Here is a 113,435-nt window from a genome sequence, read left to right as displayed (position 1 = left end):
GCCGGCGCGAGCTACTTCGCGAACCGGCCTTCCTCCGATAGTCGCGTCATTGCCTGAGCTCGAAATGCCGGCTTTTGGTCCTGTCGTCTGGACCACGACACATAGTAGGCCACGCCCGTCATGATCGAAATCCCGGCGAAGCTCACCAGGACGTGCATGACGAGCGAGTCCGGGCCCGTGATCAGGACGAGGTGCCCGGCAAACGAAAGAAACACACCGGCGCAAAACACAGCTAGCCATTCCTGGCCGCATGTGACGATTGGCTGCAACGCCGGCCATCGGAATCCGGACCAGTCCCGCGGCACGATGTAGGCAAAGAGAAAAGCCAGCGCGAGGAAGTGGATCACCCTGTGCGGGGCGAGAGTTTCCTTGTCCTTTGATAGAAAGAGATCGCGCAGGAGGTCCGGGACAATGCCGGCCTGGGGAAATTTGGCCGTCACCGTTACCACTAACGCAAAGAGCAGGTACAGCCACGCAGCGGTTCGCAGGATCGCAAGCTCCTGAAGCGCACGCAGGGTGCGCATTTGATTCGCGCCGCTCAGGGCAAACCAGGCGCCGAGCACAAACAGGAGTTGCCAGCAGAACGGGTTAAGATACCACTTGCCATCCGGAAACGAAGACAGATTCCAGTCGAACTGGCGGGCTGCGACGTAGAGGCCGATCGACCCCGACATCGTAACGTTTGGCCGGCGGACCATGCCGAACAGAACGAGCGGGAAGATCGCCATCAGCACGATGAACAGTTGCAGCACATCGAGGTTGAGCGGTTTGGCCTGAAGCAGCAGGCCATGAATCAGCGTCCGGATCGTATGGTCGACGATTCCCGTGACGTTGAAATCGCCAATGAGCTCGGATGCCCGGGACTTGCGCGCGACATATCCGATCAGATCGATATAGATCACGAACAGGACGATATAGGCGGCATAGAGCTGCCACAGCCGCTTGAAGATGCGGGTAGCCGTCACGACGAAGCCGCGCTCCAGCATCATCCTTCCATAGAGAACTGCGGCAGTATAGCCGCCGACGAACACGAATAGATCGGTCGCGCCGCTGAAGCCGAAATTGCGCATGGTCAGCAGGCTGACCGCATTATGGGGAACGTGATCCAGAAAGAGAAACCAGGCCGCGATACCAAGCAGCAGACAGAGTCGGAGATCGCCGTCGCGCGCAGCGAGCTCAGTCTTCATTGACGGAGACATTGTGAATCAAGAACTTTGCAAGTCGGAGGAATCGAATCACGACAATAGCGCGACTGTCCGCACCGTCGGAATAGACTTTGCGTGAAGAATATTTAAGCAAACCGTCGGTGATTGAAGCGGCTCAATCGATCACAATGTTTTGACGGAATAGCGAAGCTCACGCGCGCTCATGCTTGCGCAAGTCGCGGAGATGATCGAAATGGCTGGCTTGAAGATCGGCACCGGTCGCAGCGATGTCGGGCAGGGAAGCCTCGCTGAGAATCTCGGCAGTGATATCCTCGACCGAGCAATCAGCGATTTCATGAATGAAGCTGATATTCCTGTACTCACCCGATGCGACCCGGGAAATGACCTCGCGCCTGGTAATTTCCGGATCGACGATGGCCTCGCGGCCGCGCCGGCCGTAGTCGATCATCACGACGAAATACTGCATGCTGGCGATCCGGCTCCCCATCCCGTGCACTTAAGTCGGTATCGAGTATTTCGGAAAATCAGAAATAAGTCAAGTAAAAATTCGGAAATACGGAAACTGGCATGGAGCGGGGGCGACCGCGGCCATAGCAAAATCGGTTGATTCGGCAATCACAAGCCGCGGGCCTTATTTTTCCGGCGTACGGCCACCCGTCGTCCTTGCCGCCTTGCGTGCCCGGGCGGCTGCCTTGTTACGCAACCGTTCGATCTGGCCCCTGGGCAGCGTGACGCAGATCTCACCGATCCATTCCAGCTTCACGCCGGAGATCGGCTTGGCATTGAAGCTGGTGAGGTTGACCGAGGTCGGAGATTTCCCGCGCTCGATCGTCTTCAGATAGCGCTCGCCTGTCTTCAGGCGAACGGCGGCTTCCTCGCCGTAGAAGCTCGACAACGGGTGGCGCTGTTCGCGATAGACCACGATAATATCGCCATTCTCGTACTTCGGCAGCATGGAATCGCCGGCCACTTCGAAGGCGATGGTCTCCTCGGCGATTGGGAAGGGCAGTTCAACCTCGCCGAGGCCTTCCGGCGGCACCTGTTCGTGTTCCGGCTCAATCGAGGCGCCAGCGCCGACCCGGCCCATGATCGGCACCGAGTTCAGTTCGAGGTATTCGATGATCGGCGCGATTTCAGACGCCTTAATCAGGCGTATCCCTGACAGGATCTCGGAGACGGCACCAGGGCGAACGCCCATCGCGGCCGCCAGCCCGCCCTTGGTCTTGCCCGGCTTTTCCAGGCCCCGCTCGATCAATCTGATGTCCAGCATGGTCGAATCCTTCCGAATTTCGGAAATCATAGCAGTTACGATTATCCGAAATCAAGCTTGACTTTAATTTCGGAATATCAGAAATTAGTGGCCGGCGTCTGGCGGCGTTGGACAAGAGCAAGGACAACAAAATGGAACTGTCGAACTGGGCGCCCGAGCACTCGGACGCGCTGCGGGAATTTATTGCCAAAGGCTTGAGCTTTTCGGAGGCCGCGCAGGCGATCAACTCACGATTCAATACGTCCTACTCTCGCAATGCTGCGCTCGGGCGCGCCCGGCGCCTGGGGCTGGGGTCGGACGATCGTCGGCAGCCGTCGATGCCCGTCAAGCCGGCAGACCTGCACGACATCGCAGAGTCTCGTGCCAGCGATTCCAGGACATCTACGCTTGTCTGGCCGGTGCCGCTGTTCAAGGAGACCAAACCGCTCAAGCTGCGCTGCGTTGAGATCGAGCCCCGGCATCTCTCCGTGATCGAACTGGAGAGGGATGACTGCCGATACCCCTACGGCGGCGATGAAGAGAACGAGGCCATTACCTTCTGCGGTCATCCGCGCCGCCTAGGTTCGGCTTACTGCACGCCGCATTTTCATTTGAGTCGAAATCCGGTGCCGCCCGAACGCGCGATGAGCTCCGTTGTGCTGCGGGTGGTTGGAGGCGACATGAGGAATGCTGATGTCAATGCTAATGCCACAGGCGTGGCCGACAGGCTGAAGCGGCTGCCGCGCCGCCATCGGATCGCGCATCTGCGCGCGCTGATCGGACTTGAGCCGGAGGCCTGTGACCGCCGGCACGTACTTTCCGAATTGCTCAGCGAGGAGATATCTGACGCGCCGGTCGAATAGAGACCTTCCAAAGCCTGAATTTCTAAGGAGTCCATCAGATGCCGAGAGCCAAACGCCGAAAGCCGTACGATCCCGCCAAGGCGCATGACCGCAGATCCCGTGACTTGTTACGCAACGCCGAAGTCGCGACCGTCGAAGTCGATAATCCACTGGCGCTGGAGCCAGGCGAAAAGATCGTTGCCCTGCGTTCGATCCGCAACGATCCACTCGCTCGCCTGCATTCCCATCGTCAGATCGATGAGGCTCAATTTCAGGCGGGCCGCGCCTTCCAGGGCGACTGGGAAAAGGCCGAGCGGGGACCGCGGGCGGTCGATCCGACCCGGGACTATGTGGATGGTGGGCAGCGGCGTGAGCCGATCACCGAGGGCCAGCGCAAGGCCGTGCTGCGGTTGAGCCGGGCCGAACGTGAGCTTGGTGCGGATGGTTCGGCGCTGGTGCATGACGTTCTGGTCCACGGATTGACCATGGAGCAGATCGGCCAGCGGAGAGGCCTCCACACCGGGCGCTGGAAAGACTATTTTTCAAAGCGATTCCGCGAGTGCCTCGACCGGTTGGCGCTGCTGTACGGGTTGGCGACGGAGCATCCGGTTCCCGTCAAAACCCTCCAGCGCTGAAGCGCAGAGGCTGCACCACGTCATAGGCGGCCTTGGTCAGCGGTACGGCGTAGTCGACGGTCAAGGCGCCGAACGGCGAAGCCCAGGTCAGGCCTGCGCCGATCGACGAGCGCACGACGTTCTTGTTGGCTACCTGAAGTCCCGCCGTCGATCCGCTGTAGCGGAAGACGCTGCCGGCATCGACGAAGGCCGTGGCCCTGAGGCCATATTCGTTGGGTATGCCGGGGATCGCGCTCTGCAGTTCGGCGGTCGTTGCCCAATAGGCGCTGCCGCCGACATTATCCATCGTGGTGCCGGGCGTCAGGTCGCGCGGGCCGAATCCGTTCGGCGCAAAGCCGCGCACCATGGACGGGCCGCCGAAGAAATTGTTCATCAGCGGCACCTGCTGGCCACCCCAGCCGGTGACGTAACCGCCCTGGGCGCGCACCATGCCGACCAGGTCGCTATTGATCGATTTGTAGTAGCGTATGTCTTCCGTCGTTTTCAGGAATTTCACGTCACCGCCCAGTCCCGCCAGATCCTGGCTGAGCTGCGACCTGATTCCACTGGTCGGGCTCTTTGTGTTGTCGAGCGTGCTGTAGGTCATCACACTGCCGGGGGCGGAGACCCACGTCGGACCGGCGGCCGCCGCCTGCCGGACGGCCAGCGAAGGCGTCAGACCGGAGCTGTTCGGCGCTAGCGTGATGTTCTGATTGTAGATCGCATAGCGCCATTGCACGCCAATTTCCTCGGTGATCGGCGTGCCCAGTTGCAGCCTCGCGCCGTAGGTGGTGCTGCCGTAGGATTGGTAACTGTTGGCGTCGGTCTGGCGGCCGAAGAGTTCGATCCCGGCCGCGACTTTGGTGCCGAGAAAATAGGGTTCGGACGCGGCCAGGTTGATCCCGCGCGCATACTGGCCGTAAGTGAAAACGGACTGCAGATTCTTGCCGGTGCCGTAGAAATTGCGCTCGCCCAGTTTGATCTCGACCAGCGCGCCATCGACGGTCGAGTAACCGCCGGCGATGTTGAAATCGCCGGTGGCCTGGTCTACCGCCTCGACGTCGAGGATGACATGATCCGGCGCCGAGCCCGGCCGGTTCGATATTTTCACCGTCTTGAAGTAGTTCAAATTCTTCAGGCGCCGCTCGGCCCGGTCGATCAGCGTCTTGTTGTAGGGATCGCCTTCCGCGATATCGAATTCGCGCCGGATCACGTAATCGCGGGTGCGCGTGTTGCCGCGAATTTCGATCCGCTCGATATAGGCGCGAGGCCCTTGTTCGATCACGAAGGCAACGTCGATGCGTTGCGTCGCGGCATCACGGGTGAGGCGAGGGGTCGCCTCGGCAAAGGGATAGCCGAGCTTTGCCGTTTCGATGGCCAGAAGCTCGGCGGTCTTGTCCAGGGCATTACCGTCGAACACCGCGCCCGAGCGGGCGGTGGGAAGAGTACGAAGCCTGTCGCAATCCATGCCGGGAACGTTGCAGCTGACGGTGACTTCCCGGAAGTGATAAAGCGGACCCTCATCGATCGCGAAATTCAGCGTGAAGCCCTTTGCCACCGGATCATACTCGGCCTTTGCCGCGGGGATGCTGACATCGGCATAACCCTTGCTGCGATAGTAAAGCCGCAGTTGTTCCTGGTCTTGCGCGACGCGGTCGGGATCGTAGACGTTACCGCCGGTCAGGAAACTTAGCATATGCGTGGCGGAGGTCTTGATCACCGCGCTGAGCTGCCGTTTGCCAAAAGCCTTGTTGCCGGTGAAATCAATCTGCCGCACCGGAGTCTTTGCGCCCTCCGTTATGGCGTAGACGAGGTCGACCCGGCCATTGCCGCGGTCGATGATCTGGGGATCGACGCGGACCTCGGAACGGCCGGCACGCCGGTAAGCCTCGATGATACGGCCGACGTCGGACTGCACGGTGGCGCGTTGCAGCGAGGCGCGCGCCTTGGATTCAACGGCGGCGGCAAGGTCGGCGTCCTTGACCTTCTTGTTGCCTTCGAATGCGATGCGGTCGAGCACGGGCGCTTCAGACAGGTGCACCACAAGCCGTTCGCCGGCGCGTTCGATGGAAACCTTTTCGAACAGCCCCGTTGCAATCAGCGCCTTCAACGCAGCGTCACGCGCGGCGTCGTCGAAATGCCCGTCGGGAGTTGCCTTAAAGTAAGAGCGTACGGTCTCGGCATCGACGCGGCGGTTGCCTTCGACGATGATCGATCCTTGCGTTGGCAGCGCGGTTTCGGCGGCGACAGGTGTCGCGAAAATCAATCCGACGGCGCCGGCAATTCGACAAGCGACCAGCCCCGATCGGGACGATCGGTTGTGTTGCGTGATGCGTCTAATCGCTCTGATCCCCACGTCCCGCGGGGCTCCTATTGATCGGCTAAGATCGAATTGTCCTCGCGGGGCAAAAAAATGTCTGGGATAAGGTGAGTTGCAGGCGAGTTTTCCGTAACGCGCCACAATTTCGACGCCTTTTGTTAAGGTCGATTTTCTCAGAATTGTCGCAATGCGCGCTTCATGCTTCCTCATCGAGAGCGCCCAGGACGCATGTGCCGGAACCGTTGCATGCGTCTGCGCTCGCAGGAGCATCACATGCGATATGCCGCCTTCATTGCCGCCGCGCTCATGCTGATCCAGCCCGCGCACGCAGAGAAGGCGCCGGAGGTCGATCCGCGCGCCTCGCTCGGGGTCGTCCAGCAATGGATCTATAACTATCGGGCGAAGCCGGACTACGCCCATGTCCCGGCAGCCGTGCGCGTGCTGTTTCACTCGCAGACGTTCAAGGAGCCGGAGAATGCCGGCATCTATCTCGGCTTTATCGCCGGTGCGATCAGCTCTAACCCGGCCAAGGCTGAGCAGCTCATTGCCAGTTTCTTCCCGGTCCGGCCGGAGGACGAATGGGTGATCGTCCGCGCCATCGCTTATTCGGGGCTGCCCGACTGGAGAAACGTGCTGCGTCGGGTCGCGCCACGAATGCCGGGCCGGCGGGTCATGATCGACAGTTACCTGGCCGGTAAGCTGCCGATCTTGACCGACATCCCGCTGGAAGAAGTAAAGCCCGGCATGATGGAGAAGATGCGCGGAGCCTTTACGAAGAATCCCTTCGCGAAGGAAGAGCGCAAGCTGAACACGACGCTCACGTTTGCGGGCAACCAGGATTTGCTGGATACGCTCTGGGGTTACTATTTCGCGACCGGCTCGCATGCACCGATCCAGCGCATCGTACAGATGCTGCCATGGAGCAAGAGCCGCGACACAATCGACAAGCTGACGGTCGGAAGCATGGCGCGCTATACGCTGGCGAGTTATGCGATCCGCGATGCCAGTTTGCGCGAATATCTCCGCAGCGAGCTTGCAAGGCAACCGGCGGCGGTCAAGGCGCCGCTCGCCGAAGTCGTCGAGGCAGCGGACACGGTGCAGATCGCAGCGCTGCGCAAGGATGCGCTGGCCGCTGTTGACGAACTCAAGACCAAGGGCTCCGATAGCCGTCGCGACCTCAGCTTCTGGGGTCAGGTCGGCGTCGGTGCGGTCGCGCTCGGATGCGTCTCGGCTGCGGCGCTGGGGCAGGTGGCGGTCGGCATTCCCTGCGTGATCGGAGGCTCGGCCTCGCAGGGTCTGCTGTCCTTCTGGGAAAAGCAGCAGTAACTCAGGATCAGCCGTCGTAGCTCATTCCAGTCCGGCGCGGCGAAAACCTTCGAGGTAATGCTCGCGATCGGCGTCGTGCTTCCAGGGTAACTGCGTCGCGATCCAGGCGAGCGAAATATTCGGCTGGGTCCGGCGCAATTCCTGAAGCGCGGTGCGCGCGAGTTCGATCTGGCCGGTCATGCCGGCGGCGACCGTCAGGACCCGGTAGGCGCCGGTGAGGTCGCCGCGCTGACGGGTTGCCTCGCGGGCCAGTGCAATCGCTTCCTCATAGTTTCTTCCGACGAACTGGGCGTAGGCCCCAACACCGTAATAGATGGCGGAAGAGGGGTCTCGAGGACTCTGGCGGATCGCGCGTTGCGTCGCGGCATAGGCGTCCATCCATCGCCCGGTATAGGATAGCGCCAGGGCATAGTATCCCTGCGCCAGCGAGAAGTTCGGGTTGAGCTGCAGGGCCAGCTCGAACTCGGCCAGCGAATGGTCGAGACGTCGCGTAGAGAAATACACGCTGCCGAGGGCCGTATGCGCCCAGGCATCCTCACTGTCGGCGGCAATCGCCGCCAATGCCGCTTGCTCCGCAACGGGCGCCGCGGTTGCAATATCCCTCCAGCCCAGATGCACGCCGAACATGTGGTTGGTTGCGAACAGGGCTAGCGCCTGGCCGTAGTTGGGATCGATCGCGATTGCTCTTTCCAACAGTGCCTGTGCGGCGAGGCTGTCAGGCCGCGTCACCCGCCAATGGTGGGACAGCGCCCGCATCACCAGGTCCCATGCATCCACGCTGCTGGGGGGCTTGCGCCGGCTGCGAAAATTCTCTGCGGCATAGATCTGCGGCTCGATGGCGGTGACGATGGCGTCGGTGATTTCGTCCTGCACGGCGAACACATCCGTCAGCTCGCGATCGTAATGCTCCGCCCAGATGTGACTTCCAGTCGCGGTGTCGTTGAGCTGCGCAGTAATGCGGACGCGATCGCCGCTCCTTCGCACGCTGCCTTCGACCACGTAGCGCACGCCAAGCTCGGCGGCGACCTGCCTCATATGCACCGGCTTGCCCTTGTAAGTGAATGACGAATTGCGCGCGATCACGAAGAACCAGCGCAATTTTGACAGCGCGGTGATGATGTCTTCGCTGATTCCGTCGGAGAAATACTCCTGCTCCCGATCGCCGCTCATATTGTCGAACGGCAGCACGGCTATCGCTGGCCGGTCCGGCAGCGCAAGCCCCGCACGTGGTTGCTCTGCTTCTGCCGGTGCCGCGGAACGCGCATCGCATGGGCTCTTGACGTCGCCGACGAAGCGAAGCCCCTTGCGCGGAATGGTGCGGATGAGCCTCTGATCCTTGCCATTGTCGCCGATCGCGTTGCGGGCAGCGTTGATCCGGCTGTCCAGCGTGGAGTCCGAGACGATCCGTCCACCCCACACCAGCGCAATGAGATCATCCCGGCTGACGACGCGATCGCGGTGCTTGAGCAGGTGAACCAGCAAGTCGAATACCTGCGGCTGCATCGCAACCAGATCGCTGCCACGGCGCAGCTCGCGGCGATCAGTGTCCAGGATGTGATTATCGAAGTTGAATTTCACTTGCCCCATCATCTTTCCTAAAGAAACAATCAAGTCCGTCTAGTGAAGAGCTGAAGCGTACGGCAAAGTTTCGTGGCCGATTTTGCGGCATCCTGAAAGAATCAGGAGTTGCAATCCCATTGCCTGTAGCGGAGCCAATTTCATGACGGAAACTCAAGCCATCCGCCCGGCGATGCCGGGTAATCGAGCGCTAAGATTCACTGCATTTCTGTTCGGAGGTGTGGCCTATCTCACATTTCTGTTCACGATTCTGTACGCCATCGGGTTCATATCGGGCTTCGCCGTGCCGAAGGCGATCGATAGCGGCGCGAAATCGGGGGCATTCGAGGCAATTGTAGTCAATCTTGCGCTGATGGCGTTATTTGCCATCCAACATAGCGTCATGGCGCGTAAATCATTTAAACACTGGTGGACGCAGTTTATTCCGAGGTCTGTCGAGCGCAGCACCTATGTGCTTTGTGCAAGCCTGACGCTGTTGTTGCTGTTCTGGCAATGGCGTCCAATGCCGGACGTGATCTGGAGCGTCCAGGAGCCCGACATGGCGGTGGTGATCGCGACATTGTCGTTCGTCGGTTGGGTGATCGTGTTCACGAGCACCTTCCTGATCAATCATTTCGAGCTGTTCGGATTGCACCAGGTCGCCAACAATCTCGCAGGCCGCGAGATGCCGGCGCCAGTCTTCCGGACGCCGTTCTTCTACCGCTTTGTCCGGCACCCGATCTATCTCGGTTTCATCATCGCCTTCTGGGCGACGCCTACGATGAGCGCGGGTCATCTGCTGTTCGCCGTGGTAACCACGGCCTACATCTTCATCGGCATCATGCTGGAGGAGCGCGACCTCGTTGACATGTTCGGCGACGAGTATCGCCGCTACCGGAAGCGCGTTTCGATGTTGGTCCCCTGGCGAAAACTGAGCTGATCACTTCGTAATTGTCTGCAAGGAGAGGGAAGAATCATGAAACACACTGGAAGCTGTTTTTGCGGCGCGGTCGAGGTCCAGGTCACGGGTGCGCCGGAGGGGATGGGGTATTGCCATTGCCGTTCCTGCCGTTCGTGGTCCGGCGGGCCGGTGAACGCGTTCACCCTTTGGAAGCCAGAGGCGGTACGGATCACGGCAGGGGCGCAGCACGTTGCAACCTTCGAGAAGACTCCAATGAGTCAGCGCAAGTACTGCGCGGAGTGCGGCGGTCATCTGATGACCAATCATCCGACGCTCGGGCTGGTCGACGTCTTCGCCGCAACTCTCCCGACACTTCCCTTCACGCCCGGCGTGCACGTCAACTACGCCGAGACAGTGCTGCCGATGCGCGATGGGTTGCCCAAGCTCAAGGACTTTCCTGCTGAGCTTGGCGGCTCGGGTGAGATGATTACCGAATAGGAAAACTGGCTTCCAACCGAGGTCGACGCGGCGAACGCCGCTCGCGGCGCGTTCCTCGCCAAGCCGCCGCGCGACTCCTGGCCCAGCCGGGGTCGGGCGGTGGTCCTTTGGGACCAATCATCACGGTCCGGTCCAGACTTGCAGCATGGCTGCGAGGGCAATGCGGGCTCGTGCACTGTCTTCAGAGCTATGTCAGCGGAAGGTCCGGCCCTGCAAAATCGGGGTTTGGCGTTGCCCGCCCGGTTCCGGTAAGAAAGCCTTGAAGTCGCGGCGAAAAGCCTTTGTTTCGCCAGGCAGAATAACAAGGGGAAACGCCGGAAATGACTGCCAAGCCGCAATTGCCGGAGCGAACGCCGCGCGCCAGCGGAGAGCCGACTGCCCTGGATGGTCTATTGGTTGTCGATTTCACTCGGGTCGTGGCCGGTCCGGCCTGCACGCAAACGCTGGCCGATTTCGGCGCCGAAGTGATCAAGATCGAAAACCCCGACGGGGGCGACGATACCCGGCACTATGAGCACGCCGAAATCGGCGGCGAGAGTGCGGCCTTTCTCAGCCTCAATCGCAACAAGCGCGGCATCGCGCTCGATTTCAACAATCCGGCGGCGCTCGAAGTCGCCCGCGAACTCATCGCGAAAGCGGATGTCGTCGTAGAGAATTTCTCTGGCGGCGTGATGAAGAAGTTCGGTCTCGACTATGCTTCCGTCGCGCCGACCAATCCTCGGCTGATCTATTGCTCGATTTCCGCCTATGGCCGCAAGGGCGAGTTCGCCTTGCGTCCGGGCTTCGATCCAATCACGCAGGCCGAAAGCGGCTTCATGTCGCTGAACGGGTTTCCGGACGGGGAGCCGGTGCGAACCGGTCCGCCGATCGTCGATATGGCAACGGGTATGTCGGCATGTAATGCGATTCTGCTGGCGCTGATCGCCCGCGACCGGATCGGGCGCGGCCAACAGGTCGAGGTCGCGCTGATCGATACCGCCGTGTCGATGACCGGTTTTTACGGCATGGCCTATCTGATCAGCGGCGCGAATCCGGGCCGCTTCGGAAATTCGCCGAACGGCTCGCCCACCGTCGGTGTCTACCAGGCATCCGATGGGCCGCTGTACATGGCCTGCGCCAATGACCGCCTGTATCGCCGGCTTGTGGTGGATGTGCTGGATCGGCCGGACCTCGTTACCGATCCCCGGTTCGCGCACCGGAAAGACCGAACCGCCAACAAGGAAAAGCTGCGCGCCATCATTGCCGGCGTCTTTGCCAGCGACAGCCTTGAGCACTGGATGGCTAAGATGAAAAAGGCCAACATACCGGTCGGCTATCTGCGCACCGTGGAGGAGGGCTTCAACGCGCCCGAAGTGCGCGACCGCCATCGTCTCAGCCGGATTCCGCATCCGACCGCGGGCGCCGTCCCCAATATTGAAACGCCGCTGCAGATGAGCTTGACCCCAACCATCGACCCGGTGGCAGCGCCGCTGCTCGGAGAGCATACCAGGGAAGTGCTCCGAAAGACGCTCGGCTATGATGAGCGACGTATCGCTGACCTGGCCGAGGCAGGGGCTTTCGGGAAGCTGGGCAATACGGCCTGAGATTGCTGACCTCGGCATCACCGCATCTCGCAAACGAATGGCGTCCCTGCTTTTTGCATGACGCCTAACCCGTTCAAAGCGGTAGCTTTTTCCGTTTATCTGCCGCTAAGGTGCAGCCAAGATGATGGGAGAGAAACAGCATGAATGACGGCACCCCCACGCGTCCGGCGAGGAATGTCGAACTCGGCGCCAGCGGCGAGGAATTCCAGAATCTCCACGAATTCATCCGAAAGGCCCGCGCCCGGCTGAACCAGAACGCATGGGACTATATCGTCGGCGCCTCCGAGACGGAGACCACGATGCGCCGCAACCGGATGGCGCTCGACGAAATTGCATTCCGGCCGCGGGTGTTGCGCAATGTCGCTGAGGTCGACGCCTCGACTGAGGTATTCGGCCGCCGGCTGCGTTTGCCTGTCATGATTGCGCCGGTCGGCGCGCTTGAGATTTTCGATCCCAATTCGGGCGCCGCCGTCGCGCGCGGGTCGGGGCAGTTCGGTGCCGCTCACATGCTGAGTTCAGTGTCCGAACCGGGACTGGAGGCGACCGCCAAGGCCGCGCCCGACGCGTTGCGTATTTACCAGCTCTATGTCCGCGGCGATGATGCCTTTGTCGAAGATGTCGTCAGCCGCACCATCGACAATGGATATGCCGCCTTCTGCCTGACCGTCGATACGGCGCACTACAGCCGGCGCGAGCGTGATATTGCCAAGCGCTATGTCCGCGAAAGCCGGATCCGGGCTACCGGCGGCGACTTCCAGAAGGGGCTGGAATGGCGCACCGTGAAGCTGATCAAGGACAAATATAAAATTCCGCTGGTCATCAAGGGCATTGCCACTGCGGAAGACGCCGCGATTGCGCTCGACCATGGCGTAGACTGGATCTATGTGTCGAACCACGGCGGCCGCCAGCTCGACCATGGACGCGGCGCGATGCATGTCTTGCCGGAAATCGTCGACGCTGTCGCCGGCCGCGCCAAGATCATGGTCGATGGCTCGTTCTGCCGCGGCACCGATATCGTGAAGGCAATCGCCTCCGGAGCCGATCTGGTCGGGATCGGCCGGCTGCAATGCTGGGCGCTCGCGGCCGCGGGCGAGGCCGGCATCGTGCGGATGCTGGAGCTTCTCGAAGATGAGGTTATCCGTTGCCTGGGATTACTCGGCGTCACCCGCTTTGCCGAGCTCGATAAATCCTATCTTCATGCGGCGACCGCGACCAATCCGCCGAGCGTGTTCAGCGCTTTCCCACTGCTGGACATCGAGCCCTATCGCTATTGAGAAAGAGCGGCCGCGCCAGGTCTTCACCTGACAGCCCTGTCATTTCCGAAGCTGGTCCCGCGCCAGGGAACCTGGCGGGGGTATGTGCATTATCAGCTGCGCTACGGATGGCGCCGAGAGCATAATCCTGATCCCCATGTCCTTTAGTCGGTAAGCGAATGGCAGAAAATCCTTTCGCTCAATTCAGCCTCGAGAAGGCGATCGGTCTCCGCTGGACGTTGCGGGATATTCAGGCTCGCCGACTGAAATTGTCACCGGTCAGCGACGAGGATCTCAGAACATTGACAGATCTCGGTCTGGTCGAAGCGCGCGAGGAGGGACTTGTGCTGACGCCGGCCGGAACGGCTGTGGTGGACGGCTCGTAGTCAGCGCGCCTTGAGGAAGCTCTCGCCGGAGTCGCAAGGCGTGCAACGGTAGGTCAACACGTCATAGTGTTGGTCGCGCGGCTCGATCGTGGCCAGCCGCATCTGCGCGCCGCATTTCATGCAGGGCATTTCTATGCTGGTTTGAAAACGTGTGCAGGTAGGCGTCGGTCGCATTGCTTGTAGCATCGTATCCCCATGTCCCAAGAGAGACTCAAAACCAGAGACGCAACGCCACCGAACCCGAATCACTATGCCACACTGTTGCCACCATTGGAATCGGACGTCTCGTCCGTACGGTTACGGACTATTTCCTGGGATCGGGCGGGGGTCTGGTGCTGGCCGCGGAAGTCCATGCCGGCCGAAGGCCGGTCAATACGGCGCAGACGCAGTCGGGAATTGTGCTAACCTGCCAAGGGCGACACTGGAGAAGCGACCATGACTGAACCGAAACTCGAAGTCCCGGCCGAGCTGCGTGATCTGGCCGAGAAAACCATCGATCAGGCGGAAAAGGCGTTCGGCATGTTCTTCGACGCCGCCGGCAAATCCATGACGTCGATGCCCGGCGCGGGTACGGAGATTTCCAGGCAGGCGCTGTCGTTTACTGAGCAGAACATGAAGGCTGCATTCGAGCATGCCCGCAAGCTGGTTCATGCGACCGACCTTCAGGAGGCGATGCGGATCCAGTCCGAATTCCTGCGCAGCCAGTTCACCAACGCCGGCGAACATATGCGGCAGATCACGGGCGGGGTCATATCGGCTGCAAAGGACTCGACGAAGGGTAAGTTCTGAGACGCCTATTAGCGACGGCGTCCGATCGCGACACCGAACAGAAAGGCGACGAACAGACTGGCCAGAGGCGCTTCGCGGGTAATGGCGCTGATGGTCGAAAGCGGCATTCCCGGTTTCCGCGCCTCCGTGATGGCGTCGCTGAGACGGCCGACCGCGGCCTGTAGCGCAGTGGATACTTCCGTCAGCGTGCGTGACACATCGGTCGCGGTGTCGATGGCGCGTTCGGCCATGCCGGGCTGCGATGGTTCTTCGATATTCACGTTCTGCAACTCACTCGGGTTCTCGGCATTTGCCGGACAATGGCTGAGGCCCTGACAATACATCGGCTATGCCATTTGTTCCCGGAACCTGCTCGGTTGCTTCGCCGACGCGGAACTTTCGCGGTCTCCGGGAATTGCCTCCGTCAGAGGAAGCAACGTGGATTTTCCAGAGAAGCAACATGGATTTTCCGATGGCAAGGGAATTGACTGAGGATCAATTGACCAGACGCGGCGGCGCGCCGTTGAAGGTTGCGATTGCGGTCGCGGTTTTCGGTGTGCTCGGTATGCTGATCGTCGACCATGGGCCATGGAACAAGCCAAGAATGCAGCCCCCCGTGATCGCCAACTACAGCACCACTGGCGAGGCTGCCCGGGCAGCCGGAGCGGATGTCATCCCGACCGAGCCGAAGCTGCAGGTCGAGCCCAGTCCACCTGTGCCAAAGCCCGTTCACCCGGTGAACCCGGCGCCACAGTAGGGCGCGCCGTTTGACTCCTCGGGCAAATCACCGGCACAACGGTATCATCGCGAAAGACCGCAGGATATTCAGCACACGCTGACGAATGTGCCCCAGCACGCAGCCAATCCTGCAGCCATCAGCACAAGCAGTGGATTGTCGCAGAACGGACTGCCGTATTGGCACATCGCGACACCCAGCGAGCCGATCTCATGACGGCCCGCCGCAGAGAAGCCGCATAGAACAAGCCGGATAGAATTGCGAGCACGGCAGCAACGAAAAACATCTGACGGCCTCCTTGCGCTCTGCCGGGCCGCAGGTTGCGCCAGCCACGGCCCAACAATTTCGGTTCGATGTCACTGCACCCGATCTGAATCCGTTGCAAAGCACGACAGGCAAGTAGCCGTCGAAAGATGCAAAACCCTTCCAACTGGCACGGGGTTGCCATAACGCTCCTTCGCAACTGCTCAACAAACTGGCCGCTTCAATGAAGGCCCGCTTCTGGCTCAGTTTCTGAAAATCCGAAATGAGGTTGACTTTTCTCCCAAATCAGTTGTCTATGGGGCACCTGGTTCTTCTTTCCAGGAGGCGTTGTAATGTTCGACCAATCTTCGGAGCTTGTCCAGATAACGAAGCTCAACGGCGAGTTCAGAAAAAATTACGGCAAGCTAATTGGAGCGTACCTCTATCTACGCTCCGTCAGTGCCGCGCGCGGCCGTTCGTGGTTTTGGGCCGGCCTAGTTTCCCTCGTTTGTTCTGGAGCGTTGGCTTGGCTGGCGCGCCATGGGTGGCCGCTATCAATCTCGCCTTGATCCCTCTGTCCAGGCTATCGAAGCGCACTGCGTTTGGCAGCTCAAACCCGCGCCGGAAAGCCTTACGTACGGCCCGGTTCTTTCCGAAGCGGCAAAGAGCACATGGTCCTGTATGGCCTTATTCGCTTTGTTCAACGTGAGGACTAGCAGGAACCCGGACGATTGTAAGGTTGCTCTGTGGAGCGTATGTCGCATGGCAGCAGCCTGGTCGAATGCCACTGAACTCAGTCGAATTCGAACCATATCGCGTGGCTCGGAACGCCTTCTGCGCTTTGTCCCGTTGCACATGCGAAAGACGAGCGCATTGACGAAGGACTCTGAAATTTTGAATCGCGGCCGGCACCTGACGCTGAATCCGACGATCAGCAAAAATGTAACATCTCAGTATGAATTGGTACGTGCGCCGTCGTCTCGCGACGGGGACTTTTCAGGCTGCGATTCCAAACAACAAGCCTACCTTAAATGCAACGAAGCACATGACAATTCCAACCAGTCCCGCAGATCTCGTTTCAATTTCATTCAGCCATCATCATCGTGGCGATAACCGAACACGTTGAACTCTTTCCAGGGACTGCCGAGAGGCTCGATATGGATCCGGCCAAATGAGAGCAGCGGCAGAGTCAGCCGCGCCATTGTGTAGCCAAATATCGCGCAAGGCTTCTTTCAACTGAAACTCCCGCTCGGCTACTGAAGTGGCTTATCAGCCAGCGAGCCTTTTTGCGTTTGGGGGTAGTGCTTTATGGCGAAATAGCCATGCTCGTCGCGCCTTGATCATTGGCGATCAGCCGGTAGACTAGCAGAGCTCGGGCGGCGTAAAAGCAAGGGGGCGGGCGAGGAAACATATGGCGGAACACAGCGGCAGGCCGGATGCAGGTTCGCCCGGAGCACCGGGTACGGCCGGCTATGCCGCCATGGTCGCGCGAGCCAAGGCCCTGATTCCAGAGCTGCGCGATCGTGCTTCAAAAACGGAAGAACTCCGGCGCTTGCCACCGGAGACCGAGCGCGATTTGCATGATGCAGGCCTATTCCGAGTCGTGCAGCCCAAACGCGTCGGAGGTGCCGAGCTTGACTATGTCGCCCTGGTCGATTGCGCCGATGCACTGGGGCAGGCGGATGCTTCCGTCTCATGGAATTTCGCCAATCTTGCAAGCCATCATTGGATGCTTGGCATGTTTGACCGGCAGGCGCAGGACGCGGTCTGGCAAAGGAATGCCGATGCGCTAATTGCGTCGTCCTTCATCTTTCCAGCCGGCCGCGCCCAAAAGGTCGATGGCGGATACGTCCTGCGTGGTCATTGGCCGTTCTCGTCGGGCGTCGAGTCTTGCGACTGGAACATGCTTTCGGGTGTGGTGTCTTCGGACGATGAGGCTGATGGCATCGAATATCGGATATTCCTGCTCAACAGGAACCAGTACAAGATCAATGACACCTGGAACGCGACGGGCTTAGGCGGTACCGGGTCGAACGACGTATGGGTCGAGGATGCCTTCGTTGCGGAGAAGATGACGGTCGCAGTCAGCGATCTCACCGGCGGGCCGACGCCGGGAAGTGTCGTCAATCCAAACGCGCTGTATGCGCTACCGGTCTTCTCTCTCTTTCCTTACGTGTTGTCGGGTGTCGGTTTGGGCAATGCCCAGGCCTGTCTGAATGACTATGTCGAACTCGCACGGCATCGGGCGTCGACTTACAACCGAGCCAAGCTCAGCGATTTGCAGACGACCCAAATCAAGATCGCCGAAGCATCCGCCAAGATCGACGCGGCCCGTCTCGTCATGCGCACGAACTGCATCGATGCGATGGCGGAGGCGAGGCGGGGCTATATCCCCGATCTGGCGGGCAAGACGAGGCTGCGGCGGGATGGCGCCTTCGCAGTGAACCTCTGCACCGAAGCGGTCTCGCTGCTGTTTGCGGCAAGCGGCGCGCGCAGCCTGTTCACGTCAGGCGCGCTGCAGCGGCAGTTCCGCGATGCTCACGCGGTGAATTCGCACCTCGCATTCAATTTTGATGCGGCAGGAACCAATTATGGACGGGTAGCGCTTGGCCTGCCGTCCGAGAATCTGACGCTCTGAGGCCTGGCGGATGTCCGACTCACCCAAACATCCCGCCGATCCCGCCAATGAACTTGCCAGCGACAACTCGGCGATCGACCCACGCGATTTTCGCAATGCGCTTGGAACGTTCGCCACGGGCGTCACCATCGTCACCGCGATGGCCGCGGATGGAAGGCCATATGGCGTGACCTGCAACTCCTTTGCTTCGGTCTCGCTCAATCCGCCGCTGGTGTTGTGGAGTCTGGGGATGTTTTCGCAAGGACTTACGATCTTCCAGAACGCCAGCCATTTCACGGTCAATGTTCTCGGTGCATCCCAGCAGGCGCTGGCGTCGCGGTTTGCAAAATCGTCGGAGGACAAGTTCGCCGGTGTGAGCTGGACACCGGGGCTTGGCAACGCGCCGGTGTTGACCGACAGCGTTGCGAATTTCCAATGCCGCGCGGCCAATCGGTACTACGGCGGCGACCACATCATCTTCCTCGGCGCCGTCGAATCCTACGCCTATAATCGGCAGGAACCCTTGCTGTTTGCGCGGGGCGGCTTCGGCCGGTTTCTTGCCGGAGATGGCAATAAATCCTCGTGAGCGGACCGCCGAACGGCCTCTAAAGCTCGCGGTCGTGCGATGGGCCGGCAAAACTAGTTCTTAGCCATCTCCGCGCCGTACCAGTCACCAATCTCACTCGCGGTCATCAGCGCCACGCCGTCGTGACCGAGGACATAGTCAAGCAGTGCCTCCAGATACCCGATGCGGTGCGGCACGCCTGTAATGTAGGGGTGAATCGATATCGCCATGATCCGGGCATTCGATGCGCCCTCGAGATACAGCCGGTCGAACTGGTCCATGCAGCGTTTCAGGAATTGCTCTGAAGGCAGATGCTGCAGCGCATGGATGACGATGTCGTTGGTTTCGACCGAGTAGGGGATCGTTGTGATGGTGCCGTGAGGCGTGGCGATATCCTGCGGCAGATCGTCGATGACCCAGTCCGCGACATACTCGATGCCATTGAGGCGCAGCAGATCGAGTGTTTCCTCGGTCTCCGTGAGGCCGGGGCTTTCCCATGAGCGGGGAGGCTTCCCGGCAAACTTCGAAATTATCTCGACTGATCGTTTGATGGCATCGGCCTGATTTTCGACCTTGTGCATCGGGCCCTGCACGAAGCCATGGCCCATGAATTCGAATCCGGCTTCGAGCGCAGCGGAGGCGACGCGTGGGTAGGTGTTGCAGACGTTGGCGTTGAGCGCCAATGTCACCGGCATTCTGCGGTCGGTCAGCGCCTTGAACTGCCGCCAGAAGCCAGCGCGCATGCCGTATTCATGCCAGGACCAGTTCGGCACATCGGGCAATAGCGGCTGGCCCATCGGTGGGCTCAGCACCGTGCGAGGCATCGCGTTCTCGATCCGCCACTCCTCGACATTGAGGACGATCCATACCGCGAGCTTCTTGCCGCCGGGCAGCGTCAGCCTCGGTCGGTCGACCTGTGCCTGATAGGGAATGCGATCGCTCAGTGCCACGGCAAGAATCCTCCGTAGATCATTCGGCGGCTTTGGAGCCGCTGGACGCGCCGGCATTGATCCTCGGCATGACCTTTTCGGCCATCAGGATCATTGACTGACGTCCCAGTTCGCGATCTTTCCAGTCCTTGCCGGCATAGAGCAATGTGCCGAAGGGCCCGATCTCCTCCTGAAAAGCCGATAGTTGATCTGCTACGCTGTCCGGCGTGCCATGAATGATCAGCTTATCGCAGATCGACTCCAGCGTTACTTCGTCGTCGGGCTGATCGCGGCGCGTCTTGAACAGTTCGATGCGGCCGCTGCGCTTCAATTTGGTGAAGAGCGAGCGATAATAATAGACATAGGGTCCGTCAGGATCGGTGGCATAGGCCCTTGCCGTGGCTGCGTCCTTGGCAACGAACACACTCTTGGCAACGCGCCAATTCGCCGGATCCACTGGACGTCCGGCACGTTCGCAACCCTCGACATATTTCGGCCAATGGCTTTTCACCCAGGCCGGCATCAGGAAGTTTGCCGAGATTGGATCCCAGCCTCGTGCGGCGGCTTCCGTTACGCCTTTCGAGAACGGCGCCACCGCCGTTACGACGATAGGCGGGTGCGGCTGTTGCAGCGGGCGCGGGATGAAGCCTTGGCCGATATCCTCGATCAGAGTCTTCTGAATCGATATGTTCCAGTATTTGCCTCGAAGATTGTAGGGAGGGTCACTGGCCCAGATCTGAAGCACCTGATTGATCGCTTCCAAGAACATGGCATTCCTGTCCGCGTCGAGATTTCCGAACACTTCCGCGTCCGATAGCAGGCCTCCCGGGCTGATGCCGAAGATCAGACGCCCGTCGAGCATGTGATCAAGCATCGCGATCGAGGCTGCAATCGCTGCCGGATGCGCGTTAGGCATGTTGACCGTGCCGGTGCCAAGCTTGATTTGCCTGGTTGCCGCAGCAAGCCATGCGATGAAAGCAACGCAGGACGTGATGTTCTCAGCTCTGTCGGTGGTGTGCTCGCCGACATACCCCTCGGTGTATCCGAGTTCATCGGCCAGCAGGAAAGCCTCGCGGTCCTCCTTGAGCGAACGCCGCCAATCCTTGTCGATGGGATGGATGGGCATCGTAAAGAAGCCAAGCTTCATGATCTGCTCTTCCCCAAAGGCTGGCTTTTCGTTTGCACAGAACGTGCGTGGTTCGTCGCGCGAAAACAAGCGCAAACTCAAGTTAGTCACTCGATAACAAACTTGACCTTTGCCAATCCCAGCCGTCTAATCCCGTGAAAATGCCAAGAGTTGGCCGGGGAGGTCACGCCCAAAATGAAAGCCTCGGCTTTCGATTACGCCCGCGCGACCAGCGTCGCAAATGCGCTAGAATTGCTGGCCACGCATGGCGAAAGGGCCAGGGTGTTGGCGGGTGGGCAGAGCTTGCTCCCGGCGATGAATCTGCGCCTGGCCGCGCCGGAACTCGTTGTCGATATTGGTGAGCTGGACGATTTGCGCGGGGTCGTGGTGAAGGGAGACGTCCTCACCATCGGCGCGCTGACGCGTCATGCCGATCTCTTGAAATCTCCGGAAATAGCAGCCCATGCTCCCTTGTTGATGAACGCGGTCGCCCATGTCGCCCATCCCGCGATACGTAACCGCGGTACCATTGGGGGAAGCCTTGCCCAGGCAGATCCGGCGTCGGAGCTGCCTGCCTGTATGCTTGCGCTTGGCACCACGATCATTGTGCGCGGGCCGGGCGGCGAGCGGCGTATTGCGGCTGACGAGTTCTTTGCCGGGATCTACGAAACTGCGCTTACGCCACAGGAGTTGCTGGTCGCCGTCGAACTGCCGGTGCCTCCAAAAAGCTCGACGCATTACTTTCATGAATTCGCCCGTCGGCATGGCGACTACGCGATCGTTGGCCTCGCAGCGCAGGCCTTGGTCAGAGAGCGGCGGTTCTCGGATCTTCGCCTTGGTTTCTTTGCAGTGGGTGATCGCCCGTTATTGGCCAAGTGTGCCGGCAAACTCATTGACGTCGCAATCACGCCTGCGGTCTTGTCCGAGGTGTCCTCCGCGCTGGATGAAGAGCTTAGTCCACTCGAGGATCAACAGGCTACGCCCGCCATGCGTCGCCATCTGACGAAGGTCCTGTTGATACGTTGCGTATCCTCGCTACTCGCTCGCCCTGATCTCTGCGCGGGAGCATCAGCGTGACCGCTGCGCTTGCGATTTCGCTGAGTGTCAACGGCGAGCTTGTTGAAGCTAGCGTACTGCCGCGCCTGAATTTGGCAGATTTTCTTCGCGAGCATCTTAAGCTGACCGGCACGCATGTCGGATGCGAGCACGGCGTGTGCGGCGCGTGCACGGTACGAGTCAATGGCGATATTGTCCGTTCCTGCCTGATACTTGCGGTGCAGACGCATAATGCATCGGTCGAGACGATCGAGGGGGTCTCCGACAGCGGAGAGATCGCCGATTTGCAGTCGGCATTCCGGGAACGCAACGCACTGCAATGCGGCTTCTGTACGCCGGGAATGCTGATGGCGGCGCAGGATCTGCTGCAGCGATCGTCAACCCCGAATCGAGAACAGATCCGCGAGCATCTTTCCGGTAATTATTGCCGCTGCACAGGCTACCAGGCGATCGTCGATGCCGTCGAGACCACAGCGCGGGCACGCGCCGGACGTCTGCCATGACGTCGGCACAGTCAAATCCTGAAACGCTTTCCGCGCTGGACCGTCCGAACTCCTATATTGGCAAGACGGTACCGCGACCGAATCTCGACCGGCTGATGCAGGGGCGTGGAGTCTATGTCAGCGACATCGAGTTGCCGCGCATGGCGCATGTCGTGTTCGTACGCTCGCCGCACGCGCATGCAATAATCAATGGTATCGACGTTTCGGCGGCTAGGCAGATGCCGGGAGTGATCGCCGTCGTATCGGGCAGGGAGCTCTCGACCGTCATCACGCCGTGGGTCGGCGTGCTCTCGCATTTGAAGGGCCTCAAATCCGCCCCGCAAAGCGCGATCGCGATTGACCGGGCGTGCTGGCAGGGCGAAGCGGTTGCGGCAGTCGTGGCGAATAGTCGTGCTCAGGCCGAGGACGCAGCCGAACTCGTCTCGGTCGAATATCAGGAACTCGATGCCGTCACGGATATGAGCGCCGCGCTCGATCCGGCAACAGCCGTGATCCATGCATCGCTCGGCGACAATCTGGCTTTCGAGCGCAATCACGATGCGGGCGCCGTCGATCGGGCCTTTGCCGAATCCGACGAGGTGATCGAGGCAGAGTTCATTTTCGGGCGCCACACCGGTGTGACGCTGGAGCCGCGTGCGGTGGTAGCGGACTGGAGCGCGGCGGAAGCAAGATTGACGATCTATCAAGGCACGCAGGCGCCACATATGGTGCAAAATATCGCGGCGCTTCATCTCGGCCTGAAGGAATCGCAGGTGCGCGTCGTCTGCAAGGACGTCGGCGGCTCCTTCGGCATCAAGGTCCATATCTATGCTGACGAGATGGCGACCTACGCGCTGTCCAAGTTGATGCGACGTCCGGTCAAGTTCGTCGCCGACCGGGTCGAGAGTTTTAACACCGATATTCATGCCCGCGATCATCGCTGCAAGGGAAAGATCGGCGTCAAGCGCGACGGCACTGTCACGGCATTCGAGATCGACGATCTTACGGGCATCGGACCCTATTCGATGTATCCCCGCACCAGCGCGATCGAAGCCAATCAGGTCGTCAATCTCGTCGGTGGGCCCTATGTGACCAAGAACTACCGTGCCCGTGCCCGCGTCGTTTTCCAGAACAAGAACGTGATGTGCCAGTACCGCGCCGTTGGTCATCCGATCGCTTGCTCCGTGACGGAAGGATTGGTCGATCTGGCGGCCATGAAGATCGGCATGGACCCGGTCGAGATCCGCCGCCGCAATCTGATTGCGGATGATGCATACCCTTACGCCTCGCCTACAGGCCTGCGCTTCGAGCAATTGTCGCACCATGCGGCTCTAACTAAACTTGTCCAGATGATGGACTATGACGCGTTACGCGCCGAGCAGTCGGCTCTGCGGGCAAGAAACATCCATCGGGGTATCGGCATCGCCAGCTTCATCGAGGTCACCAACCCCAGCGCGGCGTTCTATGGTGTCGGAGGCGCGAGAATTTCCTCGCAGGATGGCGTCGCGGTGCGGCTCGACGCTCAGGGTTCGGTAATTTGCCAGACCAGTATCACCGAGCAAGGACAAGGATCGGAATCGCTCACGGCACAGATCGCCGGCAGCGTACTCGGCGTCTCGATGGATCGCGTTCGCGTGATCCTGGGCGACACCGATAATACGCCATATGGTGGAGGAACCTGGGCCTCGCGTGGTGCCGGCATCGGCGGCGAGGCTGCGCTACAGGCCAGCAAGGTACTGCGCAAGAACATACTCGACGTCGCAGCCGCTATCCTCCAGTCTACGGCGGGCGAACTCGACATCGTCAACAACGCTGTGGTGACGGTGGTCGATGGCGCGCCGCGGATCGAATTGAGCGAAATCGCCCGCATCGTCTATTTCCGTCCGGACACGTTGCCACCGGGCATTCAGCCCGAACTGATGGCTACCAGGCACTTTGTCCCGCGCGAATACCCCTTTGCCTTCACCAACGGCGTTCAGGCCTCGTGGCTGGAGGTTGATGTCGACACCGGCTTTGTGAAGTTGCTGAAGCACTGGGTGGTCGAGGATTGCGGCACCATTATCAATCCGCAACTGGTGGATGAGCAGATCAGGGGTGGCGTGGTGCAGGGGCTTGGCGCAGCGCTGTTCGAGAAATGCATCTATGACGAACGCGGCCAGCTCACCAACGCCAATATGGCCGACTATCTGGTTCCAATGTCCGGTGAGATGCCGGATATCGATGTCGGGCATGTGGTTTCGCCGACGCTGGAATCGGAGCTGGGTGCGAAGGGCGCAGGGGAGGCTGGTACAGCGGGAGCGGCCGCCGCCGTCACCAATGCGGTCAACGACGCACTCAAGCCGTTTGGGACAATCATTACGGAAATCCCACTGACGCCTCAAGTTATCCTGACTGCCTTGGGGCGAATATGATGTGAGCGCGCCCCCGGTGCTATTCGGCTGCCGTCCTCGTGACCGCGTCCGCTTTCCGATTGGTGACAACCACCTTGATCGCGTCTTCGATGCGTTCGCGGGCATATCGCAGCGCGGTCGGCAGGTCGGCCAACGGAAACGTATGAGTGTGGATCTTCGTTGCGTCGAACCGCTTCTCCGCCATCAGCGCCATGGCGCGGCGGGTGGCGCTGCGGCCCTCGCCACGGATTCCGTAGGCGTAGATATTGTTCTTCACGAGATGGGCGATATCCACCACGACCGGTTCGTGTGGAAATGCGGCGAGACATATCCTCCCCCCGCGATTGGTCATGTGAATGGCCTGGTTGATTGTCGCCTCGTTGCCGGCACATTCGACCACATAGTCTGCGCCGATGCCGCCGGTGAGCTGTTTTACAACCGCAACCGCGTCTTCGTCGTTGATATTGATAACGCGGTCGGCCCCGAGTTCTCGGCCGATCGCTAGCCGTTTATGGCGCGTTCCGGTCAGAATGACCGGGCTGGCCCCCAGCGCCTTTGCGACGGCCACTGCGAGTAGTCCGATCGGTCCCGGACCGATCACCACGACGCTCTCGCCGGCAACCAATCCCCCCAACTCTGTCAGCCCATACATCGAGGTGCCTGCGGTAACCACCAGCGTTGCCTCGGCATCGCTCATGGTGTCAGGCACTCGCGCCAGCGTGTTGATGTGATTGACGGCGTATTCGGCAAAACCGCCGTCCGTCGTGAAACCGTTCGCGCGATGGCCCTTTTCCGGTTTCCCGTAATTCAGGCATGACGTGTACATGCCCTGGCGGCAGCGCTTGCACTGGCCGCAGCCGGCGTGGATCTCGACGCTGATCCGCTCCCCGATCTGGAATTCGTCGACGTCGGGTCCAAGCGCTGCGACCGTACCCATGTATTCATGCCCGGGCGTGAAATTCTTGTTGAAGGGCAGGCCGCCTTCAATGCTGGCCGGCGAGCCTGAATGAATGATCTCTAAATCGGTGGCGCAGATCGCAACCGCATCGATCCGGATCAGAACTTCAGCGCGTGAAGGGACGGGTACCGGTTTTTCCCGCAGTTCGAGTTGATCCGGATCGCCGAGCACCCAGGCTCTCATCCGATCAGGAATCAGAAGATCGGGCGACATCTTCACGCTTGGAGGTTGGTACATGGTCCTCTCCTCTCGCGCTGGATGTTAGCGGAAATCCTCGGCCCGCGAAATTGCCGGGAGCGCTGCCGCCGCAGCTTGCTGCATAGCAGCACGCCTGTCGCAAAACCTTCATACGCGGTCTATACTTGCACACCGGCTAATGCTGAAAATCCAAATTGCGACGCAAATCCGGAGTGACCCATGAAGACCGCCCGCTTTGTTCTTGCCCTGTCGGCGCTGTTGTTGACCGCGCCCTGGCAATCCGCCCAAGCGGCCGACGTCATCTGCTACAACTGCCCGCCGGAATGGGCGGACTGGGCTTCCATGCTCAAGGCCATCAAGGCCGATCTCAACTACGACATTCCGCACGACAACAAGAATTCCGGCCAGGCGCTGGCGCAGATTCTCGCCGAGAAAAACAACCCGGTCGGCGATATCGGCTATTTCGGTGTCACCTTCGGCATGAAGGCCAAGGCACAGGACGCACTCGAGCCCTACAAGCCGGCCAAATCGGATCAGGTCCCCGCCGGCCTGAAAGACGCTGACGGCTATTGGACCACGATTCATTCCGGCACGCTGGGCCTGTTCGTGAACAAGGACGCGCTCGGCGGCAAGCCGGTACCGGCCTGCTGGAAGGATCTGCTGAAGCCCGATTACAAGGGCATGGTCGGCTATCTCGATCCGTCGTCGGCCGCGGTCGGCTATGTCGGCGCGGTCGCGATCAATCTGGCACTCGGCGGTTCCGAGGCAAACTTCGATCCTGCCATCAATTTCTTCAAGGATCTGCGCAAGAACGATCCGATCGTTCCCAAGCAGACTTCCTATGCTCGCGTCGTCTCGGGCGAGATGCCAATCCTGTTCGACTATGATTTCAACGCCTATCGCGCGAAATACTCGGAGAAGGGAAACTTTGAGTTCGTGATCCCCTGCGAGGGATCGGTGGTGTTTCCGTATGTCGTCGGCCTCGTCAAGAACGCGCCCAACAAGGAGAAGGCCAGGAAGGTGCTGGACTATCTCTTGTCCGACAAGGGCCAGGCGATCTGGACCAACGCTTATCTCCGCCCCGCGCGGCCGATCGAGCTGCCCGAAGCCGTAAAGAAGAAGTTCCTGCCTGACAGCGATTACGCGCGCGCGAAGAATGTCGACTGGGGACAGATGGAAAACATGCAAAAAGGCTTCGTCGACCGCTATCTCGCCGAGGTCCGCTAAGGCAATATGGCGCCTCTCGCCGGGGCGCTAACTTCTGATGTCACACAGGTCCTTTGTCTGGATATGCCTGCTGCCGCTTGCGGTAGTGACAGCGGCATTTTTCCTGTTGCCGATGGCGCGGCTGGTCGTAACCGGAGCAGGGGGACCGCAGGGGCTTGCGGGATATCTCGCGATCCTCGCCGAGCCGCGCTATCGTGCGACCCTTGTCAACACGGTCCTGCTCGCCACCGCGACCACCATCGTAACCCTGGTCGTGGCGACGATCGCCGGGATGTTCCTGCAGCGGCATCGTTTCCCCGGCCGCGCCGTTCTGATTGCGATGCTGACCTTCCCGCTGGCGTTTCCCGGCGTCGTGGTCGGCTTCATGATCATTCTCCTCGCCGGCCGACAGGGCCTGATCGGCGATTTCTCCAACCGCCTGTTTGGCGAGAAGCTGGTCTTTGCTTATTCGATCTATGGCCTGTTTCTCGGTTATCTCTATTTTTCCATCCCGCGCGTCATTCTCACGATCATGGCGGCGGTACAGAAGCTGGATGCCGGCCTGGAGGAAGCTGCGCGTTCGCTGGGCGCGGGCCCATGGGCGGTGCAGCGCGACGTCGTTCTGCCGGCGCTGGCGCCGGCCTTCGTCGCCTCCGGTGCGATTGCGTTTGCGACCGCGATGGGAGCGTTCGGCACGGCGTTTACACTGGCGACCAATATCGACGTGCTGCCGATGCTGATCTATACCGAGTTCACGCTGGCTGCGAATTTGTCGATTTCGGCCGCGCTGTCGGTCGGCCTTGGCATCATCACCTGGTTCATTCTTGCGCTTGCCCGTTCCTTCAGCGGAAGCGCCGTCGCGGCTGCCGGATGAAACCATGCGCGACCGCCTGATCTTCACCGGCCAGCTCATCTTTACGCTACTTGTCGCCTCCTTCCTGGTGGTGCCCGCGATCCTGTCGATCTCTGCCGGCGTCACGGTGAACTACTTTCGCGGCATCCAGTCCGGTGTCACCCTGCAATGGGTGATGCAGGTGTGGGAGCTCTATGCCGGCACCATCCTGCTGTCGTTCTTGGTCGCCTTTGCGACTCTTGCCGTGACGCTCACGGTCGGCGTTCCAGCTGCCTATGCCTTGCACGTACGGGGCGGGCGGCTGTCGCGGATCGTCGAGGAAATCATCACCTTGCCGTTGGCGATTCCGGGCCTCGCCATTGCACTGGCACTGCTCCTGACCTACGGAGGCTTCGGCAACTTTCGCCGCTCCTGGCTGTTCATTCTCGCAGGGCACGTCATCTTCACGATGCCCTTCATGGTGCGATCGGTCATGGCGGTATTCGCGACCGTTGACATCAAGACGCTGGACGAGGGCGCGGCATCGCTCGGCGCATCGCCGTGGCGGCGCTTCCGCGATGTGATCGTACCCAACGCACTGCCCGGAATACTGGCAGGCAGCCTGATGGTGGTGACGCTGTCGCTCGGCGAGTTCAACCTGACCTGGATGCTGCATACGCCGTTGACCAAGACGTTACCGATCGGACTCGCCGACAGCTATGCCTCGATGCGGCTCGAGGTCGCTTCTGCCTATACGCTGATCTTTTTCGTGATGATCATTCCGCTGCTGGTTGCCATGCAGTTGTTCGCCGAGAAGGAAGTAAAGAAATGAATGCGGAGGCCGGACACGGCGCCTCGGTGCGTATCGAGGCCTGCGGCAAGACCTTTGCCGACGGAACGCGCGCGCTCGAACCTGCAACGCTCGACATCGCCCGTGGTGAAACGCTGGTGCTGCTCGGCCCCTCCGGCTGCGGCAAGACCACCATGTTGCGCATTATCGCGGGACTCGAACGGCCCGATGCCGGCGGCAGGGTGCTGTTCGACGGCAAGGATATGACGGCGGTGCCGATCGAGCGGCGCAATGTCGGCATGGTGTTTCAATCCTACGCACTTTTCCCGAACATGACCGTGGCCGACAATATCGGCTATGGCCTGAAGATTCGCAGGATGCCGGACAGGGAGCGGGCGGCACGCGTCGCCGAACTGGTGGCGCTGACCAACATTTCCGGCCTCGAGAACCGCCGCATCGACCAGCTTTCCGGTGGCCAACGTCAGCGCGTGGCGCTGGCGCGCGCGGTCGCGATCCGGCCGGGCATCCTCCTGCTGGACGAGCCCCTGACCGCGCTCGATGCTGCATTGCGCGACCGGCTGCGCGGAGAGCTGAATCGCCTGCTGCGCGCGCTCGGCATCACCACGATTTATGTGACACATGATCAGTCTGAAGCGATGGAGCTCGGTGATCGCATTGTCGTCATGCAGAAGGGAGCGATCGCCCAGATCGGCACGCCGCGGGAGATCTATTTCACACCGCGAAGTCGCTTTGTCGCCGAATTCATCGGTGCCGCGAACATCGTCGAAGCGCCCATCGAGGATGGTCATCTCGTGTTACCAGGTGGACGGCAGCCGATTCACTGCGATGGTGACATGTCGGCGGCCATTGCGATGATCCGCCCGGAAACCATCCGCGTGGCGGCGGCCAGAAGTGCGTCGGTTTCTGGCACGATCGACAGCGTCAGCTTCATCGGTGACAGGCAAAGGCTGGTCGTCAGTGGCGCGTCCAGCCGGTTGCTCACGGTCGACGCACCGAATACGGTTCAAGCGAGGCCGGGTGAACGGATCGGTTTATCGATTTCGCCGGATGCTGTCCGTCTGCTGCCGCCGGAGAACTGAGAAGGCCGATGTCGCCAAAGCCGATCCATATTGCCCAGATTTCCGACCTGCATATCAAGCCGCCGGGATCGCTCGCCTATGGCAGAGTCGATACTGCCAAGGCGCTCGAACGTTGTGTTGTCGCCCTGAACGAATTTGAGCCTGCGCCTGATTTCGTGGTGATTTCCGGCGATCTGGCGGACACGCCGACGGCAGAGGAATATCAGTATCTCAACCGGCTGCTGGCACCGCTCAAACTTCCATTCGCAGCTATCCCCGGCAATCACGATTCGCGTGAGTTGATGCGCGCCGCGTTTCCTTCCGCTTCGTACGCCTTCGTATCCGGACCGCTCAACCAGAAGATCGAGGTGGCGGAGCTCGATCTGCTGTTGCTGGATTCGAGCGTGGACCGCAAGCCGCACGGTGAACTCGAAGAGACCTCGCTGCGATGGCTTGACACGACCCTGGCTTCGTCGCCCGACCGGCCAGCGCTGCTGTTTCTACACCACCCGCCGTTCAAGACGGGCATTTGGCACATGGACCGCCAGAATCTCCTCAACGCAACCGACCTCGCGCCGATCGTGCGCCGTCATCCGCGCGTGCAATTGATCGCAACCGGGCATGTTCACCGCGCGGCGCTGACCATATTTGCGGGCGTGCCGACCACAATCTGTCCGGCCCCGAATCATGCAGTCGATCTCGACCTGGCCGAGCTGCGCGAGCCCTCCTTCAAGGTCGAGCCGCCGGCTTTCCATCTCCACAGCTGGTTTCCAGGTGAGGGCGGCGGCACCATCGTCACCCACCAGGTCCCGATCGGGAGTTTCGACGGTCCGCATCCGTTTTTTGGGCCGGATGGAAAGTTGCTCTAGTTACCGCGTCCTGCCCGCTGGCCTGACGAGTTGATGCGCCGGCCGGGCCATTTCGCTTCCCGGCCGATTGCAAAACGAGGAGTTCGCGCGCACACTTTCCCCAAGAAAATGGCGGGTTCGATTATGCAAATTCGCCGCGGATAAGGTTTGGGGGACACAAATGCGCTTGATCCATTTTCTGATCCCAGCGCTCGCGCTGTTTTCGAGCCACCAGACGATCGCTCAAGCGAACTATCCGGACCGCCCCATCAAGATGATCGTGCCGCTGGCGGCGGCAAGCGCGGTTGATGTCGCGGCGCGAATCGTAACTCAGAAGATGGCCGACAATATGGGCCAGCAAATCGTGATCCTGAATCAGCCCGGCGCATCAGGGCTGATCGGCGCAGAGGCCGTCGCCCGGGCTGAGCCGGATGGTTACACGATCGGTGGGTTCAACGACAGCATCATGACCATGGTGCCGAACCTCCAGTCCAAGATGCGCTGGGATATTCTGAAGGACTTTGAGCCGGTGTCGCTGGTCGCGACGGTGGAGTGGGGCCTGATTGCCAACAATCAGTCTCCCATCAAGAGTGCAGCGGATCTGATCGCGGCGGCGAAGGCGGCGCCCGGCAAGATCGATTATGGCTCCGGCGGACCGGGAAGCCCGCAGCATCTGGCAATGGCGATGTTCGCATCGGCTGCCGGCATATCGCTGACGCATGTGCCCTATAAGGGGGCCACCCAAGCTGCAACTGACATTGCCGCAGGCCAGATTCCCGTCGGTTTTCAGGGGCTGGGCACGGTTGCAACGTTGGTACGCGGCGGCCAGCTCAAGCTGATCGGGGTAACCACCGAGAAGAGAATGGCGCAATTCCCTGATGTGCCGACCATCTCGGAATCAGGTTTGCCCGGCTTCTTCTTCAATTCATGGTTCGCGATTCTTGCGCCTGCTGGCACCCCGAAGGATATTATTGCCCGGCTGAACGCCGAGGTGCTGAAGGCCGTCGGCGATCAGGATGTGCGCCGAAAACTCGAAGAGCTGGGATTCGCGGTGCGCGGCAGTTCAGCGGAAGAGCTACGCGCCATGACGCGCGATCAGCTCGCGAAGTATGAGCGTGTGATCAAGGAAACGGGAATCGCCAAGGAATAGCTGCCGGCGCGACAGGCACCAGCAGCCGGTCTCGTAATCAATAACAGGCGTAACGGCGCCCGCCGCGGCCGACATAGTAGTCAGCCCCCATTGCACAGGGACCAACACCCCACGCATAAGCTCCGCGAATCTGGTTACGCAGCTGGTAGTCGCCGGTATAGGGGCTGTTGGCTCCCTTATTCTGGCAGTTCGCGTTCGGGTAGAACTGTGCGCAGTAGCCGGGATTGTAGACGACCTCCTGCGCGACGGCTGGCGCAGCGACCGCAGTGGAAAGGAGGGCGGCCACGCCCAGCAAAGCGAATTTCGTCATGGATATTCTCCTTACAAACAGATCAAGGGGCGCCAGCTCAAGCCTATTCGGTCCTGCGCGCAGGTAGGGTCAACGATCAATCTGAGCCGTTAGTGCCGCGCATGGAGGAAAGGTTCACGGAGCTATGTGCGACATGGCGGGCTGCCCGGCATCCCCTAGTTGCAGGGCATGTTATCTGCTAGGAGAATCCCGGTTATGTTTAAATCAATTGCCTTCAGATCCTCCGAGTCCAGTGCATCATGGCTTGCCCGTCCGAACACCCACCGATCCCGACTGCCGACGTAAAGGCTTGCTCGCCCACGATCTTTCGCTAGTCTGAACAAGGTGGATGGAGGAAGCTGAGGGTGTCTTGCCAGGTCTGTTCGTCGACGCTGAGAGCTGGCGATCTGTTTTGCTCTGCATGCGGCGCGGCGGTGCCCAACCATCCAGTGAGGCCGTCTATTTCCGAAGCGCGTGGCCGTATTGCCGGCGAGCGGAAATTCCTCACGGTGCTTTGCTCCGATCTGCAGCGTTCGACCGATTTGATTTCAGAGCTCGACCCCGAAGAAGCGATTTCTCGCCTCGAGCCGGCCTTGATCGCGATGCGTACGGCAGTTCGCCGCAGCCGCGGTATCGTCAGCAAGGAAGGTGGTGACGGGCTGATTGCCTTGTTCGGCGCACCGCATGCGGACGACAATCACGCCGTCCTGGCCTGTCATGCAGCTCTCGAGCTCGTCAGGCGTATCAAGCTGCTGAACGATCCGGAGCTTCACGTTCGGGTCGGCGTTCATTCCGGCTATGTCGTTGCGCATGTCATTGAGGCGGATTTCTCTTCGATCTATGAAGCAGGCGGGCCGGCGGTCCATCTGGTGAAGCGGTTCGAGAGCGCGGCGAATGCCGGACAGATCCTTGCTTCGGAGTCCTGCCAGAGTCTGGCGACCGGAATAGTGACCTTCAAGGCCCTGCCGCCGAAACGGCTGGAGGGATTTCCCGCACTGGTACCTTGTTACGAGGTCGTCGAGATCAGTGGTCTCAGCCGCTGGCGAGCTCGGTCGACGAGTGGTCTTTCATCCTTCGTCGGCCGGAATGAGCAAATTTCGCAACTGGAGCGCGCGGCGCAGCTGGTCGGTCCTTCCGGGAAGATCGCTGCAGTAGTGGGAACGGCCGGAATAGGGAAGTCCCGTGTGGTCCACGAATTCGTGGCTACCTTGCGCCAACGTGATTGGCAGGTGATCGGAGCCGAGGGCAATCCGCTCGAACAAACAGTTCCCTATGCCCTGCTGAAGAAGCTTCTTCAAAGCGCACTGCAGCCAGAGAATCTCGTCGTCGCCGATCATGCAGGCTCAAGCGAGGCCCTTGCGTCGGCTGACGCTGAGCTTTGGCCGGCGGCACTCAATTCTGTTCTCGATCAGCCCGTTGGAGATCCGCGCTGGCGCGATCTTGAACCACTGCTGCGACGGCGCGTAATTATCGATGCCGTTCGCAATATGCTGGATCGGGTGGTCTCGTCGCGGCCCACGGTGCTGTTGTTGGAGGATTTGCATTGGATCGACGGCCAAAGCGAGACCGTCGTTGAAGCTCTGATGTCGCTTGCGGCAGCCCGCCCGTTACTGGTGCTGCTGACGTGGCGGACCGAATATACGCCGGAGTGGCTTGGGGGCTTCGATGTGCTGCGGATCTGGCTTCGATCGCTCGACGCCGCCTCGGCAAGCATGTTGCTCGACAATTTGCTGGGGACTGCTCCCGATCTCGATGCGCTCAAGGCCCGCATCCTCCGCCACACCGGACAGATCCCGCTTTTCATCGAGGAGGTTGCCCGACAGTTCATCAGTCGGCGCGTCGCCGGGGAAGGCGGCGGCGCCGATGCGTCCTGGGACACTCTCGAAATTCCCCCCACTGTCCAGGGGGTGATCGCATCGCGCATCGATCGTTTGCCGAAAGAAGACAAGGCGCTTCTGCAACTTGCTTCGGTTCTCGGGCCGCGCGTGTCGCCAAATCTGCTCGCCGCTGTCACCGATATACCGGCGGCGCAGTTGCAAAGCCGGCTTTGGTCTCTGGAGGTTCTGGACTTTCTTGAGGAGGTGCGGTCGGTCCCGTCGGTCGAATACGTATTTGCCCACGACCTTATTCGCGAGGTCGCCTATGAATCTATTCTCCGTTCGCAGCGCGAGGTGCTGCACCGCCGGATCCTGACATGTCTCGAAGCAACCTCGGCCGGACGCGAGGAAGACGTTGCGGAAGCGCTTTGCCATCACGCGATCAAGGCCCAGGACTGGAGCAAAGTCGACCGATATGGCCATTTGGCTGCGAGGAAGGCGTTTGCCAGATCGGCGTTCCGCGACGCTACGGAATATTTCAAGGCCGCCATGGATGCGGTGGACAGGCAGCCGGAATCGACGGCCCGTGAACAACGGGCGATCGATCTGCGCATCGAAGCGCGGCTCTCGTTCGTGTCGTTTGGAAGCATCGAGGAATGGTTCAGTCTTGGTCAGGACGGCGAGGCGCGGTCCAGGAAGATTGGCGATGAAAAACGTCGATTGGCCTCCATCGCGATCAGGGCGGCAGCGCTGAACTTTTACGGGACGCCCTATGAAGCAATTGCGGTGGCGGAAGAGGCTGTCGCGCTGGCCAACCAGATGAACAACACCCCCTGGCTCTGCTTTGTCGAATATGGCCTGGGCCAATCGTATTTTCTGGCCGGACGATTTCGGGATGCACAACGGCATCTCGCAAAGGCAACTGCATTGCTTGCGAGTGCGCCGAATAACGTCCCGCCGGGGACAACGGGGTCCAGCCTTCTGGTGCTCTGCCGCATGATGAGCGCCATCGTTCATGCGTGGCTCGGCGAATTCGACGAGGCCGAACATTGCTCCGAAGAGGCGAGCATCCTGGCGGAAACGAACGACCGCCCTTATGACATGATCGCAGCCGACTACGGGCGCGGCGTCGTGCAGCTGATGCGCGGCGATTTCGAAGAGGCAGAAAGCGCCCTCGAACAGGCCCTTCGTGTTTCGCGCGAAAGCGAGGCGCGTCTATTTCAGCCTCTTATCATGAGCGCGCTGGGAAGCCTTTACTCGCAGCAGGGATATGCCGTGCGTGCGACAGAGATCCTGCTGCGGGCGAAGGACGAAGCCGACAAGCTTGGTCATGAAACCAGCAAAGTCGCCGTCTCGGCTTATCTCGGTGCGGCCTATGGCCAACTGGGGGAAGTCCAGCACGCATTGTCTCTCTTGCGCGCCTGCCAGGCCAGCGCGAGGCAGAAAGGATATGCGGGTATCGAAGCGCTGGCGGCGAGTGCGGAGGCGAATATTCTGGCGTCCCAGGGCGGGCACATGCTTGAGGAGGCCATGGGCTGCCTGCAACGGACGATCGAATTCACTGCCAAGCTCGGAGCGCTACCCTTCTTGGGAGCGGCCAAGGGACTTCTGTCACGGCTCCTGGCGGCTTCAGGACGGACAGACGAAGCGAGGGAGGAGTTGGTCCAGGCGATTACTCTCTTCGACCATCAAAAATGACTGTACATCTAGAACGTGCTAAGGCCGAACTCTCCAATTTCTCTGATATTTGACATATTGTGGCCACGTTGTGGCCGCGGCAATTAGCGCCGCTATTCAAGGAGCAAGAAATGGGTGGATTAGTCTACAGCGGAAAATTTGAAGAACATATCAATGAATTGTATAACCCGCAGAATATCAACAAAACCGCGAAGAAATTCAAAGAGTACGAGAAGAAGAACGGGCCTTATTCGTTCGGCAAATTCACGAAATTCCTGGTGCCGAAGAAGGAAAACTGGGCCGGCGAATCCGGATCGACCGAGGGGCATGACAAGTGGGAAAAGCACTCTGGAGCAATTCCAAAGGCAATCCGCGACAAGATTACCGAAGTCATTGCGACCAATCTCAGATCCCCCAATCCGATGCCGCTGGTGCTGAAGGTCGGCGAGAACGTCGATGGTACCCATGACCTGAAGGTTCGTATCTTTGCCCATAATGGCCACATGCATATCGGGCTTCACATGCTTTGCCCAAATTCTTCGCTGAAATAGGCCTCATCGCGTACAATTCGGATTAGCCAGCAAGACCATTGGGTTTTGCTGGCTTTTTGCTGCAAATATCCCGCTCGCCGGAATGGCGTGCGGTCCAGCCATGGTTCGGCCGCCAAGGCATGGGCTGCCTGACGGCCGCCAAATCGACGCGGCGGTGCGCTTTCCGGTTGAAAACCCTGCCTGCGTTGATTACGGAAGGGTTACAATCCCGTGTTTCCCCTGGAGTTTGACTGGCGTGCCTCAACAAAGGACGGGTGAAGCTCACGGATTCTCGAGCAGCAAACTGTCGGTTTTGCGCAAGCATCCGGCTTTTGCCGACCTCGAGCCTGAGGCGTTCGACCAACTGTGCCGTTACGCCAAACACACCACGCTGAAGCGGGGAGCCACGCTGTTCTCCAAGGGAGACCCCGGCAATAGCCTCTACGCTGTCATTTCGGGCACGGTGAAGATGAGCATTTCTTCACCGGATGGACGCAATGCCATTCTCAATATCGTTGGGCCTGGCGAAATTTTTGGCGAAATCGCACTGCTCGACGGAAGAGCCCGCTCTGCCGATGCCATTGCAAACAGTAATTGCGAACTCTTCGTCATCGACCGGCGCGAATTCATCCCTTTTGTGAAGGGGCAACCGGCGCTGGCGATGAAGTTCATCGAATTGCTCTGCGACCGTTTGCGATCGACCAGCGATCAGGTCGAGCAGATCATCCTGCAGAATCTGCCAGGACGGCTGGCAAGCGCGCTGCTTCGCCTGTCAGAAAAGCACAAATCTGAGCCGCAGGGCCGCACCATCGCGATCACCCAGCAGGAGATCAGCGAGATGGTCGGCATGACCCGGGAGAGCATCAACAAGCAATTGCGCGCCTGGGCGACCCGTGATTGGGTGCGCCTCGAGCATGGTGCCATCGTTGTGTTGAATGCCGAGAAGCTTCGTGATCTCGCCGAAGCAGGATCCGGACACGACGGCGAATAGGCCGGCGGTGCGCCTCGCGAGGCCGACCGGCAACGTTCGGACCGTCGGGGCTCATTGACTTGCGGGTATGGGATTGGCGCCACGTTCAATCGTGAATTCCATGTCAATCAGCCCACGCGAATGATTCAGGTCCGATTGCGACATCAGCAGGGTCAGATCCTTGCCCTTGAGAGATGCAAGCACCTCCGACAGCCGTTCCGAAAGCGCTGGTGCGATGCCTTCGAACGGCTCGTCGAGCAGCAGGCATTTGGTGCCAATGGCAAGCGCCCGGCCGAGCGCGACCAGCTTTTGCTGTCCGCCGCTCAGCAGTAGCGCCTTGCGCTGCCGCATCTCGGTGAGCTCGCCGATCACCTCATAGACGAAGTCGAGCCGGGCCTTGCGGTCGAGGTGCCCCGCGACCCACAACGGCAACATGATGTTTTCCTCGACCGTCAACTGAGGCACTAGGCAGCGATCTTCCGGCATGTAGCCAATCCCAAGTGCCGCGCGTGCATGGCGCGGACGGGACGAGAGGTCGCTGTCCTCGAATCGCACGATGCCTCTGACCGGCGTGAGGTGCCCCATGATTGAACGCATCAGTGTCGTCTTACCGGCGCCGTTACGGCCCACCAGACTGACCATGGCGCCTTTCGCGACGTGCATTGTAAAGCCGCGCAATGCCGGCATCGACTGGATCTCGACGACAAGATTGTCGATTGCAAGCAACGGCGCCGCGTCGTTCATCGCACGCCCCCGGTGACATAGCGGCGGACTTCCTGATTATTCAGCACGTCGGCGGGCACTCCGTCGGCTAGAATCCGGCCCTGATAGAACGCCACCACGCGATCGGCGTAGCGGCTGACGATTTCCATGTCGTGCTCGACAAATACGAGGGTCGCTGCGTCGGGCGCGACGGCGTGGATGACGCGGTCCATGGTCGTGAATTTTTCTTCCGCCGATACGCCGGAGGTCGGCTCATCCAGCAGCAGCAATTTTGGACGACGCACCAATGCCATGGCGATGTCGATCAGTTTGCGCACGCCGCCCGCAAGCTCCGAGATCGGGCGATCGGCCAGATCGGCAAGGCCAAAGCGTTCCAGTAACTCGACGGCCTTGTCTCGGCGATCTTGGGCCTCCGCCGGCGCTCGGAGTGACATCCGTGTGCCGATGCCGGAAATCGCCACGATGAGATTTTCGGCAGCGGTAAGCTCGACAAATAGTTGCGGAATCTGGAAGGAACGGGAGATACCAAGCCGGGCGACGCTTCGCGGCGAACGTCTGCCGATGTCCATTCCGTCGAGCAGGATCGTTCCGCTGTCGGGTTCGAGATAGCCTGTGACCATGTTGACAAAGGTAGTCTTGCCTGCGCCGTTGGCGCCGATCAGGCTGATTTTCTGACCGGCCGGAACATCGAGACTAAGCGCATCGGCTGCAACCACCGCACCAAAGCGCTTCTCGAGCCTGCTTACCGAAAGAACCGGGTTCACGGTGCGGCTCCTCGTTCGGCGGTGAGGGAAGCCGTCGCCGGGGTGCGCCGCTTGCGGCGGCCACTGATCCAGAGCGAACCGATGCCACGCGGCAGAAACAGAATTACGCCCAGGAGGAAGACGCCGAGCACGAGCTGCCAGGTATTGGGCAAATAGAGGTTCGAGAACGAACGGACCAGCTCCAGTGCCATCGAGGCGACGAAGACGGCGGCCACACTTTGGTTGCCGGCAAGCACCGCCACGAAGACGAATTCGCCCGATGTGGTCCAGTATGCGAATTGCGGATCGATATGCCGCTGCGCCATCAGGGCAAAGGCGCCGCTGGCGCCGGCGAAGATCGCTGCGATCAGGAAGTTGATCGATATGATGCGGTTGGCCGAGAGGCCGAGATATTCGACTCGCAGATTGTTTTCCCGCACCGCAAGGCTGGCAAGACCGAATTCAGATCGGAACAGGATCGTCGCGGCAATGCCGGCAAATCCGGTCACGATGACCGAGACGGCGTATAGCATGAAGTCGGCCTCGCGCGGATCGGTGAAGCTCATGCCAAACAGGCTTGGCCGCCCGACATTGAACCCGTCGGAGCCGCCAAGCGCGGTCGATTTCACCAGCGCGCCGTAAAACACCATCGATAGCGCCAATGTCAGCATGCCAAAGAAAATGCCGCTGTAGCGCGCGATCAACGGCCCGATAACCAGGCCGAGCAGGCCGCCGCAAGCCGCGCCGACGATCACCTGTGTCACCGCGTCGGTGAGGCCCCAGGCATTGGCGATCAGCGCCACACCATAGCCGCCAGCTGCAAAGAACAGGCCCTGACCGAACGACACATTGCCGGTGCGCGCTAGCACGACGATGCCGAGGGCTATCAGCGCATTGGAGGCGGCAATCGTTGCCAGTGACAAGGTCCAGGTCGGCAGCGCGCGACCGGCCAGCGTCACCGCAGCGACAAGACCGATCATGACCAGGGGATGCAGGCCTTTCCTCATCAAATCCGCCTTGCCGTCTCGCGCTTGAACAGGCCCTCAGGGCGAAACAGCAGCACTGCCGCCATGATCAAATAGATCATGAACAGTTCGGCTTGCGGCATAAGATGCACCGAAGCAGCGCGCGCCAACCCAACCAGAATCGCGCCGACTGCCGCCCCCTCGACGCTGCCCAGCCCTCCGATCACGACGATTGCGAAGCTCAGGATGATGACGTCCGAACTGAGGCCAGGCTGCATCGATATTTTCGGCGCGGTCAGGGCGCCGGCGAGAGCGGCGAGTAGGACCCCGAACGCAAAGGCGATGGCATAGACGCGGTTGACGCGGACCCCCATGCTCACGCTCATTTCCTCGTTATGGATAACGGCAAGCACGATTTTTCCGATCACGGTGCGATTGAGGCCGAACCAGATCGCAAAGCCGACTGCGGCTGAAATCGGTATCAGCACCAGATCGTAGCCGACGTAATAGAGCCCGGCGAATTCGAGATTGCCGAACAGCTCATATGGCTGCGTCGCATAGATCGGATTGACGCCCCAGATCAGCTTGGTGACGTCTTCAAGGATCAGAAACACGGCATAGGTCACGAGCAGCAGCACCACTTCGTCGCGGCCGTAAAACATTTTCAGGAGGCCGCGTTCCAGCAGAAGTCCGACGGCGGACGCGATGAGCGCCACCGAGAGCAGCATGGCGACGAAACCAACGCTTGGGGGGAGGCCGCGCGCGGCCACCATGGTTACTGCGGTTGCCGCGATATAGGCACCAAGGGCGTAGAAGCTGCCATGGGCGATGTTGAGGATCTTCAATACGCCGAAAACCAGCGTCAGGCCGAGGGCGACGATGAACAGCCACGAGGCCTGAATCAGGCCATCGAGAATGATCGTCAGAAAGAAATTCATGGCGGTGGAGTCACGCGGGTCGTCGGTGGACGGAAAACGGCGGCGCGCAGCACGCGCCGCCGTGATTACTCATTGGAGACCAGTACGCCTAATTGCACTTGGCGCCCTGCATGCCGCCTTTGATCCAGTCGATCGACTTCACCCCTGGGGGCGGGTTGACGCATTCGGCGGCGAAGTACTGGATGTCGACCAGATCGACCCGCTTCAGATCCGGATTGTATTTGGTGCGGCTGATGGCGATCGGCTGGATCGCCTGATGGCCGTCGGCGAGCTTCATCTGAATGAGTCCGCCGGGCGACGGCCACTCCAGGCCGGTCATTGCCGCGACCATTTCGTCGGTCGAAGGCTTCTTTCCGCCGTTCTTGCTCATGGCCTTCTCGACTGCGGCCTTCAATCCAAGAATAGATTGCGTAATGCGATAGGCCGCCTGGACTGGATATACGCCGTTGGCGGTCTCGTATCCCTTGAACAGCCAATCGTTCAGCGGCGACTTCTGCGACATCAGGCCATAGGCGCCGCGTGCGCCGATGATGGTGCCGTCGGGCATCTTGTCGCCGAGCGGGGGCAGCACGTGGTCGGCGGCGCTGAACACCAACTGGCTACGCTTCGACAACCCGCGGGGAACAGATTGCAGGACGAAGGCTTGCAGATCGCCGCCCCACAGGCTCGAATACACCACATCGGAGCCGGCGCCTACCAGCGCGGAAATTTCGGTACCGTACTGGCCTGCACCGAACTTGGGCAGCAGGTCCGTCTGAACCTTGACGTTGGGGTAGAGCTGCTGGGCGGCGGCGACGAAGTCGGCTCGGCTGTCCTGTCCCCAGGCATAGTCCTGGTTGATCGCCGAAAGCGTGTCCATCTTGATGTTCTTGGCCTTCATGTATCTGACGAGGCCGACGTTATCCATCGTGGCATGGGCAGCGGTACGGAACACGTAGTTGTATTTGGCTTCTTCGAAGATGCGCGGTGTGCCGCAGTCCATCAGCACCAGCATCTTCTTCAGCTCTTCCGCGATCGGCGCTACCGCCAGGCAGTCGCCCGAGCTGATATAACCAAGCACGACGTCGACATTGTCGCGCTGATAGAGATTGCGCAGTTCCTGTACCTGCTTGGTGGCGCCGCCATTCTCGTCAATGATGACAGGCTCGATCTTCATGCCACCGAAACCCACTTTCTCGTAGGGCGACGGCACTGAACCCTTGTTCAGCTGATCGATGACGAATTGCGCGCCGTTGCGGGCAGGAACACCAAAGCTATCCGCCGCCGGCCCCGACAGGAACGTCACGATGCCAAGCTTGAAGATTTCCTGAGCGGACGCGGGTACCGCCAGCCCAATCGACGTCGCAGCGACTGATGCAAACAGGACAGCGCGATTAGTCCGCCGAACACGGTCCATGTTTTCCTCCCCTGATTCGACGGGTGGTCCCGCCCGATTATCCGCGCCGCTTTGCTCGGCATCGGCCATTATTAGGATGAGTTTAGGCATGCTTTCACGGCACGTCCATACGCGCCTTGTCCGAAAGGAAGATCGGGTGAGCGGCGAGATGCCGCTCTGTCGGAGACGTTACGCCGGTTCGGCGGCCCCCGGGCTTACATGTCAAACACTGCGACCGCGCGGATCGGCGAAGCCGTCCCGCCACGCCACTTCATCGGCAGGCCGATGAAGGTGAACTGGCCGCGGCCGAGCAGCGCTTCGAGATTGCACAGGCTCTCGATATGGGTGATGTCGAGGTCGAGGCAGGCCTTATGGACGAGTGCATTCACCTTGCCCTCGGGGCCCGGCCGCATCGAATCGATGCCGAAATGCACGATGCCTTGCTGCGCCAGCCATTCGGTGGCGGCGACGTTCACGCCTGAATTGTCGCTGGAATATTCCTTGCGGGGGAATGTCCGTTCGTGGTGACCGGTGCAGAGCAGGACGGTACCGCCCTTCGGCACCGCCACGCCGGCCTTCGCCACCGAGGCTTCGAGATCGGCGGGTCCAATCTCGGCACGGGGCGCGATGTGACGCAGGTCGATGCAGATGCCCGGCACGATGCATTTCTCCAGCGGGTACTGGTCGATGGATATGCCGCTCTTGCCGAAATGCCGGGGCGCGTCGATATGGGTACCGGCGTGGTCCACCATTGAGATGAACATCGAGGCCAGCCCGTGCACATTGCCGGATTCGGCAAGGGATTCCTCGTGAGTCTTCCAGACGCCGTGCATCACGGGCGGGTGGCCCGGATAACTCGGCGTACGGTGATAAAGTTCTCGGCTGAGGTCGACGATCTTCACGCGGAGTCTCCTCTGCCCACAAATAGCGGCGTCTGATCTAGAATCCGAACGCCCTCGGCAGCGCCAGCGACAGCCAGGGCACGTAGGTCACGATCATCAGCACCGTAAACATCACGTAATAGAATGGCCAGATGCCGCGCATCACCTCGTCGACGGAAACCTTGCCGATGGCGCAGCCGACGAACAGCGTCGTCCCCACCGGCGGTGTCAGCAGGCCGATGCCGAGATTGAGCAGCATAACGATGCCGAAATGCACGGGATCGATGCCGAAGCTCTTCACGACAGGTAGCAGGATCGGCGTGCAGATCAGCAACAGGGGCGCGAGATCGAGCGCGGTTCCAAGAACCAACAGCATGATATTCAACCACATCAGCAGCACGTATTTGTTGCTCGATATGGCAACGAAGAACTCAGTCATCTTTGCCGGCAGCTGCATCAGGGCGGCGATATAGCCGAAGCACGACGCGGTCGCGACCAGCGTCAGCACCATGGCGACCGTCTGCAGCGTCTTGTAGACCAATAGCGGCAGCTCGGACCATTTGTAGTCCCGATAGATGAACATCGTGACGAAGAACGCCCAGACGCAGGCGACCGCGCCGGCCTCGATCGGCGTGAAGACGCCGGTGAGGATGCCGCCGAGAACGATGACCAGCGTCACGATCCCCCATACGGCGTCGCCGAGCATCTTGACTGCCTGTCGGATCGGGACCGGCTCCCCCTTGGGATGCTTGTCGCGATAGGCATAGAACAGGCAAAGCACCATCAGCGAAAAGCCGAGCAGCAGGCCAGGGAGCACGCCAGCCAGGAACAGGCTGGTAATCGACACCACGCCGCCGGTCGCCAGCGAATAGATCACCGAATTATGGCTCGGCGGGACGATGATCGCCTGCAGCGAGGCGCTGATGGTCACGTTGGTTGCGAACACCCGCGGATAGCCTTTGGCGGCCATCTGCGGGATCATCACCGAGCCGATCGCGGAGGTGTCGGCGACCGACGATCCGGAAATGCCGCTCATGATCGTGGTCGCGAGGATATTGACCTGCGAAAGGCCGCCCCGGATGCGTGTGAAGCCGACGACCACGGCTGCAAAGTCGACCAGCCGCCTGGCCATGCCACCCTCGGCCATGATGGCGCCGGCCAGCACGAAGAACGGGATGGTCAGCATCGAGACCTTGCCCACACCGCTGGCAAATTGCTGCATGACGGCGCCGACGGGCAGGTCGATCCAGAGCGCGCCGACGAGTGAGGACAGCGCCAGCGCATAGGCGATCGGCATGCCGATCGCGAAGAACAAGCACATGCTGAGAAGCAGAACCGCGATATCCATGGCAATTACTCGACCGGTACGTGAGCGTCGGCGCCATCGCGCGGCGGCGGGCCGATGGTCAGGCGCTCGATGACGAACAGCAGCATCATGGCGCCGCTGACGACGATCGGAAGATAGGTGACGCCGACCGAAAGCCACGGAAATTCGTCCACCGAATTATCCCAGGTGGTCCGAACGAGCCGCAGTCCCCAAACGACCATGAAGATCGCAATCACGCCCATCAATATTTCGCTGAGGAACAGCGAGGCGCGTCGGAGCAGCGGCGGCAGCAGATCGGTGCCGACAGTCATGTTCATGTGAATGCGCTGGCGATAGCAGTTGGCCGAGCCGATGAAGGTGATGCCGACAGTCAACAGCACGGCCATTGGCTCGGGCCATGACGAGGCACTGTTGAGCACATATCGGGTGTAGACGGCCCAGGGAATGACCGCCGAGACCAGCACGAGCGCCACACACGCGACCGCGGCGCCGGTCCAGTAAACCGCATCGTTCACGCGCCGGAATATTCCGGCTCCAGAATCAGACATCTCGACCTCGGAAAATGATGATGTCCTTGGGTTTTGTGAGAGATTGGAGAAGCGTGACCTGAGCGGACAGCGTCCGGCCACGCTTCCATCGCGAGCAGTGCTCTATTGGACCGCTTCGATACGCTTGACCATGGCCGCATACTTCGCGCCGTATTTGTCCCAGACCGGCTTGACGGCATCCTGGAACGGCTTCTTGTCGATATCGGTGATGATTTCGGTGCCGGAAGCCTTCATTTTTTCGATCGCGGCGTTCTCCGCTTCATACCAGAGCACACGCTGCTCTTGCTGGGCTTCTCTGGCAAATTTCTTGATCAGCGCCTGATCTTCCGGCGACAGCTTTTGCCAGGAGATCCGCGAGAACACCAACAGTTCCGGAATGATCAGATGCTCGGTCATCGTGAAATACTTCGCCACCTGGTTATGGTTCTGCGCTATAAACGACGGTGGATTGTTCTCGGCGCCATCGACCACGCCTGTCTGCATCGAGCTGAACACCTGGTCGAAGCCGAGCGCGACGCCGTTGCCGCCCAGTGCGTTCATGGTGTCGACGAACAGCGGATTGCCCATCATGCGGACCTTGAGGCCCTTGAGGTCGGCAATGGTCCGGATCGGCCGCTTGTTGTTGTAGACATTGCGCGAGCCGGCGTTCATCCAGCACAGCGCGATCAGGCCGGTCTTTTCGTTCGCGGAAATCTTCGCCAGCAACTCGTCGCCGATTTCGCCGTCGATGACCTTCTCCATGTGCTTGGAGTTGCGGAAGACGAACGGCATGTTGAAGACATTGACGTCGTCCACGACGGGGCCGACGGCGCCGACTGAAATACGGGCGAACTGCAGCGCGCCGAGCTGAGCCTGCTCGATCATCTCCTTTTCGCCGCCGAGCTGCATCGACGGGAACATCTGGATCGTTAGCCGGCCATTGGTGGCGGCCTCCAGCTTCTTGCCCATCCGGACGACGGCTTCGACCGTCGGATAGCCGAGCGGATGAACGTCGGAAGCCTTCAGCACCATTTTGGTTTGCGCAAAGGCGGATGACAGCGGCGCCGTGGTCGCCATTGTAGCCCCGAGGCCTGCGCTCAACTTGATGAAGTCGCGGCGTTTCATGTTGTTCCTCCTGATGTTGTTTATCGTTTTATGGACTTTTCAACTTTAGGGTCGCTCGTCGAAGTACTCCGGATTGATATGCTGGGTAGCCGAGATGTTCTCGAGCAGGCTTTCGAGGTGGACTTCCATCGCCCGCCTTGCGCCCTCCGCGTCATGCGCTTCGATGGCGGTCAGGACGGCCTCGTGTTCGATGATGACCTTCGCGATCCGCCCGCGCTGGGGGAGGGTCAGCCGGCGATAGCGATCGACGTGAACCTTCACCTGCTGGATATACTTCCAGATTCCGGGATAACCGGCGACCTCGGCAACTGTAGCATGAAACGTCTCATCGGCTTGATGGAACGTGTCGCTGTCTCCGGCCGCGCTGGCCTCGCGCTGGCGTTCCAGGATCGATTGCAGCGCCAAAATCTGGCTCGGTGTCGCGCGTTCCGCGGCCATCCGCGCGGTGGTTTCCTCCAGCGCCTTGCGGATGATGATGGCCTCGGGGAGCGCTGCTACCGGAATGCGCGAAACGAAGATGCCGGACTGCGGATAGATCTCCAGCAGGCCTTCATCCGATAATTTGAGGATTGCTTCGCGGACGGGGGTGCGGCTCACCCCGTAGGAGAGGGCGATCTGCGCTTCGGAAATCGCTTCGCCGGGGCGGCGCTGCAGCGACACCAATTCGCCGCGAAGGTCGGAATAGATTTTCGATGCTGCCGTCGCCGCGCGCGGTCTGCCGCTGCGGCGCTTGCCGGCGGCAATTCGGCGGACCGTTGGATCCGTCTTTTTCGATGCACGGGCGGGCATGCTTGCTCCCTCAATTGATATATTAGTATATGAATTCGCGGTGGCAACCAGAAATCGTGCGCGCGCGGATTTTGATTCCGCCATTCGGAGGTTCGATCCCTCCCGCCCCAGCCAGCGCATCCGCTGCCCCTGAAATTGCTGACGAAACCGGCATGGCTGGGGAGCTGCTGCACAGCTCTGCGACACATCGCTGCTGCACAGGTGTCGCATCCAATGGTCACCCACATTTTTCGTCGAAATGCTGTGTACTACTGGCGCCGCCGTCCACCGCGGTCGCTTGCCAATCTCTTTCCTCGTCCGCATCTTTTTCTGAGCCTCAAGACGACGAGCCGCGTGGTGGCGCGCCGTCTGGCTGCTCAACTCGACCTGATCCTGGAAGATGCCGCGATGCTCGCCGACAGCGCCAGTCTTGACCTGTCTCCGTCTCAAATTGAGACAATGCTGCGCGCCGTGGTGGCCAGCCATCTCACGAAGCTCGAGCGAGTCTCGCTGGCCGCCAAGGGCGATCCGGATTTCGACGCCGATCAGGCGCGCCTCGACGACAAGTAGCCTCACGGATCTACTCGAATCGGGCCAACTGCACCTAGACCGTCGACTCATCGCACAAGCACATGAAGCGCCCGTCGGAGCGACTGGATCATGATCGGCAACGAGCTGTTACCTACAAAAGCGAGGCGTCGAGTTCTTGATGCAAGGAGGGATCGGCATCGGCATCAAAGTCGTCAAGATTGTTGAGGACGAAGAAAGCGAGGATGAGAATGCGCAAGCAAAGCGGAAGAATAGCAAAGCGAGCGTAAAGCGGGTTTCGAACTCAACAAAGAAATAGCGGAGTGAATTTCGTGATGACGGGATCTAGAGCGCGCGCCATGGGCGGCGATCTTCGGTATGTCGAGGACCATCCAGTTGCCGTCTCCATGGCGGCTGGTCGATCAATTCATGAAGTCTCGCCACGAGCGGCCGAGCCGAACCGTCAAGACCGAACCGGCTGCCCGATTCCCAGCAGGTTTCCTTCACTGTCGCGGAACCACGCGCCCCGCTCACCGGTACCCTTGCTGGGGTAATTCCCCCCAATCTCCGCAATTCCATCGACGGTCCTCAGGCCGGGCAGGTCATACTCCTCAAACGCAACTCCCCGCGCTCGAAGCTCGCGCATCGTCGCCTCGATGTCGTCGACTTCCCAGCCCATTTGCGTGTGCGTGCCGGATTGCACTCCGGTCGAGATGAAGATCGCAAACTCGCCGGCCGCGCAGACGTAGCGGAGCCCGCCCTCGCGCTGTTCGACCGGCTCAAGCCCGAGTTTCTCCGAGTAAAATGCCCGCGCGCGATCTAGGTCTTTGGCTGGAAGCCGAGTTGCCACCTTCGCGTCCTTTAGCATACCCTCTCTCCTTTCGTCGTCTTCATGCGCCGGTCCGGCCGCTCTGATATGGACCATTGCATGCAATCCAACCGGTGAATCGGCAGCGACCTGCGGTCTTGCACGATGCCTCATGGCGGGTTCTGTACATCCAGCGCCGCACACGCGCACGGTAGCGGCGATAGACGTGGCCGAACTTGCGATCGAGATAGGCTTCCTTGCGGGCGACTACACCGTAGCGAATGACGAGGGCGAAGGGCACCAACGTCAGCAACAGCCAGAGGCTGTTGAAGGCAATGGCCAAGCCGATCAGACCCAGGAACATGCCGAGGTAGATGGGGTTGCGCGTAAAGCGGTACGGTCCAGTCTCGACGACGGTTGTAGTCCGCAGACTGGTAGGGACGTTCGAACCGGCCTTGGTGATCGTAACGATGGCCCAAGCGAAAAGTGCCAGCGCGAGGACAAACACCATCGCACCGAGCCAGCCTGCAAGCAGTTCGGCGGGCAGGAACGGCAAGGCACGAGCCAGTTGAGCGCAAGCCCGGCAACGACCGCAAGCCCCCATGCGAAGGGCGGCCGAATAATGACTTGAGCAGTATCCGCCGTGCCATCCATGACAGGACTGTGAGTCCAAGGTCCATGTCTACTTCACCTCGCAGAGTACCAAACACCCCAGCCGTCGTCATCGCCGAAAGGATTGTTCCCGACCCTCGCTGCGCTCGGGGCGTCCCCCGCCGCAAGTCCCATACGGCAGGGGAGGGTGGCGGGGCCGAAAGCCGCTAGGTGCGAGCGAGTGCTGCGCGGATGTGAATCTCAACAATCAGCTAAAGCGCGATCGCGATTCGATCCGGACCAAATGACGCGCGAATGTCCGCGGTAGAGTATCTCAGACTCAATTCTGGCGTCGCCCAATGTCGCAGGAGCGCCGGCAGCGGACGCAGCTTCACACGCTTCGAAGCCGATCTGCTCACTCGTTAGTCAATGGGACGGCGCCGCATCGATTCAAATCAAGATCATCTTGCAAGTCTTCGTGATCTTCATGACAGCGCCAAGACTTTGGCGTAGGTTGCCGCAACTGTCACGTGACGGGCAACTATGCCGGCGCGGTCAAGGACCGTTACGCCCCGAGGGGCTCCGGAGGTCGCATGCAGCTCATCGTCAACGGCAAGACGCATCAGGTTGACGTCGAAGACGAGATGCCACTGCTATGGGTCTTGCGCGACGTACTCGGAATCACGGGACCCAAATATGGCTGCGGAGTTGCGATGTGCGGCGCCTGCACGGTGCATGTTGGCGGCGAGGCGGTGCGATCCTGCTCGCTGCCGGCCACGGACATTAAAGGCGACATCACCACGATCGAGGGATTGGGCACGCCGGAGGCGATGCATGTCGTGCAGAAGGCCTGGCTAAAGCACCAGGTCGCGCAATGCGGCTATTGCCAGTCCGGCCAGATCATGACGGCCGCCGCGCTGTTGAGAGTCAACCCCAACCCGAGCGACGACGACATCGACCAGGCGATGTCGGGCAATCTGTGCCGCTGCGGCACTTATCCGCGGATCCGCGCCGCGATCAAGACCGCGGCGCGCGAGCTCAAGGGACGCGCGACATGAGCAGGCTCGGCACGATCGCGCGACGTACATTCCTGATCGGCTCCGCGGCGATCGCAGGCGGCGTCGCGTTCGGTGTTTATGCGTACAAACGCGAGCCGGAGAATCCGCTGTTGGGGCAGCTCGGCGATGGGCAGGTCGCGCTCACGCCCTACGTGCGCATAGATCAGACCGGGGTGACCATCATCACGCCGCGCGCCGATGTCGGGCAGGGCGTCGCGTCGGTGCTCGCGGCGCTGGTTGCGGAAGAGCTTGATGTCGCGTGGAACGACATCAGAACTGATTTTGGACCGCCGAGTGCCGCTTACTACAACGGCGCGGTGACGGCGGAAGGCCTGCCATTTGCCGCGACCAACGACGGTCTGATTGCTCGCCAGGCGCGTGTCGTGGGCGATGCCATGAGCAAGTTCTTGAGCCTGCAGATCACCGGCGGATCGTCGACCGTCCCCGACGCCTATGAGAAGATGCGCCTTGCTGGCGCGGTCGCGAGGGACGTCTTGCTGCAGGCCGCCGCAAAGCGGACCGGCATCGCCAAGGAGGAACTGAAGACCAGCGACGGCAGCGTGATCACGCCACGCGGCGAAGCGCTCAGCTACGCATCCCTGGCCGCGGACGCCGCCCGGATTGATCCGCCGAAAGATGTCCGGCTCAAGCCCGAGGCGGAGTGGCGCTATCTCGGCAAGTCAATGCAGCGCGTCGACATCATTGCGAAATCAACGGGGACGGCCACATTTGGCATCGACATCAAAATGCCCGGCATGGTCTACGCCACGGTGCGCACCAATCCGAGAATCGGTGGCGGCATCAAGGGTTTTGATGCCAGTGCAGCCGAGAAGTCGAGAGGCATCATCGCGATCGTGCCGATCACCGGTGGCGTCGGCGTGATCGCCGACAACACCTGGCGCGCCTTCAAGGCGGCAAGTCTGATCAAGTGCGATTGGGGACCATCGCCCTATCCATCATCCAGCGCGGCCATGTTCCAGACGGTCGCTGCGTCCTTCACGGCGGAACGCAAGGACAGCCGGCTCAAGGATGACGGCGATGTGGAGGCGGCGCTGCAGGTTGCTGGCGTGCTCGAGGCCGAGTATAAAGTGCCATATCTTGCACACGCGCCGCTCGAGCCGATGAATGCCGTGGTCCAGTTGAAGGACGGCCGGCTCGACATCTGGACGGGGACGCAGATTCCGCTGTTCGTGGTTGCAATGGCGGCTGAGGTCACGGGGCTCCGCACCGAGAACATCCACCTGCATTCCCTGTTTTCGGGCGGCAGTTTTGGCCGGCGCCTCGAACACGATTATGTCCGCCAGGCGGTCGAATTGGCGAAGGCGCATCCCGGACGCCCGATCAAGATGACCTGGACGCGCGAGGAGGACATGAGTCACGACGTCCCGCGTCCGCTCGGCATGGCGCGCATGCGCGGCGCGGTCAAGAATGGCAAGGTCGAGGCCTATGATCTTAAGCTCGCTTGCCCTTCGGTGACTGCCTCGTGGTTTGGCCGGCTGGGCATCCCGACCTTCGGACCCGACACCGCCATCGTCGCGGGTGCCTGGGATCAGCCGTTCCGGATTCCGCACTATCGCGTCACCGGCTATCGCGTCCCGGAAATGGTGCCGGTCAGCTCATGGCGCTCGGTCGGCGCGTCCGGCAACGGCTTTCTGCACGCCTGCTTCCTTGACGAGCTGATCCGCGCGGCGGGCGCCGATCCACTGAAGGAACTGATCCGGCTCTGCTGGCACGAGCCGTCACGCAAAGTGCTGGATGCAGTGGGTGAGATGTCAAAGTGGGGCAGCGATCCCGGCAAGGACCGCGGGCGCGGCATCGCGTTCACGCTGTCGTTCGGCGTGCCCGTCGCGGAAGTCGTGGAGGTCACCAACACGCCGCGCGGTATCAAGATCGACAGGGTGTTCGTCGTGGCCGACGTCGGCAAAGTGCTCGACCCCGAGAATTTCGAGAATCAGGTCCAGGGTGGCGTCATCTGGGGACTCGGCCACGCCATCAATTGCGAATTGACCTATAAGGACGGCATGCCCGAGCAGACGAACTTCCATGCCTACGAAGGCTTGCGTCTCTACCAGACGCCGGTGATCGAGGTACGCGCGACCGACAACGGCAGCGCCATTCGGGGCATTGGCGAGCCTCCGGTTCCGCCCGCCGCGCCCGCGCTCGCCAACGCCATCTTCGCCGCCACCGGCAAACGCATCCGCGAATTGCCGCTGAACAAGCACATCGATTTTGTGTAGATTCCATGCCGTAGGGCGGACTGCGAGCTAGTCATCTGGAATGCAAGTTCGTCACATAAATGAGCGCTGGGACGTCCGGAGGAGAGCGCTTGTGGCGAGTGCAGGTGTGAGAGGCTGGCCGATCGCGCTGTTAGTGCTGAGTGCGCAGGAGCGAGCGTACTTGGAGAGGCATCTGAGCGGTGCCGGGCGATCCTACGGTGTGCGGACGGCTAACCAAGAACTCACCAGAAAGCAGATCCAGCGAGGTGTCCACACCTCCGTCAGGCAGCTTGAGGCCGACATCCGTACCTTCATCGACCTGCACAACAAAAACCCGAAGCCCTTCAAATGGACCAAGTCCGCCGACCAGATTTTGGCTTCCGTCGAACGCTTCTGCCACAAAGCTCAACAGACTTTATGTGGCGAAATTCACGTGCCTAGGGTGTGGACTCACAAATCCTGCTTCGCGCCGCTTAACCTATGTCAAAGCCCCACCGATTGGCCCATGTACTCAAGCGAAGCGGCCAGGTTGATTCCGCATGTCCCCAAGAGCGGCACGATAAACGGACATCGCCGGAGGTCCGAGTCTGGCCATGAGCCGACCTTCGGACGTAATTGATTGTTGCCAGTGGTATTTTTCAGAGATCAATCTATCGATTGTTTGGCCGGAGAAGAACCCGTGAAGCGCACGTGGACGATCATTGGCGTAGCTGACGTGTCGCAGAGCTTCAGGTGGTACCAGTCGCTACTTGGCCTGCCTGAGACGGCTCCTGCTCACGACTACTTCGGGCAAATCGTCGACTCGGACGGAACAGTCTTGCTCTGTCTCCACGAGTGGGGAGCCCACGAGCATCCCTCGTTGACAAGTCCCCACGACGCTAAGCCTGGCAACGGCCTCCTCTTGTTCTTCCGGGTCGACAACTTTGATCAAGCTTTGCCAAGGGCGCGCGCGCTCGTCAGCCGACTGGAAGAAGAGCCACATGTAAATCACAACACTGGAACTGCGGAGTTTTCGCTCCGAGATCCTGACGGATACTACGTCACCATCAGTGCGCTTGATCCGGCGTAACCCCTCCATCGAGCCGACAAGTTCCGGCAAGCTGCGTCGCTGGAAAATGCCGCTCACGTGGAACGTTCCCGCATGTCCGTGTTGGGTCCAGGCTGTGTAAAAACACGGGTGCTAGGGGTTGGTGCGGCGCCAACGCCCAATATGCTCATTGCCCTTTTCATGTTGTAGGCGAGGACGTGCAACGCCATTTCGGTACCGACGTGCTTAAGTGTCTTCGTCTGGAAGTGCGTCGATCCCATCCAGGACTTTATCGTACCGAAGGGATGCTCGACCGTCTGGCGACGCAGACGCATCTTGTCCGGGTTGCGATCAAGCCGCGCTTGGACGGCCTCAAGGACGGCTTCGTGCTACCAGCGTGATAGGCCGGCAAGAAGCCGGCCAAGGAAGCGGGTGCGAAAAAACCTGCCGCCAAACCCCAGCGCAAGTCGACATAAGAGGGATTGCGCGCAGCAACGACTCGGTCCGCGCGGTCAGCCGAGAGGTCGGGTTTGTCTGAAATGGAAGCCGCTAGGAGTGAACCTGCGGGCCACAGCGCGCGTCTTGTCCTCGCATGTCTCCAGCGCGATCTTCTGGGCGAGCATGACGTCTCCGATCGGCAGCGCGCCGATCGGCATGAAACACAACCCCTCCTGCAGGCGACCTCTTTCGTCGATCTCGCACACGTTCACCGAGGCCCCGGCGTGGATCCTGTACCGCTTTCCGCTGTCGCTTCCGACGACCTCAAAGTAGCCCCTTTTGCCGAACTGCTCCCGCTGGCTCGGCGACAGCCATTTTTGCAATAGCCGCAGTGATCGGCCCTCCGGCGTGCCCTCGGCGCCGTGCCTGATGAAAAGGGCTCGCGTCGCTCTCTTGCGGGAGAGACCACCTGGCGGCAACGGTCGAAAGCCGAACATGAAGGCCGACTACCCGCCGACCAGCCTGGGGAAGAAGACGGTCTCTTCCGCGTTTGGGTCGAACGATCGGATCTGGGAGACCTGACCTGGACCGGTCCGGACCGCGGCGGTGAAGCCGACCTTCGTCAACTCGTAGAACCGCTGCTCGGCCTTCGCCAGTTCTTTTGCGTCGTGGGAGTTGAAGGGATGACGGCTGTCGCCGGTGCGGTCCATCACGATCTGGATTGCCATGATTGCCTCCTCGGATTGCTATGATAGCCAAGGACCTCGATCCAGTATCGGGCCGAAGTCGTGTTCTTTCAAGACAAGAACATTCCATCGAAACATGTTGGTCGTCGGCTGATCGCGGCGGGTGCACTCAGAGCCGCCGCCGACAGGTCCTCCGCCCGCAGGTTTATGGTGCCCATTCCACGCACTCCTTTTCCCACGCGGTCGAGATGTTTCTAAGTGCGCGGCGGGCGCTGGAGTTTTCACACGACCAAGACCCGAAGCGGACATCAAACGTCATTCAATCACCTCAGGGCGCGCAACAGGAACGCCTTGGGCATCGACCTCTCTTTCCTCCTCCCTATTCCGTCTTCGGGGGGCATGTTAATTGCGCGGAATGGGCTGAAGCATGCTTACGCGGTTGCCCTCCGTGTCAAAGAATGAGACGTACTGGCCCACGCCCGGAATCTCCAACGGCTCACCCAGTACCGTGCCACCGGCATCAGTCACTTGCCTCATCGCGGCCTGAATGTCATCGACCGCGATGACGAGCGAAGGATATTGCGCCGGCCAGTCGGGCTTTTTCGGGAAGAAGCCACCATTGATCGCGCCTGGCTTCTTAGGCCCGCTCTCGTCCGTTTCGGTTGTGGTGGCAAGGACATAGTTTCCCATCTCCTCCCCAAACATCTGTGTCTGCCAGCCAAATACGTTTTGATAGAACTTCGCCATGCGCTCGCGGTCGTCGTAGGGCATTTCGAAGTGAACGACAGAGTTCATTTTGCTCATGATGGTCCTCCTTGCGATTGTTCGAGACGTTCGAGGCGACGCCGCCGCGGGCGCTTCACGGCCCGGCCAGTTCCCCCTTCCAGAACACGCGCCAGCGCTCGACCGCATGGCGCGAATCGAGCCCTTTCAATTCGCGAGTTCGCGCTGTGACTGGCTCCCGATGCAGGATCTCCCAAAGAGCCGTCGCACGCGCTCTCGCGAGGCCCTACATCATTGCGAACGCAGCGAGGCAATCCAGAGAGCTGCGATAGAAGGCTGGATTGTTTCGTCCGCCGCGCTCCCCGCAATGCTAATCAGTTCGCCCCGCCTGTCCCTTTCGCACGCGAAGCGAGGCTCGCGAGGATAAAGTCGATCATCTGGTTGATCGACGGCCCCGGCTTGGTGGCGCACTGCGCGATCATCTGCGGATGGAAGAAGCGCATCATCGCGGTGCAGGTGCATCCCGCCGCGAGCGGCACGTCCGGAGCCTCGAATTCACCCGACGCGACGCCCTGGGCGATAATGCCGACGATGCTCTCGGTGATGATTTGCATGTGCGCCACGCATACGTCCCAGCTCTCCTCCATCGCGATCGCCACCATCTCGTGCAGCTTGGAATCACCGACATAGCGTTCCGAGTTCATGCGATGAACGGTGGTCAACAGCTCGCGCAGCCGATCGGCCGCTGAGCCCGGCCTGATCACGATAGCGTGGGCGGCGTCTTCGACTTCGCCCATCAGGCCGCGCGCGACGCCCTCGTTAATCGCCTTCTTCGAATCGAAGAAGCGATAGACGTTGGCCGGGCTCATACGCAGCTCTTTGGCGATGTCGGCGACGGTGGTTTTCTGATAGCCGATTTCGCGAAACAAACGCTCCGCCACCACGAGAATCCGCTCCCGGGTGTCGCTTTCGATATGTTCCGAAACCAGCGTCATGTGTCAGGACTCAGATTTGTCTTCAATGTTCAATTATTCAGCCGCTTCAGCAAGCGGAATTGCCGGGCGTGCATTCCCGTCATGCAGCCTTGCGGAAGCAGCCTCTTCACCCGTGCCGCTTTCCTCCAGGCTCTTGCGGAACCACAGGGCATAAAGGCCCGGCAGGTACAGCAGGGTCAGGAAGGTTGCAACGAACAAGCCGCCCATGATGGTGATCGCCATCGGGCCCCAGAACGCCGAACGCGACAGTGGGATCATCGCCAGGATCGCGGCCAGCGCCGTCAGCACCACCGGGCGGGCGCGCCGGACGGTGGCCTCGACGATGGCTTCCTTGCGGGTCAGGCCGTGGGAGACGTCGGTTTCGATCTGGTCGACGAGGATTACCGCGTTGCGCATGATCATCCCGGCCAGCGCGATCAGTCCGAGCAGCGCCACGAAGCCGAAGGGCTGGTTGGCGACGTTCAACCCGAGCGAGGCGCCGACGATGCCGAGCGGAGCGGTGAGGAAGACCAGGAACAGGCGCGAGAAGCTCTGCAGCTGGATCATCAGCAGCGTCAACATCACCATGACCATCATCGGGAAGAGGATGAAGATCGAGGCGTTACCTTTGGCCGATTCCTCGAACGCGCCGCCCGGCTCGATCCGGTAGGCCGGCTCGAGATGGTTACGGATCTCCTGCAGCTTGGGCGAGATCTGGTTGGTGACGTCGGGCGCCTGCACGCCGTCGACCACGTCGGAGCGCGCGGTGATCGCCATGTCGCGGTTACGCCGCCACAGAATTGGCTCCTCATGCGCATATTCGATTTTTGCGATTTGCTGCAGCGGCACAGCCACTCCGTTCCTCGACGTAATCGTCAGATCGCCAACGCGGCCGAGGTCGAGCCGCTCGGACGGCACGGCGCGGGCGACCACGCCGACCTTCTCGATGCCGTCGCGGATAGTCGTCACCGGCGCGCCGGAGATCAGCATGGCGAGCGCCTGCGAGACGTCCTGCGGGGTGAGGCCGAGCGCGCGGGCACGGTCCTGGTCGACGACGAGCTTCAGATAGGGCGACTGCTCATTCCAGTCGAGCTGCACGTCCTTGAGGTTCGGGTTCTGCCGCATGATGTCGCGCACCTGGTAGGCGATGTCGCGCACCTTGCCTGCGTCGGGGCCGATCACGCGGAACTGGACGGGGAAGCCGACCGGCGGACCGAAATTGAAGCGATCGACGCGCACGCGTGCCTCGTTGATCGCGCCATTGGCGACCGCGTGCTCAATCTTGGCCTTGACGCGCTCGCGCGCCTCGACGTCCTTGGAGAGGATCACGATCTCGGCAAAGGCCTCGTTCGGCAGTTGCGGGTTGAGGCCGAGCCAGAAGCGCGGCGAGCCCTGGCCGACATAGGCGGTGTAGGTCGAAATGTCCCTATCGCCTTCCAACAGCTTCTCCGCGTCCTTCACCGCCTTCTCGGTGACGTTGAAGGCGGTGCCTTCCGGCAAGCGAAGCTGCAGGAACAGTTCGGGACGCTCGGAGAGCGGGAAAAACTGCTGCTGGACGTTGCCGAAACCGACGATGGAAGCGAAGAACACGCCAACGGTCGCCACCACCACCTTGATGCGATGGTTGACGCACCACTGCACCACGGCGCGCAGGCCGCGATAGAGACGCGTCTCGTAGATCGCATGCGGATCGTGGGTGTGGTGCACCTTCATGTTCGGCAGCAGCTTGACGCCGATATAGGGCGTGAAGATCACGGCCACGAACCAGGACGCGACCAGCGCGATCGCGACGATCCAGAAGATGCCGCCGGCATATTCGCCGACCGCCGAGTTGGCGAAGCCGATGGGCAGGAACCCGGCTGCCGTGACCAGCGTACCAGTCAGCATCGGAAACGCCGTGGATTCCCAGGCAAAGGACGCGGCACGGATGCGATCCCAGCCCTGCTCCATCTTCACCACCATCATTTCGACCGCGATGATGGCGTCGTCGACGAGCAATCCCAGTGAGATGATCAGCGCGCCCAGCGTGATGCGGTGCAGGTCGAGCGACATCGCGCTCATGACGATGAAGACGATCGCGAGCACGAGCGGCACCGACGTTGCGACCACAATGCCGGTGCGCCAGCCAAGCGCCACGAACGAGACGAACAACACGATCGCCAGTGCCTCGATGAAGGAGTGCATGAACTCGCCGACCGCATGCTCGACCACCTTCGGCTGGTCGGCGATCCGCTCGACATCGATGCCCTGCGGCACCGCCTTCATGAAGTCCGCGGTCGCCTTCTCGACGTCCTTGCCGAGCTCGAGGATGTTGGCGCCTTTGGTGGTAACGATGCCGATGCCGAGCGCGGGCCTGCTTTCCTGGCGAACCGTGAAAGTTGGCGGATCAACGAAGCCATGCGTTACGGTTGCAATATCACCCAAGCGGAACACGCGGCCATTGCTCTCAACCGGGGTTTCGGCAACGGCTTTCACGCCGTCAAGCGCGCCGGTGACGCGCAGCGGCACGCGCTGCGACGACGTTTCGACCGTGCCGGCCGGGGTGACGTTATTCTGCTTGGCAAGCGAGTCGAACAGCGCCTGCGGTGTGACGCCCAGCGTCGCAAGCTTGGCGTGGCTGAACTCGACATAGATACGCTCGTCCTGGGTGCCGTAGAGGTTGACTTTCTTCACCCCGGGCACCCGCAGCAGCCGCTGACGAAAGCCTTCCGCGGCCTTCTTCAGCTCGGCGTAATCGGCGCCGTCGCCGGTCATCATATAAAGGATCGAGTCGACGTCGCTGAATTCGTCATTGACGACAGGGCCAAGGATGCCAGATGGCAGTTGCCCCTGCACATCGTCCAACTTCTTGCGCAGCAGGTAGAACAGGTGCGGCACGTCCTTGGGAGACGTGTAGTCCCTGAACGTGACCTGCATCGCCGTGAACGACGGCTTGGAATAGGTCTGAACCTTCTCGAAGAACGGCAATTCCTGCAGTTTCTTCTCGATGGGATCGGCGACCTGGGTCTGCATTTCCGCTGACGTCGCGCCCGGCCAGATCACGGTGACGTTGACCACTTTCACCGTGAAGAACGGATCCTCGGCACGGCCGAGCCGCTGATAGGAGAAGAAGCCGGCCGCGCCGAGCACAATCATCAGGAACAGGATCAGCGCCGGATGACTGACCGCCCAGCCCGAAAGATTGAAGCGTTTCATCGCACTCTCCAACGATGATCCCGAGATCGTCATTGCGAGCCAAGCGATCAACCCAGGCCTTAAGTCGGCAATTACTGGATTGCTTCGTCGCGTTGCTCCTCGCAATGACGGGACACGGTTTTCGACTTCAGAACGACAGCGACGACACAACCCGCACCTTCTGGGCGGCGTCGAGCTTCTGCACGCCAAGCGCGACAACCTTCGCGCCTTCGTCGACGCCGCCGGTGATCACGACGTCGTTGCTTTCGTAAGCCTTGACGGCAACCGGCCTCTGCGTCACGTCGCCGTGGTCATCGACGACATAGAGCGAGGGATTGCCGCCTTCGTTGAACAGCGCCGACAATGGCAGCCGCGCGACGCGCTGGGTCGCAGGATCTGTGAGTGTCAGCGTCGCCGTCATGCCGAGCGAAACCTTGTCATCGGCTTCCGGCAGCGAGAATTTCGCAAGATAGGTACGCGTGGCCGGATCGGCCGCGGGCGCGATCTCGCGCAGCTTCGCGGCGTATTTCCGGTTCGGCTCGGACCATAGGGTCACGCTCGCCGTGCCGTCTTTGGCGCGGCCGACCAGCGTCTCCGGGATCGCGACCACGGCTTCCTTTTCGGCAAAGCGCGCGACCCGAATGGCCGTCTGGCCAGAGGCCACGACCTGACCCGGCTCGATCAAGGTGGCGGTGACGACACCGCGGCTGTCGGCGACCAGCGTCGCGTAGGAAAGCGAGTTCTTGGTGAGATTGACCGAGCGCTCGGCGCGATTGAGCCGCGCACGCGCCTCATCGGCGGCGGCGCGGCTTTGATCGAACTGCGCATCGGTGGTCCAGCCCTTGGCGCGTAGATTCTTGGCGCGCTGTTCGGCGGCGCCCGCCTGGGCCAGCACCCCGGTGGCGGCGCTGAATTCGGCCTCGGCCTGTTCGGCCTGCAATTTCAGATCAACCTCATCGAGGGTCGCGAGCGGCTGGCCGACATCGACGGTCTGGCCTACTTCCACAAGGCGCTTCGCCACCTTGCCGGGCACCCGAAAACCCATGTCGGCCTCGACCCGCGGCCGGATTGTGCCGACAAAACTGCGCTCAGGCTGCTCAGCCTCGTAATGCGCGGTGGCGACCAGAACCGGGCGAGAGGGCCCGACTTTTTCGGCAACCGTCTCATAGCAGCCGGCCAAGAAAACCGCCAGCAGTGCCAGCAATGCCCCCACTAACAGTCTGGAGTAGCTCGACAAAATCGACTGGACCAACATCAGACACTCCTTTGTGCTGAGGCTGATGAGAAGTATCGAGTGCTCACTGATAAATGTCAATTATCGTCAATAGACACTAGTGCGTGAACATTACGTAATGTCCTGGGCGAAAGCGCGCGGGAGCAGCAGCCGCCTGAATGGTGTCGGCCCGGAACCGGGCTTCGATGAGGCCAGTCTTACCGGCGGTCCGAAAGGACGCTGTCCAAGGAAATGAGCCGATCCCGTAAGTTCCGGGATTCCCTGATATGTAACTTGACACATACGTACACTAGTCCATATATGGGTCCCATCGCGGGATCGAACCATGGCCCTTTCAGACGCCATTCTCGTGCTTCTCACCCAACAGCCGATGTCCGGCTATGACTTGGCGAAGTCCTTTGACGCGTCGATCGGGTTCTTCTGGACGGCAGACCACCCGCAAATCTACCGCGAGCTAGGTCGCTTGAAGGAGAGAGGGCACGTTGACGTCCATGAAGTCGTTCAAAGTGGCCGACCCAACAAACTCATCTACACAATCACGCAATCCGGTCTCGCCACGCTGAAGACCTGGTCGCAAAGGCCGAGTGCGCCAGCGCCGATCAAGGATGATCTGCTGGTGCGCCTCTATGCGCTTGAGCACGTTGATATCAGTGCAGTGCGGGCGCAACTGATGCAACGGCTGGATCTGCACGCCGATCGCCTTCATCGATTTAAAGTGATCTTAGAGCGACATTTTTCCGGCAAGGCGCTCAGCCTGTCGCAAACTGGCCGGCTGCTCGGGCTTCGGATGGGCCTGCGTTACGAGGAGGCCTGTATCGAATGGTGCCAGGAGGCGCTGCAATGCCTCCCGACGTCGTCAGGCGCCGCAGTCACCTCGATACCTAGCGGTCGAAAGCCGACAACCGTCTAACCGTCAGGAGATCACAAATGCTCAACGAGCATACCAGTTCGAAGGTGCTGGGGCTATTGCTCGCGCGCGCTTCGATCGGCCCGAGAAGAATGCCATCACGGAGTCGATGTACGACGGTCTGCTCGAAGCCATCGAGAATAGCAAAGCCGAAGCCGATCCTGCTGTCCGGATTCTCGTGGTTGCTTCCACAGGGGGACAACTTCACCGACTTTATGCACTCCTCTCCAAGCGGGCGTGAATCCTCAGTCGGTCGCCTTTTGCGAACGCTTTGGTCCGAACGGGCGGCAGCCACGACACCTCGATCCTTATCCTTGATCCACCCACAAACTGCGGGAAACCGCGATAAGGAGACGCCATGACCCTACTGGCAAGCGAGTACTGGGAAAAAATAGCAGAGAGCGGTGACTTCGACCTGCTCGACCAGTTGTTGGCCGACGACGTGGTATTCGAATCTCCGATCGTGCATGCGCCGCAGGTTGGTCGCGCGATCACCAAGGCATACCTGGTCGCAGCGGTGCAGGTGCTCAACAGCCCGGAGTTCCGCTGGGTCAACCGCTGGTTCAGTCAGCAATCGGCTGTGTTGGAGCTCGAGACTCGGATCGATGGTTTGACGATCAACGCCGTCGACATCATTAGCTGGAATTCAGAAGATCGGATCAACCACTTCAAAGTGATGGTCCGACCGCTGAAGGCGATCAACGCGTTGCACCAGGCGATGGGCCGGCAGTTGGCCACGAGCGGCGCAACGAGCTGAGTCTGAGCGCAACCAACCGAAGGGGTCGACAATGTCGCTTCCGGACAATGCTGCCGACGTGAACCGGCTCCTTGGCGCCGCCGCCGAGAAAATCAGAAAGGTGCGCTATTGCTGGCTGGTCACTAGCGCTGTCGAGCGTGGTATCAGAGCCCGGCCGATGCGCCGGGTGCCGCTCGATGCCGACGAGGATGATTGGACGCTCCGCTTCATCACCGATGCTCGCTCGTCCAAGGTGGCCGACATGCGTCGTGTCGGCCACGTCTCCGTCATCTTCCAGCACGATCCCGACGATGCCTTTGTCGCGCTCGCCGGGAAAGCCAGTCTGGTCGAGGATAAGCCCGAGATCCGCAGACGCTGGAAACCCGCCTATGATGCCTTCGCTCCTGGCGGGCCGGATAACTCGGGCGCCATATTCGTCACAATCGACGTCGCTCGCGTAGAGCTTTGGATTCGCGGCGTAACGCCCGATCCGTTCGGGATGCGCACCACGGTGATCGAGCGGGACGCCACGCGCGGCTGGTGCCTCAAGGCCGGCTGACCCCTCGGCCATCTGGCTTACTCGCTGCGGCGACGGCCGTAGGGCAACATGGGAAGTTGTCATGTGGTTCTGCCGCTTAGCTAGAGCTTTGCGCTGCTGGCCGCGGGACCGCGCCTCAGGCGACCGACAGCGACTTCCTTGGAAAGCAACAGGTGATGCACATGCCAGGAAGCGGCTGTTGGATCGGAGTAAGCGCATGAACAAGCGAGGCCTTCAGATTGCAACCGCCTTTCTTGGTGCCATCCCGATTGTCACCGGAATCATTGGCATGTTCGGGCTTAGCGATCCAATTTACGCATCCGCCAAGATCCCAGCAAACGCGCTGCTCGACAGCAATCTTCGCTTCTTCAGCGGCGTGTGGCTCGGCCTCGGAATCGGGCTCTACTGGCTCATTCCAAACGTCGAAAAGCAAACTCTTCTATTTCGTGTGTTGTGGGGTATGATTTTTCTGGGTGGCGTTGGTCGTTTGATGTCGATGCTGTTTCTCGCTCCGCCACCGCTGCCATTCATTGGATTCACAGCCCTTGAAATAATAGGTGCGCCCCTCTTCATCTGGTGGCAGGCGCGTTTGGTGAAATGACGCCCAAAATAAAATGGTTTCTAGCCGTCACGAGGCTAGCTACTACACCCAGGTGGAAAGCCTCCCCCGAGGCGAAGGGCCGATATCGCTTCGTGGCCCATCACGTCGATATTGGCAGGCCGAGCTCAGGTCTCATTTTGTAGGTAAAGCTGACGTGATTTGCTACCAGCCACTGCATGAAGGCGTGGTTGACGTAATCCGCCTCGGCCGCGGCCACGTCCTCAGGCTAATCGCAAGTTTCTCGAACAATCGGAGGTGATCATGACCTACGAATCGCGTCTCTTGGCCGGCATCCTTCTGATCGTCCTGCCCTCCGTCATGGTTGGTGGGGTAAGCATACTTTCGCTTCTCATTGGCGATCCGGCCTACATGGAGAACCCATTGCGCCAGGATCTATGGCGCGCCGGACACGCGCATGCCGGCGTCTGGCTCATCCTGGCACTTGTGGCGCTCCGCTACGTTGATGAGGCCAACCTCTCCAATCTCATGAGGTGGATCGTGCGGGGCTCGATACCCATCGCTGCGATCCTGGTCCCCGCCGCCTTTTTTTTGTCAATGCTGTTGCCCGAGGCAAAGGCGCCGAACGAGTTCATCTATCTAGCCTATGTCGGTGCGGTGCTGCTGGCGGTCGGCGTGCTGGCTCTCGGCGTCGGCCTCGTCAGGCGTCCAGCACAACGATCTTGATCAGTTGCGAAGCCATGGGCTTCCATCGCGAAGACCAAGCCCAATACCGACTGGCTGCCTGACGACACGATGGTATTGTCGGGCGTGTGTGCATGCGGCGCGAACTTATCGGCGCCGACCAAGGTCCGTTGTTGGGCCCCTTTGAGACATGCGGCCCGCACTGAATATGTCTGCTTTCAAGGGGTCGACTGGAAGTGACTGGCGCATGCCGCGACGGCTCCATGAGAGTAACGTTCGCAGATGAGAACACGGGGGTCAATCTGCTCGCCGATTCACAGTTACTCGCTGGGCGAGTGCTTAGACGAAGGCAAGAAAACGAATGCGCCGGCGCCTATCAGTAACAATACGGAGATGATCCACAGCGCAGCGCATAGCGGGTCCATGCCATGTTCGCTTGCGGCAGAAGCAGCGAGCCCGCTAATCCATTGCATCCCTGCCACGCCGAGAAACATCGAGGTATTGAAGATCGCCGATGCGCGCCCTAACACAGCCGGTGCAAAAGATGACTGTACGTCCGCGTATTGGAGCACGAAGTAGCCAGCCAGCCCACTCACTATCACGGTCAACACTACGTCGCTGGTTGCGGATGTCCCACTCGCAAGGAGCGCAAACAGACCGGCATATACGATCGTGCAACCCACGATTAGCCGTCGACGCTTACGACCGCCGGGATCCACGCGACCGAATAGAGGCGGACCGAAAAGCACAACAATCGATCCGGCGAGCGCCACGTGACCGCTTTCAATCAGCGTCAGGCCGTGCCTGTCCGTCAAGAGCGGCACCAGCCACAGACCACGCAGACTGATGAAAGATGCATAGGTGACCGCACCCAAGGCGATGATGCCCATCGTCTGGGGCTCGACGAGGATCGCCTTCGTCTGCTGCAGCGCGGCAGCGAACGTCTGACCTTGCCGATCCTCGATGAACGGCTCGGAGGAAAGCAGGCGCAGGGCGAGGGCCCATGCCACAAGAGAGGCCAGGGCGAGGACGAGGTAGGCAGCTCGCCAGGACCAGGCGTCCACCAGCCATGCCATCGGCGTCCCAGTGATCAGCATGCCCGCGCCGCCGACACCGGACACGATTCCCGACAGACGCGAGAACTGCTCTGGCGGGTAGCTGCGACCAATTATGACCAATGCGGCCAGGAAAACCGGTGAGCAGCCCAGTCCGATGAGCAACTGACCAGCGACCAGGCTCTGTGCATCGGACGACAAGACCGTAAGGATCGCACCGCCCACCGCCACTGGAAAGACAACGGCGACGACGCGTCGGGGGCCGTAGAGATCCAATGCTAGCCCCATCGGCAATTGCATGACGCCGAATGTGATGTGAAAGGCGGCGCCGACTAAGCCTATGGTCTCGTTGCCAAGCGCCAGCTCCGAGCGTAGGGACATGGCAACCAAGGTCACAACGGTGCGAAATGCGTGGCTTAGCGCAAAGGCCGCTGTCAGCACCGCTAGCTCCGCCCATACTGGATATCTCGATGGGTTCATGCTGTCGCTCGCACAGCCAGCTATTGGTCGCGGTATCTGGTTTTCCCTGTATGCCCAGCGTAGCGCCTTGACGGCCCGCTCAAGCAGAGCTGATGCGGCGCGCAAACACCTCGACCTGAAGTCGCCAGGTCGTGCCGTCATCCGCCGAATGTTCGCCGAGCCAATGGAACGAATTGGCCGTGATCTCGGTGAAGCGCCAGCGAAGCATAGCGCCCGTTGGCAGTTTCCCCTCCTGAACGATGTCGGCGCCACGCGCCCGTCCAATCTGGCGCGCGTAAACCTGCGTTGCCGGATCACTCCAGAGGATATGCCAGGCATCGAGGCCAGGATCGTAGACTCGCAGTGTCGTTCCGTACCAGTTGCCCGCGACCGGCATCGCCGGCATCCCAGGACGGCGCTCGGCGCGGCGCGGGATCATCCAGACATCCTGGATCGCGCGGCCCTCTAGCACCCAGCCGAAATGAATCTCGCCCCGTCCGGTGTGCTTGGTGCTATCCTCCTCATAGCTGACGATATCGGACTCCCAGCCTCCGACAAACTGGCCGTAGAGAGTCATTTTTTCGGCTCGATCGGCGGCCGGTCCCTCGGCTTGCAGGGCATCTAAAAAGGATTTCGCGGGTGCGTTCATGACTAAGCTCCTCAGGTGCACCGAATTGCGCTCAGCGTAGCTTTCTTCCTTTCTGATCCTAGAGTCGTGGTCGCGTGCGAACTTGGAGAAAATTGCTCTCCTCGCGCTCTAAGGCCGAGGCTCTTCTTCCTATCTCGCTGCATCAACCAAATCGCCGTGGTATGCCGCAATATGTGGGGCTATGCTCTCTTAACATTTCACAGCAAGTTGATGGTCTCTTCGAGAGAGCTTGAGGCAATCGTCGCGATCTGACCTTGGTGTCCGAGTACTTCAAGCGCGGAATCTCTTAAGTATGGCGAGGGAAACATGCCTGCACCAGCCAACTATTCCCTCGTATTTGCAGACGAATTTGCTGGGCTGAGTATTGCCAACACCACGACGGCAACGGCCAATTGGTACACCGCTCAGCCTTGGGGCGGCGGCTTTGGTAGCGCTTCGTTCTTGCCTGTTGGTGGCGGTAGTTCTCCGTTCTCGATCGTGCAACAGGGCGGCGAGAGTGCCCTGCAGATCGAAATGACGCGGAATGCGGCAGGCCAACTCCAGAGCGGTCTTATCTCGAACACGTTTCCGGACGGGACCAGCGCCACTCCGCAGGATGGTGATCCCTATGGGTACTACGAGATCAGAATGTGGTTGCCCGCAGGCCAGGGCGTGTGGCCCGCCTTCTGGGGCATTGAGGAAGAGCGTCTCTCGCCAACAAGAGACCATGTCTTTGAGATCGACGTGATGGAGCAGCACGGCATCGCGCTGGCCGATCGATATTCAAGCTCTTTGCACGACTGGAATTGGAACGGAACGGTCCTGGAAAGCCACACCAACCAATCCCATCAGAACGTAGTCGGGCAAGGTGTGCTGACGACAGGATGGCATACCTTCGGCGTTGAAATCAGACCAGATACCATAACGTTCTCCATGGACGGCGGCGCCCACTTTTCGCTGCCCACGCCTGCCACCCTCAACACGGATCTGATGTTCATGATCGATCTGGCCGCAGGTGGTGGCTGGCCGATTGATCCAGCGCTCGATCATCAGATGCTGTATGTAGATTATTTTCGTGCCTATGAATTGGACCTCCTTGTGCCCGGCCCCGGTCCTGTGCTCGTCGGAGGGAATGGCAACGACACTTTCATCGTTGATACCGCGACCACTGAAATACGCGAACAGCCCGGAGGCGGGTTCGATACCGTCATTGCAACGGTATCCTATACCCTGCCCGAAAACGTCGATAAGCTGCGTCTTTCTGGTTCAGGTCCCCTCGACGCGACCGGAAACAGCGGAAACAATCAGCTCTATGGCAATGGAAACGCCAATACGCTGTCGGGTCTGGCCGGCGATGATTATCTGTATGGCGATGCCGGCAATGACAGGCTGCTCGGAGGGAGCGGGAACGATAAGCTCTATGGTGGAAACGGGAACGATCTGCTGATCGGAGGTCTTGGGATCGATCGGTTGGACGGCGAAGGCGGGGCGGACACGTTCCGTTTCGAGAGCATCGTGGAAAGTCCGTATTCTGCGCGGGACACCATTATCGCGTTTTCAGGGGCCGCAGGAGATCGCATCGACCTTAGTGCTGTCGATGCCAACACGCTGGTCAGTGGCAATCAAGCCTTTACCTTCATAGGATCGGATCCCTTTACCGCAGCAGGACAGCTTCGATTGAGCAACGGGGTTCTGTCAGCCGACGCCAACGGGGATCACATGGCCGACTTTGGTGTGGTTGTTGGGTCGGCGCCTCTGGCTCCTGATTACTTCATCCTCTGAGGCCTAACTGCTGCGCGTGAACGGCACCGCGCCTTGGCATGCCGGTGCGGCAAGCGCCGTGGGACTCGCTTAATCTGGCAGCAGGCACACAGACGGTGGCGATGCAAAGCATGATAGGTGCTCCGCAGCCTAGGGCGCGTTGTTGGACTAGCGTCGTGCGTCTCTACTTGGACCAATCAATACGATCTCAATAGATATGGTCAGTCGTTCTCCGTCTCGCTTCGTTCGGGCTGCGACGCGCGCTTCCGCGTTAGACCCGATCGCAGGATGCGAGCTAAGCCTTGCTCGAACTCCGCGGTCAAATTGTTGCTGTCCATATCCGGATCCGGGTCAGCAGTGGGATCCGCCTTCTTGCTTTGGGGATTCGGGAGGTCAGTGTCCTAATTCCCACACTGCGACCAAAAGAGGGCCTGTTTGTATCTTCTCGAACAGACAGGTCAAGTCCGTTCCGGCCAACCTGCATTGTTGGATTAGAAACAGTCATCGGTTGGGGAGGCGAGAATGGAACGTTCCCTGATAACTGACATGCCGCGCGATAAATATGTCGAGCGGTGCAAGCAGCGGGCCTTCGACTATCTCGACCGAGGCGATCTTAAGAACGCGGTCGCCTCGACTGAGGTGATGGTCCGATGATCAAACACGCGGGGTCGCATATGGAGGAGTGCGACAAGGCGTCTCCTCCATCCAGGTTCTTGGTTCGCCAGGGGTGCAAGGGTTGGATGGTTTACGATCGGCAACGTAGGGGGCCGGCAATGATTGGGACCAGTCTGGCGGTTGATCTGACGAAAGAGCAAGCCAACCGCATCGTGCGGATGCTGATGGCTGAGCAGGAAGGGAAGCGTTCAAGTTGAGCGCAGCCCCCACGCGCACCCCCGACACGCTGTAGTGCAATCGAGTGACCCGATGGCTTTCATCGTGACAAGCAATGCAGAACGGCAGGGGCGCTGGCGCACCAAGCGGGACGTGGACATCGAGACACTGCGTGTCGCATCCAACAAGGCGGAGCTGGCACTGGCACAGGCCGAGAACTACCTGTTGCGCCAGCGCGTACTCGACCTAGAGACGGCGCTTGCTCGCCAGGAGTGCTCGCCAGGAGTGCTCGCCAGGAGAGTGCCGCCAAGTCTGCCAAGACCAAGGCGATCAGCGAAATTGCCCGCCTCAAGGAGAAGAACAAGGAGCTGCAATCCCAACCTCGTCAAATGTGGGACTGGTACAACAACGAGATCGCAAACGGGGGCGGCCTGACCTTCAAGGCAAGCAGTCTGATCGCGAAGGCGCTGCATCCCGACGCCACGCCAAGCGAGGAGGTCAGGCTGGAAGCGTTCAAGGCGTTCTCGGCGTGGAAGAGTGACAGGGACGCGGCGCGACGGCGCTAGTTCCTGTGATCCTACCGGGCTCCATCGATGCGGGCATTAGCCTTCGCACTTGCAGCGTTAAGCTCGAATTCTGCACTGCCTTAGGACCGGGTTATTTCCTGTATCAGGGCAGCCCGAGCCTTGTTTCGCTCGTCTCCGTCAAGGGCCTCGCACAGGCTATTAGCTAGAATGTAGCGCTGTAAATCGTCTAGCCTTCTTTGAAACGTATTGAGTTGCGGTATTGTCTTGCCATAAAGAACGAAAACAATGCCTGCTACGATTTCGACTATAGCGCCGGAAAGGAACGCGATATCAGTTGGAAACGCCCGCACAAATGCTGCGAGCAAGAAAATCAGCCCAACTCCCGAACCCACTAATGCCCAAAAGAAGATGCGGCGTGATTGCGCCAGCGCGATCTGATGATATTCCGCCAATAACTCCAGCTGCGCAGCAGCGATCATTTGAACGTTTGCCGGATCAGTCGCGCCGATCCGCCGGATAGAGTCCCGTACAATATTGTCCTCTTCAATCCTGCCGATACTGATTCTGCCCAAGAGCGTCCCGACCAACGATTCAACCATGAGAATTTTGATCCCGCGACGGCTGACCTCTTTTTCCGGCTAACTCGGTCGCCGACTAATCTGGGTCCTCATGCGCACAATCTCCACACTGCTGGTCGAGGACGAAACCCTGATTAGGATGATGTTGGCTGAAATCGTGGAAGAACTGGGATACTTGACCGTTTCGGAAGCCGCAAATATTGAGGCAGCCATGTCATTGGCTGAAACGGGGTCGTTCGATCTAGCCCTGCTGGACATTAACATCGCGGGTTCTCTTGTAACCCCGGTCGTCCATATCCTCGATAGACGAAGCGTCCCGATTGATTGTTTTCGTCAGTGGATACAGCAATCAAACTATGCCGGCCGAGCTAAGAGGCCGGTTGCTTGTTCAGAAACCATTCTCGCAAGATACCTTATTGGACGCCATCAACCGCGCGATTGGCCACATCCAGTAGGGCGCGCGCGTTGATCTGGATCAAAGGGACTGCGGCCGGCGGCGCGCTGGAGCGAGGCTCGCAGGCTGGCGTTGGCGAAGTCGCTCACGCCGCAGCCAGCTCGATCTCCTCGCTGCGTTTCTCTTCGGCATCGTAGACCTTGACTTGAAGCGACGGAAAACGGCTCTTCAGCTCTCTGGCCGCTTCAACGGCGCGATCTTTCGTCTTGAACTCGGTTTTCAATTGGCCGTCGACCACCAGGATGTAGCCGCTCACTTGAAGTTCGACTGTTGGTCTGCGTGCAGGCGCTGGCGCCGGCGTTCTGCGTTGCTGGCGCATAAGGTAACCCTCCGGTTCTTGGGAAGGTCTTATAAACCACTCAACGGGACATAAGTTCCTGTTGCTGCCATAGGCCGAAGGCCGTGGAAAGCGAAAGCCCCGCCGGGTTGATGCGGCGAGCGCACGGACGGGGGCGCTATTGCGCCCATGGCGCTCCGATTCAAGCCAGCTAGAGGTAACCCCGATTAGTCATTGAACCTTGGCGCGACCTGTGCAGAGGTAACCTTGCTGGGGATTTGAGATTCCAGTATTTATTCGCACCGCCGGCAAGCGATCATATTCCGCTTGGCGGCGTTGTGCGTTCCGGGCCGCCTCAGCTGCGGCCTCTTTCACTTCATGAACTCAAGAACACTCGGCGGCATTAGCCGGTGCAATCCCTCGGCCTGCCGCGTTAAATGCACGGGCGGCCCGCGCTCGCGGGCTGGCGTGACTTCCAGAAGTGACCTTACATGATTTTGCTTGTCCAGGTTCTGCGCAGCACCGTCGCGCGGTGCGACTCTGCCAGCGCGTCCAGCTTCTGTCATCGGCGAGGATCACGATCGGATCACGGCTCGCAGCTGATTGTCCGACCCCCGGAGGTTGCACCTAGGGATGCCCATCATGACCAAGGAAACTTACACGGTTAAGGCGCGAAATTGCGAGTACCGCGCCGCCAAGCCGACGCTCGAATCCGCCTTAGCCGTTGCGCGCGAAAAGGTCTGGCCCATCGCGCCCGATGAAAGAGTGCAGGTCTATCGCGGCAAGGAGCTTGTCGGCGAGATCACGAGCGATGTCGGAGAAGGTGGCGCCTCTAAAAGGGCGGCCTAGGAAAAAAATCGCTCAGGTGTGTGCCCGCGAGCGGAAGTTTCGCAAACTAGGAGCGCGGGGGATGGAGGGGCTATAAGCGTTATACCCCCTCAGAAACGGTCGAGGTGCCGGCGCGTTGTTACTATTGCGCGGCGCAAGCCGGCGTTGCGTTCCCCGTCGCCGCCGATCCCCCGCATTGACCCAGCGCGCGGCGTCGGGGGCCCGCGCGAGCACGATCTCAAGCAGCGGGAACCCGTCGCCGTACTCGCGGTTGGTTGTCCGCGCGGCGGAATACCCGTCCGAACCCCTTCCGCTGGCGCGGGCCCCGGCGCTCACCATAAAGCCCGGCGGGGCCGCCGGCCTCCGAGGCGTCCACGGGGGAAACCAGCTAGAAAAAAATCGGCGAGCCCGGGTGTCTGATTTGGCGACAAGAGCCCGCGGGCTTCAGACGACCTAAGTCTGAGCCGCCCGCCATTTTCGCGCGCAGGAACCTTGCCCTACCGGGGATGTTGGAAAGCAATCAATAACTCAGGAGGAAACTCTTATGAGAACAACTCTGTTACTGGCTGGTGTACTGGCGGTTGCTGGTTTCGCTATCGCCACGCCGATCTCCATTGCACCCGCGTCAGCTCAAGTTGCCGTTGACACGCCCCTCGGTGGCGTGAGAGTGGGCCCGCAGTCGCGTTACTCCGATCGAGCTTATCGCGCCTACGGATATGATCGCGGATATCGCGGCGGATGCCGCACCGTCACGATTGAGCGCGACGACGGCTCGGTCCGCAGGGTCCGCCGTTGCGACTAGCAGTCCCCCGACTAGAAGATTGACCCCCGGCGCTCACAAGAGCGTCGGGCCACGCGGAGAAGCGCCGCATTAGCGAGCGCGTTTAGAACGGCCCCGACGCAGGGCTGGCGGCGGCCAATCCGGTTCACTTTAGTAGACCCCGGGATGCCGCCGATATCGCGTGGGCTTTTCCGCGCGCACGAAATATGGATTGATAAAGCACAGGGCGGCGCGGCCCGATGCCGACGCATTGCACTGAGGCAGCGACGTGTAGCGGCATTCGTAATAGTGGGCATGGACCCGCATGCAAACCGGATAAGCTGGATCGTACGTCTGCGCTCCCGCCGACCCTATCGGGATCATCCCGATTGCCAAAATTGCCAAGGCCAGAATGCGCATAAGGGCCTCCTTTGGCATTCACTCCAGAACCTCATACTCCGGTGAGACATCCTCGCGGGGAGTAATGCGTAAGAGCCGTCGCTGATACGGCTCCAGTGGCGGCTTTTCCTACCCGCTGTGCACGCTAGCGGGCCCTTTCTTTCGCCGGATTTCGGTCCCCATCTTTTCGTGTTTTAGAATCAATGGGGAGAATTGACGTGGCGATAGGTACAGTGAAGTGGTTTAACGCGACGAAGGGCTATGGATTTATTCAGCCCGACACTGGTGGCAAGGACGTGTTCGTCCATATCTCAGCCGTCGAGAGGGCAGGTCTAAGCAATCTGAATGAAGGTGCGAAAGTGAGCTACGAAGTCGTGGCCAACCGCGGGAAAGAATCCGCCGAGAACCTCAGGGTAGGTTGATCGTCTAGTTATTCAAAAATGGCCCCAGCCTTGAGGGGGCCTAACGCCGGGGGCGCCATTCCAGTGCGCCAATGCGGGGGCGTGGCGCTGAGGGCGATGCGAGGAGGGGGAGCCCTTTCCCTTAGGCAGCGCCTTCATCTTCTGTTCACTACTGGACAGACGTTGCCATACTTTCCCGGTTGTATGAGAGCGCTGGACGGGTACCCACTACCCTGTTTGGCTATTTGAAATGGGAATACTTTGGATGGCCTCGGCGCACATTTCGCGCTGGGGCCATTTTTATTCTTGCCGGCGCCCATGCGGTCGTTGCGTCGTCTCGATGACGCGCTGTCACACTCGCCGGGCTGGTTATAGGATGATGTAGTCAACCGCGCGATTCGGAGGGGCCATGACCGCACGGCAACCGAGACTCGGTAACCTCTTGGCGATGCGTGCAGAAATCCTGGCAAAGGTCGACAAATATTTGCGCGTTTTCCTGTTCAACACGAAATCGAGAAACTGCAAAAGCATCTGAACGAATTTAACGATCGAATCATAGAATTGGAAAATGAAGGTCATCGCGGCCACGCCATGGAGGTGTTGAAGGCCAATGCATTAGACTTCGCGCGGCGGATCGATGAACTTCGCTGTCTATTAATCGATGCCCGACGATCATAGATCGTTAGGCTTCATGCCGCCGCCTTGTCTTCCTTATCAGCACCGCGGGCAACGATCCTGAGCGCATCATCGGGCATGGGGCGCTGAAGCGCCTTGGCCTCATCCCACGGCGCGCGCATCCAAACGTCGCGTTCCTCGTCTGTCATCAGGATGGCCGGCATCGCCTTCGGATGGATCGGTTCGATCACGGCGTTCGGCGAGGTGGTGAGAAAGCCGTAGACGTTATGCGGGCCGGGGATCGGTTTCGATTTCGTCCCGCGGTCGCCCTTGAACTCGGTCCAGATGCCGGCAAAGCAGGTCAGCGGCCGATCGTCATTGATTGCGAACCACACCACGTCCTTTTTCTTGGTCTCCGGGCTCGGCTCGGGCGCGTATTCGGCGAAGCTATTGAACGGTACCAAGCAACGGTTCTCTGGCTTTAGCCAGCCGCGCCAGTGCGGCGAAGAGGTGTTGCGGATGTTGGTCACGGGCGGACCGCCGGTGCGGGGCGGGGGTGGCATGCCCCAGCGCATCATTGTCAGCTCAGTGCCGGTATCCGTGTTGCGGATCACAGGAGCCGGATAGTCGGGAAAGACGCCCGGCATTGCGGCGAGGTTGCCGACATAGCGATTGATCACGCGAAACAGCCGGATGATCGCCTCTTGGTTGGTCGTGATACTGTAAAGATTGCACATCGGCGACGGCTACGTCCTGAACAGCGCGAAGTAGATCACGTACAGCCAGCCCAGGATGCCGTGAATGATCGCCCAGAGGATCGACTTGTTGGTGGTGTAGCTGATCGCGATGGCGAGTGCGCTGCCGAAGCTGACGCCCCACTTCGCACCCTCTGATCGCACCACGTAGTAGCGGCTTCCGTTCATCGTTGCTCCATCATCAACTGTTCACCTTTCGCCCGGCCACCACTTCGACGGTGGATTGCTCGCCGTGATCTTGGTGATGCGCAGCGCGACCAGATGGCTGCGCTTGTATGGCCGCCCTTGAAGCCGTGAGCAATCCTTGCATCGCATGTATCGCTCCAGTTCATGGATCGGCGTGGACTTCGATCGGCGCACGATGTTGAGCGCCACTGTTTGATGCATGCTGCAGCCAAGGAGATCACCTGCGGCCAACTCGGTTCATCTAGCTGAGAATCTCCTTGACCTTGATGCCCCGCAAGGCCTCGATGCAGTCAGCTACCAAATGCAAGAACTCTTGCCGCTTTATGCTTTTCACCTGACGCCCTTCCATATTGATTAGAATGAACCTCGCCATTTCGTAGGCGACTTCAAACTGCGATCTGCCGGTAACCTCAACATCGATTCTTTCAGCCATTTCGCTCTCCGCCAGTTGTGATTGGCAAGGCGGGGTTCACGCCAGAACCTCATACTCAAAGGCCACGCCTTCGGGGTCGTTTTCCTCAAACCATTTTTCCGCGGCATCTGTGGTGGCGAATACCTTGATGTGCTCGGCGTCACCGACCTGCTTGCTTGTGTTGACGTAGACAAAAACGGTCATTGGTCTCTCTTCAGCTTTTCTGCGTCCCCACCGGGTCCGAAGCTATTTGGTCAGGTGCGCAAGCATGGCCTCGCAGGCGTTCTCGGCTTCGGCGAACGTCTTAAAGGGTGATCCGCTTACCCTGATGGCAGTCCTGTTTAAATTGATGGGGCGCCAAGAGGCTACAAAGCCAGGCTTCCCGTGGAGTCCAGGACCACTGCTACTCTCGTTACTGATCACGAATGAGAAGCCACACTCGCTCGCGCTCCATATCTCTAGTTCCTGTGTCGCGGGAGCAATGCGACTGAAGTGCATGGGCGCCTTCCGCGATCCAGCGAGCCAAAGCGGCCCCAGGTTTTCAGGCTGGGGCCGCCAACCTGTAGGCAGGTTTTCCTCCGGCCAGGGGGCTTTGGGGGCATCGGCCGGAAGCGGGGATTCGACGCCGGGTCGAACGCAAGGTTCCTGTGAAATTGGGCCCCAGGCGGTTAAATCCCCAATACCTAGAGGCTTGTCATCTTGTTCACGGTTTGTGCTTTCATGAGATGAAGACCGATCGTGAAATCGAGATCCTGTTCAGGCGGCTGCGCCTCTACGACCAGCTCGGGCGGCATGCCGAGGGGCTCATTCGAATGATCCAGAGGGCATTAGGGGAGCGCTATGGGCCTAGATCACGTCCGTTCCGAAATTGAGCAAATGCGCGTCCAGGTCGGAAGGCAGCGTAAAGAGATTCTGCAGCTACAACGAGCCGGCATATCGACTGCGTCGGCTGAGCTTTTGCTGCAGCGGATGCTGGCGAGGATCGAAGATCTTTGCGCCGAGCGGGACCGGCTCAGGAAAGAGCAGGGCGGTCCGACGAAGGGGCGCGTGCTCGGCGGCCGGAGTTGGTGATGGGCGATCCGCTCAAATGGTACGACGAGAAGGCGGCGGACAACTCGCCTTGGCTCAAGGCGCTTGCTGAGGTGCGGCAGCGTGCGGCGCGTGAGGGACATTGCTACCAGCACGTCCAGGCGATAACGGTCGCAATCGATCAGTATGCCGAGAAGGCGCTGGGCAACCGCGACTACTTCCTCAACAAGCCCTATGGTGTCGGCGGAACCAGGAAAGACGCGCTGTAACCCGTGCTCTGGAACCATCGTGTCGGGCTTGCGCCCGCCATTGTTTCTGCTCTTCATTGCCATTTTTTCCCGGTAGAAAGATTTGCGCTTTCCGCATGATGGGCGCACTGGGACAGTCGTGGCGTAACCCTGCCCCGCGCCCGGCTGTCTCTTTTAAGAACGAGAGTGTGTGCAGGGCGGTCCAACGAAAGGGTTGGGCGGTCGGAGCTGGTGATGCGCGAACAGTTGAAATGGTACGACGAGAAGGCCGATAACTCGCCATGGATTCGCGCGCTTGCTGAACTTCGCCAGCGGGCCGCCCGTGAAGGCCACTGCTATCAACACGTTCAGGCGATCACCGTCGCTATTGATCAGAACGCGGAGAAGGCGCTGGGCAATCGCGATTACTTTCTCAACAAGCCGTATGGCGTTGACTGACTACCCGGAGGCTGGCCTCCTACGCCAAAAGGCGTGTACGCCGTGCCGCGGCCCGCTTGCCCATGTCGTCAGCAGCGTCACGCATGACGGTGCGGCAGCGCACGTCGACGAGTCCTGTCGTCATTCTGCGCGCATTACCTACTTCGGCTGATGACGTGCGCCGTCTCGCCACGCAAGGTCTCGGAACCGGACCCAGCGGCTAAACGTTATCAATAGCTAGAATTCCAAGCTGCGCACTGCGTATACGCAGCAGGCGGAGTAAGGCTCATGGATACCACCACACTTCTCATTATTGTGCTTGTTATTCTGCTGGTTGGCGGCGGCGGCTGGTACGGCCGAGGACGCTGGTACTAAACGTTAGCTCGATCAGTGGTCAATCTTCACGTCTCGTCTGTCTAAAAAGCGCCGTTCAGTCGCAGACGCGCTCCCTGCGCGTGATCCTGCGGCCGTCGTCCCGTTCAACCTGGGTAGTCACCGTGCGGCAGCGTTGTCGTGGGCCGATGGTGACACCGCCTGGACCGACGCCAACTGTGGCGTTGGAGTCATAACGCCGACGGTCCCTATAGTCGCGGTCGTCGCGGTCTTCGTAGTGCCGGCCGGTCTGCATATCGACTTGGGCCATCTTGACGCCTTGGGCGTTGGCCGGAGTGACGAGCGGGGCAGTCGTCAGCACCGCTGCCGCCACGACAAAAGCGATTTTCATCACGGTGAGTCCTCCTTGGTACTTGAAGAGTAACGGGCACGAACACTGAGGGGTTCCACTAGCTAGGCATTGTGTGGAAGGCTGTGGCCGTTTGATAGCTCACAAAATCAAAGCCCGGCGGTTCACGCTGGCGGGCCTTCCTGCGCCATCAGGTATCCGGTCGAAAGTAGAGAACAAATCCCGAAAGTGCCATGCTGTTTCCGTGCTGCTCGGAACAATTGGCACCCCATCGTAACAGCTTGAATTTGCTTGCACTGTCTTGCACACGTTGCAGCACAGTTCTTCTCACACAAGAACAGACAGAACTGCAGCAAGCTGTTGATTGATCGTCAGTGCCCTTGTATTCGGGGCGACACGAGAACGGATGTCGCGTGAGTTCTGCGACCTGGTCGAAGTGTTGAGTGTGGATCGCCCGTGGGTCCTCGTCATCGAGGATATGCATTGGAGCGACTTCCAGACGGTCGACGTCCTGTCGCGCTTCACACACGGAGACCGCAAGGCTCAAGTGCTCGTTCCTGCCACCTATCGTGTTGGCGACAGCATCATGAGCGGACATCCCGTTCGCCGTCTGCATCAGGATTTGGAAATCCACGGAAGGTGCAGCGCGCTGCAACTCGATCGATTGTCCAAAACCGAGGTGGAGCACCACCTCGCCTTGCGTTTCCAGGACGAGAAGCTCGCTTCGGCGCTCTCCGGGCCGATGTTCGGGCGCACCCAGGGGCAGCCGTTGTTCATCGCCTCGCTTGTGGACTACCTGATCAATCACGAGTCGATTGTGGAGATCGACGGCGCCTGGCGCCTCGGATCTGGAATCGCCCTATCCGAGGATGTCGTGCCAAACGATCTGATCAACATGATCACACATCGGATCGATCGTCTGAGTGAGGACGAACAGCAGCTGCTCGAGGCGGCCAGCGTAGCGGGGAGCGAATGTGCCGCAGCCCTCGTGGCCGCTGGTCTGTCGCGCGACACCGTGGAGACCGAGGAAGTCCTGGAGGGTCTTGCACGCAAGGATCATACGGTGGTGTCGTGCCGCGTTTCTGAATGGCCCGACGGGACCTATTCCGGATCCTACGCTTTCCAACACATTCTCTATCAGAACGTGCTCTATAAACGGCTCACCCCGGCACGGCGCCTCCAGATCCATCACCGCATGGGCGAGCGCCTCGAGCAGGGATATGGGGGCCGGACGGAAAACATTGCGGCTACGCTCGCGTTGCATTTCGAGCAGAGCCACGATTTCCCGCGTGCACTGCGCTACCTCAGCCAGGCCGCAGAAAATTCCGCGAAACGCCTCGGTCACGAGGAGGCGACCAATTATCTGTCCCGTGCACTCGGCATTCTCGACCGTCTGGGAACGACCGATCAGTATGGGCCGCGCACCAGCCTGTTGCGACAGCGGAGCTGGGCGCGGCGCTCGGCGGGGGATCTCGCCGGCTCGGTTCGCGATCTCGAGGAGATGATCGCTTGCGCCGCGGAGGCGGGGCAGCTTCGCCATGAGGTTAACGGGCTCCTGGCCGTGAGCCGGTTCTGCCTTCATGCCGACCGCCGCATGTGCCTTCACGCTTCCAACGAAGCGCTTGCCAAGAGTGAAGCGCTTGAGGATGACGCCTTCAAGGCTCTCGTGCAGGGTAGCAGCGCCAGCATCAATCTCTGGCTGAAAGGCTGGCAGGAGCAGGATGCTGCACTTTGCGAGAAAGCGTTGCACGTAACAGCTGACGCGCGCGATCACGGCACGCTGATCCGGCGATACGGGATCGAGGGAATCCTCGAATGCTTGCGGTCGCGTTACGAGGAATGCCGTCGCTCGGGAACTGATGGCAAGAAGCTCGCGCAGGAGGTCGGCGACGTCTACATCTTTGTGCTGTTCAACGTGATGGAATCGACCGCGCTGATCCATCTTGGCCAATGGCGGCGATTGCAGCGAGAGACCATCGCCGCGCTGGCGCTGGCGGAGAGAAACGCTAACCGCCCGGCGATCGCCCTGTGCCGCCTCACCTTGGGGTGGCTCCACGTCGAGGCGATGGATTTTCATGGTGCGCGCGAGCTCTGCGAGAGCATCGACCAAGCGGTGCTTGAAGAAAATCCTTTCGCCTTCTTCTTTCAGCGAGCCGTTCTTGCGAAGGTCTTCGTCGGACTGAACGAGCCGCAGCGAGCGCACCTGCAGTTCGATGACGTCATGCAACGGCTGAATTCCGACGGCATCATGATGGATTACACGATCTACGCGCAGCTACACCATTGCCTCTGCGAATACTGCCTTCAGGTCGGCGATATCGAACAGGCGCGGACATCGGCGACAAAGCTGTACGAGTACGTCGCGCCCGCGCCCGATCGCAATCATCTGGCGCAGGCGCACGGGCTGCTCACCCGGGTTGCGCTCGCTGCGGGCGATTTGGAGGAGGCAAGGGCGGAGCTCTCGCGTGCCCTCTCAACTCTCGAAGATACCGACATGCCGCTCGCCGCTTGGCGGGTCTATCGGGCGGGTGTGGAGGTCTGCGAGAGCCTCGGCAAGCCGGCCGAGGCGGCCAGGTACAGAGCTCGCTTTGAGGAAGTCATACGAACCCTTGCCGGGAATTTCGAACCTGATGACCGATTGCGGTCGTCATTGCTTGCCGCCCTCGATGCGCCGGGGGCGCGCTGAGCCAGCCGGCGCCGAGACGGCCGCGTCTGGCGTATGGTTGAAAAAGCTGAAAATCGAACGACTCTCAAAATTTCGCGAAAGTCGATTCTCAGGAGTCCCGGAGCCAATCATCCGCAAGGGTTCGTGGGCCGTTCAACTAACGAACCTAAAGGAGAAGGACGCTGCCACCAAAGTAGATGCAGTTATCCGTTCGCCAACAGATAGCAAAGCCAACTTGAATTCGGCTCGCCTCCGTGTAACATCGTGGGATGCTTGCCATTGCTCATTACACAATGTCCATTTAGCGCACTGTGTCAGCCACAGGCATGTCGCCCGATCGGAGCAGGCTAGGGAGCTTCCGTCATGCCGCCTATTCTGTCTTCTGCAGGGTCCCCCCGACCATCGCGTAGCGACCAGCTGCTGCGCGTCGGCGAGATGGCACTTCGTTTCGGCGCGGAGGCGTATGGCCAATGGTGGACAATAGCCAGTCGCAATTGGGGATACGAGGTCGACCGTTTGGTGCGGGGCGCGATGACATCCGTGCCGCCGGAGGCGTTGCTGCGGGATGTGGTCAGCGGCTACGTAAATTGCCTGGGTGAGTTGGCGACGATAGCGCCGTCGGCGGCCGAAAAGGCGGCGATGGAATTAACCCGGCGACCGGATGCGGGTCTGGAGCCCTACATTGGTGACGAGCACACCGGGCCGGAACCGGATGGAGAGATTTTCCAGGTGGACGGCAAACCGTTCGCGATGCCGGCACGGGTTCTGGACGCGTCGCAGGGATGGGCGATGTTTTTCGTGGATATCAAGGCGGCTAACGATGCGCTTGGCGAAGAAGTGCGCGAAATCCTGTCGGCGTTCGATGCGGGCGGCGGGCGGACGCCGCTCATGATTGTCGGGGTGGATTATCGCAACAGCGATTTTGGCGTTTATCCGGAGTTCGTTGTTGCGTTGACAGTGACCGTGAAGGGCGATCCCGCAAAGCAATTGTTCGCCTATTACCTCGCGATTGTCGTCACGCAGGAGTTCACCAAAGAGGCCGCCCGCATCGCGTGGGGGCTGGAAAAGACCGTCTCTCCCAAGCTTGCGGTCCGTTACGCCGCGGACAAAGTGTTGTTCGGCGTTCCAAACAGGAAGGGGAAGGCGTTGTCGATCCGATTTCCGCGATTCGGCGATGCACGGTCCTTCGATCTGCCGACCTTTTCTATCTCTCGACGTGGAGCGGGTACGGAACGGCAGACCTATTGGGCAATGACGACGAAGAGCGGCAGTGGAGAGGGAACGCAGATCGGCGGCACGGTGAGACTTGAATTGGGCAGGTCGGGAGACGGCTTGTGTCTGTGTGCCGACGCCAAGTCGGTTTGCGTATGCGAGATGCTACACCGTTTCGACATCGCAGACAGGTTGCCAGCCGCGAATGGTTGGACGGAGCGGCAGACCGCCGTTTACGGTCCGCCGCGGTTGCTGGATTTTCCTCGATGAGTTGCAGCATCTCATCTCATCCGTTGGGAAAAATCCGGGAGAAATTTGCGCGCATCATGGAGTCGGTTACCGAGACCGTCTTTGCGGCCCAGGCCGCAGGGCGTAGAGCCACCGCGAGCGCCGCTGGAAGAAGTGCCGGATAGGAATCTGGCCGGATGATATCGATCGGAGCGCCAGTCTTGTGCTTGCGGCGCAATGCCTCTGCCGCCAACAGGCCGCTGACCACGGCTCCCTCGACCGTGACGACATCGATGAAGGTCTGGCAGAAATCGCCGGCCAGAAAGAGGTTCGAAATCTCACAAGTCGCCTTTGGGCGGGAATTCCAGCTGCCAACCTGGTTGACGAAAAGCTCTTCGCCAACATTGGTTTGAACATGGCAGCGGGCGTAGTCCACATCAGCAAGCTTGAAGTCGAGGAAGCGTTGCAACTCCTTGAGCATTATGTCCTTGATGACTTTTTCCGGATAATCAGCGATCAAGTCAGCATTTGAGGAGATGACGTTAAGCGCAGTGCCTCCTCCCGCTGGCCAGTCGCTCCAGACCTGCGAAATGTCGAGCAGACTGAGATTGTATTTCGAGCCCAGAAGCAGCGTGATGCTGCTGGTCAAGCCTGGGATCTTGCGCTTGAAATACGCATCAAGGGAGATCATCGGCTCCGATCGCAGCTCGCGAACCGTTTCAAGCTTTGGTGCGCAAGCCGCGACATCGGGGCTGACGAGGCATCCGAGCGGGCCCGGCGGTACGGCGAGCACCAGATCTCCGGGAACGTCGATCTTCCACTTTTTGCTTGCCCTCGGCCTGTCGTTGCGGTGGGTGGTCGGCTCCTCCGGCATCTGGCCGAGTGTCAATTCGCGCACCTGGCCATCCCTCAGGTGAAGGGTTTCCACCCGCGTTTGGAAATAAATCTCGAAGCGGCGCTTAAGAGTCTTTGCACGCGCTTCCAGGTGACGTCTCCACGGCTCGAAGATGGCGTCGTTGGTATTCTGCGTGAGCAGCCACAAGGATGGAGTCGGGTCAGGATACCCGTACTTTATCAAGCTCTGATAGCTTCGCGCGGAAGAAAGGTAGCTTGGCGAGGCGAACGCTTCCGCTAAGGTGCGGGCTGAGGCTGCTATCGAACCTTCAGTGCTGTAGCCCCTGGATCGGAAAAAACCGCTAACGGAAGTTTGCTCCAGCACAGTCCCAGACATCGATTGCGTGCCGATGAGGTCGAGCAACGAATACGCCGAGAGGAATTGGTCCGCAGGCGACGCGATGCCGTTCAGCATGTTGGTCAAAACGGTCGCGGGCGATCCGGGATTGGTGAGATATGGCCGCGTCTGTTTGTCTCCCGGAAAGCGGCAGCCGATGACAGGGCTTGGTATGAATTTGTCGACGGCGTCGATCTCCCTCATGAATTGCCAGAAATTATTGTACCAGTTCAGGTACATGTGGTAGCAATGTTCGTGCGGATCGGGTGTGTGGCTGTCCCTATGGGCGCCAAGCTTGCCGCCGAGAAAATTGTTCTGCTCATATAATGTTATGTCGAAACCCTGCTCCATCAGTCGGGTGGCTGCGGACATACCGGCTAAACCGGAACCGACTACAATTACTTTTGGCATCTCGCCCTCGAGTTGCGCTAAATAATACTAGGATTGTCGCTTCTCGTTGATTGCAAATCAATGGAATACTACCGGATGCAGGCAAACTATCGGACAATCTTCACCGAAATGCTTCTGGCCCAATCGGCCGCGGCGGGCGCGTTCGCCGATGCCACTGGCCGCTATGCCCAGCTAATGGGGCAGGCGTATCAGGAAGCGCTCCTGACGCTTGCTGCGGAAACACAGCCCAAAGGCGGGGCTGTCGGGCCTGCGCGTCCGGTGGATGGGGCCAGGATTTCCGGAGCATCCCGGCCGGGTTTGTCAGACCTCTGTCGTGGCTTCGCTGGCCTGCCGCGGGTTTCAATGATGGAATTCCTTTCGCGATATGACAATTTGCGTGGACGGCGCGCCATGGGCCGGGATTGACCGTCGTCTAAATTGCCGGGAAACAAAGTGCTGGTTGCGCTCCGCAACCGCGCACGCCACCCAGCGCGACGCAGGGTCGGGTAACAGTGCGACGCACAGGTTTTCAGAATGTCAAAGGGAGAAGGCATGTTTGGTTCTGGTCCCGGTCGATCGGCGCACGACCCTCTCACCGGCATTTTCATGGCAATGCGTGACGCCTGGTTGGCGGGTGTTGGCCTTCGGGAAAACATGACCGTGCAATCCGCGGCCGGCAATCCGGGGGCGGGCTTGCTCGGGGCAGCGCTGCTAGGGCCCATGATCGGCATGCTCGGCGCGATGGCTGATTTGGCCGCCGCCAATCGCCAGCGATTCGACCAGTCGAGCGCCGAGGGGGCGATTGGTTTGCCGCCGGGCGGCCAGGAGAATTCGGTCGCCACTGATTTCGTGGTGCCAATGGGCCACGCCATGATGATCGCCGCCAACAGGTCGGCCAGTTACTGGTTCGGGCTGGCTCAAATACTCGCAAGTCATCAAGCGAGGTTCGCTCAGGCGGTTGGCGTCAACGCGGCCGACGGCCGTGCGTCGGGAGCTGAGCGCCTCTTTGCGGCCGATGAATTGCGTGCATTGCTGCGTGAGGTGGGGGACCTGGCTGTCAGGGAGGCGCGCATTTTGCAGAGCGAGTTGAGCAATTTGGATGAGCGCTTAGCGCAGAATTTTCAACAACCCGACCTGTGCGGATCCTACCGCAGGCGCTGGCGCAGTAAAATCTAGGACGGCGCGTTTCAAACATGCAAGAGCAAACGACAAAATCTGTCATTGCGCGACTTGGTTTCGAGACGGAGATGGCCGACTTGCGCGAGCGCATTGCGCGCTGGATTGACGGTTGCAGCGAGGAGTTGCGCGAAGCGCTTGAATGGCAGTTCCTGACTGGATCAAAATACTTTCGTCCCCTGACGATCTTTTCCTGTTATCGGGCAGTGCGCGAAGGGCCGATCCCCGAACAGATCATGCAATCGGCTCTGGTGATCGAGCTGTTTCACAATGTTTCTTTGATCATTGACGACATCGTTGATCGTTCCCCGACGCGGCGCGGTCGGGCCACCATGCACACCAAGTTCGGCGAACTATCGGCTTTGATGACTTCGGGCTACATCGTGGCGGAGGGCTATCTGCAACTGAAGGATGACCTAACAGGCATTGCATTGTTTTCGGAACTGTTGAAACGATTAGGCGTGGCTGAATGCCTGCAGTGGCGGCTTCGTCGTCAACCGCTGGGAGTTGAGGACTGGCGCAAGATCGCCGGAGAGGACACCGGCTCGATGTTCGAGGTGTGTGCCTGCCTGGGCGATCGGTCGGGCAGGCTGCGAACTTTTGGTGGCCTGCTGGGGCTGCTCTATCACGGTTGCGACGATGTTGGCGATGTGAAGGGGCTGGCCGCACTCGGAGGCGGTGGGGAGGAGGACTTGCGCGATGGCATCCTTACGCTACCTGCGGCGCTGGCAATTCGCGATCCCGCGGCGGTAAAGCTATTTTGCGACCCGGAAGGCGGCAATCTGGCAGAGCTGGGCAGGCACTTCGTCGCCAAGCTGCCCGAAGCAGAAGCTTATCTCGACCAGATCGCCGAGGAGGGGCGAACCGAGGCACGATCGTTCGCTGTTGATCCCGCCCCCTTGATCGCGCTGATCGAGCAAACCCGGCAATTGAGCCGCTACTAGCCAGCGATTTCTGGTGTAAGGTCGCCAAAGTGGAAGCTGAAGAAACGAGCTTTTGATAACATAGCGCGCGCAACTTTGGATCGACGCTGCCCAGAGGGCGCCGAGGTGCAGCGTCGCGGTGATCAGAGCGAGCAAGTGCGCTAGGCTATCAGGGTTTTGGGACGTGCAAGCTCATGCAAAGTCTGGACGTCGGTGCGTGGCTTGAAGAGCTTGGGCTTGGCCAATACCGGGCCCTTTTTTCCGATCAGGCGATCGACAGCGATGTTCTGCCTGACCTGACAGGCGACGATCTGGTGCATCTTGGTGTACCGCTCGGGCACCGCAAAAAGATTCTTAAGGCTATCGACGAGCTTCTCGGGCGGGAAACGACCGAACAGCACGCGCGCAGCAAACTTGTGCGGACATGGCCTGACGCTGAGAGACGACAGTTAACCGTGCTGATCTGCGACATGGTCGAGTCGACGGACCTTGCCTCCAAGCTGGACCCTGAAGAGCTTCGCAAGGTGATGGGCGTCTACCTCGATGCGTGCGTGAATGCTGTGACCTCCCTTGGCGGTTTCATTGCCAGATACACCGGAGACGGAATCGTCGCCTATTTTGGCTATCCGGCCGCCTTGGAAAATGCCGCGGAACGGGCTGTCCGCGCGGGCTTGGAACTCGGGCAGGTTGTACCAAATCAGGCCCCGTTACCAGATGTAACGTTGCATGTGCGAACGGGTATCGCGACAGGTCTTGTTGTCGTTGGTGACCTTCTGGGTGAGGGCGCAGCCAGGGAAGAAGCGGTTGTCGGCGAAACCCCAGCGCTCGCCGCACGGCTGCAGAGTCTTGCTCCCCCCGACGGCGTAGCTATTGCCGGCAGCACACGCCGGTTGGTCGAGGGCATGTTCGAGCTTGAATTTCTCGGCATGTGCGACTTGAAGGGTCTGCCCGGCCTAAGACCTGTATGGCGCGTGCTGCATGAGGCAGCGGCCGAAAGCCGCTTCGATGCTACACACCCCGCCGATCTGACAGAAGTGGTTGGCCGGGAGGATGAGCTGTCGCTGTTGCTTGGGCGATGGCGGACCGCGTGCGAAGGCGAGCGTCAGCTGGTCCTGCTGACGGGCGAAGCAGGAATCGGAAAGTCGCGATTGTGCATGGCCCTTGCGAGCCGGATTGCAACAGAGAGCCATTTCATTATCCGCCTGCAGTGCTCGCCGTTCCATACCGTTAGTGCGCTGCATCCGATCTTCACCTATTTTGAACGCGTGGCCGGACTGACGCTCGGCATGGAGCCTGAGGAGAAACTGAATCGATTGATTGCTGAGATGCAGAAGTCCGGAAATGTGGCGCCCGAGACGATAGCGCTTTTTGCAGACCTGCTGTCGATACCCATTGGCGATCGTTTGCCCCGACACGAGGGAGCACCCGAGAAGTTGAAGAGCCTGACACTTGATGCTCTGGACGATTGGGTCGTGAACCTGTCGCGGTTGAAGCCAGTATTATGGATACTGGAAGATGCGCACTGGATTGATCCGACAACGGTCGAGGCAATCAGCCACGGCTTGGGCCGGACAAACAGCGCCCGCATCCTGGCCGTAATAACGCACCGGCCGGAATTTCACCCCCCGTGGACCGGCCGTAGCCAGGTTGCTTCGTTCAGCCTCAATCGGCTGAGCCGACGGCAGTCGTACGAGTTGGTCCGACGGGTGGCGAGGAAGGATTTAGCCGATGCACTTGTTGAGCAAATCGTCTCCAAGGCGGACGGGATGCCTTTATTCATCGAGGAATTGACGAAGGTCGTAATCGACTCCGGCCCGTATGAGGCGAGTACCGGTTCCTATGACGACAAGCGGGGATCTGGTGAGTCGATGATACCGGTAACGCTGCAGGACTCATTGCTTGCCCGTCTTGACCGGCTGACAGAGAGCAAATCCGTTGCGCAGATTGGTGCGGTAATCGGGCGGGAGTTTTCATTCGAACTGTTGGCCGCGGTCGTGCCATCAAAGCCCAAGGAACTTGAAGCTGCTTTGACACTGCTTGAGGCGGCGGACCTGATCAGCGCGCGAGGAAATCCACCGGAGGTGATCTACACATTCAAGCATGGCCTCGTACAGGAGGCTGCCTACTCGACGTTGCTCATCAGTCGGCGCCAGAAGCTGCACAAACGCATCGCCGAGACGTTGCAGAGCAACTCTGCCCAGATAGCGGAGGCGCAACCGGAATTGTTGGCGCACCATTTCACCGAAGCGGGCCTCATCTCGCAAGCGATTGATTGGTGGGCCCGCGCCGCTTCGCGGTCGGCAGGCCGATACAACAACATTGAAGCGGTCAGCCAGTTTCACCGTGCTTTGGGCCTACTCACGCACCTTGCGGATGGTTCATCGACCCAACGCCGGGAGTTCGAACTAAGGATCGCCATGATCGAACCGCTCTATGCGACGAGTGGTTATTCCGGGACGGAGGTCGAACAGAACTACGGCCGGTTGCTCGAACTTGGTCAGGATCTCGGAGAAACGCGGCAATTGCTGCGGATCTTGTGGGGCCGGGCCGGCGGCGCCCTCGTACGGTGCGACTTTCCACGCGCTCTCGAGTACGTGGGGAGTTTTCTCGAACTGGCGCGCCGGGCCGAGGACGGGACATCGGCGGCACAAGGGGGTCGGATCAGGGCAATGATTGCGCTGGCGAGCGGCGAACTGGTGACGGCGCGCGAGCGGTTCCTGGAAGTGATAGAGGAGTTTGAGCGCGAAGGCACGGCGACGACGCTCGGTAACTATCTGACGATTCCGCGTCCAACGACCCTGGCACAGTATTCGATCGCCGCACAACAACTCGGTCGTCTTGACGAGGCAGAGGAACTGTGCGTGCGCAGTTTGCATGAGGCTCGTGAACGTGGACACCACCTGACGAGCTGCTATGTAATCTATCATTGCGCAATGAAATCAATGGTTGAGCAGGATCCTGTGGCGGTCTTCTCGCTCGCTGAAGAGCTTGTCGAGATCATGAACCGGCATCATGTTTTCTACTGGGAATGTTTTACGGAGGCGCTTCTAGGTTGGGCTTCGGCCACAACGGGCGCGTTGGATACCGGCTTGGCGCGACTGCAGCGCAGCAGGGAAATCCGAGATCGGGTGCAAACCAGGATCTGGCTTCCCTATTTCCTGATCAGCGAAGCCGATATCCTGATGCAGAACCAGAGAAACGATGAGGCTATCGCCTTGCTGGATCGAGCGGCGGCGGAGGCCGATGCAACTGGGCAGCGTTACAGCGAGGCGGAGGAATTTCGCGTACGAGCCTGCGCCAGACTCTCTCAGGGCGCATCGCTTGCTGAGGTAGAGGCTTTGTTCCGTCGCGGATTGGAAACGGCACAAAGGCAGAATGCGAGACTTTTCGAATTGCGGACCGCGACAAGTCTGGCGCAGGTCTGGCGGGATGCCGGACGAATTGACAGCGCGCGCACGCTGCTCTCGGCGAGGTATGGTGGGTTCACGAATGGCCACGGCACTACGGATCTGCAAAAGGCTCGCTCGGTGTTGGAGAGTATAAGCTAGTTCTCACCGCAGATGGTTGTCATTCATCTGGAAACGGTCGCTATGCTTCAGTAGGCTGCGCGGCGATACGAGAAAGATGCTTTCACGATAGTGGGTATCGGGCTGTAGGGGACCCCCGCTACCACAGGCCACGTTTTTCTGCGCCAAACACTCCTGACGGTTGCGGTCGGAGCTCGCTGGCGCGAATTGTGTTAGCTGCGAAGGTGGTGAGGCTTGCCTCTGAGAGCTGACGTTCTCGTGCCAACCAGGCGCTTCGGATCCGGGCCAGACATGCAGCTTTTTGAGCTTCGCCGACCTTATCAATGCCTATAACAGCCAGCGTGTGGGCACGAGCACTGTTGAAATGGAGATCGCTGCGGGTGCGCTAGAGCAGGCCGTTGAATGGGCCAAAACGCGCGAGCAGTTCGGGCGGCCGATCGGCGAGTTCCAGGATCGTAATGGATGTCGCCGATATTTACCAAATGCGCGCCTTGAAACTGCAGAATAATCAAGCGGAATTCGATTCCGCGCGCCCGCTGAGGCTCACGAGCTTAGAACGAGGTCTAGCTGATGAAGCCAGCGCGCTTTCGCTGTTCAAGTTGGTCAGCGCCGGTTAACAAGCCGATCAGCTCCTGGGCCTGTTTGGGGTAGGCTGCGGTGGTCGTGATGCCCGCTGTGTACATGGTTGCGAGCTCGCAGCCCGGCGGCAGTGAGCCGGACAGGGTTACACCCTTGGTGCTGATGATCTCGGTTGATTGCGTGCAGCCGATCGGACGCCGCGCATCCGAGGCCGCCAGTTCACGCATCGCGGTCGCGCCGTTCGGGAAAACCCGGAGGCGGGCGGCAACCTCATCGGCGATGCCGAGCTGCTGAAAGACACTTGCGACGTGAATTCCGGCCGTCGAGGTCTTGGTATCCGGTACGAAGATCGCGTCCGTGGCCCGCAGGACCTCGCGCAAATCCGCGGCATCCCTGACGGCGGCCTGGGGATCGCCGGTACGGACGGCGAGGGCGGTTTCAACAAGGCCGACGTTGGTGATGGAAGGGGTTGCAACAAGCTTCTCATCCGCCAGTTCAGCGAGGAGCGCCGCAGTCAAGATGACGATGTCGGCCTGCGTGCCCTTGCGCAACTTGTCGGCCATGAGACCGACCGCGCCAAACTCGCCTGCGATATCGAATCCGGTTCGGGCCTTGAAGGCGGGTGTCAGGCTGCCGACGAGGCCCTGCGCTGCGCCGCCGCTCAGAATGTTCAGCCTGTTCATGAGCTCAATTCCATCGCAGCGATGATCCTGTCGCGGGTGATCGGCAAATCGCGCACCCGCACGCCGAGCGCATCGAACACCGCGTTGGCGATGGCGGCTGTGACGGGACCGTGCGCAGCCTCGCCGGCGCCGACCGGGTCGATTTCCGGGCGCTGGATCAATTCGACCTCGACATCGGGCACCTCGCTGAAGCGCAGGATCGGATATTCCGTCCAACTCGTGCTGGTGATGCGTTGCCGGTCGAAGCGCACGCGTTCCTTCAGTACCCAGCTCGTGGCTTGAATGGCGCCACCTTCGATCTGGTTGACGACGCCATCCGGATTGATGGCCTCGCCGACGTCGACGGCCAGCGTCAATTTCCTGACGGCAATCTCCTCGGCGCCCTCGATCTCGGCGATCGCTGCGCAATAGGCGCCAGTGTTCTTGTAGCGGGCAAAGCCGATGCCGTGACCGATGCCGGGCTGCTTCTCCGGCTTCCACTTCGCGCGCTTGGCCGCAGCCCGAATGACGTCCCTGGCCCGCTCATCCCGCAGGTAACGCAGCCGGAACGCGACCGGATCTTCGCCACGCTCGGCGGCGATTTCATCGAGGATCGATTCGATCGCAAACACATTGCCCTGTCCGCCCAGCGTCCGCAGCGCCGAAGTGCGAATGGGCATCGTCGTCAGGCGATGGCTTTCTATGCGCCATGACGGAAAATCATAAAGCGGGATCGAGTTGCGATCGCCGCCGCCGCCATTCGTCTGCGGCGGATTGGTGGAGATCATGCGCGGAAACGGCTCTGCCAGCTCGAATCCCGCCAGCAAGGCGGGCTGTGCCGCGCGCCCCGGCCGCGCCGCGTGACCGTTGCTCCAGATCGAGTGCCGCCAGTCGACGATCTCTCCCTGCGCATCGAGATCCGCTTCAATCTCGATTGCCATCGCCGCGCCAAAGGGTGCGTCCGACATCTCGCCTTGTCGCGACCACTGCACCCGCACCGGACGGCCGCCGGCGGCCCGGGCTAGCAGTACGGCGTCTAGCGCGACATCGTCGGCGGCGTTGTGTCCGTAGCAGCCAGCGCCTTCCAGATGCTCGACGGTGATGTTCTCGACCGGCAGTTTGAGAACCAGCGCCAGATCGGCGCGCAGGAGATAGACGCCCTGGCTGTGAGTCCAGACATGAACGCGGTCGCTGTCCCACTGCGCCATCGCACAGGACGGTGCGATCGACGCGTGGGCAATGTAAGGGCGGGTATATTGCCGCCGAATGGTTCGCGCCGCCGCGCCTGATGATGCAGCCGTTTTCTGGTCGATGATCGTCGCTTCCGATGGCTGCGCTTTCAGGAATGAAGCCAGATCGTTTTCGTCGGGAAGGGGCTCGCCGTCGGACCAGACGGCGCCCTTGCGCAAGGCTCGAACGGCCAGTTCCGCGCCACGCTCGGTTTCGCTGACGACGCCCGCGAAACTGCCATCGCGCACGATGGCGACGAGACCGTCGACCGCACGGGCACCATCCTCTCTCAATTCCGAAAGCTTCGCGCGCGCGTTCTCAGGCCGCAGCACCCGGCCATGCAGCATCCTCGCCAACGCCTGATCGTGGATGAACCGCGGCCGGGCAAACACCTTGTCTGGTATGTCGATCCGGTGGATCGAGTTTCCGGCCAGCGCACGGCGCGTTGCGATCTTTGGCGTCACGCCTGATGTGGCGTTGTGATCGAGCGAGACCTCATCGGCAAGTTCCCAATAACTGGTCCTGACATTGCCAGGGCCCGAAATGGTGCCGTCCTCGATTTCGAGCGCATCGACATCGACCCCGAGCCGTTCTGCCGCATGCTGCAGAAATATCCGGCGAACCTCGGCGCAGGCATAACGCAGCGCGCGGCCCGACTGCTGGATCGAGAGGCTGCCCGAGGTGACGCCCTCGTTAGGGCTGGCGGCAGTCGACGCCCGGATCATCTGCACGCGCGACAGGTCGACATCGAGTTCGTCGGCGGCGATCTGCGCCAGCGCCGTCACGATGCCTTGCCCGATCTCCACCTTGCCCGGCGAGACCGTTACTTGTCCGGCGCTCGAGAATTTCAGCCACGACGACAGTTTCGGATTGGCCGCGAGGCTTGCCGGCAATGCGGGCTGAGACGGAGCGTCGACCTGCTGGTTCATCCTGCCGCCATTTCTTCCGCTGCGCGCAATACCGCCCGCACCATGCGCTGATGCGAACCACAACGGCAGAGATTGCCGTCGAGCGCTTCCTTCACCTCCCGCGTTGTCGGCGACGGATTTCGCTTTAGCAGTGCCGCTGCGCTCATCAGGATGCCGGAGACGCAATAGCCGCATTGCAGCGCCTGCTCGGCGATGAAGGCGCGCTGCAGCGGGTGCGGCCGCTCGCTCGTACCCAGCCCTTCGATGGTCGTGACATCCTTGTCCGCGACCGACCACAGCGGCGTGTCGCAGGCCGACACCGCGCGATCTCCGATAATGACATTGCAAGCGCCGCATTCACCGGCGCCGCAGCCGAAATGCGGTCCGGTCACTCCGAGCTGCCCGCGCAGAATATCCAGCAAGGGCCGGTCGGGATCGGCGTCGACCATAGTCTCGACGCCGTTGAGGCGGAATCGAACGCTCGGCATCGAGGGCGAACCTTCTCTCGCAGCTTCTTATTATTGCGGCGGCTTGTCGAACTTTTTGACAACCTCCGCCCATTTCACGATATCGCCGCGGAGGAATTTGTCGAATTCGTCTGACGTCATTGAGATAGGGACGACACCTTGCTGGGACCACAGTTTTACGATGTCAGGTCGCTTCACAATGTCGTTCACGGCCGCGTTGAGCTTGTCGATAATCGGCTTGGGCGTACCCGCAGGCGCCATCAAGCCGAGCCAGATGGTGGCCTCATAGCCGGGAATGCCGGCCTCGATCGCCGTCGGCGCATTGGACAGAACGGTTGAACGTGTCTTGCCCGTTGTAGCCAGTGCGCGCACCTGGTTTTCCGCCACGTTGGGCGCCATCGCCGGAACGGCGTCGATCATCATCTGAACCTGGCCGCCGATCACACCGCTGCGCGCTTCGCCGCTGTTGCGGTAAGGTACGTGCACCAGGTCGATGCCGGCCATGGCTTTGAACAGCTCGCCCGCCATATGATACGGCGTGCCTTGGCCTGACGAGGCGTAGTTCAGTTTGCCAGGTTGCGATTTGGCGAGCGCAATGAATTCCTGCAGCGTCTTCGCCTGCACGGACGGATGAACGACGATGACGAGGTCGGAATAGTTCACCGGCGCGATCGGCGCGAGATCGCGCATCAGTTCGTATTTGCGTTGCGGCACCAGCGATTCATTCGCGGTCTGGGTGTTCGACATCATCAGCAGCGTATAGCCGTCGGGCGGCGACTTGACGGCTTCCTGCGTGCCGATCACCCCGCCGGCGCCGGTGCGGTTTTCAACCACGAAGGGCTGGCCAAGGCTTTCCTGCAGGATGCTGCCGATCTGCCGGGCGGTGACGTCGGCAGGTCCCCCGGCGCCGAAGGGAACAATCACCTTCACGGGACGCGACGGATAGTCCTGCGCCAGGCCGGGCGTCATCAGCAGAGATGGCACCGCCAGCATTGCCGCCAGCGCGAGCGCCGTTCCCAAGCGCATCATGTCAACCTCCCGAACTCTGTCTTTTTTTGAAGGGCCCGTTTACCGGCCTCGTGCCAAGTCTAGCTATCCGCGGACTGATCGCTAGTCCCAGAATCAGATATTCGTTGCCGCATTCTTGCTCTCAACCGGGACCGTCGCCGCCGCCCAGACAAGCATGCGAACTTAGAGCCCGGGAGGATGACCTGTGGCAGTAAGAGCGAAGAACCGTCGGTTTCCGACGGCGTTCAAATTGAAGGCGATCAAGCGCATGGAAGGGGGCGAAGGCGTTTTTGCCTGTGGCTCGCAGTAGCGCGAAATCCCAAAATGGCCCATCCTGCGCAGGTCGGCTTAGCTGCGACAGCAAAGCGCCATCGGCGATGGACAGCCGCCGATCCATGGGAATAATGAACAGGGTTCAGGTAACTTCGCCACCAGCGCGGGGAACGAAAACATGAAACACCCAGGGATTTCGCGCCGCGATATGCTGGCCGGCGCCGGCGCCGTTCTCGCAGGCGCAGCATTTTCCACGCGCGTGATGGCCGCTGCCCCTCCACCGGAGACGGTGACCCCGGCGCTGATCGACGCGGCAAAGAAGGAAGGCAAGGTCATCTACTACACCTCGACCGATCTGCCGGTCGCGGAGAAACTGGCCAAGGCCTTCGAGGCGAAATATCCGGGCATTGCGGTACACGTCGAGCGTACCGGCGCCGAGCGCGTGTTCCAGCGCATCGGCCAGGAATACGCCAGCAACATCCACGCCGTCGATGTGGTGAACTCGTCCGATGCCGCGCATTTCATCGTCTGGAAGCGCGACGGAATTTTGGCGCCTTACGTGACGGAAGACGTCGCAAAATTCTATCCGGCCGAGCACAAGGATCCCGATGGCCAGTTTGCCAGCTTCCGCGTTTGGCTCAGCATCATCGCCTACAACACCAACATGGTGAAAGCGGAGGACGCGCCGAAGAGTTTTGCCGATCTGCTCGATCCCAAATGGAAGGGCAAGATCGTCAAGGCGCACCCGGGCTACAGCGGCACCATCATGACCGCGACCTACCAGATGCAGCGCGATCTCGGCTGGAGCTATTTCGAAAAGCTCGCCAGGCAGAACATCATGCAGGTGCAGTCATCGGCCGATCCCCCCAAGAAGCTCGATCTGGGCGAGCGCGCGGTGATGGCCGACGGCAACGAATACAACATCTTCCAGATGAAGGAGGCGGGCCGTCCGGTCGAGCCGGTCTATGCCACGGAAGGATCGCCGCTGATTATCGGACCGAACGGCGTCTTCAAGAATGCTCCCAATCCCAATGCGGCAAGGCTGTTCCAGTCGTTCAGCCTGAGCCGGGAGGCGCAGCAACTCATCGTCGACGTCGGCGGCCTCCGCTCGGTGCATTCTCAAACCGTCGAGAAAGCGGGTCGCACGTCGCTCAAGGACATCAAGACCATGAAGGACGACGCGGCGGCAGTAGAGAAGGAAAGCGAGGCCATCAAGGCGCGCTACACCAAGATTTTCCGCATTTGACCGGCATGCCCTCCGGACTGCCCACGGTTTCGGTCGCCGAAACGTTAGCGGAAAAGATCGTCGCGCTCAGGCCCGGCGCATTGCCTGCAGCGACCAGGCGCAAATGTGAGGATCTGCTGATCGATGTGGTGGGCCTGTGCGTCACTGCACGCAACGAGGATTACGTCGAAAGCGCCTTGGCAGGTTGCGATGATGACGGCCCATGCACGGCGATCGGGCACCGACGCACCCTGAATGCTGCAGGCGCCGCTTTCGTCAACGGCACGGCCGCGCATGGCGAGGATTTCGACGACACGTTCGAGGGCGGTCCGGTGCATGCCGGCGCGGTGATCGTGCCGGCGGTGCTCGCCGCCTGCGAGCGGCATAATCCGGAAGGTCAGGCGGCGCTGATCGGGATCGCGGTCGGCACCGAAGTGCTCTGCCGGTTGAGCCTCGTGGTGCCGAAGGCGGTTCACAAGGCCGGCTTCCACCCGACCGCGATTTTTGGCGCGATGGGCGCGGCCGCCGGCGTCGGCGCAGCGCTCGGCCTCAACGCCAGGCAGATCGTCGATGCACTCGGCATAGCCGGCAGCATGGCCGGCGGCGTCATCGAATATCTCGCCGAGGGCGCCTGGACCAAGCGACTGCATGCCGGGTGGGCGGCGCAATCCGGCATCCGCGCGGCGCTGCTGGCGCGGGGAGGGTTCGTCGGACCACGCACGGTGTTCGAAGGCGTCCACGGGCTGTTCCACGGCTTCGCGCACACCACGGATGGCGACTACGCCGCGCTGATCGGCGATTTCGGTGCACGCTGGGTGACAGACATGCTGGCGTTCAAGCCCTATCCATGTGGAACGATGGCGCAGCCCTATATCGATTGCGCGCGTCGGTTGGCCGCGCGCGGCATCAAGCCGGAGGACGTCGCCGAGGTCGTCTGCGAGGTGGCGGAAGGAACGGTGCACCGGCTGTGGGAGCCGCTGGCCGACAAGCAGCGCCCTCGCAACGGCTATGCCGGCAAATTTGCCGTGCCTTATCTGCTGGCTGCCGGATTCGTGCATGGCGGCGTCGGCCTCGGTGCTTTCACGGAAGATGCGATCCGCGATCCACGCGTGCTGGATCTGGCTGCCAAAGTGAAATTCGTGATCGACCCGGATAATCCCTATCCGAACAACTATACCGGCCACATCCGCGCAACCCTCGCGGACGGCAGCGTGGTCGAAGACCGGCAGCCCTATCTTCGGGGTGGCACGCAGGAGCCGTTGACGCGGCAGGACGTGACCGACAAGTTTGTGCTCAACGTCAAGCATGGCGGCTGGAGTGCTGCACAAGGCGATGCGGCGTTGAAACTGATGGCGAGACTGTTTGATGGCCGCATCGATCTGGGCTTGTTGCGCAACTGATTGTCGTCATGGCCGGGCTTGTCCCGGCCATCCACGTCTTTGTTGGACGAAGGAAGACGTGGATGCCCGGCACAAGGCCGGGCATGACGTGGAGAGAGCGGATGACAAGAGAACTTGTAGGCAAGGTCGCTATCGTCACCGGCGCAGGCCGCAACATCGGCCGCGCAATCGCTCTGACGCTGGCGGAAGGCGGCGCGTCCGTCGTGGTCAATGCACGCAGCAACCGCGTCGAGGCCGAGGCCGTAGCGCGCGAGATCGAGGCCGCAGGTGGCAAGGCGCTGGTTCATATCGGCGACGTCGCCGACCCCGGCGCCGTGCAGGCGATGGCAGATGCCGCCGTGAAGCAATTCGGCCGTATCGATATCCTCGTCAACAATGCCGCGTTGCGCCGCGAAAAGCCGTTCGCCGAGATGGACTATGCGGCGTGGCGTGAAATCCTCGACGTGACCCTCGACGGTACCTTCCACTGCGTGAAGGCCTGCCTGCCGGCGCTGCGGCAGTCCGGCGCAGGAACCATCATCAACGTCGGCGGCCTCAGCGCGCATACGGGAGCGAAGAACCGCGCGCATGTAGTGACGGCGAAGGCGGGCATCATCGGGCTAACGCGGGCGCTGGCCCATGATCTCGCCGACGACGGCATCACGGTGAACTGCGTCGTACCTGGCCTGATCGGCACGCCACGGCCGAAGGACAAGCCGGAGCCGGCGCATCATCTGACCCATCAGACCATCACCGGCAACCGGGGCCGGCCGGAAGACGTTGCCGCAACCGTGCGGTTCCTGTGTGGCCCCGGTGCGCGCTATATCAATGGGCAGGCGATCCACGCCAATGGCGGCGCCTATTTGGGCGCCTGATGCATGGCTAAAGGCCGTTTTTGCAGGTGTATTGCCGGACAAAGCCCCTCGGCGACCGCGGCGTTTGATGTTACCTAGAAACGCATGAACCAGCATGCCAAGGTCGAGATCCGCCATTCAACCTGTCCGCACGATTGCCCGTCGGCCTGCGCGCTCGACGTCGAGGTGATCGACGGCCGCTCGATCGGCCGGGTCCGCGGTTCCAAAGTGCAGACCTATACGGCGGGCGTCGTCTGCGCCAAGGTCGCGCGCTACGCCGAGCGCATTCACCATCCCGACCGGCTGCTGTATCCGATGCGCCGCACCGGGCCGAAGGGCTCCGGCCAGTTCGCGCGGATTTCCTGGGATGAGGCGCTGGACGAAATCGCCGCGCGGTTCGATCAGGCCGAGCGCGAATTCGGTGCCCAGTCGGTCTGGCCCTATTACTACGCCGGCACGATGGGGCTCGTCATGCGCGACGGCATCAATCGCCTTGCGCATGTGAAGAAGTATTCCCGTTTCTACGGCACCATCTGTGCGACCGTCGCGCGCATCGGGTTTGCCATCGGCACCGGCAAGATCGCCGGAGTCGACCCGCGCGAGATGGGTGTCTCCGATCTCGTCGTGATCTGGGGCACCAATCCGGTGAATACCCAGGTCAACGTGATGACGCATGCCTCGCGCGCCCGCAAGGAGCGCGGCGCCAAAATCGCGGCGATCGACATCTACAACAACGACACCATGAAGCAGGCGGATATCAAGGTCCTGCTCCGGCCCGGCACCGACGGCGCGTTTGCCTGCGGCGTCATGCATGTGTTGTTCCGCGAGGGGTACGCGGATCGCGCCTATATGGATCGCTACACCGATTGTCCCGACGAACTCGAGGCGCACCTTAAGACCCGTACGCCGGAATGGGCCTCGAAGATTTCGGGCGTGCCGGTCGAAGAGATCGAGGCGTTCGCGCGCCTGGTCGGCCAGACCAAACGTTCGTTTTTCCGCCTCGGCTACGGCTTTACCCGTAGCCGCAACGGTGCGGCGCAGATGCATGCAGCGCTGTGCATCCCGGCAGTGACGGGAGCCTGGCAATATGAAGGTGGCGGCGCCTTCTTCAACAATGCTTCGATCTGGAAGTTCGACGAGTCCATTATCGAGGGGCATGACGCGATCGATCCCACGACGCGCTGGCTCGATCAGTCACAGATCGGGCGTATCCTGACCGGAGACGCCGAAGCCTTGAAGGGCGGGCCGCCGGTCAAGGCCATGCTGATCCAGAATACCAATCCGGTGACGGTAGCGCCCGAACAGGCACTCGTGCGAAAGGGCTTTGCCCGCGAAGACCTGTTCATGGCGGTGCATGAGCAGTTCATGACCGAGACGGCCGTCATGGCCGACATCGTGCTGCCGGCGACCATGTTCATGGAGCATGACGATCTCTATTACGGCGGTGGTCACCAGCATATTTCGGTCGGTGCCAAGCTGATCGATCCGCCGGGCGAGTGCCGTTCCAACCACGAGGTGCTGCAGGGCCTCGGCCGCCGCCTCAATGCCGTGCATCCCGGATTTGAGATGACGCCGCGCGAATTGATCGACGCGACGCTGAAGAAGAGCGGCCACGGCGATATCGAAACGTTGGAAGCGGATCTGTGGCGCGATATCCAGCCGGACTTTCGCACCTCTCACTATCTCGATGGCTTCGCGCACGCCGACAAGAAGTTCCACTTCAAGGCCGATTGGGCGAATCCCCCAGTCGGTACTCCGGGCCTGGGCCCGTGGGCGCAGATGCCATCGCTGCCCGACCACTGGATGATCATCGAGGAGGCGGACGAGAAGCATCCGTTCCGCCTCGCCACCTCGCCGTCACGCAGCTATCTCAACACCAGTTTCAACGAGACGCCGGGATCGCAGGCCCGCGAAGGCGTGCCGACGGTGATGATGCATCCGGAAGACGCCGCAAGCCTTTCGATCGCTGATGGCGACGCCGTGACGCTGGGCAACACGCGCGGCGAAACCACGCTGACCGCAAAGCTTTTTGACGGTGTGCGCCGTGGCGTCCTGATCGCCGAATCCATCCATCCGAACAAGGCTCATATCGGCGGCCGCGGCATCAATATGCTGACCGGGGCCGAAACGATCGCGCCGATCGGGGGCGCGGCGTTCCATGACAACAAGGTCTGGGTCAAAAAGATGACGCCAGCTACTGCGCGCAAGAGCTAGATCGCGCTTGCAGTCCACCGTTATCCTGCCGCAAATGCTAACCAGCATTTGGCAAACGAGCGAGCAGGACAATGACCGATTCAAGCAGCGTGATACGCGAAAAACGCGGGCAGGCGTTCTGGATCACCATCAACCGGCCGGACAAGCGCAACGCCATCAATGCCGACGTCGTCGCCGGCATCGCCCGCGGCTATCGCGAAGCGCATGATGACAAGGACGTCCGCGTTATCGTGCTGACGGGGGCGGGCGACAAGGCGTTTTGCGCTGGCGCCGACCTTCAGAACAGCGGTGCCGCCTTCGCGATGGATTTTTCGCGGCCGAATGTCGACTACGCCGATCTCTTGCGGCTGTCGCAGAACGCCACCAAGCCCGCGATTGCGCGGGTGGGCGGCGTCTGTATGGCCGGCGGCATGGGACTGTTGTGTATGACCGACATGGCTGTCGCCGCCGATCATGTGATCTTTGGTCTGCCCGAGGTGAAGGTCGGCGTGTTCCCGATGCAGGTGCTGAGCCTGTTGCAATCGATTGCGCCGAAGCGGCTGGTCAGCGAGTGGTCGCTGACCGGCGAGCCGTTCGACGCGCATGCGGCGCAGGACGCCGGACTCCTGAACTATGTGGTGCCGGCGGCGGAGCTCGATGCCAAGGTCGAATGGCTGGTCAGCCGCATCGTCGACAAGTCGCCGACCGCGATCCGCCGCGGCAAGTATGCGATGCGTGCAATCGCCTCGATGTCGTTCGATGAAAGCATCGCCTACACCGAGAGCCAGATCGCATTGCTGGCGATGACGGAAGACGCCAAGGAAGGCCTCAAGGCGTTCGGCGAGAAGCGCAAGCCGTCGTGGACGGGAAAATAGTTTGGTTCCGGGTCGTAGATGATCCTTCTACAAGGGAAATCTAGTGGCTCATGATGCTTGTGAGGTGTCATTCCGGGTCGTGAGCAGCGCAGGTTTTGTTCGTTCCTCACGACGCTTCTTGGAGCCTGAAATCAGCTGATTGCGCGTGCGCTTGGCATAGGCTGGCAGCGGGCGTGTCGATCGATGACGGGCGGCGGCCCGTAACTCGGCATCTGTAAGGTCGCTGTCGGCGCCTTCCGTAAAGCCGCCGTGACGGAACGAGGTAAATGATAGTTCAGTTCGAATTCCAGCAGCTGCAACTATCTTTTTTACGACGTGCCGGAGATAGCGAAGATCCTTGCGTTCTGTCATCCATGGGAGCTGAGTACTCGACCTGCGGTGCCCATGGTCGCGCCGAATCATCAGTCCTGAGACGATTGCTTCTTTGATTGCGTCGAGCTCCGCCATGAGCTCGGGGAAAAGAGGCTCGCCGGTGTCGTCGAACAAGGGCCACCAGGCTTCTTCGCCATTCTTCGGATGTACGATTTTTGCGCTGTTCGGCCGCTCTTTGGGCCGGTAGTGCGAGACGTCAAAGACGCCGAACACATGTTCTTCGCGCTGCAACCATTCCCAGGTCAGCAGCGCCGCTGTTCCCACCGAGTTGTACCCGAGGCTCTTCGCGGCCATTCTGAATGCAATGAGTTCGTCCCAAGTCGCCGTAGGGGTTTCGCGTGCCGGCCGGCCAGGCGCGCGGCTCTTTAGGTCCATCCGCGAGAATGGATTGATCGCCGGCACCATTGCTTCTTGAGCGCGCTGACCAACAAACCAGGCGCGCCTACACGCGATCATAGATGCGTTCGCGAAGCGACGACGCTCTCGTTTAACGATGTTACCGTCTGCGTCTTCGTCGTCTACAACAAGCAGTTTCGCGTAAATTGCGTCCACGAAGGCCTTCGTGAAATCAGAAATCTGCTTCGAGCCCGCGCAGCTACCATCCTTCAAGATTTGGTTGGAAAACAGCGCAAGTCCTTGTTCGTAGAAGCGCTGAGTCTTGTGATCGATTTCCTTCCATTTCTGATGGGTCTTGAATACGCCGACTAACCAATCAAAGGTGCCTGGCGCAGGCGATGCTGGAACCATGTCAGTCAATCCTCCTGAGCGCCAGCTGTCGAATGCGGGCAGCAGAACATTCTCGGCTCGGTCGACGGCGGCCACGCGTTCGTGCCCTAAGGCTTCAGCCCTGACGTGACAGCCCTGTCTGCGGGCCCAAGTCGGCGGCTCAAAGAAGTATGCCCATTGACCGCCCTTCAATGATTTTCGTCGGAAGTAGCGAGGAAGCTTCGATTCTGTGACGGGTAGTTTCATACTAGGGAGGCCAAATCCTTTCTTTCCAATCTGTCTAGATCCTTAGGCTTGGCTGGCGTCGTGAGGTTGTCGATAACGGCCTTAGACCAAACTGGCTGTCGAGATCGCCCAATTCGATAATAGCCGGTTGGAGGTGGTGCTTCCCCGCGCACCACGGCACGTGCGAGCTCACCGGTGTCGCGGTAGTCTAAGTAGGCGGCCGCCATATCGGCGCGCATGAATGCAGGCCATATGCCAACAGGTGGATAACGCGCAGGAAGGGCAGGGCGTGGCGGCATGAGCGGCAGTTCGTCGGTATGCATCAATCGTTGAGACCAAGAATTAGTGGCGCCGACGAACCGCTTAATCGTTCGATGAGGTGCTGCCGTAGATTCAGAAAGTACGGATCCAGATTCTTCAGCTCGCGATCGATCCCTTCGTGCATGCTTTCACGCCTTCTGTCGCCCGACCGCTTGATATGGAAAACGAGAAGGCTTGATGGAAAAAGGGGAGCCAGGATCTGATGGTGGCGTCGGCTGGCATAGCGTGCAAATTGGCTGGACGGCGGTCCGTGCAGTCGTAGTGACAAACCTGGAATGATGCTTGTTCGCGAGGTGGGCGCACCAGGGCTCGAACCTGGAACCCGCTGATTAAGAGTCATAGGATTCCACTGGGGTATCAGTGCTCAATCCGACAAATAAGTCGCCGCTCTTACATTGAAACCGTGATAAGTCTTCGCTTTGTCGGAATGGCAGACCTTGCAACGGATCGCCGATACCGAGGATGCGGTTGTTTGCTTGCAACTGGTTAAGAAAGACGCGGAACCGTGGGAGGCGCTTGGTGACAATCGGCCTCACACTTCGCGGTCAAAGACGTGCTTCCTTTGGTGATGATTGTGCGTATGGTCTTGCGACTCCGGCTTGTTCGCGCCCCATATTCTTAATAGCGCATTTGAGCGATGTCGTGCCGACCTTCGGCGTTGGGGCGCGTCCGCTAGCCGCGGACCGGGCTCTCGTGCACCGAGCCGCAAGGCGTCTCGGCCATCCGGCTTCGATCCCTCGCGCAATCATGAGTCGCTCGCCGGAGGCACTCGCCTTCGGTGCCCGCCGTCATTTCATTCCGGCGTCGTTATCACTGCCCCTCTGCGGGTGCCTTATTAACCGGTCTCGCGACTGCAGTCGGTCCCGCGTCCCGCCGCGTTTCCCGCGTCGGCGCTATGCTGACGCTCCTGCGGCTGCCTCTTTCTCTTGGCCTGCGCTTCGCTACGGCGTTCTCGCAGGTTCACCGGCGCCAAGGCTTCATGCGATGTGCAGCTACCGTGACAGTCTTGAGTTTGGGGCTTAAGCCATGTTTTTGTCCGGGAATGGGCCATTATTAGATCGTATACCATCAAATGGTCTATTTATAGGCCGATGCCTTGACTTTCGGGAACTGTTCTATAAATAGACCATATCCAAGAGCATGGTCTGTTTATGGATCTACGGATGTCGAAAATCCAACACCCTGTTTCCCCCTATGCTGCCGACGCGGTGCTTCTTCTTGGCCAACTCATTCGCAAGGCGCGTATCGAACGCAAGCTCAAGGCCGTCGATGTAACCGACCGGGTCGGGATTTCGCGCGGCCTTCTGCGACGCATCGAGACGGGCGATCCCGGATGCACGATTGGGGTGGTCTTCGAGGTCGCGGCAATTGTCGGGGTGCGACTATTCGATACGGATCAGGCGGCATTGTCCGAGGCGGTCGAAACCAATCGAGAACTAATGACGCTGCTGCCGAAATCGGTTCGCAGCTCACGTATCGAGGTCGCCGATGATTTCTGACGCCAAATATACCCAGGCCTTTGTCTGGGTATGGCTTCCGGATCAAACGGAGCCCGTCGTCGCCGGCCTTCTATCGGCAAGCGACAGGCAACTCGTATTCAATTACGGGCGAAGCTACCTCGCGCGCAAGAACGCTATCCCGCTCTATGAACCAGAATTGCCACTGCGGAGCGGAATCTTGCCGTTGACGGCAGGGTTGAGCATGCCGAATTGTATTCGCGATGCGGCTCCCGACGCTTGGGGGCGCCGGATCATTATTAATCGAAAATTCGGAGTGCAAGGCAAGAATGTCGATCCGGGCAATGTCGATGAGCTCACCTTTCTGCTGGAATCCGGCTCAGACCGCATCGGCGCTTTGGATTTTCAGGTATCTTCTGCGGCGTACGTAGCTCGGGAAGGCGTTGAGGTCCCTCTCCACGCACTCCAAAATGCCGCTGCGCTGGTCGAAAAGGGAGTTCCGCTCACGGAAGAACTCGACCGAGCCCTTCTCCATGGCAGCTCAATCGGAGGCGCCCGGCCCAAGGCGATGATTGCGTCGGGCAACCGGAAATTTATTGCGAAATTCTCATCGCAGAACGATCTCTACGGCGTCGTCAAGGCCGAATACATCGCCATGCGCCTCGCCTCTGAAGTCGGCCTGACCGTGGCGCCGGTTAGACTTGAACGTGCGGCGGGAAGGGACGTTCTTCTTATTGAACGCTTTGATCGCCTGAAAATGGAAGGACGCTGGAGCCGTAAATCCATGGTGTCCGCCCTCACGCTGCTTGAGCTCGATGAACTCATGGCGCGCTATGCCAGTTATGAACAACTCGCGACCGTAATTCGTCATCGATTTTCGGCGCCGAGAGAGACCCTTAAAGAGCTCTTTGCACGAATGCTGTTCAACATTCTCTGTGGAAATACCGATGACCATGCGCGCAATCACGCGGCTTTCTGGAATGGCAAGGAACTGTCTCTGACCCCCGCATATGATATCTGTCCGCAAAATCGGACAGGTGGGGAAGCCACCCAAGCCATGCTGATCATGGGCCAAGAACGCGCGAGCCAAATCGCGCTGTGGCTGAAAGCGGCGCCGCTGTTTCTGACGAGCAATGCTGAGGCAATCCTACTTGCGACCAAACAGGTCAAAACGATCGTACAGCGCTGGTCCGCTGTATGCGACGAGGCAAAGCTCAGCAAAGTAGATCGGAATTTTCTCTGGCGCCGCCAGTTCTTGAACCCGTATGCCTTCCTGGAAGCACCGGAAGCCTTGACGAAGCTGATTGATTAAAAGCTGATCTCGCTGCTTCAACCGCTTCATTGCCACGCCGTTCCTGATGGTGAGGAGGTCCGCTGCCTGAGGATATTCGTCGAATGCCTCGGTCTCCCGTGACCGCGGCGCGTCAGAGAGTGAGAGGAGTGCAGTCCAGTTTCGCGGCGGGTTGGAGATCGAGAGAGAGGCTCTCGGCTGGCCGCCGCGGAGAATTGACATGGCAAGCGCCGTTCATAAGATCAAGCTCAGTCCGTCCCGAGATATTCCCTTCAACAAGCTGGTGTTGAGCCAGTCCAATGTCCGTCGCCTCAAGGCCGGCGTCTCGATCGAGCAACTGGCCCAGAGCATCGCGCAACGTACCTTGCCCCAACGCCTCAGTGTTCGCGCTGTCGTCGACGCCGACGGTCTGGGAACCGGCATGCTCGAGGTGCCCGCTGCAGGTCGGCGGTACCGTGCTCTAGAATTCCTGGTGAAGCAGAAGCGGATGGCGAAGACCCAACCGGTGCCCTGCGTGGTCAGGAATGATGGCGTTGCCGAGCATGACTCGCGCGCTGAAAATGACGAGCGCATCGGCCTACATCCGCTCGACCAGTTCCGCGCGTTCCAGACCCTCGGTGATGGCGGCATGAGCGAAGAGGAGATTGCCGCCCGGCATTTCGTGACGCCGGCAATCGTCAAGCAGCGCCTGCGCCTGAAGCGCTATCCGCTCCCACGTATCTCCGATCGGACGGGGGTGTAAGATGCCGTGCGATGCAACGGAGCTGGCAGATCGTCTGGCGCGCCAGGCCGAGGTGGTGTGCCGTCACTATCTTTCCAATGGGCGACGGGTAGGAAACTACTGGCAGGTTGGTGATGTCAGGAACACTGCCGGTCGGTCGATGTTCGTACGCCTGTCAGGCGCGTCCGGTAAACGCGTCGCCGGCAAATGGACCGATGCTGCCACCGGCGAGCACGGCGATTTGCTCGACATCATTCGAGAAAGTTGCGGCCTCGTCGATTTCCGCGAGGTCGCAGCCGAAGCACGACGGTTCCTCGGGCTTCCGCGACCTGAGCCGGACTCGAAGAGCCAGCCACGTGCTTCAGCAACCGGCTCGCCGGAATCGGCACGGCGGCTATTCGCGATCTCGCATCCGGTCAAGGGCACGATGGTAGAGACTTATCTGCATGCCCGCGGAATCACTGTCCTTCCCAGCTGCGAAAGCCTTCGATTCCATCCGCGCTGCTATTATCGTCCGCGCCCCTTTGAACCGTCCGAGACCTACCCCGCGATGATCGCGGCGGTGACCGATCTCGACGGTCGGATCACCGGCGTGCATCGCACCTACCTCAATCCTGAAGGGTACGACCGTTCGGCGAGCGGCAAAGCGCCGATCGACTCACCACGACGCGCGATGGGCCATCTTCTTGGCCACGCCGTCCGCTTCGGTATCGCTGATGATGTCATGGCGGCTGGGGAGGGCATCGAAACCATATTGTCGCTCCGCTGCATCTTGCCGACCATGCCGATGGTCGCTGCACTGTCGGCGGCTCATCTGGCAGCCATCCTTTTCGCAGCGGGTCTGCGCCGGCTTTATATCGTGCGCGACTGCGATACCGCCGGCGATGGAGCGTTGGAAAGGTTGGTTGCACGTGCGCGCGCCAACGGGATCGAAGCGATACCGCTGTCGCCGAGCTGCGGGGACTTCAACGAGGATCTCCGGAAATCTGGCAAGGATGCGCTTCGGGAGTCCCTGCGGCTGCAACTTGCTTCGGAAGATGTGGCGCGCTTCGTGGAGCTGTGAGACGCCGCCAGAGAAAGGTGCGCGTCGCTTTCCGTGTTCGCTCGACCGGGTCGCGAGCGTTTCGCCGAGTGTGTCGCAGAGGCCGCAGCCCTGGCCTTCTGAGAGGGCGACCCTGCGGCAAGCGAACCGGCCACGCAATGGTGGCGGCCGGCTATTTTCCGTCGCGTCCTTACGGACGCTTTACATCGCGATACAAAATAGCCGGCCGCCACCATCCTCCACTCCGCTTCGGCCGCTTCGCCCAGCTCAGCGGTGCAGGTCCAGTCCGCCCGCCGCCTTTCGTCGCCACGAAGGCCGCGATGGTCGCGGCCGATCCGACAAAGGAACACGCCATGACGACCAATCGCGACGAACAGGACTACGATCCGACGCTCACGACATCCCCGACCGATCACGTTCTCACCGAACTCCAGCTTCATGGCTATCGCCCCTTCCAGGACGAACCCGATCCGAGACCGCTGCCGGAGGCGCGTACCATTGCCAACGCCGTCGCCGATATCTTCGACGCCCTGATCGCGACACTCGGAGAGACCCGCCTCGACCCCGATCTCGAGAACCTCCTGTGGTCGAGCGTGAATATCTTCCACCGCGCCACTGAGCGGATCGAACGCGAGCTTGATGGCAATGAAATAGCGCAGAAGCGGAGCCAGAAGGATCAGGATGGTTCGGAAATCCGCTCGGTCGAGTTGGAACGCCTGATCGCAGAGGGCATGACTCTTATCGAACGTCGCAACGCCATAGAGTTCTTCCGCGATGAGGCCGCCGGACAATTCGAGCGCCACACCGGATCAGCCTGGCGACCACGCTCGGGATCTTTGGTAAATCACGGCACGCTGACCTCGGCTATGATTGACAGCCGCGACTATCTCGCCGCCAAGCGTCGCATTGCGCTCGAGCCGCTGACGCCGGCAGGCACGAAGATCGCCTTTACCGGAGGACTCGATTGCAACGATCATCCCCTGATCTGGAACACACTCGACAAGGTCCGTGCCAAATATCCTGACATGGTCCTCCTGCACGGCGGCTCGCCAACGGGGGCCGAGCGCATCGCTGCCCGATGGGCAGATCACCGCAAGGTAACATAGATCGCTTTCAAGCCGGACTGGACCCGACACGCCAAGGCAGCGCCCTTCAAACGCAACGACCAGATGCTCGACGTCTTGCCCGTGGGGGTCATGGTATTCCCCGGTACCGGTATCCAGGACAATCTCGCCGACAAGGCGCGTAAGCTCGGCATCCCTGTCTGGAAGTTCGGGAGTGGCGGCGCGTGAGCGCCGCCATCGCCCGACAAAAGGCATATTTCCGTCCCGGCTAGATGGCGCAGCGAAAATTCCAACGCAGCGAATCTTCGCTGTCGGCAAATTCTACTCTCGTCACCTTGCCGCCGCGGCTATACTGGGCGCTGCGCCGTGGTGGTGGTGGAGGCGTAACCCTTGAGAAATCTGTCACGGGAGCCATCACCATGATCATCATCATTGGTATTCTTCTCAATATCGCCGGCTCGGTGCCGTCTGCTGGGCACTGTTTGCACTGGCAATCTATGCGTTGCCGTTCTTTGTCGGCATGACCACCGGGATGTAGGCGTATCGAATCGGAATAGGTCCAGTTGGTGCCATCATCATTGGCTCCGTCCCCAGCGGGTTTGGACTTTTGGCCGGGCAGTATACCTTCTCCCTCACCGTTCTCCCGGTATCCGTCTTGTCGTTGTCCTCCTGTTTGCGGTCCCGGCGTCATCAGCTGGCTATCAGGCGACTCTCTGCCTCGCTCAGATCAGTATTTCCCTGGAATGGTGGCGGAAAGTATTTGCTTTGATTGGCGCAGTTGTAGCTGGATGCACCGCATGGGCTCGCGTGGCGATACTGGCAACCCCAACTCTAAGAGAGGGCGTTGGCGCTGGGTCGGCTCGGCTGCCATTGGGACGTCCTTGGGACCAGTGACCACGGGCGGGTGATCGTCTGGCTCCATCGGTCGGCGGCGAGGGGAGAGCTGACGTTGGTCATGACGACAGATAGTCGCGGCCCTCGCTGAAGCGCTTCATCGAGTGGGGGCAATCTCGTGAGCAGATGACAATCCCAAAATCTGCATGCATCGTCGGTCTGGCTTTCTCTCAGTGACGCTTGGCCATCTTTCTGTACGCCAGGGTTTCTCTCCCTTCCCCTGCGGCTCGGAGCCTCTTGTACGGGCTGAACGATAGCTGGCACGTCTCCGGCAATGCTGTTCAGCGCGCGCGAGCCTGGCCTCTCATCGGCTTGATCTGGCCGAAGGCCGGCTACGCCTCGATCGTCTGAACCGCAATGGCGGACGGATCGATTTTCTTCCCCTGGGCTTCGCCCATTCCTCGCGGTTCAAGAAAGTCTCCCGCCGCCATCCTCCGCTGCGCTACGGCCCAATCGGGTGCGGCGTCAATCGCCTTCGGCTTTTAGATCGCCATCGAGGCCGCGGTGGTCGCGGGCTCGGAAACAGCAAGGAGAAGTGACATGGCTAACATCGGTTCATTCAAGAAGTCCGGCCAGGAATTCCAAGGCGAGATCGTCACCCTGAGCCTTCAGACGAGGGGCGTCCGCATCGTCCCCGAGACAGAGCGGACCAACGACAGTGCTCCGAGCCACCGGGTCTATGTTGGCCGCGCCGAGATCGGCGCCGCTTGGCCGAAGCGCTCCAGCGAGGGCCGCGACTATCTTTCGGTCAAGCTCGACGATCCGAGCTTCAACGCTCAGATCTACGCCAACCTCTTCGACGACGAAGACGCCGAGAGCTACACCCTGATCTGGTCCCGCGGTCGCAAGGTCAACGGCGACTGAGTCGAATCAGCATCAACACCCCGCTCAAATGAGCGGGGTGTTGCCTTTCGCGCTTACGGCAAGCGAGCTAGAACCGAACGGGAGCGTGAGGCTGCCGATCCGGGACTGCGGATTGGCACCTGCGGGCCCGGCTCGCGCGGCGAAAGGATCAAGTAGCCCTCATCAAGTAGCGGAACACCGGCCTATGGCATCCGGGGGGATCACGCGTGAGTTGAGTTTTAACCGCAAGATCTCTCCCGACATCCACTTCAGCGTGTTTTGCCACAACAGCCACCAGAAGAGCAGGCCATGATTCATCATCAACCATAACTTGTGTTGCTAGTAACCTAGTTAACCTGGCTATGCCGAAATTGTTAGACAGCGAGACTGAATAATTCTCTTTCGATCAGTGGCTTACTGGGCTGGAGGCATAAACTTGAAATAACTGCCAATTGGCAGTATATTGTCTGCCAAATGACGGAAGCGTTCCGATGAATCAGGCAGCTATTAGATCGGTGATAGACCCAGGGATGACGCAATCAGCGCCGAATCTCTCGGATGTTCCCACACGTGAACGACTGACGCCGTCTGCGGTCGACGGCATGGTTCGGCTCGCCGAAATCTGGCGTCTAACAGGGCCCGAGGTCTGCGCACTGCTCGGTGACGTGTCGGAACGAACTTGGTTCCGCATGAAAAAAGGTGAGTGGTCTGGCACGCTATCGCAGGACACGCTGACTAGGATCAGTGCACTTGTTGGCATCTTCAAAGGCCTCCGTTTGCTGTTTTCCGAGCCGCTGTCGGACGAATGGGTGCGGCTACCCAACAAGGGGCCGCTCTATGGCGGCCGACGTCCACTCGATACGATGATAGAAGGCGGCATTCCGAGGATGCTGGAAGTGCGTCGGCATATTGACGCACTGCGTGGCGGGTTATGAATGCCCCAGCTACCAACGTTCAACCTGACACAGCGCGACACCGTGCGGCTGATCTCAACCGGTCGGCTCAAAGACCCGGTGTTGCTTCCGCTTGCTGCCAATCACGGTGCGCTTGAAGATCTGGCAGCGCTTGAGAGTGCTACAAACGGCCGCCTAGTCGCGCAGGAGACGGGGCTTCCGCAGCTCGATCCACGCGAACTTGTGTTTGGTCGCGCTGGATTTACGTTCATCAACGCTGCATTCACGCATACGCGCCCGGGTGGCAATCGATTCAATGACGACGACCGTGGTGCCTGGTATTGCGCCTTCGATGCCGACACCGCGATTGACGAGGTCTCCTATCACCTGACGCGCGAGCTTGAGGCCGTTGGGCACTTCGAAAACGTCACCGACTACGCCGAACTCATTGCCGACTTCTTTGGCCCGTTTCACGATTTGCGTGGCGTAGACGTCGAACTCGACCCGGTCCTGAATAAAGAACCTGCGATTGCCTATCCTGCGGGCCAGACCCTAGCTCGACACTTGCGTATCGATCATTCGAGTAACGGAATTATCTATCCCTCGATTCGCCACGCTGGAGGCACCTGTCTCGTCTGCTTTCGTCCCGACCTTGTACAATATCTGCGGCAGGGCGGCATTTGGCGTCTTGAATGGCAGGGTGCGCCGCAGCCGGTTGTAACTCGCCAAGGTCAATAGGGCGCCTTACTTGGCCCGAGGCTCGTCAGCCGCGGCCTGTCCTGCCTCTTGGCGCTGGCGTGAGAGTCGCACCGGGTATGCGAACATCACAATGGCTGAGGACGGCGAAGCCTGGTATCCGGGAGAGAGCGTGATCGGCACTAAGACGAGCGCAAGCATTGGTTTGTTCGCGACATTGATCGTTCTCGCTTCAAGCGCGGTCGCGTTGCCGACCGAATTGACGGGACAGGCCAGCATCCTCGACGGCGATACGCTGGAAATTCATGGTACTCGCGTTCGCCTCTGGGGAATCGACGCGCCGGAAAGCACTCAGCTCTGCCGGAGGGCCGACAGCAATCTGTATCGATGTGGTGCAAAGGCCGCGAGCGATCTTGATGCCTTCATCGCGCGGCGACCGGTGAATTGTGAGCCCGTCTCCCATGATCAATACGGACGAACGGTGGCAAAGTGTTTCGTCAGTCGCATCGACCTCGGAGAGTGGCTGGTTCGGAATGGCCTCGCGCTCGATTGGCCCCAATATTCGAGGGGACAATACGGTACCGCGCAGCACGCTGCCGACCACGCCGGACGCGGGATATGGGCGGGCAGCTATGTCGCACCGTGGCTGTATCGCGCATGCATCCGGCTGGGCGGTCTCCCGGCCAGCTGTTCGGATGATGCGAATGCGCATCCGTGACCAACATTCTGCATGCCAGCAATTCGCGTTGGATGATCGCTTTCGCAAGAGTGGCCCGCGCTGGCTCGGTCCGGGCGACTCAGATTAAGCAGTCGTCATTGATCGACCAACGAGCCAAAGGAACAAAATGGTCGTAGCCACTCGTGAACTGCCCGCTTCTGGTTATGCGCTCGAAGTTGACGGCCGATTCAAGGCCGAATTTGCAACCAGAGACGGCGCGCGCGCCGGAGCGGAAGAGCTGAAGAAGCGCTTTCCCATGCTTCAGGTCAGGATCTACGACGCCTTGACCAGAGCCAGAGAGGACGTCCAGCTTCCGCGAGCTTGAGTTTCCTCTAGATTCTTTTTTCCTGCGCGTACAGCTGTCGCGGCAGCGGGCTCTCGTAAACCGAGCCGCATGGCGTCTCGGCCATCCGGCTCGATCCCTCGCGCCTGAATAATGTGTCGCTCGCCGGAGGCACTCGCTCGCGGGCCCCGCCGTCATTGCATGCCGGCGTCGCTATCGCGACGGCGAACTGACCCTTGAGCAACTGATCGCTTTTGCCATTACCGATGATCACACCCATCAGGAGGGCGTCTATGAGTGCCTGTCAGCAGCAAGCGAAGAGGCCGGACGCTTTGATCGCGTGCTGACTGGAGCATTGTGATCGCTATATGGCGGATCACTCCGCGCCCGCGCCCCGGCACGCGGGAATGTGATGAGGGGCGCTAGCATTCGCCAAGATGCGTCTTTCTTGCCGTTGATGCGCGGGCGCCAGCAGGTGTTCGATCGACCCAGGTCTGTCCTTGTGCTGCGTCGGTGTCGGCCGCCATGGTTGCCTCCGTCAATTCGTTCATGGCTCGCGTCCAACGCAACCTCGAATGCGCTGATCAGGCCGAGGGACGGCCAAGGCCTCGATCGCCTTCCCGCAACGGCTGCGCCTGCTTTTTTCCCCTGCCGCGAAGGGGCGGCATTCCTCGCGGGAAGGCAAAAAAGCAGGCTTGTCGCCGTCCTCCGCTGGCGCTGCGGGCCTGAAGGCTGCGGGCCGATCGCTCCCCGGGCCAAAGATCGCCATCGAGGCTGCGATGGGCGCGGCCCGAGCAACAAACGGAGACTACCATGGCTACCATCGGCACCTTCACTGCTTCGGACAACGGTTACGTCGGCTCGATCAAGACGCTGACGCTGAACATCAAGGCAAGGTTCGCCGCATCCGAGAAGGAAAACGACAAAGCGCCTGACTACCGCATCTTCGCCGGTGTGACCGAGTTCGGCGCCGCCTGGAAGAAGACCGCCCGCGACAGCGATCGCGAATACCTCTCGGTCAAGCTCGACGATCCGAGCTTCCCGGCCCCGATCTACGCCTCGCTGGTGAAGGTCGACGGCGACGAGGGCTTCACCCTGATCTGGTCCCGCCGCAACGGCGACTGATCCCTCGGGATCATCGGCCCCGCCTCCTCGGAGGCGGGGCTTTTTGCGTTTCTTGCGCCGCTTTACAGGAGGAAGAGCATTTTCTTTTTGAAGAGATTGCTAAGGGCTCCGCCCTCGCGCGGGCAAGGGTAAAGCACGGCTCGCCGTGCCGGCCCGAGCGGTGTCCCCGGTCTTCCGCGCAAAGGATCTTCATGACGACGTCGTCGTCAGGCGCGTGCAGACGCGCGCTTCCGCGCGCCCTTGTCAGGCGGGTGATCCCCCTCCGCGTCCGGCCACCCTTGCCCTTGCTACCCCAGGTCTCGCCGACGGGCAGGGTTGCAGCGCAGCGCTGCGCTTCAACCTCAGCCCATAGGAGAACGACCATGAACATGATGACTCAGCCTCAGAACGATCAACCACCTTCCGGCGGCTTTCGCGTCGATGTGTCACGAGGCCAAAGGAATAGCCGGGTGTCTTCCGAATGGTTCTCGCGGCCGGACGACGAGCGTTACCTGAATTTGCCGCACCTCTATGAAGCGGTGCGAGGCCGGGCCGAGCGCGCGCAAGCGCGGACAGTGGAAAGCCGGGCTATCCGGGTGGAGGCGAGCCGGGAGAGTTCCGAGCGGCTGAGCCTGACGGTGCCGGGACGCGACGAACCGGTGGCGCCGACCCATTGGAGCTTCGGCCAGTTGTGTACGCTCGTCGGTGCGCCGACATCCTATCTGCGGCAGCTTCCCGCAGCCCTATCGGCCATCAACCTGCAACACGGCTTGCTGTCACATCGCGCCGAGCTCGTGAAAACCTTGGAGACCAGTAACGGACACGTTGAGCTTCGTGCTGTCACCGGGCCGGACTATGGCCGCATCTGGGACCACGAACTAGTCGCGGCCGTCATGAAGATCGCGGGCAACGGCACGGGCGACACCCGATGGAAAGTTCCGGGCGTGATGGACTGGGCGACCATGACCCACAATCCCCTTGTGGACGTCACCAAGGACACCACGACGCTCTACGCCAGCGATCGCGACGTGTTTCTGTTTCTGGTCGACGACACCAGCCCAATCGAAGCGGGGCGCCTGGCGGACGGGTCGCCGGATTTGTATTTCCGGGGATTTTACTGCTGGAATAGCGAGGTCGGCAGCAAGACGCTCGGAATTGCCAGTTTCTACCTCCGGGCCGTTTGCATGAACCGCAATCTGTGGGGCGTCGAGAATTTCCAAGAAATCACCATCCGGCATTCCAAACTCGCGGCTCAGCGTTTCGCGCATGAGGCG

At 60.4% G+C, this 113,435-nt stretch carries 108 protein-coding genes and 5 pseudogenes (1 of these 113 running past the window's edge); 65 read left to right on the top strand and 48 right to left on the bottom strand.

What is annotated here, in order from left to right; genetic code table 11:
- Positions 1-11: 11 nt before the first annotated feature.
- From AC0QUY_RS02760 to AC0QUY_RS02750, 3 genes are all read right to left on the bottom strand, one after another.
- Complete coding sequence (locus AC0QUY_RS02760) at positions 12-1,199, bottom strand: OpgC domain-containing protein (protein WP_475385651.1); 1,188 nt, start codon at positions 1,197-1,199, stop codon at positions 12-14.
- Positions 1,200-1,356: 157 nt separating this feature from the next.
- Positions 1,357-1,632 carry a hypothetical protein gene (locus tag AC0QUY_RS02755; RefSeq protein WP_475385650.1) on the bottom strand — a complete coding sequence of 92 codons (276 nt, stop codon included), beginning with the start codon at positions 1,630-1,632 and terminating at the stop codon, positions 1,357-1,359.
- Positions 1,633-1,797: 165 nt separating this feature from the next.
- Positions 1,798-2,436 (bottom strand): S24 family peptidase, encoded by a 639-nt coding sequence (locus AC0QUY_RS02750; RefSeq protein ID WP_475385649.1) that lies wholly within the window; start codon positions 2,434-2,436, stop codon positions 1,798-1,800.
- Positions 2,437-2,567: 131 nt separating this feature from the next.
- Here AC0QUY_RS02750 and AC0QUY_RS02745 point away from each other — a divergent pair, with 131 nt between their 5' ends.
- Both AC0QUY_RS02745 and AC0QUY_RS02740 read left to right on the top strand, forming a co-directional pair.
- Complete coding sequence (locus AC0QUY_RS02745) at positions 2,568-3,278, top strand: GcrA family cell cycle regulator (protein WP_475385648.1); 711 nt, start codon at positions 2,568-2,570, stop codon at positions 3,276-3,278.
- 38 nt (positions 3,279-3,316) lie between these two features.
- Complete coding sequence (locus AC0QUY_RS02740; protein ID WP_475385647.1) at positions 3,317-3,892, top strand: DUF6456 domain-containing protein; 576 nt, start codon at positions 3,317-3,319, stop codon at positions 3,890-3,892.
- Here the strand turns inward: AC0QUY_RS02740 and bamA are convergent.
- Positions 3,873-6,137: an outer membrane protein assembly factor BamA gene (gene bamA / locus AC0QUY_RS02735; protein ID WP_475385646.1), complete on the bottom strand. Its 2,265-nt coding sequence runs from the start codon at positions 6,135-6,137 to the stop codon at positions 3,873-3,875. The genes AC0QUY_RS02740 and bamA overlap by 20 nt on opposite strands.
- 327 nt (positions 6,138-6,464) lie before the next feature.
- Here bamA and AC0QUY_RS02730 point away from each other — a divergent pair, with 327 nt between their 5' ends.
- A complete protein-coding gene (locus tag AC0QUY_RS02730; protein WP_475385801.1) occupies positions 6,465-7,517 on the top strand; it encodes a hypothetical protein in 1,053 nt (350 codons plus the stop codon).
- Positions 7,518-7,538: 21 nt separating this feature from the next.
- Here the strand turns inward: AC0QUY_RS02730 and AC0QUY_RS02725 are convergent, their stop codons facing one another.
- Positions 7,539-9,095 carry a winged helix-turn-helix domain-containing protein gene (locus AC0QUY_RS02725; RefSeq protein ID WP_475385800.1) on the bottom strand — a complete coding sequence of 519 codons (1,557 nt, stop codon included), beginning with the start codon at positions 9,093-9,095 and terminating at the stop codon, positions 7,539-7,541.
- A 142-nt stretch (positions 9,096-9,237) separates the two neighbouring features.
- On the opposite strand from AC0QUY_RS02725, the gene mddA reads away from it, so the two are divergent.
- The 5 genes from mddA (at position 9,238) to AC0QUY_RS02700 (ending at position 13,695) form a co-directional block, all read left to right on the top strand.
- Positions 9,238-10,014, top strand: a complete 777-nt coding sequence (mddA, locus tag AC0QUY_RS02720) for a methanethiol S-methyltransferase (protein WP_475385645.1) — start codon at positions 9,238-9,240, stop codon at positions 10,012-10,014.
- A gap of 36 nt (positions 10,015-10,050) precedes the next feature.
- Positions 10,051-10,473, top strand: a complete 423-nt coding sequence (locus AC0QUY_RS02715) for a GFA family protein (RefSeq protein WP_161856016.1) — start codon at positions 10,051-10,053, stop codon at positions 10,471-10,473.
- 320 nt (positions 10,474-10,793) lie between these two features.
- Complete coding sequence (locus tag AC0QUY_RS02710; protein ID WP_475385644.1) at positions 10,794-12,056, top strand: CaiB/BaiF CoA transferase family protein; 1,263 nt, start codon at positions 10,794-10,796, stop codon at positions 12,054-12,056.
- A gap of 140 nt (positions 12,057-12,196) precedes the next feature.
- On the top strand, positions 12,197-13,330 hold the full coding sequence (locus AC0QUY_RS02705) for an alpha-hydroxy acid oxidase (RefSeq protein ID WP_475385643.1): 1,134 nt from the start codon (positions 12,197-12,199) through the stop codon (positions 13,328-13,330).
- Positions 13,331-13,488: 158 nt separating this feature from the next.
- Positions 13,489-13,695 carry a hypothetical protein gene (locus AC0QUY_RS02700; protein WP_475385642.1) on the top strand — a complete coding sequence of 69 codons (207 nt, stop codon included), beginning with the start codon at positions 13,489-13,491 and terminating at the stop codon, positions 13,693-13,695.
- Here AC0QUY_RS02700 and AC0QUY_RS02695 read toward each other — a convergent pair whose 3' ends face one another.
- Complete coding sequence (locus AC0QUY_RS02695; RefSeq protein WP_475385641.1) at positions 13,696-13,824, bottom strand: hypothetical protein; 129 nt, start codon at positions 13,822-13,824, stop codon at positions 13,696-13,698. It abuts the gene before it with no gap.
- Positions 13,825-14,130: 306 nt separating this feature from the next.
- On the opposite strand from AC0QUY_RS02695, the gene AC0QUY_RS02690 reads away from it, so the two are divergent.
- Positions 14,131-14,484 carry a phasin gene (locus AC0QUY_RS02690; protein ID WP_161856013.1) on the top strand — a complete coding sequence of 118 codons (354 nt, stop codon included), beginning with the start codon at positions 14,131-14,133 and terminating at the stop codon, positions 14,482-14,484.
- A gap of 8 nt (positions 14,485-14,492) precedes the next feature.
- Here the strand turns inward: AC0QUY_RS02690 and AC0QUY_RS02685 are convergent, their stop codons facing one another.
- Positions 14,493-14,714: a hypothetical protein gene (locus AC0QUY_RS02685; RefSeq protein WP_161856845.1), complete on the bottom strand. Its 222-nt coding sequence runs from the start codon at positions 14,712-14,714 to the stop codon at positions 14,493-14,495.
- A 221-nt stretch (positions 14,715-14,935) separates the two neighbouring features.
- Here AC0QUY_RS02685 and AC0QUY_RS02680 point away from each other — a divergent pair, with 221 nt between their 5' ends.
- From AC0QUY_RS02680 to AC0QUY_RS02670, 3 genes are all read left to right on the top strand, one after another.
- Positions 14,936-15,220: a hypothetical protein gene (locus AC0QUY_RS02680; protein ID WP_475385640.1), complete on the top strand. Its 285-nt coding sequence runs from the start codon at positions 14,936-14,938 to the stop codon at positions 15,218-15,220.
- 1,633 nt (positions 15,221-16,853) lie between these two features.
- The gene (locus AC0QUY_RS02675; protein ID WP_475385639.1) at positions 16,854-18,080 is read left to right on the top strand and encodes an acyl-CoA dehydrogenase family protein; all 1,227 of its coding nucleotides are present in this window, start codon (positions 16,854-16,856) and stop codon (positions 18,078-18,080) included.
- Between the two features lie 10 nt (positions 18,081-18,090).
- Positions 18,091-18,645 carry a flavin reductase family protein gene (locus tag AC0QUY_RS02670; RefSeq protein ID WP_475385638.1) on the top strand — a complete coding sequence of 185 codons (555 nt, stop codon included), beginning with the start codon at positions 18,091-18,093 and terminating at the stop codon, positions 18,643-18,645.
- Positions 18,646-18,698: 53 nt separating this feature from the next.
- Here the strand turns inward: AC0QUY_RS02670 and AC0QUY_RS02665 are convergent, their stop codons facing one another.
- Positions 18,699-19,574: a polysaccharide deacetylase family protein gene (locus AC0QUY_RS02665; RefSeq protein WP_475385637.1), complete on the bottom strand. Its 876-nt coding sequence runs from the start codon at positions 19,572-19,574 to the stop codon at positions 18,699-18,701.
- A gap of 19 nt (positions 19,575-19,593) precedes the next feature.
- Positions 19,594-20,700 (bottom strand): LLM class flavin-dependent oxidoreductase, encoded by a 1,107-nt coding sequence (locus AC0QUY_RS02660; protein WP_475385636.1) that lies wholly within the window; start codon positions 20,698-20,700, stop codon positions 19,594-19,596.
- A gap of 174 nt (positions 20,701-20,874) precedes the next feature.
- On the opposite strand from AC0QUY_RS02660, the gene AC0QUY_RS02655 reads away from it, so the two are divergent.
- From AC0QUY_RS02655 to AC0QUY_RS02645, 3 genes are read left to right on the top strand one after another with little or no spacing between them, the layout of a single operon-like run.
- Positions 20,875-21,756, top strand: a complete 882-nt coding sequence (locus AC0QUY_RS02655; protein WP_475385635.1) for an FAD binding domain-containing protein — start codon at positions 20,875-20,877, stop codon at positions 21,754-21,756.
- The gene (locus AC0QUY_RS02650) at positions 21,753-22,238 is read left to right on the top strand and encodes a (2Fe-2S)-binding protein (RefSeq protein WP_475385634.1); all 486 of its coding nucleotides are present in this window, start codon (positions 21,753-21,755) and stop codon (positions 22,236-22,238) included. Before AC0QUY_RS02655 ends, AC0QUY_RS02650 begins: the two co-directional genes overlap by 4 nt.
- Positions 22,235-24,628, top strand: coding sequence for a xanthine dehydrogenase family protein molybdopterin-binding subunit (locus AC0QUY_RS02645; protein ID WP_475385633.1), 2,394 nt, complete (start codon positions 22,235-22,237; stop codon positions 24,626-24,628). Before AC0QUY_RS02650 ends, AC0QUY_RS02645 begins: the two co-directional genes overlap by 4 nt.
- Positions 24,629-24,647: 19 nt before the next feature.
- Here the strand turns inward: AC0QUY_RS02645 and AC0QUY_RS02640 are convergent, their stop codons facing one another.
- Positions 24,648-25,802: a zinc-dependent alcohol dehydrogenase gene (locus tag AC0QUY_RS02640; RefSeq protein ID WP_475385632.1), complete on the bottom strand. Its 1,155-nt coding sequence runs from the start codon at positions 25,800-25,802 to the stop codon at positions 24,648-24,650.
- 180 nt (positions 25,803-25,982) lie between these two features.
- On the opposite strand from AC0QUY_RS02640, the gene AC0QUY_RS02635 reads away from it, so the two are divergent.
- The 6 genes from AC0QUY_RS02635 (at position 25,983) to AC0QUY_RS02610 (ending at position 31,668) form a co-directional block, all read left to right on the top strand.
- Entirely contained in the window at positions 25,983-26,990 is a 1,008-nt protein-coding gene (locus tag AC0QUY_RS02635; RefSeq protein WP_475385631.1) for an ABC transporter substrate-binding protein, read from the top strand.
- A gap of 37 nt (positions 26,991-27,027) precedes the next feature.
- A complete protein-coding gene (locus AC0QUY_RS02630) occupies positions 27,028-27,843 on the top strand; it encodes an ABC transporter permease (RefSeq protein WP_475385630.1) in 816 nt (271 codons plus the stop codon).
- Between the two features lie 4 nt (positions 27,844-27,847).
- Positions 27,848-28,633, top strand: coding sequence for an ABC transporter permease (locus tag AC0QUY_RS02625; RefSeq protein WP_475385629.1), 786 nt, complete (start codon positions 27,848-27,850; stop codon positions 28,631-28,633).
- On the top strand, positions 28,630-29,691 hold the full coding sequence (locus tag AC0QUY_RS02620; RefSeq protein WP_475385627.1) for an ABC transporter ATP-binding protein: 1,062 nt from the start codon (positions 28,630-28,632) through the stop codon (positions 29,689-29,691). The genes AC0QUY_RS02625 and AC0QUY_RS02620 overlap by 4 nt, the downstream gene beginning before the upstream one ends.
- A gap of 8 nt (positions 29,692-29,699) precedes the next feature.
- Complete coding sequence (locus AC0QUY_RS02615; protein ID WP_475385626.1) at positions 29,700-30,539, top strand: phosphodiesterase; 840 nt, start codon at positions 29,700-29,702, stop codon at positions 30,537-30,539.
- A gap of 67 nt (positions 30,540-30,606) precedes the next feature.
- The gene (locus AC0QUY_RS02610; RefSeq protein ID WP_475385625.1) at positions 30,607-31,668 is read left to right on the top strand and encodes a Bug family tripartite tricarboxylate transporter substrate binding protein; all 1,062 of its coding nucleotides are present in this window, start codon (positions 30,607-30,609) and stop codon (positions 31,666-31,668) included.
- 37 nt (positions 31,669-31,705) lie between these two features.
- Here AC0QUY_RS02610 and AC0QUY_RS02605 read toward each other — a convergent pair whose 3' ends face one another.
- Complete coding sequence (locus AC0QUY_RS02605; protein WP_475385624.1) at positions 31,706-31,978, bottom strand: hypothetical protein; 273 nt, start codon at positions 31,976-31,978, stop codon at positions 31,706-31,708.
- Between the two features lie 344 nt (positions 31,979-32,322).
- Here AC0QUY_RS02605 and AC0QUY_RS02600 point away from each other — a divergent pair, with 344 nt between their 5' ends.
- From AC0QUY_RS02600 to AC0QUY_RS02590, 3 genes are all read left to right on the top strand, one after another.
- The gene (locus AC0QUY_RS02600; RefSeq protein WP_475385623.1) at positions 32,323-35,472 is read left to right on the top strand and encodes an ATP-binding protein; all 3,150 of its coding nucleotides are present in this window, start codon (positions 32,323-32,325) and stop codon (positions 35,470-35,472) included.
- Positions 35,473-35,531: 59 nt separating this feature from the next.
- Positions 35,532-36,002, top strand: a complete 471-nt coding sequence (locus AC0QUY_RS02595) for a hypothetical protein (protein ID WP_475385622.1) — start codon at positions 35,532-35,534, stop codon at positions 36,000-36,002.
- A gap of 235 nt (positions 36,003-36,237) precedes the next feature.
- Positions 36,238-36,972, top strand: a complete 735-nt coding sequence (locus AC0QUY_RS02590; protein ID WP_202639361.1) for a Crp/Fnr family transcriptional regulator — start codon at positions 36,238-36,240, stop codon at positions 36,970-36,972.
- Positions 36,973-37,023: 51 nt separating this feature from the next.
- On the opposite strand, the gene AC0QUY_RS02585 is transcribed toward AC0QUY_RS02590, so the two are convergent.
- From AC0QUY_RS02585 to AC0QUY_RS02540, 10 genes are all read right to left on the bottom strand, one after another.
- Entirely contained in the window at positions 37,024-37,695 is a 672-nt protein-coding gene (locus tag AC0QUY_RS02585; RefSeq protein ID WP_475385621.1) for an ATP-binding cassette domain-containing protein, read from the bottom strand.
- Positions 37,692-38,438, bottom strand: a complete 747-nt coding sequence (locus tag AC0QUY_RS02580) for an ABC transporter ATP-binding protein (RefSeq protein WP_475385620.1) — start codon at positions 38,436-38,438, stop codon at positions 37,692-37,694. The genes AC0QUY_RS02585 and AC0QUY_RS02580 overlap by 4 nt, the downstream gene beginning before the upstream one ends.
- On the bottom strand, positions 38,435-39,424 hold the full coding sequence (locus AC0QUY_RS02575) for a branched-chain amino acid ABC transporter permease (protein WP_475385619.1): 990 nt from the start codon (positions 39,422-39,424) through the stop codon (positions 38,435-38,437). Before AC0QUY_RS02575 ends, AC0QUY_RS02580 begins: the two co-directional genes overlap by 4 nt.
- Entirely contained in the window at positions 39,424-40,320 is an 897-nt protein-coding gene (locus AC0QUY_RS02570) for a branched-chain amino acid ABC transporter permease (RefSeq protein ID WP_161855991.1), read from the bottom strand. Before AC0QUY_RS02570 ends, AC0QUY_RS02575 begins: the two co-directional genes overlap by 1 nt.
- Before the next feature lie 88 nt (positions 40,321-40,408).
- Entirely contained in the window at positions 40,409-41,716 is a 1,308-nt protein-coding gene (locus tag AC0QUY_RS02565) for an ABC transporter substrate-binding protein (RefSeq protein WP_475385618.1), read from the bottom strand.
- A 194-nt stretch (positions 41,717-41,910) separates the two neighbouring features.
- Positions 41,911-42,597: a cyclase family protein gene (locus AC0QUY_RS02560; RefSeq protein ID WP_475385617.1), complete on the bottom strand. Its 687-nt coding sequence runs from the start codon at positions 42,595-42,597 to the stop codon at positions 41,911-41,913.
- A gap of 37 nt (positions 42,598-42,634) precedes the next feature.
- Positions 42,635-43,924 carry a TRAP transporter large permease gene (locus AC0QUY_RS02555; protein WP_161855988.1) on the bottom strand — a complete coding sequence of 430 codons (1,290 nt, stop codon included), beginning with the start codon at positions 43,922-43,924 and terminating at the stop codon, positions 42,635-42,637.
- A 5-nt stretch (positions 43,925-43,929) separates the two neighbouring features.
- Positions 43,930-44,451, bottom strand: a complete 522-nt coding sequence (locus AC0QUY_RS02550) for a TRAP transporter small permease (protein ID WP_475385616.1) — start codon at positions 44,449-44,451, stop codon at positions 43,930-43,932.
- A gap of 102 nt (positions 44,452-44,553) precedes the next feature.
- Positions 44,554-45,555: a TRAP transporter substrate-binding protein DctP gene (dctP, locus tag AC0QUY_RS02545; RefSeq protein ID WP_475385615.1), complete on the bottom strand. Its 1,002-nt coding sequence runs from the start codon at positions 45,553-45,555 to the stop codon at positions 44,554-44,556.
- 45 nt (positions 45,556-45,600) lie between these two features.
- Positions 45,601-46,344 carry a GntR family transcriptional regulator gene (locus AC0QUY_RS02540; RefSeq protein WP_475385614.1) on the bottom strand — a complete coding sequence of 248 codons (744 nt, stop codon included), beginning with the start codon at positions 46,342-46,344 and terminating at the stop codon, positions 45,601-45,603.
- A 213-nt stretch (positions 46,345-46,557) separates the two neighbouring features.
- On the opposite strand from AC0QUY_RS02540, the gene AC0QUY_RS02535 reads away from it, so the two are divergent.
- Positions 46,558-46,893, top strand: coding sequence for a DUF6538 domain-containing protein (locus AC0QUY_RS02535; RefSeq protein WP_475385613.1), 336 nt, complete (start codon positions 46,558-46,560; stop codon positions 46,891-46,893).
- 421 nt (positions 46,894-47,314) lie between these two features.
- Here the strand turns inward: AC0QUY_RS02535 and AC0QUY_RS02530 are convergent, their stop codons facing one another.
- Both AC0QUY_RS02530 and AC0QUY_RS02525 read right to left on the bottom strand, forming a co-directional pair.
- Positions 47,315-47,719 carry a VOC family protein gene (locus AC0QUY_RS02530; protein ID WP_475385612.1) on the bottom strand — a complete coding sequence of 135 codons (405 nt, stop codon included), beginning with the start codon at positions 47,717-47,719 and terminating at the stop codon, positions 47,315-47,317.
- A gap of 22 nt (positions 47,720-47,741) precedes the next feature.
- Complete coding sequence (locus AC0QUY_RS02525) at positions 47,742-48,215, bottom strand: methyltransferase family protein (protein WP_475385611.1); 474 nt, start codon at positions 48,213-48,215, stop codon at positions 47,742-47,744.
- 628 nt (positions 48,216-48,843) lie between these two features.
- Between AC0QUY_RS02525 and AC0QUY_RS02520 the strand changes: the two genes are divergently transcribed.
- The 4 genes and pseudogenes from AC0QUY_RS02520 (at position 48,844) to AC0QUY_RS02505 (ending at position 52,593) form a co-directional block, all read left to right on the top strand.
- Positions 48,844-49,308 carry a (2Fe-2S)-binding protein gene (locus AC0QUY_RS02520; RefSeq protein ID WP_161855982.1) on the top strand — a complete coding sequence of 155 codons (465 nt, stop codon included), beginning with the start codon at positions 48,844-48,846 and terminating at the stop codon, positions 49,306-49,308.
- A complete protein-coding gene (locus tag AC0QUY_RS02515; RefSeq protein WP_475385610.1) occupies positions 49,305-51,545 on the top strand; it encodes a xanthine dehydrogenase family protein molybdopterin-binding subunit in 2,241 nt (746 codons plus the stop codon). Before AC0QUY_RS02520 ends, AC0QUY_RS02515 begins: the two co-directional genes overlap by 4 nt.
- Before the next feature lie 217 nt (positions 51,546-51,762).
- A pseudogene (locus tag AC0QUY_RS02510) lies at positions 51,763-51,954 on the top strand (IS630 family transposase); the annotation flags it as partial.
- Between the two features lie 198 nt (positions 51,955-52,152).
- Positions 52,153-52,593 (top strand): VOC family protein, encoded by a 441-nt coding sequence (locus AC0QUY_RS02505; protein ID WP_371419496.1) that lies wholly within the window; start codon positions 52,153-52,155, stop codon positions 52,591-52,593.
- A 53-nt stretch (positions 52,594-52,646) separates the two neighbouring features.
- On the opposite strand, the pseudogene AC0QUY_RS02500 reads toward AC0QUY_RS02505, so the two are convergent.
- The 7 genes and pseudogenes from AC0QUY_RS02500 to AC0QUY_RS02470 all read right to left on the bottom strand — a co-directional run.
- Positions 52,647-52,940: pseudogene (locus tag AC0QUY_RS02500) on the bottom strand (transposase); the annotation flags it as partial.
- Between the two features lie 123 nt (positions 52,941-53,063).
- Positions 53,064-53,372, bottom strand: coding sequence for a hypothetical protein (locus tag AC0QUY_RS02495; protein ID WP_475385609.1), 309 nt, complete (start codon positions 53,370-53,372; stop codon positions 53,064-53,066).
- Positions 53,373-53,495: 123 nt separating this feature from the next.
- The gene (locus tag AC0QUY_RS02490) at positions 53,496-53,717 is read right to left on the bottom strand and encodes a hypothetical protein (RefSeq protein WP_161855978.1); all 222 of its coding nucleotides are present in this window, start codon (positions 53,715-53,717) and stop codon (positions 53,496-53,498) included.
- 360 nt (positions 53,718-54,077) lie between these two features.
- Positions 54,078-54,479, bottom strand: coding sequence for a VOC family protein (locus AC0QUY_RS02485; RefSeq protein ID WP_246738346.1), 402 nt, complete (start codon positions 54,477-54,479; stop codon positions 54,078-54,080).
- Between the two features lie 293 nt (positions 54,480-54,772).
- Positions 54,773-55,393: a TetR/AcrR family transcriptional regulator gene (locus AC0QUY_RS02480; RefSeq protein ID WP_475385608.1), complete on the bottom strand. Its 621-nt coding sequence runs from the start codon at positions 55,391-55,393 to the stop codon at positions 54,773-54,775.
- 33 nt (positions 55,394-55,426) lie between these two features.
- Positions 55,427-58,567, bottom strand: coding sequence for an efflux RND transporter permease subunit (locus AC0QUY_RS02475; protein ID WP_475385607.1), 3,141 nt, complete (start codon positions 58,565-58,567; stop codon positions 55,427-55,429).
- 127 nt (positions 58,568-58,694) lie between these two features.
- A complete protein-coding gene (locus tag AC0QUY_RS02470; RefSeq protein ID WP_475385606.1) occupies positions 58,695-59,801 on the bottom strand; it encodes an efflux RND transporter periplasmic adaptor subunit in 1,107 nt (368 codons plus the stop codon).
- A gap of 304 nt (positions 59,802-60,105) precedes the next feature.
- Between AC0QUY_RS02470 and AC0QUY_RS02465 the strand changes: the two genes are divergently transcribed.
- The 5 genes from AC0QUY_RS02465 to AC0QUY_RS02445 all read left to right on the top strand — a co-directional run bounded on the left by AC0QUY_RS02465 (position 60,106) and on the right by AC0QUY_RS02445 (position 63,246).
- Positions 60,106-60,690 (top strand): PadR family transcriptional regulator, encoded by a 585-nt coding sequence (locus AC0QUY_RS02465; protein WP_475385605.1) that lies wholly within the window; start codon positions 60,106-60,108, stop codon positions 60,688-60,690.
- Positions 60,691-61,045: 355 nt separating this feature from the next.
- Positions 61,046-61,444, top strand: coding sequence for a nuclear transport factor 2 family protein (locus tag AC0QUY_RS02460; RefSeq protein ID WP_161855973.1), 399 nt, complete (start codon positions 61,046-61,048; stop codon positions 61,442-61,444).
- Positions 61,445-61,475: 31 nt separating this feature from the next.
- Complete coding sequence (locus tag AC0QUY_RS02455) at positions 61,476-61,982, top strand: pyridoxamine 5'-phosphate oxidase family protein (RefSeq protein ID WP_475385604.1); 507 nt, start codon at positions 61,476-61,478, stop codon at positions 61,980-61,982.
- A gap of 196 nt (positions 61,983-62,178) precedes the next feature.
- Positions 62,179-62,562 (top strand): DUF4345 domain-containing protein, encoded by a 384-nt coding sequence (locus tag AC0QUY_RS02450; protein WP_475385602.1) that lies wholly within the window; start codon positions 62,179-62,181, stop codon positions 62,560-62,562.
- 261 nt (positions 62,563-62,823) lie between these two features.
- Complete coding sequence (locus AC0QUY_RS02445) at positions 62,824-63,246, top strand: hypothetical protein (protein WP_202639146.1); 423 nt, start codon at positions 62,824-62,826, stop codon at positions 63,244-63,246.
- A gap of 278 nt (positions 63,247-63,524) precedes the next feature.
- On the opposite strand, the gene AC0QUY_RS02440 is transcribed toward AC0QUY_RS02445, so the two are convergent.
- Both AC0QUY_RS02440 and AC0QUY_RS02435 read right to left on the bottom strand, forming a co-directional pair.
- Positions 63,525-64,700 (bottom strand): MFS transporter, encoded by a 1,176-nt coding sequence (locus tag AC0QUY_RS02440; protein WP_475385601.1) that lies wholly within the window; start codon positions 64,698-64,700, stop codon positions 63,525-63,527.
- A 118-nt stretch (positions 64,701-64,818) separates the two neighbouring features.
- On the bottom strand, positions 64,819-65,367 hold the full coding sequence (locus AC0QUY_RS02435) for a hypothetical protein (protein ID WP_475385600.1): 549 nt from the start codon (positions 65,365-65,367) through the stop codon (positions 64,819-64,821).
- Positions 65,368-65,673: 306 nt separating this feature from the next.
- On the opposite strand from AC0QUY_RS02435, the gene AC0QUY_RS02430 reads away from it, so the two are divergent.
- The 3 genes from AC0QUY_RS02430 (at position 65,674) to AC0QUY_RS02420 (ending at position 68,504) form a co-directional block, all read left to right on the top strand.
- Positions 65,674-67,128 (top strand): M10 family metallopeptidase C-terminal domain-containing protein, encoded by a 1,455-nt coding sequence (locus tag AC0QUY_RS02430; protein ID WP_475385599.1) that lies wholly within the window; start codon positions 65,674-65,676, stop codon positions 67,126-67,128.
- 501 nt (positions 67,129-67,629) lie between these two features.
- Positions 67,630-67,761: a hypothetical protein gene (locus AC0QUY_RS02425; protein ID WP_475385598.1), complete on the top strand. Its 132-nt coding sequence runs from the start codon at positions 67,630-67,632 to the stop codon at positions 67,759-67,761.
- 449 nt (positions 67,762-68,210) lie between these two features.
- Complete coding sequence (locus tag AC0QUY_RS02420; protein ID WP_475385597.1) at positions 68,211-68,504, top strand: hypothetical protein; 294 nt, start codon at positions 68,211-68,213, stop codon at positions 68,502-68,504.
- Positions 68,505-68,584: 80 nt separating this feature from the next.
- Here AC0QUY_RS02420 and AC0QUY_RS02415 read toward each other — a convergent pair whose 3' ends face one another.
- The gene (locus AC0QUY_RS02415) at positions 68,585-69,064 is read right to left on the bottom strand and encodes a TRADD-N-associated membrane domain-containing protein (RefSeq protein ID WP_475385596.1); all 480 of its coding nucleotides are present in this window, start codon (positions 69,062-69,064) and stop codon (positions 68,585-68,587) included.
- Between the two features lie 70 nt (positions 69,065-69,134).
- Here AC0QUY_RS02415 and AC0QUY_RS02410 point away from each other — a divergent pair, with 70 nt between their 5' ends.
- Positions 69,135-69,512 (top strand): response regulator, encoded by a 378-nt coding sequence (locus AC0QUY_RS02410; protein WP_475385595.1) that lies wholly within the window; start codon positions 69,135-69,137, stop codon positions 69,510-69,512.
- A gap of 70 nt (positions 69,513-69,582) precedes the next feature.
- Here AC0QUY_RS02410 and AC0QUY_RS02405 read toward each other — a convergent pair whose 3' ends face one another.
- The gene (locus tag AC0QUY_RS02405; protein WP_475385594.1) at positions 69,583-69,753 is read right to left on the bottom strand and encodes a hypothetical protein; all 171 of its coding nucleotides are present in this window, start codon (positions 69,751-69,753) and stop codon (positions 69,583-69,585) included.
- A gap of 663 nt (positions 69,754-70,416) precedes the next feature.
- On the opposite strand from AC0QUY_RS02405, the gene AC0QUY_RS02400 reads away from it, so the two are divergent.
- Positions 70,417-70,623: a hypothetical protein gene (locus AC0QUY_RS02400; RefSeq protein ID WP_161855964.1), complete on the top strand. Its 207-nt coding sequence runs from the start codon at positions 70,417-70,419 to the stop codon at positions 70,621-70,623.
- 910 nt (positions 70,624-71,533) lie between these two features.
- Here AC0QUY_RS02400 and AC0QUY_RS02395 read toward each other — a convergent pair.
- Positions 71,534-71,782 carry a DUF3551 domain-containing protein gene (locus AC0QUY_RS02395; protein ID WP_475385593.1) on the bottom strand — a complete coding sequence of 83 codons (249 nt, stop codon included), beginning with the start codon at positions 71,780-71,782 and terminating at the stop codon, positions 71,534-71,536.
- 197 nt (positions 71,783-71,979) lie between these two features.
- On the opposite strand from AC0QUY_RS02395, the gene AC0QUY_RS02390 reads away from it, so the two are divergent.
- A complete protein-coding gene (locus tag AC0QUY_RS02390; protein ID WP_057838296.1) occupies positions 71,980-72,183 on the top strand; it encodes a cold-shock protein in 204 nt (67 codons plus the stop codon).
- A gap of 668 nt (positions 72,184-72,851) precedes the next feature.
- On the opposite strand, the gene AC0QUY_RS02385 is transcribed toward AC0QUY_RS02390, so the two are convergent.
- The 5 genes and pseudogenes from AC0QUY_RS02385 to AC0QUY_RS02365 form a co-directional block, all read right to left on the bottom strand.
- Positions 72,852-73,514, bottom strand: coding sequence for an SOS response-associated peptidase (locus tag AC0QUY_RS02385; RefSeq protein WP_475385592.1), 663 nt, complete (start codon positions 73,512-73,514; stop codon positions 72,852-72,854).
- A gap of 9 nt (positions 73,515-73,523) precedes the next feature.
- Positions 73,524-73,700 carry a hypothetical protein gene (locus tag AC0QUY_RS02380; RefSeq protein WP_202639144.1) on the bottom strand — a complete coding sequence of 59 codons (177 nt, stop codon included), beginning with the start codon at positions 73,698-73,700 and terminating at the stop codon, positions 73,524-73,526.
- 21 nt (positions 73,701-73,721) lie between these two features.
- Positions 73,722-73,931: pseudogene (locus AC0QUY_RS02375) on the bottom strand (hypothetical protein); the annotation flags it as partial.
- A gap of 28 nt (positions 73,932-73,959) precedes the next feature.
- Positions 73,960-74,151, bottom strand: a complete 192-nt coding sequence (locus AC0QUY_RS02370) for a hypothetical protein (protein ID WP_161855961.1) — start codon at positions 74,149-74,151, stop codon at positions 73,960-73,962.
- 36 nt (positions 74,152-74,187) lie between these two features.
- The gene (locus tag AC0QUY_RS02365) at positions 74,188-74,334 is read right to left on the bottom strand and encodes a hypothetical protein (protein WP_475385591.1); all 147 of its coding nucleotides are present in this window, start codon (positions 74,332-74,334) and stop codon (positions 74,188-74,190) included.
- A gap of 866 nt (positions 74,335-75,200) precedes the next feature.
- Between AC0QUY_RS02365 and AC0QUY_RS02360 the strand changes: the two genes are divergently transcribed.
- Together AC0QUY_RS02360 and AC0QUY_RS02355 are read left to right on the top strand one after the other, a co-directional pair.
- Positions 75,201-75,428, top strand: coding sequence for a hypothetical protein (locus AC0QUY_RS02360; RefSeq protein WP_161855960.1), 228 nt, complete (start codon positions 75,201-75,203; stop codon positions 75,426-75,428).
- Between the two features lie 213 nt (positions 75,429-75,641).
- A complete protein-coding gene (locus AC0QUY_RS02355; RefSeq protein WP_161855959.1) occupies positions 75,642-75,845 on the top strand; it encodes a hypothetical protein in 204 nt (67 codons plus the stop codon).
- Between the two features lie 409 nt (positions 75,846-76,254).
- Here AC0QUY_RS02355 and AC0QUY_RS02350 read toward each other — a convergent pair whose 3' ends face one another.
- A complete protein-coding gene (locus tag AC0QUY_RS02350) occupies positions 76,255-76,551 on the bottom strand; it encodes a hypothetical protein (protein ID WP_161855958.1) in 297 nt (98 codons plus the stop codon).
- A 361-nt stretch (positions 76,552-76,912) separates the two neighbouring features.
- Here AC0QUY_RS02350 and AC0QUY_RS02345 point away from each other — a divergent pair, with 361 nt between their 5' ends.
- On the top strand, positions 76,913-79,192 hold the full coding sequence (locus tag AC0QUY_RS02345) for an ATP-binding protein (RefSeq protein ID WP_475385590.1): 2,280 nt from the start codon (positions 76,913-76,915) through the stop codon (positions 79,190-79,192).
- A gap of 342 nt (positions 79,193-79,534) precedes the next feature.
- Positions 79,535-80,653, top strand: coding sequence for a hypothetical protein (locus AC0QUY_RS02340; protein ID WP_475385589.1), 1,119 nt, complete (start codon positions 79,535-79,537; stop codon positions 80,651-80,653).
- 16 nt (positions 80,654-80,669) lie between these two features.
- Here the strand turns inward: AC0QUY_RS02340 and AC0QUY_RS02335 are convergent, their stop codons facing one another.
- On the bottom strand, positions 80,670-82,253 hold the full coding sequence (locus AC0QUY_RS02335) for an FAD-dependent oxidoreductase (protein ID WP_475385588.1): 1,584 nt from the start codon (positions 82,251-82,253) through the stop codon (positions 80,670-80,672).
- Between the two features lie 33 nt (positions 82,254-82,286).
- Here AC0QUY_RS02335 and AC0QUY_RS02330 point away from each other — a divergent pair, with 33 nt between their 5' ends.
- The 5 genes from AC0QUY_RS02330 (at position 82,287) to AC0QUY_RS02310 (ending at position 88,366) form a co-directional block, all read left to right on the top strand.
- Complete coding sequence (locus tag AC0QUY_RS02330) at positions 82,287-82,658, top strand: hypothetical protein (RefSeq protein ID WP_161855951.1); 372 nt, start codon at positions 82,287-82,289, stop codon at positions 82,656-82,658.
- 126 nt (positions 82,659-82,784) lie between these two features.
- On the top strand, positions 82,785-83,408 hold the full coding sequence (locus AC0QUY_RS02325; RefSeq protein ID WP_475385587.1) for a hypothetical protein: 624 nt from the start codon (positions 82,785-82,787) through the stop codon (positions 83,406-83,408).
- Between the two features lie 71 nt (positions 83,409-83,479).
- Complete coding sequence (locus AC0QUY_RS02320) at positions 83,480-84,352, top strand: polyprenyl synthetase family protein (protein WP_161855949.1); 873 nt, start codon at positions 83,480-83,482, stop codon at positions 84,350-84,352.
- Between the two features lie 173 nt (positions 84,353-84,525).
- Entirely contained in the window at positions 84,526-87,879 is a 3,354-nt protein-coding gene (locus AC0QUY_RS02315; protein WP_475385586.1) for an AAA family ATPase, read from the top strand.
- A gap of 280 nt (positions 87,880-88,159) precedes the next feature.
- The gene (locus tag AC0QUY_RS02310) at positions 88,160-88,366 is read left to right on the top strand and encodes an acyl-CoA dehydrogenase family protein (protein ID WP_475385585.1); all 207 of its coding nucleotides are present in this window, start codon (positions 88,160-88,162) and stop codon (positions 88,364-88,366) included.
- 55 nt (positions 88,367-88,421) lie between these two features.
- Here AC0QUY_RS02310 and AC0QUY_RS02305 read toward each other — a convergent pair whose 3' ends face one another.
- From AC0QUY_RS02305 to AC0QUY_RS02290, 4 genes are read right to left on the bottom strand one after another with little or no spacing between them, the layout of a single operon-like run.
- Positions 88,422-89,120, bottom strand: a complete 699-nt coding sequence (locus AC0QUY_RS02305; RefSeq protein WP_475385584.1) for a molybdate ABC transporter substrate-binding protein — start codon at positions 89,118-89,120, stop codon at positions 88,422-88,424.
- A complete protein-coding gene (locus AC0QUY_RS02300; RefSeq protein ID WP_475385583.1) occupies positions 89,117-91,258 on the bottom strand; it encodes a xanthine dehydrogenase family protein molybdopterin-binding subunit in 2,142 nt (713 codons plus the stop codon). The genes AC0QUY_RS02305 and AC0QUY_RS02300 overlap by 4 nt, the downstream gene beginning before the upstream one ends.
- Positions 91,255-91,725, bottom strand: coding sequence for a (2Fe-2S)-binding protein (locus AC0QUY_RS02295; protein WP_475385582.1), 471 nt, complete (start codon positions 91,723-91,725; stop codon positions 91,255-91,257). Before AC0QUY_RS02295 ends, AC0QUY_RS02300 begins: the two co-directional genes overlap by 4 nt.
- Positions 91,726-91,755: 30 nt before the next feature.
- Entirely contained in the window at positions 91,756-92,697 is a 942-nt protein-coding gene (locus tag AC0QUY_RS02290) for a Bug family tripartite tricarboxylate transporter substrate binding protein (protein WP_475385799.1), read from the bottom strand.
- Between the two features lie 466 nt (positions 92,698-93,163).
- Between AC0QUY_RS02290 and AC0QUY_RS02285 the strand changes: the two genes are divergently transcribed.
- The 5 genes from AC0QUY_RS02285 (at position 93,164) to AC0QUY_RS02265 (ending at position 99,511) form a co-directional block, all read left to right on the top strand.
- Positions 93,164-94,231, top strand: a complete 1,068-nt coding sequence (locus AC0QUY_RS02285; protein WP_475385581.1) for an ABC transporter substrate-binding protein — start codon at positions 93,164-93,166, stop codon at positions 94,229-94,231.
- Positions 94,232-94,236: 5 nt separating this feature from the next.
- Positions 94,237-95,610, top strand: a complete 1,374-nt coding sequence (locus AC0QUY_RS02280) for an MmgE/PrpD family protein (RefSeq protein WP_475385580.1) — start codon at positions 94,237-94,239, stop codon at positions 95,608-95,610.
- A gap of 101 nt (positions 95,611-95,711) precedes the next feature.
- On the top strand, positions 95,712-96,464 hold the full coding sequence (locus AC0QUY_RS02275) for a 3-oxoacyl-ACP reductase family protein (RefSeq protein WP_475385579.1): 753 nt from the start codon (positions 95,712-95,714) through the stop codon (positions 96,462-96,464).
- An 84-nt stretch (positions 96,465-96,548) separates the two neighbouring features.
- The gene (locus AC0QUY_RS02270; protein ID WP_475385578.1) at positions 96,549-98,657 is read left to right on the top strand and encodes a molybdopterin oxidoreductase family protein; all 2,109 of its coding nucleotides are present in this window, start codon (positions 96,549-96,551) and stop codon (positions 98,655-98,657) included.
- 71 nt (positions 98,658-98,728) lie between these two features.
- Positions 98,729-99,511: an enoyl-CoA hydratase/isomerase family protein gene (locus AC0QUY_RS02265; protein ID WP_475385577.1), complete on the top strand. Its 783-nt coding sequence runs from the start codon at positions 98,729-98,731 to the stop codon at positions 99,509-99,511.
- A gap of 48 nt (positions 99,512-99,559) precedes the next feature.
- On the opposite strand, the gene AC0QUY_RS02260 is transcribed toward AC0QUY_RS02265, so the two are convergent.
- Positions 99,560-100,855: a hypothetical protein gene (locus AC0QUY_RS02260; RefSeq protein WP_475385576.1), complete on the bottom strand. Its 1,296-nt coding sequence runs from the start codon at positions 100,853-100,855 to the stop codon at positions 99,560-99,562.
- Between the two features lie 1,451 nt (positions 100,856-102,306).
- Here AC0QUY_RS02260 and AC0QUY_RS02255 point away from each other — a divergent pair.
- The 9 genes and pseudogenes from AC0QUY_RS02255 (at position 102,307) to AC0QUY_RS02215 (ending at position 110,774) form a co-directional block, all read left to right on the top strand.
- On the top strand, positions 102,307-102,654 hold the full coding sequence (locus AC0QUY_RS02255) for a helix-turn-helix transcriptional regulator (RefSeq protein WP_475385575.1): 348 nt from the start codon (positions 102,307-102,309) through the stop codon (positions 102,652-102,654).
- The gene (locus AC0QUY_RS02250; RefSeq protein ID WP_475385574.1) at positions 102,644-103,924 is read left to right on the top strand and encodes a type II toxin-antitoxin system HipA family toxin; all 1,281 of its coding nucleotides are present in this window, start codon (positions 102,644-102,646) and stop codon (positions 103,922-103,924) included. Before AC0QUY_RS02255 ends, AC0QUY_RS02250 begins: the two co-directional genes overlap by 11 nt.
- Positions 103,925-104,123: 199 nt before the next feature.
- Positions 104,124-104,600: pseudogene (locus AC0QUY_RS02245) on the top strand (ParB/RepB/Spo0J family partition protein); the annotation flags it as partial.
- Positions 104,601-104,646: 46 nt separating this feature from the next.
- Complete coding sequence (locus AC0QUY_RS02240) at positions 104,647-105,687, top strand: DUF7146 domain-containing protein (RefSeq protein WP_475385573.1); 1,041 nt, start codon at positions 104,647-104,649, stop codon at positions 105,685-105,687.
- Between the two features lie 332 nt (positions 105,688-106,019).
- Positions 106,020-106,958 (top strand): annotated as a pseudogene (locus AC0QUY_RS02235) (DUF2493 domain-containing protein).
- A gap of 1,206 nt (positions 106,959-108,164) precedes the next feature.
- Positions 108,165-108,488 (top strand): DUF736 domain-containing protein, encoded by a 324-nt coding sequence (locus tag AC0QUY_RS02230; protein ID WP_475385572.1) that lies wholly within the window; start codon positions 108,165-108,167, stop codon positions 108,486-108,488.
- 470 nt (positions 108,489-108,958) lie between these two features.
- Positions 108,959-109,402 carry a DUF2384 domain-containing protein gene (locus AC0QUY_RS02225; RefSeq protein ID WP_475385571.1) on the top strand — a complete coding sequence of 148 codons (444 nt, stop codon included), beginning with the start codon at positions 108,959-108,961 and terminating at the stop codon, positions 109,400-109,402.
- Positions 109,403-110,098 (top strand): RES family NAD+ phosphorylase, encoded by a 696-nt coding sequence (locus tag AC0QUY_RS02220; protein ID WP_475385570.1) that lies wholly within the window; start codon positions 109,403-109,405, stop codon positions 110,096-110,098.
- A 91-nt stretch (positions 110,099-110,189) separates the two neighbouring features.
- Entirely contained in the window at positions 110,190-110,774 is a 585-nt protein-coding gene (locus AC0QUY_RS02215; RefSeq protein ID WP_475385569.1) for a thermonuclease family protein, read from the top strand.
- Between the two features lie 332 nt (positions 110,775-111,106).
- On the opposite strand, the gene AC0QUY_RS02210 is transcribed toward AC0QUY_RS02215, so the two are convergent.
- The gene (locus tag AC0QUY_RS02210; RefSeq protein WP_475385568.1) at positions 111,107-111,337 is read right to left on the bottom strand and encodes a hypothetical protein; all 231 of its coding nucleotides are present in this window, start codon (positions 111,335-111,337) and stop codon (positions 111,107-111,109) included.
- A gap of 533 nt (positions 111,338-111,870) precedes the next feature.
- On the opposite strand from AC0QUY_RS02210, the gene AC0QUY_RS02205 reads away from it, so the two are divergent.
- Positions 111,871-112,182 carry a DUF736 domain-containing protein gene (locus tag AC0QUY_RS02205; RefSeq protein WP_475385567.1) on the top strand — a complete coding sequence of 104 codons (312 nt, stop codon included), beginning with the start codon at positions 111,871-111,873 and terminating at the stop codon, positions 112,180-112,182.
- A gap of 362 nt (positions 112,183-112,544) precedes the next feature.
- Positions 112,545-113,435, top strand: partial view of a DUF932 domain-containing protein gene (locus tag AC0QUY_RS02200; RefSeq protein ID WP_475385798.1) — the 5' portion only. Its footprint extends 306 nt past the window's final position; 891 of the gene's 1,197 nt are visible here — the first part of the coding sequence; it begins with the start codon at positions 112,545-112,547; its stop codon lies beyond the right edge, outside the window.

The sequence above is a fragment of the Bradyrhizobium sp. WYCCWR15520 genome (assembly GCF_056174665.1).
Note: the sequence above shows the minus strand (reverse complement) of the source record. Positions and strands in the feature narration are given on the sequence as shown.

Excerpts from the sequence above, each read along its gene's own strand:
- AC0QUY_RS02760 (WP_475385651.1), bottom strand. The coding sequence starts at position 1,199 with ATGTCTCCGTCAATGAAGACTGAGCTCGCTGCGCGCGACGGCGATCTC.
- AC0QUY_RS02755 (WP_475385650.1), bottom strand. The coding sequence starts at position 1,632 with ATGCAGTATTTCGTCGTGATGATCGACTACGGCCGGCGCGGCCGCGAG.
- AC0QUY_RS02750 (WP_475385649.1), bottom strand. The coding sequence starts at position 2,436 with ATGCTGGACATCAGATTGATCGAGCGGGGCCTGGAAAAGCCGGGCAAG.
- AC0QUY_RS02745 (WP_475385648.1), top strand. The coding sequence starts at position 2,568 with ATGGAACTGTCGAACTGGGCGCCCGAGCACTCGGACGCGCTGCGGGAA.
- AC0QUY_RS02740 (WP_475385647.1), top strand. The coding sequence starts at position 3,317 with ATGCCGAGAGCCAAACGCCGAAAGCCGTACGATCCCGCCAAGGCGCAT.
- AC0QUY_RS02730 (WP_475385801.1), top strand. The coding sequence starts at position 6,465 with ATGCGATATGCCGCCTTCATTGCCGCCGCGCTCATGCTGATCCAGCCC.
- mddA (WP_475385645.1), top strand. The coding sequence starts at position 9,238 with ATGACGGAAACTCAAGCCATCCGCCCGGCGATGCCGGGTAATCGAGCG.
- AC0QUY_RS02715 (WP_161856016.1), top strand. The coding sequence starts at position 10,051 with ATGAAACACACTGGAAGCTGTTTTTGCGGCGCGGTCGAGGTCCAGGTC.
- AC0QUY_RS02710 (WP_475385644.1), top strand. The coding sequence starts at position 10,794 with ATGACTGCCAAGCCGCAATTGCCGGAGCGAACGCCGCGCGCCAGCGGA.
- AC0QUY_RS02705 (WP_475385643.1), top strand. The coding sequence starts at position 12,197 with ATGAATGACGGCACCCCCACGCGTCCGGCGAGGAATGTCGAACTCGGC.
- AC0QUY_RS02700 (WP_475385642.1), top strand. The coding sequence starts at position 13,489 with ATGGCAGAAAATCCTTTCGCTCAATTCAGCCTCGAGAAGGCGATCGGT.
- AC0QUY_RS02695 (WP_475385641.1), bottom strand. The coding sequence starts at position 13,824 with ATGCCCTGCATGAAATGCGGCGCGCAGATGCGGCTGGCCACGATCGAG.
- AC0QUY_RS02690 (WP_161856013.1), top strand. The coding sequence starts at position 14,131 with ATGACTGAACCGAAACTCGAAGTCCCGGCCGAGCTGCGTGATCTGGCC.
- AC0QUY_RS02685 (WP_161856845.1), bottom strand. The coding sequence starts at position 14,714 with ATGGCCGAACGCGCCATCGACACCGCGACCGATGTGTCACGCACGCTG.
- AC0QUY_RS02680 (WP_475385640.1), top strand. The coding sequence starts at position 14,936 with ATGGCAAGGGAATTGACTGAGGATCAATTGACCAGACGCGGCGGCGCG.
- AC0QUY_RS02675 (WP_475385639.1), top strand. The coding sequence starts at position 16,854 with ATGGCGGAACACAGCGGCAGGCCGGATGCAGGTTCGCCCGGAGCACCG.
- AC0QUY_RS02670 (WP_475385638.1), top strand. The coding sequence starts at position 18,091 with ATGTCCGACTCACCCAAACATCCCGCCGATCCCGCCAATGAACTTGCC.
- AC0QUY_RS02660 (WP_475385636.1), bottom strand. The coding sequence starts at position 20,700 with ATGAAGCTTGGCTTCTTTACGATGCCCATCCATCCCATCGACAAGGAT.
- AC0QUY_RS02655 (WP_475385635.1), top strand. The coding sequence starts at position 20,875 with ATGAAAGCCTCGGCTTTCGATTACGCCCGCGCGACCAGCGTCGCAAAT.
- AC0QUY_RS02645 (WP_475385633.1), top strand. The coding sequence starts at position 22,235 with ATGACGTCGGCACAGTCAAATCCTGAAACGCTTTCCGCGCTGGACCGT.
- AC0QUY_RS02640 (WP_475385632.1), bottom strand. The coding sequence starts at position 25,802 with ATGTACCAACCTCCAAGCGTGAAGATGTCGCCCGATCTTCTGATTCCT.
- AC0QUY_RS02635 (WP_475385631.1), top strand. The coding sequence starts at position 25,983 with ATGAAGACCGCCCGCTTTGTTCTTGCCCTGTCGGCGCTGTTGTTGACC.
- AC0QUY_RS02630 (WP_475385630.1), top strand. The coding sequence starts at position 27,028 with ATGTCACACAGGTCCTTTGTCTGGATATGCCTGCTGCCGCTTGCGGTA.
- AC0QUY_RS02625 (WP_475385629.1), top strand. The coding sequence starts at position 27,848 with ATGCGCGACCGCCTGATCTTCACCGGCCAGCTCATCTTTACGCTACTT.
- AC0QUY_RS02620 (WP_475385627.1), top strand. The coding sequence starts at position 28,630 with ATGAATGCGGAGGCCGGACACGGCGCCTCGGTGCGTATCGAGGCCTGC.
- AC0QUY_RS02615 (WP_475385626.1), top strand. The coding sequence starts at position 29,700 with ATGTCGCCAAAGCCGATCCATATTGCCCAGATTTCCGACCTGCATATC.
- AC0QUY_RS02605 (WP_475385624.1), bottom strand. The coding sequence starts at position 31,978 with ATGACGAAATTCGCTTTGCTGGGCGTGGCCGCCCTCCTTTCCACTGCG.
- AC0QUY_RS02585 (WP_475385621.1), bottom strand. The coding sequence starts at position 37,695 with ATGAACGACGCGGCGCCGTTGCTTGCAATCGACAATCTTGTCGTCGAG.
- AC0QUY_RS02575 (WP_475385619.1), bottom strand. The coding sequence starts at position 39,424 with ATGAGGAAAGGCCTGCATCCCCTGGTCATGATCGGTCTTGTCGCTGCG.
- AC0QUY_RS02570 (WP_161855991.1), bottom strand. The coding sequence starts at position 40,320 with ATGAATTTCTTTCTGACGATCATTCTCGATGGCCTGATTCAGGCCTCG.
- AC0QUY_RS02565 (WP_475385618.1), bottom strand. The coding sequence starts at position 41,716 with ATGGACCGTGTTCGGCGGACTAATCGCGCTGTCCTGTTTGCATCAGTC.
- AC0QUY_RS02555 (WP_161855988.1), bottom strand. The coding sequence starts at position 43,924 with ATGGATATCGCGGTTCTGCTTCTCAGCATGTGCTTGTTCTTCGCGATC.
- AC0QUY_RS02550 (WP_475385616.1), bottom strand. The coding sequence starts at position 44,451 with ATGTCTGATTCTGGAGCCGGAATATTCCGGCGCGTGAACGATGCGGTT.
- dctP (WP_475385615.1), bottom strand. The coding sequence starts at position 45,555 with ATGAAACGCCGCGACTTCATCAAGTTGAGCGCAGGCCTCGGGGCTACA.
- AC0QUY_RS02540 (WP_475385614.1), bottom strand. The coding sequence starts at position 46,344 with ATGCCCGCCCGTGCATCGAAAAAGACGGATCCAACGGTCCGCCGAATT.
- AC0QUY_RS02535 (WP_475385613.1), top strand. The coding sequence starts at position 46,558 with ATGGTCACCCACATTTTTCGTCGAAATGCTGTGTACTACTGGCGCCGC.
- AC0QUY_RS02530 (WP_475385612.1), bottom strand. The coding sequence starts at position 47,719 with ATGCTAAAGGACGCGAAGGTGGCAACTCGGCTTCCAGCCAAAGACCTA.
- AC0QUY_RS02520 (WP_161855982.1), top strand. The coding sequence starts at position 48,844 with ATGCAGCTCATCGTCAACGGCAAGACGCATCAGGTTGACGTCGAAGAC.
- AC0QUY_RS02515 (WP_475385610.1), top strand. The coding sequence starts at position 49,305 with ATGAGCAGGCTCGGCACGATCGCGCGACGTACATTCCTGATCGGCTCC.
- AC0QUY_RS02490 (WP_161855978.1), bottom strand. The coding sequence starts at position 53,717 with ATGGCAATCCAGATCGTGATGGACCGCACCGGCGACAGCCGTCATCCC.
- AC0QUY_RS02485 (WP_246738346.1), bottom strand. The coding sequence starts at position 54,479 with ATGAGCAAAATGAACTCTGTCGTTCACTTCGAAATGCCCTACGACGAC.
- AC0QUY_RS02480 (WP_475385608.1), bottom strand. The coding sequence starts at position 55,393 with ATGACGCTGGTTTCGGAACATATCGAAAGCGACACCCGGGAGCGGATT.
- AC0QUY_RS02475 (WP_475385607.1), bottom strand. The coding sequence starts at position 58,567 with ATGAAACGCTTCAATCTTTCGGGCTGGGCGGTCAGTCATCCGGCGCTG.
- AC0QUY_RS02470 (WP_475385606.1), bottom strand. The coding sequence starts at position 59,801 with ATGTTGGTCCAGTCGATTTTGTCGAGCTACTCCAGACTGTTAGTGGGG.
- AC0QUY_RS02465 (WP_475385605.1), top strand. The coding sequence starts at position 60,106 with ATGGCCCTTTCAGACGCCATTCTCGTGCTTCTCACCCAACAGCCGATG.
- AC0QUY_RS02460 (WP_161855973.1), top strand. The coding sequence starts at position 61,046 with ATGACCCTACTGGCAAGCGAGTACTGGGAAAAAATAGCAGAGAGCGGT.
- AC0QUY_RS02455 (WP_475385604.1), top strand. The coding sequence starts at position 61,476 with ATGTCGCTTCCGGACAATGCTGCCGACGTGAACCGGCTCCTTGGCGCC.
- AC0QUY_RS02450 (WP_475385602.1), top strand. The coding sequence starts at position 62,179 with ATGAACAAGCGAGGCCTTCAGATTGCAACCGCCTTTCTTGGTGCCATC.
- AC0QUY_RS02445 (WP_202639146.1), top strand. The coding sequence starts at position 62,824 with ATGACCTACGAATCGCGTCTCTTGGCCGGCATCCTTCTGATCGTCCTG.
- AC0QUY_RS02435 (WP_475385600.1), bottom strand. The coding sequence starts at position 65,367 with ATGAACGCACCCGCGAAATCCTTTTTAGATGCCCTGCAAGCCGAGGGA.
- AC0QUY_RS02430 (WP_475385599.1), top strand. The coding sequence starts at position 65,674 with ATGCCTGCACCAGCCAACTATTCCCTCGTATTTGCAGACGAATTTGCT.
- AC0QUY_RS02425 (WP_475385598.1), top strand. The coding sequence starts at position 67,630 with ATGGAACGTTCCCTGATAACTGACATGCCGCGCGATAAATATGTCGAG.
- AC0QUY_RS02415 (WP_475385596.1), bottom strand. The coding sequence starts at position 69,064 with ATGGTTGAATCGTTGGTCGGGACGCTCTTGGGCAGAATCAGTATCGGC.
- AC0QUY_RS02410 (WP_475385595.1), top strand. The coding sequence starts at position 69,135 with ATGCGCACAATCTCCACACTGCTGGTCGAGGACGAAACCCTGATTAGG.
- AC0QUY_RS02400 (WP_161855964.1), top strand. The coding sequence starts at position 70,417 with ATGACCAAGGAAACTTACACGGTTAAGGCGCGAAATTGCGAGTACCGC.
- AC0QUY_RS02395 (WP_475385593.1), bottom strand. The coding sequence starts at position 71,782 with ATGCGCATTCTGGCCTTGGCAATTTTGGCAATCGGGATGATCCCGATA.
- AC0QUY_RS02385 (WP_475385592.1), bottom strand. The coding sequence starts at position 73,514 with ATGTGCAATCTTTACAGTATCACGACCAACCAAGAGGCGATCATCCGG.
- AC0QUY_RS02380 (WP_202639144.1), bottom strand. The coding sequence starts at position 73,700 with ATGAACGGAAGCCGCTACTACGTGGTGCGATCAGAGGGTGCGAAGTGG.
- AC0QUY_RS02370 (WP_161855961.1), bottom strand. The coding sequence starts at position 74,151 with ATGGCTGAAAGAATCGATGTTGAGGTTACCGGCAGATCGCAGTTTGAA.
- AC0QUY_RS02365 (WP_475385591.1), bottom strand. The coding sequence starts at position 74,334 with ATGACCGTTTTTGTCTACGTCAACACAAGCAAGCAGGTCGGTGACGCC.
- AC0QUY_RS02360 (WP_161855960.1), top strand. The coding sequence starts at position 75,201 with ATGGGCGATCCGCTCAAATGGTACGACGAGAAGGCGGCGGACAACTCG.
- AC0QUY_RS02355 (WP_161855959.1), top strand. The coding sequence starts at position 75,642 with ATGCGCGAACAGTTGAAATGGTACGACGAGAAGGCCGATAACTCGCCA.
- AC0QUY_RS02345 (WP_475385590.1), top strand. The coding sequence starts at position 76,913 with ATGTCGCGTGAGTTCTGCGACCTGGTCGAAGTGTTGAGTGTGGATCGC.
- AC0QUY_RS02340 (WP_475385589.1), top strand. The coding sequence starts at position 79,535 with ATGCCGCCTATTCTGTCTTCTGCAGGGTCCCCCCGACCATCGCGTAGC.
- AC0QUY_RS02335 (WP_475385588.1), bottom strand. The coding sequence starts at position 82,253 with ATGCCAAAAGTAATTGTAGTCGGTTCCGGTTTAGCCGGTATGTCCGCA.
- AC0QUY_RS02325 (WP_475385587.1), top strand. The coding sequence starts at position 82,785 with ATGTTTGGTTCTGGTCCCGGTCGATCGGCGCACGACCCTCTCACCGGC.
- AC0QUY_RS02320 (WP_161855949.1), top strand. The coding sequence starts at position 83,480 with ATGGCCGACTTGCGCGAGCGCATTGCGCGCTGGATTGACGGTTGCAGC.
- AC0QUY_RS02315 (WP_475385586.1), top strand. The coding sequence starts at position 84,526 with ATGCAAAGTCTGGACGTCGGTGCGTGGCTTGAAGAGCTTGGGCTTGGC.
- AC0QUY_RS02305 (WP_475385584.1), bottom strand. The coding sequence starts at position 89,120 with ATGAACAGGCTGAACATTCTGAGCGGCGGCGCAGCGCAGGGCCTCGTC.
- AC0QUY_RS02300 (WP_475385583.1), bottom strand. The coding sequence starts at position 91,258 with ATGAACCAGCAGGTCGACGCTCCGTCTCAGCCCGCATTGCCGGCAAGC.
- AC0QUY_RS02295 (WP_475385582.1), bottom strand. The coding sequence starts at position 91,725 with ATGCCGAGCGTTCGATTCCGCCTCAACGGCGTCGAGACTATGGTCGAC.
- AC0QUY_RS02290 (WP_475385799.1), bottom strand. The coding sequence starts at position 92,697 with ATGCTGGCGGTGCCATCTCTGCTGATGACGCCCGGCCTGGCGCAGGAC.
- AC0QUY_RS02285 (WP_475385581.1), top strand. The coding sequence starts at position 93,164 with ATGAAACACCCAGGGATTTCGCGCCGCGATATGCTGGCCGGCGCCGGC.
- AC0QUY_RS02280 (WP_475385580.1), top strand. The coding sequence starts at position 94,237 with ATGCCCTCCGGACTGCCCACGGTTTCGGTCGCCGAAACGTTAGCGGAA.
- AC0QUY_RS02275 (WP_475385579.1), top strand. The coding sequence starts at position 95,712 with ATGACAAGAGAACTTGTAGGCAAGGTCGCTATCGTCACCGGCGCAGGC.
- AC0QUY_RS02270 (WP_475385578.1), top strand. The coding sequence starts at position 96,549 with ATGAACCAGCATGCCAAGGTCGAGATCCGCCATTCAACCTGTCCGCAC.
- AC0QUY_RS02265 (WP_475385577.1), top strand. The coding sequence starts at position 98,729 with ATGACCGATTCAAGCAGCGTGATACGCGAAAAACGCGGGCAGGCGTTC.
- AC0QUY_RS02260 (WP_475385576.1), bottom strand. The coding sequence starts at position 100,855 with ATGAAACTACCCGTCACAGAATCGAAGCTTCCTCGCTACTTCCGACGA.
- AC0QUY_RS02255 (WP_475385575.1), top strand. The coding sequence starts at position 102,307 with ATGGATCTACGGATGTCGAAAATCCAACACCCTGTTTCCCCCTATGCT.
- AC0QUY_RS02250 (WP_475385574.1), top strand. The coding sequence starts at position 102,644 with ATGATTTCTGACGCCAAATATACCCAGGCCTTTGTCTGGGTATGGCTT.
- AC0QUY_RS02240 (WP_475385573.1), top strand. The coding sequence starts at position 104,647 with ATGCCGTGCGATGCAACGGAGCTGGCAGATCGTCTGGCGCGCCAGGCC.
- AC0QUY_RS02230 (WP_475385572.1), top strand. The coding sequence starts at position 108,165 with ATGGCTAACATCGGTTCATTCAAGAAGTCCGGCCAGGAATTCCAAGGC.
- AC0QUY_RS02225 (WP_475385571.1), top strand. The coding sequence starts at position 108,959 with ATGAATCAGGCAGCTATTAGATCGGTGATAGACCCAGGGATGACGCAA.
- AC0QUY_RS02220 (WP_475385570.1), top strand. The coding sequence starts at position 109,403 with ATGCCCCAGCTACCAACGTTCAACCTGACACAGCGCGACACCGTGCGG.
- AC0QUY_RS02215 (WP_475385569.1), top strand. The coding sequence starts at position 110,190 with ATGGCTGAGGACGGCGAAGCCTGGTATCCGGGAGAGAGCGTGATCGGC.
- AC0QUY_RS02210 (WP_475385568.1), bottom strand. The coding sequence starts at position 111,337 with ATGGGTGTGATCATCGGTAATGGCAAAAGCGATCAGTTGCTCAAGGGT.
- AC0QUY_RS02205 (WP_475385567.1), top strand. The coding sequence starts at position 111,871 with ATGGCTACCATCGGCACCTTCACTGCTTCGGACAACGGTTACGTCGGC.